The organism is Paenibacillus endoradicis (assembly GCF_024721975.1).
This window is the reverse complement of the sequence record NZ_JANQBB010000002.1, coordinates 346,030-461,372: the sequence shown is the minus strand read 5'-3', so window position 1 is coordinate 461,372 and position 115,343 is coordinate 346,030. Positions and strand designations below refer to the sequence as shown.

At 38.8% G+C, this 115,343-nt stretch carries 88 protein-coding genes and 1 tRNA gene (2 of these 89 only partly in view); 75 read left to right on the top strand and 14 right to left on the bottom strand.

Annotated elements, in window-relative coordinates; genetic code table 11:
* Positions 1-724, bottom strand: the 5' portion of a protein-coding gene (locus NV377_RS08220; protein WP_258200717.1) for a magnesium transporter CorA family protein. It extends 446 nt beyond the left edge of the window; only the first 724 of its 1,170 coding nucleotides appear in the window; it begins with the start codon at positions 722-724; its stop codon lies off the left edge, out of view.
* A 274-nt stretch (positions 725-998) separates the two neighbouring features.
* On the opposite strand from NV377_RS08220, the gene NV377_RS08215 reads away from it, so the two are divergent.
* The gene (locus NV377_RS08215; RefSeq protein WP_258200716.1) at positions 999-1,511 is read left to right on the top strand and encodes a hypothetical protein; all 513 of its coding nucleotides are present in this window, start codon (positions 999-1,001) and stop codon (positions 1,509-1,511) included.
* A 78-nt stretch (positions 1,512-1,589) separates the two neighbouring features.
* Here the strand turns inward: NV377_RS08215 and NV377_RS08210 are convergent, their stop codons facing one another.
* Both NV377_RS08210 and NV377_RS08205 read right to left on the bottom strand, forming a co-directional pair.
* Positions 1,590-2,816 carry an NAD(P)/FAD-dependent oxidoreductase gene (locus tag NV377_RS08210; RefSeq protein WP_258200715.1) on the bottom strand — a complete coding sequence of 409 codons (1,227 nt, stop codon included), beginning with the start codon at positions 2,814-2,816 and terminating at the stop codon, positions 1,590-1,592.
* Positions 2,817-2,845: 29 nt separating this feature from the next.
* Positions 2,846-3,769, bottom strand: coding sequence for an AraC family transcriptional regulator (locus NV377_RS08205; protein ID WP_258200714.1), 924 nt, complete (start codon positions 3,767-3,769; stop codon positions 2,846-2,848).
* A gap of 163 nt (positions 3,770-3,932) precedes the next feature.
* Here NV377_RS08205 and NV377_RS08200 point away from each other — a divergent pair, with 163 nt between their 5' ends.
* The 5 genes from NV377_RS08200 to NV377_RS08180 all read left to right on the top strand — a co-directional run bounded on the left by NV377_RS08200 (position 3,933) and on the right by NV377_RS08180 (position 8,682).
* Positions 3,933-5,105 (top strand): galactokinase, encoded by a 1,173-nt coding sequence (locus NV377_RS08200; protein WP_258200713.1) that lies wholly within the window; start codon positions 3,933-3,935, stop codon positions 5,103-5,105.
* A complete protein-coding gene (locus tag NV377_RS08195; protein ID WP_258201169.1) occupies positions 5,069-5,284 on the top strand; it encodes a hypothetical protein in 216 nt (71 codons plus the stop codon). The genes NV377_RS08200 and NV377_RS08195 overlap by 37 nt, the downstream gene beginning before the upstream one ends.
* Before the next feature lie 159 nt (positions 5,285-5,443).
* On the top strand, positions 5,444-6,430 hold the full coding sequence (gene galE / locus NV377_RS08190; protein WP_258200712.1) for a UDP-glucose 4-epimerase GalE: 987 nt from the start codon (positions 5,444-5,446) through the stop codon (positions 6,428-6,430).
* Between the two features lie 30 nt (positions 6,431-6,460).
* Positions 6,461-8,026 carry a UDP-glucose--hexose-1-phosphate uridylyltransferase gene (locus NV377_RS08185; protein WP_258200711.1) on the top strand — a complete coding sequence of 522 codons (1,566 nt, stop codon included), beginning with the start codon at positions 6,461-6,463 and terminating at the stop codon, positions 8,024-8,026.
* 221 nt (positions 8,027-8,247) lie between these two features.
* The gene (locus NV377_RS08180; RefSeq protein ID WP_258200710.1) at positions 8,248-8,682 is read left to right on the top strand and encodes a hypothetical protein; all 435 of its coding nucleotides are present in this window, start codon (positions 8,248-8,250) and stop codon (positions 8,680-8,682) included.
* Between the two features lie 72 nt (positions 8,683-8,754).
* Here the strand turns inward: NV377_RS08180 and NV377_RS08175 are convergent, their stop codons facing one another.
* Entirely contained in the window at positions 8,755-8,979 is a 225-nt protein-coding gene (locus NV377_RS08175; protein WP_258200709.1) for a DUF1128 family protein, read from the bottom strand.
* 176 nt (positions 8,980-9,155) lie between these two features.
* Between NV377_RS08175 and yyaC the strand changes: the two genes are divergently transcribed.
* From yyaC to NV377_RS08100, 15 genes are all read left to right on the top strand, one after another.
* Positions 9,156-9,704 carry a spore protease YyaC gene (gene yyaC / locus NV377_RS08170; RefSeq protein ID WP_258200708.1) on the top strand — a complete coding sequence of 183 codons (549 nt, stop codon included), beginning with the start codon at positions 9,156-9,158 and terminating at the stop codon, positions 9,702-9,704.
* Positions 9,705-9,708: 4 nt separating this feature from the next.
* Positions 9,709-10,536: an alpha/beta fold hydrolase gene (locus NV377_RS08165; RefSeq protein WP_258200707.1), complete on the top strand. Its 828-nt coding sequence runs from the start codon at positions 9,709-9,711 to the stop codon at positions 10,534-10,536.
* Positions 10,537-10,568: 32 nt separating this feature from the next.
* Positions 10,569-11,762, top strand: coding sequence for a class I SAM-dependent methyltransferase (locus NV377_RS08160; protein ID WP_258200706.1), 1,194 nt, complete (start codon positions 10,569-10,571; stop codon positions 11,760-11,762).
* A 109-nt stretch (positions 11,763-11,871) separates the two neighbouring features.
* Positions 11,872-13,563 carry a diguanylate cyclase gene (locus NV377_RS08155; protein WP_258200705.1) on the top strand — a complete coding sequence of 564 codons (1,692 nt, stop codon included), beginning with the start codon at positions 11,872-11,874 and terminating at the stop codon, positions 13,561-13,563.
* Positions 13,564-13,637: 74 nt separating this feature from the next.
* Positions 13,638-14,720: an HD-GYP domain-containing protein gene (locus NV377_RS08150; RefSeq protein WP_258200704.1), complete on the top strand. Its 1,083-nt coding sequence runs from the start codon at positions 13,638-13,640 to the stop codon at positions 14,718-14,720.
* Positions 14,721-15,130: 410 nt separating this feature from the next.
* Positions 15,131-16,174, top strand: coding sequence for a thiamine-phosphate kinase (gene thiL / locus NV377_RS08145; RefSeq protein WP_258200703.1), 1,044 nt, complete (start codon positions 15,131-15,133; stop codon positions 16,172-16,174).
* Positions 16,175-16,190: 16 nt separating this feature from the next.
* Complete coding sequence (gene tsaE / locus NV377_RS08140) at positions 16,191-16,679, top strand: tRNA (adenosine(37)-N6)-threonylcarbamoyltransferase complex ATPase subunit type 1 TsaE (protein ID WP_258200702.1); 489 nt, start codon at positions 16,191-16,193, stop codon at positions 16,677-16,679.
* Positions 16,676-17,470, top strand: a complete 795-nt coding sequence (gene tsaB, locus NV377_RS08135; RefSeq protein ID WP_258200701.1) for a tRNA (adenosine(37)-N6)-threonylcarbamoyltransferase complex dimerization subunit type 1 TsaB — start codon at positions 16,676-16,678, stop codon at positions 17,468-17,470. Before tsaE ends, tsaB begins: the two co-directional genes overlap by 4 nt.
* Positions 17,467-17,958, top strand: a complete 492-nt coding sequence (gene rimI, locus NV377_RS08130) for a ribosomal protein S18-alanine N-acetyltransferase (RefSeq protein WP_258200700.1) — start codon at positions 17,467-17,469, stop codon at positions 17,956-17,958. The genes tsaB and rimI overlap by 4 nt, the downstream gene beginning before the upstream one ends.
* Positions 17,951-18,973: a tRNA (adenosine(37)-N6)-threonylcarbamoyltransferase complex transferase subunit TsaD gene (gene tsaD, locus NV377_RS08125; protein ID WP_258200699.1), complete on the top strand. Its 1,023-nt coding sequence runs from the start codon at positions 17,951-17,953 to the stop codon at positions 18,971-18,973. Before rimI ends, tsaD begins: the two co-directional genes overlap by 8 nt.
* Before the next feature lie 500 nt (positions 18,974-19,473).
* Positions 19,474-21,114, top strand: coding sequence for a response regulator transcription factor (locus tag NV377_RS08120; RefSeq protein WP_258200698.1), 1,641 nt, complete (start codon positions 19,474-19,476; stop codon positions 21,112-21,114).
* 3 nt (positions 21,115-21,117) lie between these two features.
* A complete protein-coding gene (locus NV377_RS08115) occupies positions 21,118-22,881 on the top strand; it encodes a sensor histidine kinase family protein (protein WP_258200697.1) in 1,764 nt (587 codons plus the stop codon).
* Complete coding sequence (locus tag NV377_RS08110; protein ID WP_258200696.1) at positions 22,868-23,851, top strand: substrate-binding domain-containing protein; 984 nt, start codon at positions 22,868-22,870, stop codon at positions 23,849-23,851. The genes NV377_RS08115 and NV377_RS08110 overlap by 14 nt, the downstream gene beginning before the upstream one ends.
* 40 nt (positions 23,852-23,891) lie before the next feature.
* On the top strand, positions 23,892-24,890 hold the full coding sequence (locus NV377_RS08105; RefSeq protein ID WP_258200695.1) for a galactose ABC transporter substrate-binding protein: 999 nt from the start codon (positions 23,892-23,894) through the stop codon (positions 24,888-24,890).
* A gap of 296 nt (positions 24,891-25,186) precedes the next feature.
* Complete coding sequence (locus NV377_RS08100) at positions 25,187-25,846, top strand: response regulator transcription factor (protein ID WP_258200694.1); 660 nt, start codon at positions 25,187-25,189, stop codon at positions 25,844-25,846.
* Positions 25,847-25,951: 105 nt separating this feature from the next.
* Here NV377_RS08100 and NV377_RS08095 read toward each other — a convergent pair whose 3' ends face one another.
* Positions 25,952-27,889 carry an ABC-F family ATP-binding cassette domain-containing protein gene (locus NV377_RS08095; protein ID WP_258200693.1) on the bottom strand — a complete coding sequence of 646 codons (1,938 nt, stop codon included), beginning with the start codon at positions 27,887-27,889 and terminating at the stop codon, positions 25,952-25,954.
* Between the two features lie 267 nt (positions 27,890-28,156).
* On the opposite strand from NV377_RS08095, the gene NV377_RS08090 reads away from it, so the two are divergent.
* From NV377_RS08090 to tatC, 6 genes are all read left to right on the top strand, one after another.
* Positions 28,157-28,747 (top strand): 5-formyltetrahydrofolate cyclo-ligase, encoded by a 591-nt coding sequence (locus tag NV377_RS08090; RefSeq protein ID WP_258200692.1) that lies wholly within the window; start codon positions 28,157-28,159, stop codon positions 28,745-28,747.
* An 18-nt stretch (positions 28,748-28,765) separates the two neighbouring features.
* Positions 28,766-29,245 (top strand): cyclic pyranopterin monophosphate synthase MoaC, encoded by a 480-nt coding sequence (moaC, locus tag NV377_RS08085; RefSeq protein WP_258201151.1) that lies wholly within the window; start codon positions 28,766-28,768, stop codon positions 29,243-29,245.
* A 41-nt stretch (positions 29,246-29,286) separates the two neighbouring features.
* The gene (locus NV377_RS08080) at positions 29,287-29,775 is read left to right on the top strand and encodes a MogA/MoaB family molybdenum cofactor biosynthesis protein (protein WP_258200691.1); all 489 of its coding nucleotides are present in this window, start codon (positions 29,287-29,289) and stop codon (positions 29,773-29,775) included.
* Positions 29,776-29,916: 141 nt separating this feature from the next.
* A complete protein-coding gene (locus tag NV377_RS08075) occupies positions 29,917-30,978 on the top strand; it encodes a molybdopterin-binding protein (protein WP_258200690.1) in 1,062 nt (353 codons plus the stop codon).
* Between the two features lie 228 nt (positions 30,979-31,206).
* The gene (gene tatA, locus NV377_RS08070; RefSeq protein WP_258200689.1) at positions 31,207-31,440 is read left to right on the top strand and encodes a twin-arginine translocase TatA/TatE family subunit; all 234 of its coding nucleotides are present in this window, start codon (positions 31,207-31,209) and stop codon (positions 31,438-31,440) included.
* Between the two features lie 59 nt (positions 31,441-31,499).
* The gene (gene tatC, locus NV377_RS08065) at positions 31,500-32,318 is read left to right on the top strand and encodes a twin-arginine translocase subunit TatC (protein WP_258200688.1); all 819 of its coding nucleotides are present in this window, start codon (positions 31,500-31,502) and stop codon (positions 32,316-32,318) included.
* Positions 32,319-32,415: 97 nt separating this feature from the next.
* On the opposite strand, the gene NV377_RS08060 is transcribed toward tatC, so the two are convergent.
* The gene (locus tag NV377_RS08060; RefSeq protein ID WP_258200687.1) at positions 32,416-33,360 is read right to left on the bottom strand and encodes an ABC transporter substrate-binding protein; all 945 of its coding nucleotides are present in this window, start codon (positions 33,358-33,360) and stop codon (positions 32,416-32,418) included.
* Positions 33,361-33,719: 359 nt separating this feature from the next.
* Between NV377_RS08060 and NV377_RS08055 the strand changes: the two genes are divergently transcribed.
* The 13 genes from NV377_RS08055 to NV377_RS07995 all read left to right on the top strand — a co-directional run bounded on the left by NV377_RS08055 (position 33,720) and on the right by NV377_RS07995 (position 62,469).
* On the top strand, positions 33,720-34,772 hold the full coding sequence (locus NV377_RS08055; RefSeq protein ID WP_258200686.1) for an NEAT domain-containing protein: 1,053 nt from the start codon (positions 33,720-33,722) through the stop codon (positions 34,770-34,772).
* Positions 34,773-34,868: 96 nt separating this feature from the next.
* The gene (locus tag NV377_RS08050; RefSeq protein ID WP_258200685.1) at positions 34,869-36,584 is read left to right on the top strand and encodes an S-layer homology domain-containing protein; all 1,716 of its coding nucleotides are present in this window, start codon (positions 34,869-34,871) and stop codon (positions 36,582-36,584) included.
* A 224-nt stretch (positions 36,585-36,808) separates the two neighbouring features.
* The gene (isdE, locus tag NV377_RS08045; protein ID WP_258200684.1) at positions 36,809-37,753 is read left to right on the top strand and encodes a heme ABC transporter substrate-binding protein IsdE; all 945 of its coding nucleotides are present in this window, start codon (positions 36,809-36,811) and stop codon (positions 37,751-37,753) included.
* 8 nt (positions 37,754-37,761) lie between these two features.
* On the top strand, positions 37,762-38,742 hold the full coding sequence (locus NV377_RS08040) for a FecCD family ABC transporter permease (protein WP_258200683.1): 981 nt from the start codon (positions 37,762-37,764) through the stop codon (positions 38,740-38,742).
* The gene (locus NV377_RS08035) at positions 38,732-39,508 is read left to right on the top strand and encodes an ABC transporter ATP-binding protein (RefSeq protein WP_258200682.1); all 777 of its coding nucleotides are present in this window, start codon (positions 38,732-38,734) and stop codon (positions 39,506-39,508) included. Before NV377_RS08040 ends, NV377_RS08035 begins: the two co-directional genes overlap by 11 nt.
* Before the next feature lie 128 nt (positions 39,509-39,636).
* Positions 39,637-39,918 (top strand): co-chaperone GroES, encoded by a 282-nt coding sequence (gene groES, locus NV377_RS08030; RefSeq protein ID WP_258200681.1) that lies wholly within the window; start codon positions 39,637-39,639, stop codon positions 39,916-39,918.
* A 177-nt stretch (positions 39,919-40,095) separates the two neighbouring features.
* Positions 40,096-41,724: a chaperonin GroEL gene (groL, locus tag NV377_RS08025; protein ID WP_258200680.1), complete on the top strand. Its 1,629-nt coding sequence runs from the start codon at positions 40,096-40,098 to the stop codon at positions 41,722-41,724.
* Positions 41,725-43,012: 1,288 nt separating this feature from the next.
* Entirely contained in the window at positions 43,013-50,005 is a 6,993-nt protein-coding gene (locus NV377_RS08020; RefSeq protein WP_258200679.1) for a hypothetical protein, read from the top strand.
* Between the two features lie 3 nt (positions 50,006-50,008).
* Positions 50,009-55,696: a dockerin type I domain-containing protein gene (locus NV377_RS08015; RefSeq protein WP_258200678.1), complete on the top strand. Its 5,688-nt coding sequence runs from the start codon at positions 50,009-50,011 to the stop codon at positions 55,694-55,696.
* Complete coding sequence (locus NV377_RS08010) at positions 55,693-57,291, top strand: S-layer homology domain-containing protein (RefSeq protein WP_258200677.1); 1,599 nt, start codon at positions 55,693-55,695, stop codon at positions 57,289-57,291. The genes NV377_RS08015 and NV377_RS08010 overlap by 4 nt, the downstream gene beginning before the upstream one ends.
* 559 nt (positions 57,292-57,850) lie before the next feature.
* Positions 57,851-59,515, top strand: a complete 1,665-nt coding sequence (locus NV377_RS08005) for a clostripain-related cysteine peptidase (RefSeq protein ID WP_258200676.1) — start codon at positions 57,851-57,853, stop codon at positions 59,513-59,515.
* Positions 59,516-60,097: 582 nt separating this feature from the next.
* Positions 60,098-60,802, top strand: a complete 705-nt coding sequence (locus NV377_RS08000; RefSeq protein ID WP_258200675.1) for a dihydropteridine reductase — start codon at positions 60,098-60,100, stop codon at positions 60,800-60,802.
* 209 nt (positions 60,803-61,011) lie between these two features.
* Positions 61,012-62,469: a hypothetical protein gene (locus NV377_RS07995; protein ID WP_258200674.1), complete on the top strand. Its 1,458-nt coding sequence runs from the start codon at positions 61,012-61,014 to the stop codon at positions 62,467-62,469.
* A gap of 173 nt (positions 62,470-62,642) precedes the next feature.
* Here the strand turns inward: NV377_RS07995 and NV377_RS07990 are convergent, their stop codons facing one another.
* Positions 62,643-63,620, bottom strand: a complete 978-nt coding sequence (locus tag NV377_RS07990; protein WP_258200673.1) for a tRNA dihydrouridine synthase — start codon at positions 63,618-63,620, stop codon at positions 62,643-62,645.
* 368 nt (positions 63,621-63,988) lie between these two features.
* On the opposite strand from NV377_RS07990, the gene rlmD reads away from it, so the two are divergent.
* From rlmD to NV377_RS07920, 14 genes are all read left to right on the top strand, one after another.
* Positions 63,989-65,389 (top strand): 23S rRNA (uracil(1939)-C(5))-methyltransferase RlmD, encoded by a 1,401-nt coding sequence (gene rlmD, locus NV377_RS07985; RefSeq protein ID WP_258200672.1) that lies wholly within the window; start codon positions 63,989-63,991, stop codon positions 65,387-65,389.
* A 99-nt stretch (positions 65,390-65,488) separates the two neighbouring features.
* Positions 65,489-65,707 carry a hypothetical protein gene (locus NV377_RS07980; protein ID WP_258200671.1) on the top strand — a complete coding sequence of 73 codons (219 nt, stop codon included), beginning with the start codon at positions 65,489-65,491 and terminating at the stop codon, positions 65,705-65,707.
* Positions 65,708-66,222: 515 nt separating this feature from the next.
* Positions 66,223-66,786, top strand: coding sequence for an RNA polymerase sigma factor (locus NV377_RS07975; RefSeq protein WP_258200670.1), 564 nt, complete (start codon positions 66,223-66,225; stop codon positions 66,784-66,786).
* On the top strand, positions 66,767-67,456 hold the full coding sequence (locus tag NV377_RS07970; RefSeq protein ID WP_258200669.1) for a DUF4367 domain-containing protein: 690 nt from the start codon (positions 66,767-66,769) through the stop codon (positions 67,454-67,456). Before NV377_RS07975 ends, NV377_RS07970 begins: the two co-directional genes overlap by 20 nt.
* Before the next feature lie 152 nt (positions 67,457-67,608).
* Positions 67,609-67,683 (top strand) — tRNA-Ala (locus NV377_RS07965).
* Positions 67,684-68,394: 711 nt separating this feature from the next.
* Complete coding sequence (locus NV377_RS07960) at positions 68,395-69,135, top strand: hypothetical protein (protein ID WP_258200668.1); 741 nt, start codon at positions 68,395-68,397, stop codon at positions 69,133-69,135.
* A gap of 14 nt (positions 69,136-69,149) precedes the next feature.
* Positions 69,150-70,103 carry a hypothetical protein gene (locus tag NV377_RS07955; RefSeq protein WP_258200667.1) on the top strand — a complete coding sequence of 318 codons (954 nt, stop codon included), beginning with the start codon at positions 69,150-69,152 and terminating at the stop codon, positions 70,101-70,103.
* 480 nt (positions 70,104-70,583) lie between these two features.
* Positions 70,584-71,498 (top strand): phosphotransferase, encoded by a 915-nt coding sequence (locus NV377_RS07950; protein WP_258200666.1) that lies wholly within the window; start codon positions 70,584-70,586, stop codon positions 71,496-71,498.
* Between the two features lie 453 nt (positions 71,499-71,951).
* On the top strand, positions 71,952-74,105 hold the full coding sequence (locus NV377_RS07945) for an ATP-binding protein (protein ID WP_258200665.1): 2,154 nt from the start codon (positions 71,952-71,954) through the stop codon (positions 74,103-74,105).
* Positions 74,106-74,112: 7 nt separating this feature from the next.
* On the top strand, positions 74,113-74,817 hold the full coding sequence (locus NV377_RS07940) for a response regulator (RefSeq protein WP_258200664.1): 705 nt from the start codon (positions 74,113-74,115) through the stop codon (positions 74,815-74,817).
* Between the two features lie 538 nt (positions 74,818-75,355).
* Positions 75,356-76,399 carry an alpha/beta fold hydrolase gene (locus NV377_RS07935; RefSeq protein ID WP_258200663.1) on the top strand — a complete coding sequence of 348 codons (1,044 nt, stop codon included), beginning with the start codon at positions 75,356-75,358 and terminating at the stop codon, positions 76,397-76,399.
* Between the two features lie 26 nt (positions 76,400-76,425).
* The gene (locus NV377_RS07930; protein WP_258200662.1) at positions 76,426-76,629 is read left to right on the top strand and encodes a hypothetical protein; all 204 of its coding nucleotides are present in this window, start codon (positions 76,426-76,428) and stop codon (positions 76,627-76,629) included.
* 292 nt (positions 76,630-76,921) lie between these two features.
* Positions 76,922-78,106, top strand: coding sequence for an NAD(P)/FAD-dependent oxidoreductase (locus NV377_RS07925; protein WP_258200661.1), 1,185 nt, complete (start codon positions 76,922-76,924; stop codon positions 78,104-78,106).
* 43 nt (positions 78,107-78,149) lie between these two features.
* A complete protein-coding gene (locus tag NV377_RS07920) occupies positions 78,150-79,013 on the top strand; it encodes an RNA polymerase sigma-70 factor (protein WP_258200660.1) in 864 nt (287 codons plus the stop codon).
* A gap of 308 nt (positions 79,014-79,321) precedes the next feature.
* Here NV377_RS07920 and NV377_RS07915 read toward each other — a convergent pair whose 3' ends face one another.
* The 3 genes from NV377_RS07915 to NV377_RS07905 are packed head-to-tail and all read right to left on the bottom strand — an operon-like array spanning position 79,322 to position 81,246.
* On the bottom strand, positions 79,322-79,999 hold the full coding sequence (locus tag NV377_RS07915) for a hypothetical protein (protein WP_258200659.1): 678 nt from the start codon (positions 79,997-79,999) through the stop codon (positions 79,322-79,324).
* A 1-nt stretch (position 80,000) separates the two neighbouring features.
* Positions 80,001-80,870 (bottom strand): ATP-binding cassette domain-containing protein, encoded by an 870-nt coding sequence (locus NV377_RS07910; RefSeq protein WP_258200658.1) that lies wholly within the window; start codon positions 80,868-80,870, stop codon positions 80,001-80,003.
* Between the two features lie 7 nt (positions 80,871-80,877).
* Complete coding sequence (locus NV377_RS07905; protein WP_258200657.1) at positions 80,878-81,246, bottom strand: GntR family transcriptional regulator; 369 nt, start codon at positions 81,244-81,246, stop codon at positions 80,878-80,880.
* Between the two features lie 248 nt (positions 81,247-81,494).
* Between NV377_RS07905 and NV377_RS07900 the strand changes: the two genes are divergently transcribed.
* The 9 genes from NV377_RS07900 (at position 81,495) to NV377_RS07860 (ending at position 95,326) form a co-directional block, all read left to right on the top strand.
* A complete protein-coding gene (locus tag NV377_RS07900; protein WP_258200656.1) occupies positions 81,495-82,199 on the top strand; it encodes an ABC transporter ATP-binding protein in 705 nt (234 codons plus the stop codon).
* Entirely contained in the window at positions 82,199-84,523 is a 2,325-nt protein-coding gene (locus NV377_RS07895; protein WP_258200655.1) for an ABC transporter permease, read from the top strand. The genes NV377_RS07900 and NV377_RS07895 overlap by 1 nt, the downstream gene beginning before the upstream one ends.
* Positions 84,524-85,562: 1,039 nt before the next feature.
* Positions 85,563-85,949 (top strand): hypothetical protein, encoded by a 387-nt coding sequence (locus tag NV377_RS07890; RefSeq protein ID WP_258200654.1) that lies wholly within the window; start codon positions 85,563-85,565, stop codon positions 85,947-85,949.
* A gap of 124 nt (positions 85,950-86,073) precedes the next feature.
* Positions 86,074-89,613 (top strand): NEAT domain-containing protein, encoded by a 3,540-nt coding sequence (locus NV377_RS07885; RefSeq protein WP_258200653.1) that lies wholly within the window; start codon positions 86,074-86,076, stop codon positions 89,611-89,613.
* A gap of 396 nt (positions 89,614-90,009) precedes the next feature.
* Positions 90,010-91,119 (top strand): heme uptake protein IsdC, encoded by a 1,110-nt coding sequence (gene isdC, locus NV377_RS07880; RefSeq protein ID WP_258200652.1) that lies wholly within the window; start codon positions 90,010-90,012, stop codon positions 91,117-91,119.
* 149 nt (positions 91,120-91,268) lie between these two features.
* Positions 91,269-92,480 (top strand): S-layer homology domain-containing protein, encoded by a 1,212-nt coding sequence (locus tag NV377_RS07875; RefSeq protein WP_258201150.1) that lies wholly within the window; start codon positions 91,269-91,271, stop codon positions 92,478-92,480.
* Positions 92,481-92,595: 115 nt separating this feature from the next.
* Entirely contained in the window at positions 92,596-93,579 is a 984-nt protein-coding gene (gene isdE, locus NV377_RS07870) for a heme ABC transporter substrate-binding protein IsdE (protein WP_258200651.1), read from the top strand.
* Between the two features lie 189 nt (positions 93,580-93,768).
* On the top strand, positions 93,769-94,449 hold the full coding sequence (locus tag NV377_RS07865) for a response regulator transcription factor (protein WP_258200650.1): 681 nt from the start codon (positions 93,769-93,771) through the stop codon (positions 94,447-94,449).
* Entirely contained in the window at positions 94,442-95,326 is an 885-nt protein-coding gene (locus tag NV377_RS07860; protein ID WP_258200649.1) for a sensor histidine kinase, read from the top strand. The genes NV377_RS07865 and NV377_RS07860 overlap by 8 nt, the downstream gene beginning before the upstream one ends.
* Before the next feature lie 182 nt (positions 95,327-95,508).
* Here the strand turns inward: NV377_RS07860 and NV377_RS07855 are convergent, their stop codons facing one another.
* From NV377_RS07855 to NV377_RS07845, 3 genes are all read right to left on the bottom strand, one after another.
* Positions 95,509-95,787 carry a hypothetical protein gene (locus tag NV377_RS07855; RefSeq protein ID WP_258200648.1) on the bottom strand — a complete coding sequence of 93 codons (279 nt, stop codon included), beginning with the start codon at positions 95,785-95,787 and terminating at the stop codon, positions 95,509-95,511.
* Positions 95,788-95,892: 105 nt separating this feature from the next.
* Positions 95,893-96,597 carry a purine-nucleoside phosphorylase gene (gene deoD / locus NV377_RS07850; RefSeq protein ID WP_258200647.1) on the bottom strand — a complete coding sequence of 235 codons (705 nt, stop codon included), beginning with the start codon at positions 96,595-96,597 and terminating at the stop codon, positions 95,893-95,895.
* Positions 96,598-96,779: 182 nt separating this feature from the next.
* Entirely contained in the window at positions 96,780-97,493 is a 714-nt protein-coding gene (locus tag NV377_RS07845) for a Crp/Fnr family transcriptional regulator (RefSeq protein WP_258200646.1), read from the bottom strand.
* A 95-nt stretch (positions 97,494-97,588) separates the two neighbouring features.
* Between NV377_RS07845 and deoB the strand changes: the two genes are divergently transcribed.
* The 6 genes from deoB to NV377_RS07815 are packed head-to-tail and all read left to right on the top strand — an operon-like array spanning position 97,589 to position 104,793.
* The gene (gene deoB, locus NV377_RS07840; protein ID WP_258200645.1) at positions 97,589-98,770 is read left to right on the top strand and encodes a phosphopentomutase; all 1,182 of its coding nucleotides are present in this window, start codon (positions 97,589-97,591) and stop codon (positions 98,768-98,770) included.
* 50 nt (positions 98,771-98,820) lie between these two features.
* Complete coding sequence (locus NV377_RS07835; RefSeq protein ID WP_258200644.1) at positions 98,821-99,870, top strand: BMP family lipoprotein; 1,050 nt, start codon at positions 98,821-98,823, stop codon at positions 99,868-99,870.
* Positions 99,871-99,910: 40 nt separating this feature from the next.
* On the top strand, positions 99,911-101,476 hold the full coding sequence (locus tag NV377_RS07830; RefSeq protein WP_258200643.1) for an ABC transporter ATP-binding protein: 1,566 nt from the start codon (positions 99,911-99,913) through the stop codon (positions 101,474-101,476).
* A complete protein-coding gene (locus tag NV377_RS07825; protein WP_258200642.1) occupies positions 101,469-102,536 on the top strand; it encodes an ABC transporter permease in 1,068 nt (355 codons plus the stop codon). Before NV377_RS07830 ends, NV377_RS07825 begins: the two co-directional genes overlap by 8 nt.
* A gap of 2 nt (positions 102,537-102,538) precedes the next feature.
* Positions 102,539-103,492 (top strand): ABC transporter permease, encoded by a 954-nt coding sequence (locus NV377_RS07820; protein ID WP_258200641.1) that lies wholly within the window; start codon positions 102,539-102,541, stop codon positions 103,490-103,492.
* 14 nt (positions 103,493-103,506) lie between these two features.
* On the top strand, positions 103,507-104,793 hold the full coding sequence (locus NV377_RS07815; RefSeq protein ID WP_258200640.1) for an NCS2 family permease: 1,287 nt from the start codon (positions 103,507-103,509) through the stop codon (positions 104,791-104,793).
* Positions 104,794-104,986: 193 nt separating this feature from the next.
* On the opposite strand, the gene NV377_RS07810 is transcribed toward NV377_RS07815, so the two are convergent.
* A complete protein-coding gene (locus tag NV377_RS07810; protein ID WP_258200639.1) occupies positions 104,987-105,910 on the bottom strand; it encodes a helix-turn-helix domain-containing protein in 924 nt (307 codons plus the stop codon).
* A gap of 271 nt (positions 105,911-106,181) precedes the next feature.
* On the opposite strand from NV377_RS07810, the gene NV377_RS07805 reads away from it, so the two are divergent.
* The 6 genes from NV377_RS07805 to NV377_RS07780 all read left to right on the top strand — a co-directional run.
* Positions 106,182-108,308: a glycoside hydrolase family 3 protein gene (locus NV377_RS07805; protein ID WP_258200638.1), complete on the top strand. Its 2,127-nt coding sequence runs from the start codon at positions 106,182-106,184 to the stop codon at positions 108,306-108,308.
* A gap of 265 nt (positions 108,309-108,573) precedes the next feature.
* Positions 108,574-109,533 carry an ABC transporter permease gene (locus NV377_RS07800; RefSeq protein WP_258200637.1) on the top strand — a complete coding sequence of 320 codons (960 nt, stop codon included), beginning with the start codon at positions 108,574-108,576 and terminating at the stop codon, positions 109,531-109,533.
* A gap of 45 nt (positions 109,534-109,578) precedes the next feature.
* Entirely contained in the window at positions 109,579-110,481 is a 903-nt protein-coding gene (locus tag NV377_RS07795) for a carbohydrate ABC transporter permease (RefSeq protein WP_258200636.1), read from the top strand.
* Positions 110,482-110,562: 81 nt separating this feature from the next.
* On the top strand, positions 110,563-112,233 hold the full coding sequence (locus NV377_RS07790; protein WP_258200635.1) for an extracellular solute-binding protein: 1,671 nt from the start codon (positions 110,563-110,565) through the stop codon (positions 112,231-112,233).
* A 65-nt stretch (positions 112,234-112,298) separates the two neighbouring features.
* Positions 112,299-113,849 carry a response regulator gene (locus tag NV377_RS07785; protein ID WP_258200634.1) on the top strand — a complete coding sequence of 517 codons (1,551 nt, stop codon included), beginning with the start codon at positions 112,299-112,301 and terminating at the stop codon, positions 113,847-113,849.
* A protein-coding gene (locus tag NV377_RS07780; RefSeq protein WP_258200633.1) for a cache domain-containing sensor histidine kinase crosses the window boundary here: on the top strand, positions 113,843-115,343 show its 5' portion. The gene runs 257 nt beyond the window's last position; 1,501 of the gene's 1,758 nt are visible here — the first part of the coding sequence; the start codon lies at positions 113,843-113,845; the stop codon falls past the right edge of the window. The genes NV377_RS07785 and NV377_RS07780 overlap by 7 nt, the downstream gene beginning before the upstream one ends.

The following is a 115,343-nucleotide window of genomic DNA, read 5'->3' as shown; positions in this document are numbered from 1 at the left end:
CCATAGCATAGTGCTTCAATAAACTATCGATGCGGTTAAATCTATGCTGCATTCGGATATAACTATCTGAAGCGGTTAGCGTGTCTAGAAAGGCTTCTTTCGATAATCCTTCTAACTCACGAATAGGTAAATATAAATGACTGAAATGCAGGAGTTCATATCTTCGTTCAATGATATCATCTAATAAGTCTTTACGATTTCGTTCACGCATATCTAATTCTAATTGACCTAATCGTTCCTCAAATTGATCTAAGCCAATATCTAAGCTTTCAAGAAGAATACCAATCATGCAAAAGAAAGCCTCAGGGGCACTATGACATTGTTCATAGAGAGGTAGATGATCTAAGTTTTGTAGTCGAAGTGGAATTCTTGTATCTGATTGCATCGTAATCAATTTATTAGAAGCTAACCAGAAATGAAAAGGAGTAATATCTTTCGTATCTTCAGACAACTGAATAAGTATTGTACCATGAACAATAACTCCGTGATTTTCAACATGTTGCAACACTATATTGTTAGTGGTCCGATCATAACTAGATTCAATCCACTGGGATACTTCTGGATGCGCTCGCATTAATTCATATTTCTCACCAGAAAAACGTTCGTTTTCTTTTGTTAATTTAGACTTAAATTTAGTTTGTAACTCATGAATTACTGGCTTGTGTTGAAGCTGCAGAACATGCCATTCCCAGCCCGTCATATAACGAAGATTTCGATGGATCAAATGATCTGCCTCCCCCTTCTAAATAGATCTTCTCTAAATTACATCATAACGTAATGATAAGTCCTACACAACCTAATCGAACAAAATATACATTCTTAGAACAAATCTCTAAAATTTCGACATTTTGAGTGATTGCTTCCTCTTTGGGGAATAACAAATTGTATAGAACATTATGATTTTTTAATAAAAAGTTTTAGCGCACGCTTTCGAGGATACTTTTTATTTACAAGAAATTAATCAAGTAGCTAATAAAAAGTTTTAGGAGGTTTTTACTTTGATTACTCAAGTGTTATTGTTTCAAAGTCAGCATGAGGTAGCCCAAGCTCTGCATAAATTAGAGGCTAATGGATTTACGAAAGATCGACTGAGTATTCTTGTAAAGGATTTGGAACATAGCAAATTACTCAATGCGGAGACATCGATTCACATTGATCTACTTTCAGAAATTGCATTAGCGAACGCACATGGTGACAATGATAATGAGAATATTTTTATTACTCCATTTTTCGTTTCACAAGCTTCAATGCAAATACCAATGAGCGGGATGCCTGGTGTAATCGTTGGGGAGTCTAATGAGCAGCGTGGTATGGAGGCACTTCTTGCATACGGTCTGAATGAAAGTGTAGCAAGTGCTTGCTTACAGGCATTGCGACATGGACAGTTTATACTATGTGTTTCAGACTACGAAGCAGAAAACTCATTGTTTGATAGCTTATATATGTCGTTTTCAGACAACACCGACTGGATTCCTGAAACGAATGCAGTACAAATATTGAATAATTTATAAACTTCCCAAGTAAGCTTCATATTCGATGTTGAATATGAAGCTTATATCACTTTGTTATCAAATTCTGCGTCGGTACCTCTATCGGTCAAGCTTAACTATGTCTGCTAGATCACTCATTGCAGAAGACCCAGATACAATGTTCGTTAACAACTCTGCTCCTAGCATACTTGAGACAGTGCCGTTTCCACCATAACCAAGAATATACATAATGTGTTTATCTTCGGGATCTACACCGAGATAAGGTAACTGGTCTGCTGTTTCCGCAAAAGTAGCATTCCAGCTGTAATCAATTTGGAGATCATAATCGGGAAATAGTTTGCGTAGTTCTTCTAACAATGTATTATTATGAGCATCTATAGATGCGGTATTATGATTCGGAGTTTGAGTAGTCTCATCAAGACCACCAACGATAATTCGTGAGTCTATTGTCGTACGTAAATACAAATACGGACGAGCAGTTTCCCAAAGCATATATTTTTCATGCCAACTGGATAGATCAGCCACAGGATTTGTAACAATAACATAAGAGCGATTAAGAGCCGAATGAAAGAGCTTCTGATGAAGTTGTTCCGGCTGATAACCAACAGCATAGACAATATATTCGGCTTCTACTTTATTAATGTTGTTTACGGTAACGTGGTATTTGCCATCAGATAATCGCTCATGATCACTCACAATTGATTTTTCATACAGATGACAACCTTGTTCAGTTAAGTATTGTGCCAAACTTAATACAAATAGATGAGGATTCACTTCAGCATCGCCATGTGTCACTAATCCAGTACCTTTTGAGAAAGGAAAATGTTGCTGTATTTGTTGACTTCCCCATAACTCACAAGGGAAATCCAAACTTAGCAGAGCTTCATATTCTTGCTGAAGCTTAACGATGTCTTCATCGGTAGAACAGTACTGCATACTTGTCCGAGGACGGAAATGTGCATCACCAACATGTTGTTGAATATTTGAAGCGATACGCTTTAATTGATCTAACGCTCGAAAACAATATTGATAAAATGTATCTGCTTTTTCACGGCCTATGGCACTTCTTAATTCACTTAACATGATATCATTGCAATATTGTAATAAGCCCGTACTAGCTAATGAGCTACCTTCCGCAATTTGATCTCCTTCAAGTAGTACAAAATCAATCCCTTGTTCATGTAGCATATAAGCCATTAATAGGCCGGACATACCGCCACCGACAATAAGTACCTTTGTAGTTAAATCATTATCCAATGATGACCATTCTGATTTTTTAGTATGAAACGTATTCCAATAATAATCTCCTGTATGAAGTTCCTTCATATTGTTCACCTCGCAAATTAGTATATCCATTAATTCATTTGATCAATTACTTGCTTTCGATATGAAGTAGGGGATTGCTGGTAACGTTTTTTGAATTGTTTAGAGAAATAGAGAGCATCCTGAATACCTACCGAAGCAGAAACTTGCTCAATTGTTAATTCAGTTCTTTCTCTTAGCATTCGCCGAGCAGTATCTAGTCGCAGCTGTAACAAAAAAGTACTAGGAGTAACGCCGATTTTTTGTTTGAATATACGGGAAAGATAAGCCCGATTATAACCAAGCGCTTCCGCCATATGTTCGATAGAAACGGGGTGCGTGTATTGGGTTGTTAAGTAATGGACCATTTGATTATGCAATTGATGTTCATTCGGCTGTTGTCGAAGTAAGTATTGATCAGAGGGTTGCTGTGCCCGCCCATATTCGGTCATGATCATATGAAGAACACCAGAGGCATGTATGGATGAAGTGGGATGACTGTAGCGAAAAGCTTCTAAAATATCTTGATAGTAGCTCCCAACAGGTTCAAGTGGGACATTATTCATTACTTCACAACCAGAGGTGAAACCAGCTATAGTTACGAGATGTTCTGCTTGCTCTCCTCGAAAAGCGACCCAGCGATAGTGCCAAGGATCATTATTATCGGATTCATAGGAAATTAATTCATTAGGACGAATAAGAAAAGTATCACCTGCATTTAATTCGTAACGATTATGCTCTGTAATAAAGCTTCCGCTACCTGAAAGGACGACATGCATTAGATAGAAATCATACACTTTAGGACCAAGTCTATGATTAGGTTTCGTATGACTTTCACCTGCAAATAACACATGAAGCCATTGCTGGTTAGGTTCTGTCATATTAGGATTAGATGCTACACGGTACGTTTCTTTCGTAGATTCTTCGTCGGCATAATGTTGGTTTGGCTTCAGGAGTTCATGAGAAGACTGTTCCATAATGTCACCTATCCTTTCTTGTCTACAGTTTATCATGGAATAAGCACTAAAGTCACATTAATCCATATAGATTTCACTTGCCACCATTTTGTTAGTACTTAAACTGCTATATACTGAATGCAATATCACTTAACAAATTTGATGAAAAAGGAATGTGATAACATTGGCTAATATTCAAGAACTTAAAGAACAATTTGTGCAACGCTTCGGAACTTCTACTGACGATATTCAAGTATTCCACGCTCCAGGGCGCGTTAACTTAATTGGTGAACATACAGATTACAATGGCGGTTATGTTTTCCCAGCTGCCCTAACTTTTGGAACAACTTTGCTTGTACGTAAACGCGAAGATAAAGGCCTTGGTCTTGCATCTACAAACTTTGCTGAAACAAAAGTATTAAGTATTGAAAGCGTTGTTTACGATGAAGCAGATGACTGGATGAACTATCCTAAAGGCATTGTTAATGAAATTCATCAAACGGGTGTGATTTTCAGCTCTGGTTATGATCTTCTATTCCACGGTGAAATTCCAAATGGTGCAGGACTTTCTTCTTCAGCTTCAATTGAAGTAGTAACAGCATTTGCTTTACTAACATTAGAAAATCAACCTCTAGACACTGTGAAAATCGCACTTATGTCTCAAAAATCAGAAAATGAATTCAATGGTGTACAGTGCGGTATTATGGATCAATTTGCTGTAGCTAATGGTAAGAAAGATCATGCGATTTTACTTATGTGCGATACGCTTGAATATGACCTTGTACCATTCAACTCAGGTGATTATAAATTAGTAATCGGAAACACGAATAAACGTCGTGGTTTAGTGGATTCTGCATATAATGAACGTCGTGCACAATGTGAGCAAGCAGTTCAAGATTTACGTGCCGACTACCCAGAGTTGACATTACTTGGTCAATTAAATATTGAGCAATTCAACGCATCCAAACATCTTATCAAAGACGAAGTTGTTTTGAAGCGTGCGCAACATGTAGTAGAAGAGATTGATCGTGTACTTCAATCGATGACAGCATTAAAAGCAAATGATCTAGTTCAATTTGGTCAATTAATGAACGGTTCTCATGATTCACTTCGTGATTTGTATGAAGTAACTGGTCATGAACTTGATTCACTTGTCGCAGCAGCGCGCAAAGTTCCTGGAGTATTAGGCGCTCGTATGACAGGCGCAGGTTTTGGTGGTTGTACGGTATCTCTTGTTCATGAAGATTCTATTGAGCAATTCAAAGAACAAGTTGCTACTGAGTATACAGCAGAGACTGGTCTTGTGGCTGACTTCTATGTGTGTACAATCGGAAACGGCGTAGAGCAACTAAAGTAGTTCAAAAAGCGGACTTTGATAACGCTGATTATGCTGAAGCAGCATATTCAGCGGCGAAGATGCCATTCATCGCTTGCTTTGGTGCTCACGTACCAGAAACGTACGTTGCGCTCCTCACGTCACTAGCTTCATGGCATCTTCTTGGTTCTGAAAGCCCGCTTTTTGAATTTTCATTATAAGAGGTAGTTCAAAAAGAGGGGTTATGCTTCGAAGTTATGCAGGTAGCTTAATTAATGGTGAAAATAATACAGAAACAAAAAATTGGTATATGCTTTCGATGAATTTTTCATAAATAGGAAGTTTTATCAAGAAGTAAACAAATTTTAGGAGATGATAACATGGCAGTTCTAGTTACAGGTGGCGCGGGTTATATTGGTTCTCATACGGTTGCAGCTTTACATGAGCGTGGAGAAGAAATCATCATTCTTGATAATTTACAACAAGGTCACAAAGAGGCGCTTCTAGGCGGTAAGCTTTATGTTGGAGATCTTCGTGATAATGATATTCTTGATAAAGTTTTTACTGAAAATGAAATTGATGCGGTTATTCACTTTGCAGCTAACTCTCTTGTTGGTGAAAGTATGAAAAACCCTGGTAAATATTATAACAACAACGTATTTGGAACGCTTTGCTTACTTGAAAAGATGAATGAATACAATGTTAAGAAAATCGTATTCTCTTCTACAGCAGCAACTTATGGCGAGCCTGAAAGTGTACCTATCGATGAGTATGATCGTACTACTCCGACTAATGCTTATGGTGAAACTAAGCTAGCTATGGAAAAAATGATGAAATGGTTTGACGTTGCTTACGGTGTTAAATATATTTCACTTCGTTACTTTAACGCTGCTGGCGCACATGATAGTGGCAAAATTGGAGAAGCACATGATCCTGAAACACATCTTATTCCAATCGTACTTGAGGCCGCGTTAGGCAAGAGACCACATATCTCTGTATTTGGCGATGACTATGCGACTGAGGATGGAACATGCATTCGTGACTATATCCATGTAAGTGATCTTGCAGATGCTCATTTACGAGCAGTTGATGCATTGCGTAAAGGTTCAGACAGCGCTGTTTACAATCTTGGTAGTAGCCATGGATTCTCAGTGAAAGAAGTTATCGACATCGCTCGTGAAGTAACAGGCCGTGAAATCCCAGTTGTAATGGAACAACGTCGTGCAGGTGACCCCGCAGTTCTAGTTGCTTCGTCAACTCGTGCTCGTGAGGAACTTGGTTGGAGTCCTGACCGTAGTAATCTGAAAGAAATTATTGCAAGTGCTTGGAGTTGGCATGTTAATCATCCAAACGGATATAACGAGTAACATTATTGCGCAGCAGGAAGGAATGTCGTTATGATAACACAAACTACTACATCTGCAGAGCAAGCATTATTGCAAATTGAACGTTTAGTTCAATTTGCACATCAACAGCAGATGATTCAAACAGCAGATATTGATTTTGCAAGAAATGCATTATTAGATCTTTTCAAATTCGATGAGCCATACGAAGGTAAAGTTCTTTCAGAACAATTAAGTTCTCCAGTGGAAGTATTGGAAGGTTTACTTGATTATGGTTTTGAAATTGGCTTAATTCCTGAAGAGACTTTAACATATCGTGATTTGCTTGATGCGAAAATAATGGGATTATTAATGCCACGTCCGTCTGAACTTATTAGTATTTTTCATAAACTTGCTGAAGAAAAAGGGATTTCTGCAGCAACGGATATGTTTTATAAATTAAGTATTGATAGCAATTATATTCGCATGGATCGTATCGCAAAAAATCCAAGCTGGCTACATCCAACAAATTATGGTGATCTTCAAATTACAGTCAATTTGTCTAAGCCAGAAAAAGATCCTAAAGAAATTGCTTTAATGAAAACTTTACCTCCTGCAAAGTATCCGAAATGTTTGTTATGTGCAGAAAATGTAAATTATGCAGGGCGTGTCAATCATCCTGCTAGACAAAATTTAAGAACAATTCCTATTGTTTTGCAGGGCGAACAATGGCATATACAATATTCTCCATATGTATACTACAATGAACACAGCATCGTATTTAAAGGCGTTCATGAGCCAATGGTTGTGTCTCATAGTTCAATGGCGCGTTTACTTGATTTTGTAGAACAATATCCACATTACTTTATTGGATCGAATGCAGATCTTCCTATCGTTGGCGGATCAATTCTATCTCATGATCATTTCCAAGCAGGTAAACATGTCTTCCCGATGGAAACAGCACCAATGGACTCAAGCTTCACTTCTGAGAAGTATCCTAGTGTGAAACTTGGAATTGTTCAATGGCCGATGTCAGTAATCCGTTTGCAAAGTAGTTCCAAAGAAGAAGTGAAACAATTAGCTGCTACCATTCTAGATCAGTGGAAAGCATACAGCGATCCATCGGCGGATATCTTTGCTTTCACTGAAGAGACACCTCATAATACGATTACACCAATTGCACGTTTACTAGACAATGGTGAATATGAGCTTGATCTTGTACTTCGCAACAACCGTACAAGTGAAGAGTTCCCTGATGGTATTTTCCATCCACATCAACATCTGCATCATATTAAGAAAGAAAATATTGGTCTAATTGAAGTTATGGGACTTGCAGTATTACCAGGTCGCTTGAAAGAAGAACTTGCTCAAATCGCAGATTTATTAAGCAATAATAATGCTGCAGCAGTTGAAGCAACATTAAGCGAAGAGCATGCTCTTCATAAACATTCTCAATGGATTGTTGAACTAGCAGAGCAACATGGTACTAGCTTGTCTGTAGCAGCTGCTAATGAATTAGTGCAATCACAAACAGGTGAAAAATTCCTAGCTGTGCTGCATGATGCAGGTGTATATAAACGTACAAAAACCGGTCAAGCGGCGTTCAAATCGTTTATTAAGTCGCTCGGCTTTCAACAATAATGTGTTAAAGTGATAAAATATTAAAAAAATTCCCATTTGTTTCTAACAAATGGGAATTTTTTTGTTGTAATTATATAAGGGATATGGTATTTTTTATGTAATTATGAAATTTCATAGTGATATTTAGTATATTTGGCTAGGCTTGAGCTTTCGAAGTTACTTTTATTTACAAGAAGTCGCATCCAATGAAGTACATAAAAGTTTAGGATGGAGGGGTTGTAATGGCTGAAAAGATGTTACCACTAGATGAATTTCTAAAACTAGATTCTGATGAGCAGGTTGAGAAGCTTAAACGTTGGAAAATGGATTACACGCTCAAAGATATTCGTGAAACGTGGAATTTCAAGCATTCTGCGCAGTATTATATGCTACTTAAAAAGTTACGTATTTACGAGCGTGTTGTGAATAAGTCAGATAAATTTTATCCACAACCAGATACTCAACGATTAGGTGCAGACGGCATCTGGAGAAATTTTAACGGTAATGGATTCAATACACCAAGCGATCATTTTAACTTCCATCTGAACACGAAGCTTTCAGGAACTGAACTAGCAGATAAGCTAGAAAGAATTGCTTTCTTCTTACGAGGTGAACCGAAAGAAGTCGATGTGAAATTTTCAATTATCGTTACTGAGAACGGGAATTCTGAAGCTTAGTTTTTGTACAAGTATAATAATAAAGACTGCTCTCGTCATCATAGGTGACGTCAGAAGCAGTCTTTTTTTGTGCTAGTTACGTAATTTTCCTAATTCTGAAACAATCGCTTCAACTTCACTAATGCTGAAGTTGTTTTTGGAAGTAATCACTTCATATATGTCCTTAATATCTTCATATTTGCTCAAATTATAACTTGAAGCTTGCATGGCTGCCGCAGATGCCATTTTTAATTTGGATTTGATTTCTTCGATCATAATGACCATGTTTTCCATTGATGCTTCTTGTAAGTCCGCCATTCTGTACACCCCTATCTAAAATAAATGCAGTTTCATCTAATTTCTATTCATTATTGTAACATGATTTGTTAATTGAGACGCAACAAATTGAACTGATCTAGAAAATTCGCTACAATAACAATACGTTGGTATTAATTATAATAAGAAAGTTCTTTTATTATAGAAAGGAAATTTCCATGCAGCAACTTATGGAGCAATTGTTGACGCAGCCGATTGATGTGAATAATTCTATCTATACACAAGTCATGCAAGACTTACAACCTATTGTGCGGAAGGGCTTACGGAAAGATGATATTGTATTTGTATGTATCGGTACAGATCGCTCAACCGGTGATGCTTTTGGGCCAATTATGGGAACAGTACTGCAACAATTAGCATTTCCACATGTAATCGGTACTTTAGCTGAGCCATGTGACGCATATAAGGTAGAACAAGCGGTACAACAACTCCCACAACATAAATTAATCATTGCAATCGATGCTTGTCTTGGCAATGATAAAACCATTGGTACTTTCATTATTAGAGAAGGGTCCATCCAACCAGGAGCAGCAACGGGAAGAAGATTACCCGCAGTTGGACATTATAGTATTGCAGCAGTTATTAATGAAAATGGACCAAAAGCCTATTGGAAAATTCAAAATACATCACTATTTACTGTATTAGGGATGGTCGCTACTTTGAGACAAGCAGTGATCAAGACTTGGGCATTGGAAAAGGAGATATAGCGCTATGGAAAATCAATATTCGGTGTTAACACTAGCTACGAATGAGTATACTTTATTAACTGGTGAGACTATTTTCTATTACGATTCTGCACCACAAGCAGACCAAGAGCTAACAACGATCGTTCTTTTACATGGATATTGTGGAAGTTCAGCATACTTCTCAAAGTTGATCCTATTGTTAAGTGATCAATACCGTATTCTCGTGCCTGATCTTGTAGGACATGGTAAATCTACGGCAAGTGAACAAAGTACTTATACAATGGAACTGGCGGCGTCCTGGATAGATGAATGGATCTTGAATACAGGAATAAACAATGTTCATTTGTTCGGACACTCACTTGGTGGATATATCACATTGGCCATAGCTGAGCGTAATCCAACTTATCTACGCTCGTTCGGACTACTTCATTCCACAGCGTTGCCAGATAGTGATCAAGCAAAAGCTAATCGGGATATTGCTATTGAAACCGTACAAGAACAAGGAGTTGCAAGCTTTGTATCAGGACTAGTTGTGAAATTATTCGCTGAACCTGAATCGCAACCTACTTTACTAGATTACGCTCTGAAAATTGGCCAGATAGCATCACCTAGCAGTGTTATTGGCTATGCTAAAGGGATGCAACAGCGATTAGATAGAACGGATATTATTAGAAATGCATCATTACCTGTCTTATTGGTATCAGGTGGGAAAGATCGAATTGTTACATCAGAAGGCACTTTCGCAGGCAGTAATCAACATACCTCTTGTCATATCATAGCTGATTCAGGACATATGGGGATGCTCGAGACACCAGAGCAGCTTACTTTAATTATTAAACAGTTTCTGAACTAATGGAACATGATTTGGAAGGAGATATACAACAGGTGAAAGAAGACAACCAGCTAGTACAATTACAAAAGGAACTTCAACCATGGTTAACAGCAGGTACGCTATATCAAGCTATTCTTAGCTCACCGAAAATAAAGGGTGAACAAAGTGCTAACAAAATCGTTATGAGACCTGTTCAATTAAAAGAAGGTTTATTTTACCAGTTTGAATCATATTATAACAATAAAGTGTTACACCAAAATATACCGGCTGCAGAGGCGGCGGAAACACTACTTCCTCTTATTCAAGATCAATATAAGCAAACTCTTATTAAAGAGAAATCTACACATCTGCATATTCTTACTAATAAAAAAGGTTTGCTTTCTATTAAAAGAAAACGTAATGAAGAGCAAATTCCTGAGCAGATCATCCAACAACATAACCGCCAAAAGCGCCGTGTGCTTGAAGAGGGGACACCAATTACGTTTCTTGTTGAACTAGGAATTATGACATCTGATGGTCGTGTTCATGCCAAGAAGCAAGATAAGTTCCGCCAAATTAATCGTTTTCTTGAAATGGTAGAAGATGTACTGGACTATTTACCGACAGATCGTACGTTGAAAATTGTTGATTTTGGATGCGGAAAATCATACTTAACCTTTGCTCTCTATCATTATCTTAGTGTTGAACAGCAACGGAATATTGAGATTATCGGTTTAGATCTTAAAAGTGATGTTATACAATTGTGTAATGACCTTGCACAAAAATTGGATTATAAGTCGTTATCTTTCTTAGTAGGTGATATTGCTGATTATGAAGGATTATCACAAGTGGATATGGTCGTTACGCTTCATGCTTGCGATACGGCAACCGATGCAGCGATCGGGAAAGCTGTCAATTGGGGTGCTTCGGTCATTATGTCAGTGCCTTGCTGTCAGCATGAGTTATTTCCGCAAGTAAGTAATGAAATTTTCACGCCATTATTTAGTCAAGGATTGTTGAAGGAGCGTTTCGCAAGTCTAGCGACAGATGGAATCCGTGGTCAGTTACTTGAAAGTATTGGTTATCGTGTACAGATGTTAGAATTTATTGACCCTGAACACACTCCGAAAAATTTATTGATCCGTGCAGTTAGACCGGATGTCCTAAGTTTTAATGAACAAAAGTGGGATCAATATCAACAGTTTAAGCAATTTTTAGCTGTTGAGCACAGTTTAGAGAAAATACTTAAGTCTCATTTACCATCTTAAATCTAGTCTAAAGACTCTTGTATTCGTAAAACATGCTGTTAATGTAATTGTAGTTTGATAGATATTTTGCTATAGTGGAATAAGTTGGATACTTAAGTGGGTGAAATTGATGGGAATCACAATGTTAATCGATTTTGGTGTTTTTCTAGTCTTATTAGCCTTACTAGTTTTTCTTATATTTACTAAAACGATGTCTATACTTCATCGGGTCTATTTAGCGTTGCATCTTGCATTTATGCATTGGGCATTTTTGCAATTTGCTGCTTATACGACCCCATACTTGCCATATAAATTTTTGTTTGTTCAATCCTCTTATGTAGCATTATCATTAACAGGTTTAGGTTCTTTTGTATTGACATTGTATATTATGAATAAAAGCTCCTTCTTCAAAACCTTCACATTTAAATTATTATTACTCCCATGCATATTGGCAGTTGTATTTATTTTAGCGAATCCTAATGAACTTTTTCTAACGTTAAATCAAGATGTAACATCGGCTAAAGTATTTGCATATGGAAAATTATTCGGTCTTGTTATTGGACAAATGTTCATTTATGTTATCATTTCACTAACTATGTTAACATGGTCTTATATCAGATCAGCTCATCGAAGTGTAACTCGTAAACTTAGTAAATTCGCGATTAATGGACTTGGTCTATTAATGCTTTTCGGTATTATAGATCTTTTTATTAATATTATTAATATTTCTTTATTTAGCTCATATTTTCCAATTTTATCGATTGGTATGATGTGTGCTGCTTTCTATATGACGTATCAGTTAAATAGAATAAATGTATTAGATATTATTGACCTGGCACATCGTGATGTAATGAATACGATGTCGGTTGGTATTCTTGTGTTAGATAGAGATAGTTTTATTGTTGAGATGAACAAACATGTGCAAGATATTATTCCGTTGCAAATAGGAAGCTATTTCGATATGAAATTAATCCAAGACCATATCCCAGATACGGATTGGAGTAAAATTGAGAAACAATTTATCATCCGAAAAAACGATCCATATTATAAGTTAGAGTTTGAGATATATACGAAAAATCCGACAGAAAGCTATTTGCAAGTACAATCAACTCCAATTTTGAATCAAAGATCAAAGTTGATGGGGTATATGTTTACGATGCATGAAGTGACTGAAATCAAGCAATTAGCTGAGAGTACTAAGAGACAAAATACATTACTTCAGCAGAGAAATTCAGAATTAATTAAAACGCAAGAAAAATTATATGAAGCGAATAAGAAGTTGGAAAAGATTGCAATTACAGATGTGCTAACAGAATGTTATAATCGTAGATACCTTATGCAGTTTTTGGAATATGAATTACCACGTAATATTGCGAACAGAGTACCTTTCACTATAATCATTATCGATATAGATTATTTCAAATTAATAAACGATGCTTACGGCCATTTGAATGGAGATGTTGTGCTAGTTCAGACTGCACGTAAAGTTAATGAAACAATACGCAAACAAGATATATTGGCCCGTTATGGTGGCGAAGAATTTATTATATATTTACCGCAGTTATCTAGAGCTGAGGCACAACAAAAAGCAGAGGATATCAAAAATGAAATAGAGAACAATCGAATTTGGATTGAGGAAGTGAAGGATGAGATTTCAGTAACGATTAGTGTAGGCGTTGTAACGTTTGAAAATTACGACCAATTCCATATTACTGATTCTAAAGTTCTATTACATGAGATAATGAGTTTGGCCGATACAGCATTATACGAAGCAAAATACAAGGGACGAAATTTGATCGTTAACCGTAGTTTTGCTATCTAGAGATTAGGTCGTTATACATTATGTATAACGACCTATAGACATTACTAGGCAAAGAAGAAAGCAGGGACATTGTAATGAAAAGAGTGCACATAGATTTAGTGAGTGCAGGCGATATTATTGCGAGAACCATCTTCCAAGAGAACGGGAATGTATTACTTGGAGCAGGTGTTGAACTTACAGTTCGATATATAAGTAGACTTCGTAATATGGGTATAGATTATCTATACATAGATGATAAACTTACTGAAGATATTGTTCCCGATGAACCAATTTCAGATGCAACACGTTCAGCTGCAGTCAACGAAGTGTATAAGACGATGAATGCTTTTAAAGATAATGAATTAAGTAAAGGAAGAATTATTGCTCCAAATATGGGGAAAAACTTTAGAGACGTCTTTGGAAGCATTATGACTGATCTATCGGCTCGTCCTAATATACTCGTTAATTTAGGTAGCATTCATTCAGCAGATTCTTATTTATTTCAGCATTCTGTTAATGTTGCAATACTTTCTGGGGTCATTGGAATTGCAAAAGGATTCAATCGTAACCAATTAGAGGAACTAGGTATTGGAGCGTTGTTGTACGATATAGGTATGACGAAAATGCCAGATAAACTACTAAAGCAAACGGGAGATCTTTCGAAAGAGGAACGTCAATTATTAGAAACACATCCTCGTGAAGGATTTGATATTTTACGTAAGTATCATGATATATCATTAGTATCAGCGCATTGTGCCTTACAGCATCATGAGCGATTCAATGGCACAGGGTATCCAAGGAATTTAACAGGCGATGAAACACATATATATGCCCAAATTGTTGGACTAGCAGATATGTATGATGCATTAATTTCTCCTCGTCCACATCGTAAGCGCTATACAACGAGTGAGGCAATTGAATTTCTGTTTGCAGCAGGTGGCACATATTTCGACCATGAACTTATTAAATTATTTTGTAGTCATATCTCTATCTACCCGATTGCGACAATGTTGCTACTAAACACTGGGCAGACTGTAGTCGTTGTACATAATAGTGAACTTGCTCTTCATCGTCCAACGGTAAGAGTATTGAAAGAAGCGGATGGCTCCACGCCTACATCGCCTTACCAATTAGATCTGAAAAATGAACTTCATATTACAATTGTGAAGGAATTATAAAAGTAATAGCAATAAGATTAGGTCATTCGAAGTTTCGTATGACCTATTTGTTGTATAGAACAACCCATGAAATGGCAGCTTCGCAGCCGAATCGACTACGAAGATAATCATCATGATCACAAGCGACTGTTAGGAACGACCATTCCAATAAAGGTTCAAAACATTTGATTGTCAGCATCAAGAAGATGCCATGAAGTTAGGGAAGTGAAGCGCACAGCGTACGCTATTGGTACGTGAGCACTGGAACAACCGATGAATGGCATCTTCGCAGCCTAATCGTCTACGGAGCCAATCATCATGATCACAAGCAACTGTTTTGAACGACCTCTAGTAGTATTTGATTGTAATGATAATTAAGGTAGAATAAAGAGTATCTGTTTCGATTACTTGTGAAGTAGGAGTGAAAGCTATTGGATGAGTTTTCTCGAATTCGATATTGGAATGAGCAACGTCAAGATCCGACTCTGAAGAAAAGCCTAGGGGTAATTGTAGATATTGGTGATGATGCTGCAGTCGTTTCCTTACCTTATCAAGATGAATCGAAACAATATCAATCTGAAACGTTATATACTGTAGATACGATGGTTGAAGATATACATTTCTCAAGTATGACCACAGATTTTGAGCATATTGGATACAAGGCTTTAGCTTCGAATCTATCGGATATTGCTGCAATGGGTGGAATCCCTTTGCATGCATTGATTGCTATAAGTGTACCTGATCATTATTCAGAGGATCAGGTTATGCGAATATATAATGGGATTTACGACTGTGCGAATAGATACAAAGTAGCTATAGTTGGTGGGGATACTACTTCATCACCTCATAGCTTAATCATATCAATTACCGTTATTGGAACGGTAGAACGTAATAAGGCTATATTACGCAGTGGCGCAAAAGTTGGAGATATTGTATTTGTAACTGGTGTTCCAGGGCAGTCTGCAGCAGGTCTGCACGTCCTCCAACATGCTGGTGAGAGTCAATACCAACGATCAATCATAGAACCGTTAATTCGAGCGCATCAACTGCCTGAACCACATTTACTTGAAGGAAGATTACTGAATGCTTCTAATAAGTGCCATTCGCTCAATGATGTTAGTGATGGATTAATAAGTGAACTTGCTGAAATCGCGAAAGCTTCTTTTGTTGATATTATTATAGACGAGAATCAACTACCGCTATCTGAACATATGTCACAATATGCTACGCAAAGTAGGCAGCCATTGTTTGATTGGGTTCTATACGGTGGGGAAGACTATATTCTAGTTGGTACTGCAGATAAAGAACATTTTGCGAGCATTCAAACAAGCTTTCACGAGCAGCAATTACAGCTCTATGCCATTGGAGAAGTTGAGCAAGGAAATGGAGCAGTATGGATGGAAAGCTGGAATTATCAGTTCCAATTGAAAGAACGTAACCAAATAGTTAATAGAGGGTACAATCATTTTACTTAATGAGTGGTGAATAGTAATGAATATTGAGATGAAGCAGTGGCAACTAAATATTACGTCACAACAAGAAACAGAGAGTCTAGCAAGAAAGTTATCAGAGTTAGCTTGGGGTGGCATGGTTATAGCGTTAGACGGTGATCTTGGCGCAGGAAAGACAACCTTTAGTAAATCGTTTGCGGCACAATTAGGCGTGAAAGGTATTGTAAGCAGTCCTACATTTACGATTATTAAAGAATATAAAGGTAGAGAGTTACCATTCTATCATATGGATGTATATCGACTTTCGATCGAGGAAGCTGATGAATTAGGATTGGATGATTATTTCTATGGGCAAGGTGTAACGATAATTGAATGGGCGAGTCTTATTACAGATATAATGCCTCCACAATATTTATCGTTATTTATAGAATATGTCGATGAAGAAGAGCGATTAATAACATTGAAAGCATACGGCGAGCAATATACTAGCTGTATAGAGAAATTGATAGATGGGAGTACATCACAATGATTAAGCAACATACTTTGCTAGCAATTGATACTTCTACGGCGACGATGGCAGGTGCTATCTTGCAACAGGATCAATTATTAGTGAAAGTTCAGACAGAAGCGGAACGTAACCATTCCATTCACATTATGACAAATATCGAACACATGCTGACAGAAGCAAAATTGTCGGTTCATGATGTTACGGCGTTTATTACAGGGATTGGTCCGGGCTCTTATACAGGCGTTCGAATTGCAGTAACAGCGGCAAAGACATTAGCATGGAGCTCAGGAAAACCAGTTATCGGTGTCTCAAGTTTAGAGGGATTAGCGTATGGTGCCTTACTTCAAGAACAAGAGCAATTACATCAAGGTAGTGTTGTAATAATTCCATTAATGGATGCTCGTAGAGGACAAGTGTATACGGCAGCTTTCCAAGCGAGTGGAACTGGTAAATGGGAACGTCAACATAACGATCACATTCAGTTGATGAATAATTGGTCTCAGTCAATACAAGAGCAACTTCAAAGTTATGCGCAAAATGGCATCACGGAGCTTTGGTTTGTCGGCGATGTAAATCTTCATGAGGAAGCAATTGAACTTGTGAAAGTGAATGCTAATGAACAATCGATTACAGTCCGTAGTCTGACTAGTGTAATGCAAGGCTTAGCAATTGCAAAGTTAGGAGAAGCGAAGCTTTCAACAATGTCGGAAGATGAACTGGCTGAAGTTCATGATCTAGTACCAAATTACGCTCAACTAACAGAAGCGGAAGTGAAGCAAAATGCTAAGGAGAAGGAAGAAGGTCAAGTATGAACATTATAGAAGATGAACTTGTTTTTCGAAAAATGACGCTTGATGATGTCCCTTGCATTGTTCAAATCGAATTAGATGCTTTTGAAACACCATGGACGGAAGAAGCTTTTCGTAATGAGTTAATGAATAACTTATTTGCACAATATATGGTCATGGAATATAGGGATGAGATCATCGGTTACGCTGGAATGTGGATTATTATTGATGAAGCACATATTACGAATATAGCCATCCTTACACCATATAGAGGTTTAGGACTCGGCAAGAAATTAATATATGAAATTCAACGAACGGCACAATTTCTAGGTGCACAAAAAATGACGCTAGAAGTTAGAGTAAGTAATATGCGGGCACAATCGCTCTATCGTAAATTTGGCTTCGAGGATGCAGGTATTCGTCCACAATATTATTCAGATAATAACGAAGATGCACTTATTATGTGGGCGGAATTGCAACAGTCAGTGAATGGAGTGAATGAACTTGAGTAATGAACTAATTCTTGCAATAGAGACAAGTTGTGATGAGACAAGTGCTGCTGTCATTAGAGGCGGCAAAGAAATATGCTCGAATATTGTATCTAGTCAAATCGATATACATGAGCGATTTGGTGGAGTTGTTCCAGAGATTGCATCGCGTAAGCATGTTGAAAGCATTACACGTATTATTGAACAAGCTGTCCAACAGTCAGGCTATCAAGCGACGGATTTAGATGCCATCGCTGTAACAGAAGGTCCTGGATTAGTAGGAGCACTATTAGTTGGCAATGTAGCAGCGAAAAGTTTAGCTATGTCTTTGAATATTCCGCTTATTGCAACGCATCATATTGCTGGACATATCTACGCGAGTCAGCTTGAGCATGATTTGCAATTCCCTTCGTTAGCGATTGTCGTATCTGGTGGTCATACAGAACTAGTATTATTACCTGAAGAAGGGAAATTCGTCATTATCGGTCGAACGCGTGATGATGCAGTAGGGGAAGCCTATGATAAAGTGGCTCGTGCGTTGAAACTTCCTTACCCAGGCGGTCCTTATATCGATCGTCTAGCGCATGAAGCGGATGAAGTCATTGTAATGCCAAGGGCTTGGCTAGAGAAGGATAGCTATGACTTCAGTTTTAGTGGCTTGAAATCAGCAGTATTAGCACAGATTAATCAGCATCGTATGAAAGGTTTGGAGCTGAATGAAGCAGCATTAGCTCGTGGATTCCAAGAATCAGTCATCGATGTTGTTGTAACGAAAGCGTTAAGAGCAGCTAAGCAATATGAGGTTAAACAGCTCGTATTATGCGGCGGCGTTGCTGCTAATCGAGGCTTGCGTGCTGTATTACAGCAAAAATGCGAAGAGAAAAGAATCCCACTTATTATCCCATCACCAGGTCTTTGTACAGATAATGCTGCAATGATCGGTGCAGCCGCGCATGTGAAGTATAAGCATGAGCAATTTGCAGGACTGGATATGAAGGCTGATCCAGGGTTATCGTTAGAGTCATGGTCAATTGAATAGTTTTATTAATGTTAAACCTATATAAATATGAAATGCAGTGTGCGAGAGATTATACGAAATAACCCCAATGATTAGATATTGATTCTAAAAATAGAGGTTCATTTCAATCGCACACTGCATTTTTTGTTAGTGTGAATATCGTTATCCACATATTAACAATAGGGTGTTAATAACTTCCATAAATACAATGATATTAAAGGATTTGTAAAAGATGAAAAAAATGATTATGTGTATAAAGTTTTCAGTAATGAAACGTGGATATTGTGGACAATGTGGATAACTACTGTTAATAACATCCAGTTTTAGTGATGATACGAATCGATCCCAATAGAAATGCATTTGTTTAATAGCATTAATGACAGAATTGACTAACAATTTATACACCGTTGTTGATAAGTGTGTTGATAACTTTAAATGAAAAAATGTAGAAAATAGTACATATTATTTCCAATACATAATATGATAGGTGGATAATAGATGCTGTTAAAGGGGAAAACACAATGTATAAATTACTAATTGTTGATGATGAACCTGAAGTTACAGAAGGTTTGGAAGTGGGAATCGATTGGGAGAGTAATCGTATCAGTTCCGTATATACCGCAATAAACGGAAATGATGCGATTGAATTGTTTGATCGTGTCGAGCCAGATATCGTAGTAACAGACATTAGTATGCCGTTTATGAATGGTTTACAACTAACCGAATGGCTCAAACAACATTACCCGATTACTAAAGTTATTATTATATCAGGATATGATGATTTTCAATATGCGAAGCAGGCGATACATCTTCAAGTAGAAGAATACTTACTAAAACCATTTTCTAATGATCAATTACTAACTGCCATTAATAAAGTGATCGCAACAATTGATCTAGAGCGTGAAGCTGTATTGAATATGAAGACGTTGCAAGACCATTATAGAATTAGTTTGCCTGTTATTCGCGAAAAGTTTCTAATCTCATTAATGACTCGTCGATTACCACTTTATCTTATCGAGCAGAGAGCTGAGAAATATAATTTGAACCTGGAAGGCAAAGGATACATTATTTCATTAATATCGATCAATCATGACAATAACGACATAGATGATGAGCCTAGTCTATCACTTGTAGATTCGAATGACATAGATTTGAAGTTGTTTGCCGTTACTAATGTAGCGACTGAATTATGGCAAAGCGAGCAGTTAGGAAATATCTTTGTACATCAAGATGAAGTTGTATTATTGACGATAGATCAGGTTGGTGATCCACAAGCGAAAATGGTTGAAACTGTCAATACATTGCAACGGATTTTACAAAGTATTCAGAAATATTTACGGATGTCTGCCATTATTAGTGTAGGTACTTATACGACTACTCTTGATCAATTAAAGCATGGATACGATTCAGCACGCTCAGGATTAGATTATCGTCGAATTATTGATCATAACTCGATAATATGTATCGATGATATTGAGAAAAACGTACAGTCACGATTATATTTTGATGAATATAAGGAACAACAATTTATCCGTGCAATCAAGCTTGGTACAGATCGTGAATTACAACAAGCAATCTCAGCTATCGTTGATGAGATTGACCATACTCAAGCGACCGTAAGTGAATACGAACAATATTTTCTTGAGATTATTACGGCTGTTCATCGCTTGATGAAATCACTTGATGCATCAATTGGCGGGCAATGGAGTGAAGGTACTAGTCTATTGTTGCAATATCAAAGTTTGAAAAGTCTAGAAGAAACTAAGACTTGGTTCTCAGAGTTATGCCATAATCTTCATCAAAGTATAGCAAGTACAAGACAAAATACTTCGCAAAAACTGGTTGAAGAAGCGATTCATTATACAAAAGAACATTATATGCAAACAGATCTCTCCATTACTACGTTATGTCTGCAATTACACATTAGTCCAGGTTATTTCAGTGGATTATTCAAGAAAGCTACACAATTAACGTATGGGGCATATTTACTTAAAATAAGAATGGAAATGGCACAACAATTATTGCGCACCACAGATCTAAAATCCTTTGAGATTGCTGACAGAGTTGGGTTTTCTGATCCGAACTATTTTAGTCTAACATTCAAAAAATATACAGGAGTCTCTGCCAAAGATTATCGTAATGCTATGTTGAGAAAGGACTAGATTATGAAACGACGGAGTATCCAATTCATTCTTACTGTATCGTTCTCTTTGTTCTCTGTATTCATCATTACGATTATCGGCTTGACATTATATAGTCAGTTTTCATCAAACACAAAAGAAAATGCAAGTCGTAATGCACAGCAAATTATTGATCAAGTAAGTTACAATCTAGCAGATTATATTAAATCTACGATGGATTTATATCATATGTTACATCACACGATAAGCTCTAGTGAAGAAGGAATGCAAAGTGATGAGTTATGGAAGCTACAATCGATGATTTCTTCGAGATCAGATGTCGTGTCGCTTACATTAGTAGATTTACAAGGAAGTCCAATTGCACTATTACCTAATGTTAGTTTGAAAGAATCATTAGTTGTAGCAGATGAAACATGGTTCAAAACGGCGATAGAAAAGGATGGATATCTGTCTATTTCAGTGCCCCATGTACAAAATTTATATTCTCAGAAGTATGAATGGGTAGTTTCACTTAGCAAGACGATTACATTTATGAAAGATGGTCAGCTAGAGCAAGGAGTATTGCTTTTAGATGTAAATTTCAATCGTATTCAAGAACTATCGGAGCGGGTAAGCTTAGGGAAAAGTGGTTATGCCTACATTATTGAGGAGTCCGGCGGCAATATTGTTTATCACCCGCAAATCGAGATTATTTATGCTGATTTAAAGCAAGAAAATGTTGAACTTGCACTAAAGCAAACGTATGGTAGTTTTATTGATCAGTCTGGACCACGAGCAAAGATGATTAGTATTCAATCCATCAGTAATGTCGGTTGGAAAGTTGTTGGCATATCTTATATGGACGAGCTAGGGTTAACGAATGCAGATCTTAGCATTGCCCTAATTAAAATATTGATAGCGCTTGCTATTATTCTGCTGGTGGTGTCCAATCTGATTTCGCGCCAAATATCTAAACCAATCAAAAAACTAGAAGTGACGATGCGAGGGATTGAACGTGGGGAGTTTAATGTAGCTGCCAAAAGCGATGGTCCACTTGAAATTAAAAACTTAGGTGATCGTTATAATATTATGCTAGGCACGATTAGAACTTTAATGAACAAAATTGTCTCGGAGCAAGAAAGTAAGCGGAAATATGAATTAGATGCTTTACAAGCACAGATCAATCCACATTTCTTATACAATACGCTTAACACAGTCGTCCGAATGATCAGTTCGAAACGTAATGAGGATGCTGTCACGATGATTACCGCATTATCTAAATTGTTCCGGATTAGTCTTAGTAAAGGCGAGAGTTTAATTCTAATTTCGGAAGAAATTGAGCATGTAAGAAATTACTTAATTATTCAACAGATGCGCTTCAAAAACAAATTCGATTTCCAATTCCGAATCGATGAACGAGCGCTAGGCTACATTTCGTTGAAGTTAATATTACAGCCGTTAGTCGAAAATGCACTAGAGTATGGTATCGAGCCAAGTGTTGATAAGGGGTTAATCGAAGTTATTGTAAGTCTCAATGATAAGGATCAAATCGAGATTATCGTGAGAGATAATGGTATTGGAATAAATGAGCAACAGCTCAAAGCGATTAATGCGGGTAAATATAGTAGCAGCTCAGGTTCTGGCGTGGGCTTAAAAAATGTGAACGAGCGGATCAAGTTATATTTTGGCGAACAATATGGACTTTTAGTTGAAAGTGAATTAGAAGAAGGAACGACGATTTATATTACATTCCCAGCATTAATTCAATCATCTACTGTAAAGGAGGAAGATCCGTATGCACAACTTTAAGGAATGGTCAATTGTGTTTGTCTGTGTACTTATTTGTGGGACGTTAATTTATTCAGCTTTTCATCCAAGTGAGCCAGATCATGTAGCGGTAGACCATCAGAAAAATATTGCTGTGTTACTACGATCTTCTACAGATGATTACTGGAGTTATGTACGTAAAGGTGCTGATAATGCTGCTTTAGAATATGATGTCACATTGCAATTGCATTTTCCTGAAGATGATGGAGATATAGAAGGTCAGATAAGAATTGCACGTGCAATATTAGCATCTAACCCCGATGCGATCATTATTGGAGCGAATAGCGATAAGGAATTTGCAGCAGTTCTTGAGGAAGCCAACCGTCGTCGCATTCCCGTTATTGCCGTTGATAGTAAATTAACGAGTGGAGTCACAACGACATACATTGGTTCTGATAATGAAGCATATGGACAAGAAGCGATGAAAGAAATGGCGAAATTATTGAACTATAAAGGGAATCTTTTAGTTGTAGACTATATGCATGCAGGAATTAATGGTGAAGCAAGGGAAAAGGGCGTATATGAAGAACTGAAAAATTATAATGAAATTGAAGTCGTTAGTACGGTAGTATGTTCGAAAGATGTTGATAAATGTAAGCAGGCCGTCATTAAAAATATTAAGGAGTATAAAGTTGATGGGATCTTAGCATTAATGACGACGAGTTCTATTAGTTCCGCCTTAGCGTTAAAGGACTTGAATGCTTCGAGTGATATTAAAATGGTAGGTTTCGATAGTTCTATTCAGTTATTAGAATTATTGCAAGAAGGGCAGATGGAATCACTGTTTGTGCAAAATGCTTTCTCGTTAGGTTATTTGTCCGTTCAATATGCTGTGCAAGCTGCTAATGGGCAAAATATCTCAACGACGTATCTTAGAGATATGACAATCGTTAATAAAGATAATATGTTTTGGTTGAAAAATCAAAAGCTACTATATCCTGTCGTACAATGAACGAACTAATCTAAATAAATTCTTTAGGGGCTAAAGAAATATGAGAAAAGTAGTTATCACTTTAGTAATTTGTACAATTGCAATCATTGCAGTAGCTTGCAACGGTAATGAAGGGGTAGGAAATTCATTGCCCAAAACGGGAGTGGCTATTTTCATGTTTGATAACACCTTTATGAGTGGTGTTCGTAGTGCAATCACTTCAGCTGCAGAAGGGAAAATAGCTGTCGATATTGTAGATAGTAAAAACTCACAGACGAAAGAGAATGACAAAGTCGATCAATTTATCTCTAAGCAGATGAAAGCTATGGCGATAAATCCGGTTGATCGTACAGCTGCGGGTATCATTATTGATAAAGCACAAAGAGCCAATATTCCTGTAGTGTTTATTAATCGTGAACCGTTAGCAACCGATCTTGCCAAATGGGATAAAGTATTTTTTGTAGGAGCGAAAGCTGAAGAGTCAGGCACAATGGAAGGTGAAATTCTCGTTGAATACTGGAAGGCGAACGCTAGTATGGATAAGAACGGTGATGGCGTTTTGCAATATGTTATGTTAAAAGGTGAACCCGGTCACCAGGATACTGAATTACGCACAAAATTTTCTGTAATAGCGATTGAAGAAGCTGGAATTAAAGTTGAATCGCTTGGTGTAGAAATAGCGATGTGGGATCGAGTGAATGCACAAGAAAAAATGGCGGAATTTCTTATAGCTCATGGAGATAAGATTGAAGCGGTAATTGCTAACAACGATGATATGGCTCTTGGTGCAATTGAAGCTTTGAAAGTAGCAGGGTATTTCAAAAATGGTAAGTTTATGCCTGTTGTTGGCGTAGATGCTACAGAACCGGCAATGCAAGCGTTGAAAGATGGAACGCTACTAGGAACTGTACTTAACGATGCTGTTAATCAAGGTAAAGCAACAGTAGAATTAATGTCTGTTCTAGCAGCTGGGGGAATGCCAACCAAAGAAAATACAGGTTACGACATTACCGATGGTAAATATGTATGGATCCCTTACCAAAAAGTGACTCAATGGTAAGCTAGATTAAATTCAGTTAATTAGCGGAGTAGAATTACACAGCCCTCAATGTTGATTTCCGCAAACAATATTGAGGGATTTTTTTATTTATATTACTAATAGTTAACGATATAATATATCCAGATAATAGATTCATTCTCCACGGTTTACAATCCTTTTCTTTTCGTCCCTCATGGTAGTAGATATTATCCGAACTCTTATTTTTCCAAAGTATGAAAGTATCAAACTTTTGCAACATGAGCAAACAGTCGTATAAAGTCAAAAGTTATAATCATCGTAAGAAGGGAGGGCTATTATTGCATAGTCATATTCTTATTGTGGATGATCATCCAGCGGTAGGGATTGGTACGAAGGATATGTTAGAACGTAATATGCGTGTAAGAGCTAGTTATGTTCAATCTGCCAAATTAGCAATTGAAATGATAAGTAGACAACGAATTGATATCGTTCTATGTGATTGGCAGATGCCAGTAATGAATGGTATTGAATTATGTAGTATTTTGAAAGACAAGCAGTCAGATGTGAAAGTAATGATGTATTCTGGATATGAGTTAGAACCACATTTCAATGAGATGATGGATGCAAGGGTAAATGGATTTGTAAGTAAATCTAGTTCTAGTGATGAACTTATTCAATCGCTACAAAGCATGATACAAGGCAACGCTATTATACCGATAGATTTGTTACAACGATTACGAAGTATGGACTTGCGGGCTTTACAAAAAATTATGCAGAGACAAAATTCATATATTACAGACAAAGAAAAGGAACTTCTAGAAGCCATTTCACTTGGTAGCAGTAACAGAGAACTAGCTGACAAATTCCATATTAGTCAACGCGGTGTGGAATATCAATTGAGTAAGTTATTCGAGAAGTTACAAGTTCGTTCGCGTGCGAAGGCTGTTACAGTAGCTATTGAACTAGGATATATCCCAGCAAAAACTTCGAAAGGTTAATGCATAACATGAATGCTGAGCTTGAGAAAAATCAATCTCAATATAAGAAGCTGTTCCACTGTAGATTTATCTACAGTGGAACAGCTTCTTTATTGTCAACATGTACTAAGCCATAAACTCTTCCCATTGCTCATAGCAAGTATCAAGAGTAGCTTTACGATTAGCGATTTCTGTTTGAATTTCTTGAATACGCATATAGTCGTTAAAAATAGCTGGATCTGTCAGTTTAACTTCCCAGTCAGCGATCTCTTGCTCTAATTCGGCAATTTGTTGCTCTAATTGTTCTAATTTACGCTGCTTAGTACGCTCTTCACGTTTCTGTTGCTTCTCAGCCTCATAGGATTGGACAGGGGATGCTGTCACTTGCTGTTGAACTGAGTTTTTATTGATTTGTAATTTTGCAGCTTCAAGTCGAGCTTCTTCCATTTCGAGTTTTTTCTCCAGCATATCGTCATAATTTCCCAGGAAATAGCTGGCACCTTGCGCTGATAGTTCGACAATACGCTCAGACATTTTGTTAAGGAAATAACGGTCATGTGAAATGAATAGTAAAGTACCTTCATAATCAAACAATGCTGATTCAAGTACTTCCTTACTGAATAGATCTAAATGGTTCGTAGGCTCATCGAGAATTAGAAAGTTAGCTTGAGCTAACATTAACTTAGATAAAGAGACACGCGCCTTTTCGCCACCACTGAGTGCTGATATTTTTTTCAATACATCTTCACCACTGAATAAGAAGTTACCGAGCACTGTACGAATACGAGCTTCTTCCATATGAGGGTAAGTACCCCATACTTCTTCTAATACGGTGTTATTACTATTCAGCACATTATGTTCTTGATCATAGTAACCAACCTTCACATGTGATCCGAATTGGATACTACCTGTTGTAGGTTCTAATTGTGATACAAGTGTCTTCAATAATGTTGACTTGCCGATTCCATTTGGCCCAACTAGTGCAACCATCTCGCCACGTTGCAACTGGAAACTAATATCACTGAACAGTGGTGTCGTAGTATTAGGGAATTGTACTGATAGATGATTAACATTCAGTACTTCTTTCCCACTCATCCGTTCTACTTCAAATGAGAAAGACGCACGTTTCAAATCACCCATCGGGCGATCCATACGATCCATTTTATCTAAAGACTTGCGACGGCTTTGGGCACGCTTTGTCGTTGAGGCACGTACAATATTTTTTTGAATAAACTGCTCCATTTTAGCAATTTCATCTTGTTGTTTTTCGAAGTGTTTCATCTGAATTTCGTACTCTGCTTCTTTGATTTCAAGGTAGCGGCTGTAATTACCAGTGTAGCGCTTCGCTTGGTGACGCTCGATTTCTACAATTGTAGTCGTCATAGCATCTAGGAAGTAACGGTCATGTGATACGACAAGAATAGCTCCGTTATAAGAACGTAAGTATCCTTCGAGCCAAGTTAAAGTCTCAATATCCAGATGATTGGTAGGCTCATCGAGCATTAACAGGTCCGGGGCTTGTAGCAAAATTTTAGCTAATGCTAATCTTGTTTTTTGTCCACCACTTAATGATGCGATCGGTGTATTAAGTTCGAACGTTCCAAAGCCCATCCCGTGCAGGACACTATTAATGCGAGTATTAATCTCAAACCCACCGTTAGCTTTATACCAATCTGAACGCTCTGCATAACGTTCTAGCACTTCATTATAACGTTTCTCATTATCGTGCAGTTTAGGGTCTGCAATTTTTAACTCTAACTCACGTAATTCCTTCTCCGCAGCGTAGAGATGAGCAAATACTGTTTGCATCTCTTCTATTATAGAGAGATGGGATTGTAGGCCGCTATTTTGCGCAAGATAGCCTAACTTTGTTTCTTTCGCTTTATGAATGTCTCCACTTTCAAAACTGATTTCTCCAGCGATGATTTTAAGTAACGTTGATTTACCAGCGCCATTGACACCTACTAGTCCGATTTTGTCTCTTTCTAGTACTTGTACATTAATATTTGAAAGGATTGTATCAATCCCGTAGCTTTTTGTAATATTGGATACTTGCAGTAACATTCCTTGTCCTCCATCAAAATGTAGTGGTATCTTCTCGTATATAACTACTATATAGTGTACCATAAGCTTGTTATATATTGGCGTAACTTGTGTAACAATGGTACACTATTATCAATTGTAGTCTATTTTTCTTACCACAATAGATTTAATTAATTTCCGAGGAGAGCGAAGGGCACATTCTATATAGTGATAAAAGCTACCTTATAGACGAAGTCGCTCATCCTTGAATTACCTCGATAGAACATTTCTAATATAGGTGGTTATACTATGCAACAGCTATCTGTACAAAAACTACAAATGCGAAAACAATTTACTGAAATTAGAAATTGTATTGAGCCACAAGATGCCCAGCAATGGTCAGAAGAGGCTTCAGCATATGCTATTAGTCTAGTACAAGAACGAGGTTGGACCGAAGTGATGGTTTATATCCCATTTCGTAGTGAGCTTCAACTATGGCCATTCATCGAATGGTGCTGGGAACATCAGATAACTATTATTGTACCAAAATGCCTAATAGAGACGCATACGATGCAACTATATCCATTATACAATAAACAGCAGTTACGCCTAGGGGCGTATCATATATTAGAACCTGATTCAGATCAACTGTCACAGATCGATACTGTGCCAGACGCGGTTATTGTGCCTGGACTCGTCTATACAAAGGACGGAGCACGTTTAGGATATGGTGGCGGTTATTATGATCGTTTTTACGAGTTAATGAAGCAACACGAGAAGAGGATAACATGGATCGGTATCGGATATGAACCTCAGATTACTGATCAAATACCGATGGATAAATATGATATTAAATTGAACATTTTAATTACTAATAAAGGAATTACGACATGTTCATAGAATGAAAGGATGTAGCAGATAGTGGAATTCACTCATTTTAACGAACAAGGTAGAGCGAAGATGGTAGATATTTCTGACAAAGAGATTACTAAGCGCGAAGCTACGGCAACGTCAATGGTGAAGATGCTACCAACTACTTTACAAAAAATTAAAGAAGGTAAAATTGGTAAAGGCGATGTATTATCTGTAGCTCAAGTAGCGGGAATTATGGCTGCAAAGAAAACATCGGACTGGATTCCAATGTGTCACCCACTTGCCTTAAACGGAGTAAATATCTCTTTCACTGATAATGACCTTGATGAGTTATATATTATGGTCACAGTGAAGATAACAGGAAAGACAGGCGTGGAGATGGAAGCTCTTACAGCGGCATCCGCAACTGCCTTAACGATATACGATATGTGTAAAGCACTACAGAAAGATATGATTATTGGTCCAACGCAACTTATGAGGAAAACTGGTGGAGTACACGGAGATTTTGAGAGAACTGCTGAATAGAAAGAGTAGAAAGAATAGAGAGAAGGATGGAGGAATTGGAGATGCAATGGAAGGTTGCTATACTTACGGCAAGCGATAAAGGTGCACGTGGTGAACGTGAAGATGTAAGTGCACAGGTTGTCAGAGAACTAGTTGAAGATGAACTAGGTGGCCAGATCGTTGATTATCGAATTGTTCCAGATGAGCAAGATGAGATTATGGCAGCATTGATTGAGATGACAGAATATTATGGGGCAGATCTCGTAATAACGACAGGTGGTACTGGGCTTGCGGCAAGAGACGTGACACCAGAAGCCACATTAAAAGTCATTGATCGTGAAGTGCCAGGAATTGCTGAAGCGATGCGGATGGGGGCACTGCATAAAACGAGACGTGCTATGCTTTCGCGTGGGATATGTGGTACTCGTGGTAAAGCTTTAATTATTAATTTACCAGGGAGTCCAAAAGGAGTTTCAGAAAGTTTACTTGCAATTATGGATCAATTACCACATGCATTAGGCATACTATCAGGTGAATTGTTAGAGCATTAGTACAATGCTTGCGAAGTAATTTTCATCTACAAGCAGTTATATAGTAAGCGCATGAAAAGTTTTGGATTAAGCTTACGAAGTTACGTCTGGGTAGGTCATCTTACAATGAACTACCCAGACGTTTTGGGAGACAAAATCAAGATGACAGAATCATACGGAAATAATGACAATAATATGGATTCACATACTACGAAAACAGAAACCTCACTTAGGGAGGTTTCTGTTTTTGATGCGATCGGACTAAGGCTTGCACATGATTTAACGCAAATCATTCCAGGTCAATTCAAAGGCAGACTATTCACGCGAGGCCATATCATTACTGAAGTAGATATTCCGAAATTACTTGATATCGGTAAAGAACATATCTATGTGATGGAGTTAGGCTCACTTGATCTACATGAAGATGATGCTGCGAAGTTAATGGCGGATGCGTTGATGGACGAACAATTGCTACGTAATGAGCCACATGAAGGAAAAGTAAGTGTCAAAGCTCATATTGATGGTGTTGCCAAAATTGCCAAAGAAGTAATAGATGCGGTTAATGCGATCGGGGAGATAGCATTAGCGACAATTTTAACTAATAAAGTGGTGAAGCAAGGAGGACAACTTGCAGCGACTAGAGCAATTCCACTCATCGTGTCGAAAGAAAAAATTAGGCTAGTAGAGAACATTGCCAATCAATACCGTGAAAAACATGGCGTAGCACCAATATCAGTTGTCCCATTACCAGCTAGACGTATAGGGTTGCTTACAACTGGTAGTGAAGTGTATAATGGCAGAATTAAGGATAAATTTGGACCTGCTGTAAAAGTAAAGCTTGAAGCACTTGGGTCGACTGTTGTGGAGCAACGCTTTGCTACAGATGATCGTGCGAAAATTGTTGAAGAAATTCATTATTTGCAAGCTAAAGGTTATGATATGATTTTGGTGACTGGCGGTATGTCTGTTGATCCAGATGATCGAACTCCAGCGGCTATTAAAGCTACAGGAGCAGATATTATTAGTTATGGAACACCAATGTTACCAGGTTCGATGTTGCTCGTAGCCTATTTGCAGGATGTACCGATTCTTGGTTTGCCAGGATGTGTGATGCATGATCCGTATACTTCTTTTGATGTATTTCTTCCTAGACTATTGCTAGGTGAAAAGATTGAGAAGGAAGATATTATCGCTCTTGGCTATGGTGGTCTACTTGGCTGCTAAGTAAGGTGAAAAGTTTAAGTATATGCTTCCGATGTGACTGTTCATATCAAGGAAGTACATTCAAGAAGAATATGAAAAGTTTAAGTTGATGCTTTCGTTGTGACTGTTCATATCAAGGAAGTACATTCAAGAAGAATATGAAAAGTTTAAGTTGATGCTTTCGTTGTGACTTTTCATATCAAGCAAGTATATTCAAGAAGAATATGAAAAGTTTTAGGAGGAATCGTGATGGGTGGTATAGGTGTAACTGGGGTTATTCTATTAGTATTGGTAGCATTGCTGTTATTCGGTCCTAATAAGTTGCCTGAGCTTGGACGTGCAGTAGGACGTACTTTGCGCGAGTTTAAGACGGGTGCTAATGAGATGATGGATTCGACCGACAAGAAGAGCGAAGATACATCTCGCGTTGAAGTGAATCAATCAGAGCAATCAGAGAAAACTAATAAGCGGCTACCAGACTAGTTTGGTCCGCTTTTTTCTTGCTTGTTAATCATCAAAGAGAAAAGAGGGAAGTCGCGCGAATGAGTGTGCCACGAAAACAATTGGAGCGTTTGGCTTCCGCCAGAGATCGACTTATGTCAGAAGAAGGATTAATGTCAATAGTTGAACATCTAACCGAGCTTCGAAAAAGAGTAATATACATACTAATTATGATTGTACTTGGCCTTGTACTAGGTCTTGTGATAGCGGAACCAACTTATCAGTTTTTATTGAATCAGAAACCAGCCGCAGGTTCCTTAGTATTACATACCTTCTCTTTCTGGGACGGTATTGGTATCTATATGCAAATAGCATTTGTTGTCGCATTAATCGTGACGTTACCGTTCACTGTGCTGCAATTATGGTTATTTGTTAAGCCGGCGCTATTACCTCATGAGCAACGATCGACATTGAAGTACGTTCCATTAGCAGTGTTTATGGCGTTACTTGGGTTATCTTTTGCTTACTTTGTCGTATTTCCATTAGCGTTCAACTTTACAAGAGCTGTTTCAGCACAATTAGGGTTAGCTGAAACCTTTGGTGTTGTACAATATTTTGATTTTATGTTCAGCATCATACTGCCGATAACGTTATTATTCGAGCTTCCATTAGTTATAATGTTTTTGACAGCTATTCGTATCGTTAATCCGATTCGTTTGCGTAAGATGAGGAAGATAGCATACTTTTTAATGGTTGTTATCGGAGTCGTTATTACCCCGCCTGATTTCATCTCAGATATTCTTGTCATTATTCCACTTATTGTATTGTACGAAATTAGTGTTTGGCTATCGGGCACAATATATAGGAAGCAGTTGTTGACAGATAGTCAGTGGGTAGATTCAGAGGATGAAGTGAAATAGATATCGTAATAAGAAAAGGGAGTGTCTCAATAGTAGATAAAATCTACCAATGAGACACTCCCTTTATTCGTAATATTGAATATATACGGTTGAGAGACTAAGGATGAAGTGCTTTATTCATATAGTCCAGCGACTCATTAATACGTGTACCTGGATTAGAACCAAACAGCTCCGCTGGTAATACTTCGATCCGACCATTTTTTACTGCATCAATACTGTTCCACGCTTTACTAGCTTCCATCTCGCGAATGAAACTATTCTTTACATCTTCAGGATCAGCATGCGTCATTATGAAGATAGCTTGTGGGTTCGACTCGACAATACGTTCCATATCTAGCGTTGCATACTGCGGATAACTTGCTAGTTGCGGATAATCTGCAGCAATGTTAGTACCTCCAGAAAGTGAAAGGAGATCTCCTGCAAGTGAGCTAGGTAATGCCGCCATAAATGTGCCTGGAGCACCGTATACGATTAGAGCTGGTACAGGTGTCTTCGACTCAGCAGCTAATTCAGTAAGTTTACTATCAATTTCAGCCACTAATTGTTCTGCTTTATTTTGTTTTTGCAATAAATCTCCAAAAATCGTAATTTGACGTTGAATGTCGGAGACGGAGTTACCGCTAGTAAGGACAACTTTGGCACCGATGCTTTCAAGCTTCGCTACATCCTTTTCATTCATAATATTGTGAGCGAGTACGACCTGTGGTTTTACATAAGCAATTTGCTCTAGATCAACCTCATGTGTTGTACCAATCTCGTGCACGTCGTAAGATGACTCCCATTGCAAAGGTACATCTGTCGTTGGTCGACCAACTAATGTGCCTTCAAGTGAGTAGATAATGTTAGTTTCACCGATACTTAGGGCGGCGATTTTGTCAGGAACACCGTTCACCGTAATCGAACGATCATTGAAATCAGTAATCGTAATTTGTTCACCCGTTGCTTCATTAGTAGTAGAGGGATTCGTAGTAGTACCACAGCCAGCAAGTAGAACAGTACTTGTAAGTAACACACTTGCTAAAAGTTTTGTGTATTTACGCATTTTCAATTCTCCTTCAAAATAAATAGAAATAAGTGTATTAAAAGTCATTGTGCTATTTATATATATAGACGCTATTTTTGATAATGATTCTTAATCTCGCTACTAATTGTGACATAGATGCGGTTTGAAGGAAAGAGAAAACTTATGTCTGAATAATGACAGATTATTGAAGTGACTTAAAAATGTCATAAATCTGTTGACTATTTCTTTTCAAATCATGTAATATCGAATAGGGAGTAGAGATAATCATTCTCACTATCAAATTACTAAGTGTAGGATGTTCTATTGGAGCATTTTATTTTTTTGTTATCAGCTGAGAATGATAATCAATAATATCTTTGCTTACATAGGAGGTGTCTATGAGTTATCAACGAGATTATGTAAGAAAGTTGCTTACAGTAGTAGTGATGTCTTTATTATTAGTCTTATTAGGTACATCTCATGCAATGGCAGCGACAGCGCTTGAGGATGGAGAATATACAATTAATTATGAAATACTCAGAGGCGACACGAAAGACGACTCTACTTCACTAGCAGATGGATATTGGAATAAGCCTGCTAAAGTTTTTGTGAAAGACGGTAATATAACGGTTCAAACGACCATTAATCAAAATGGATGGGTTGTTGCATTTTCAACACAATACAACGGAAAAATGGTTGATGCAAAAGTAGTTTCAACGAATGAGAAAGCTAATTCAAGAGTTACTGAATTTAAAGTAAGTAACTTTAACGATATGTTATTATCCGAAATGACTGTCGAAATTCCTGAGATGGATTACTTCCATAGTTATGATGTTCGATTCAAATTTTATCCGGATTCGTTGAAATCGGTTGGCAAGCCTGCGGCGACAGCAACACCGACAGCAACGCCTAAACCGACAGCTAAACCAACCTCAACGCCTAAAGTAACACCTGAACCAACAAAAGAAACGACAACCAGTACGAATCCAGCTAAACCAACGACTTCAGAGAAGGCAACAACTTCAACGAAGCCACAAGATTCAACTGATTCGATGACACCGAGTTCGTCTAATAATTCAGGTTCTAACTCTGTAACGCCAGATCCGAACACGAGCACATCTCCTTCTGCAAATACTGATGATAGTAATGTAGAAACGGAAAGCGAAGGATCTGAGATTGGTATAAATGCAAACGAAAATGCATCGACGGAAGAAAATGCGGAAGTACTTACAGGTGAAACAACGGATGATGTTATCGTAGTATCAGAAGAAGGTATTACTGCAAATGAAGCAGTAGATGGCACAACTGAAGTTGAAACAGAACAATTTACAGTTAGTAAAGATGAAAAGCAAGGCGGTACTATTGCAATTGTGATCATTATTATCGTTGCTGTACTATTCATTGCTGGTGCTGTTGCTTGGATTGTAATGAATCGTAAACGCAATAAATAATTTAAGAAATTCAAAAAAAGATTTTGCTTTCGATGCTATTTTTTATTGACAAGGTAGTTCATCGGGAAGCTAATAAAAATTTGAGGAGAATGAATAATGAAGAAGAAAATGGTAAAACATTTATCAACAGCCGTAGTTGCGGCTATGCTAGTAGGATCTGTTCCAGCATTCGCAATGGCAGCAGAAGTTAACGGTATTACTGCTACGCAAGAAACTGCAACAAGCGCAATTGTACATTTCGTAAATAGTGGAGACACTTCTAAATTATCAAGTATGGCAACTTATGTATCTGAACCAAAAACGTATGTAAAAGATGGCGTTACTTATTTACGATTAGATGTTCAACAAGTATATAGTGTGAAAATTACAGTTGATGGTAAAGAAGGCACTAAAGTTGCAGAATATGTGAAAACAGTAGAAGGTCGTAACGGTTCTCAAGAAGTTACATTCTTCACTTTTGATTATGCATTAAATGATGCTACAGCAATTATAAAATCTCAAGCTTCTTATTTCGTTCCTGGCGTATTTACTGAAACTCAAGTTCATGATCTATTTATCGTAGTTGGTAATGATATCGATACAGCGAAAGCTGAACTTGCAACATTAATCGAGCAAGCTAAATTAGAATCAGCTCCAACAGCAGCACTTCAAACAGCTCTTGCAGCTGCTGAAAAAGCAAATAACTACGTAACGAAAAAAGTTGATTTGGAAGCAGCACTTAAAGCTCTAAAAGCAGCACTTAATGAAAATCCAACGGATGCACAAGTATACTTCGTTAATGAAAGTGATGCTAGTAAAATCTCTTCCATGGCTAACTATATTTCCAATCCAAAAACATATACTAAAGACGGTGTAACGTATCTTCGTCTTGATGTACAACAAGTGTACGATGTAACAGTAACAGTTGAAGAAAAAGCTGGTGCTAAAGTTGCTGAGTATGTTGCAACAGTAAATGGCCGTACTGGTCCACAAGAAGTTACATTCTTCACATTAGATTATGCTATTGCTGATGAGAACGCAGTAATTAAAGCTTCTGCTTCTTACATGGTTCCAGGTGTATTCACTGAGCCGCAATCTCACGGTATTAACATTGTTATCGGAAGCAACGTTGATGCAGCAAAAGCTAACTTAGTAAAAGCACTTGCAGTAGCTAACGCTGTAACAAATCCTTCTGCAGCACTAACAACTGCGATTGCAACAGCTACAGCAGCAAATAGCTACTTGAATTCTAATGAGAAAATCGTTACAGCTACAAATGCTTTAGTTGAAGTAGTTGCGAAAAACGTAAGCTTCTCTGATGTAACAACTCACTGGGCAAAAGATGCTATTAACTTAGCAGTAGCGAAAAGCATTGTAAATGGTTATACAGACGGTACATTCCAACCAAACAAAAATATTACACGTGCTGAATTCACTAAACTAATTGCTACAGCTCTTGATTTGCCGGTAGCTAGCAATGAATTAACATTCAAAGATGCTGCAAGTATTCAAGAGTGGGCAGTTCCATTTGTGAAACAAGCAGTAAACGCTGGAATTATTACTGGATACCAAGATGAAACATTCCGTGCGAACAACAATATTACGCGTGCAGAAATGGCGGTTATGGTTGTTAAAGCGTTAAATATTACAGAGCTTGCTTCTGCTGATGAGCTAACGTTCAAAGATAGTGATTCTATCCCGAATTATGCGAAATCATATGTAGCTACTGCAGTGAAGCTTGGTCTAGTTACTGGTCTTACGAAAGACACATTTGGTCCTAACGGGCAAGCTACTCGTGCTGAAGCAGTAACAATTATTGTACGCGCTCAATAATTCAAGCGTAGCCTTAGTATGAAACATGTCAACGATGGCATGTTATGAAATGAATAGTTTACATCATGAGGACCTCGAGTAATCGAAGTCCTCATGATGTATTTATGGGTAGTAACTCAAGACGTAAACATCAAAAGTTTAAGTCAATGCTTTCGTCGCTACTTTTCATTTGTTAGGAGCAACTCAAGAAGCAATCATAAAAAGTTTTAGGAGGATATCATACGATGTTAAGAAAGACGCGAAGTATGAAGTTAATCGCAATTGGTTTGACATTATGTATACTACTTATGGCAGGTTGTAGCTCTAATGGAGCTAAAGGGAATGAATCTGTTAATAAACCATCCAATACAGCAGGTAACAATACAGCTACTCCAAGCTCAGATGATGAGTATCGTATCGTCTCTACAACGGTTGCTATTACTGATATTCTTGACGCGCTTGATCTTAACGTAGTAGGAAAGCCGTCCACAGCGAAACCATTGCCAGAACGATATAGTGATGCAATTGAGGTTGGTAATCCGATGAGTCCTGATATGGAGCTTGTAAAGTCATTGAAAGCTACTCATGTGTTATCAGTAACTACATTACAACATGACTTAGAAGATACTTTTAAAGGATTAGGGATTGAAGCTAGGTTTCTAGACTTTACAAGTATTGAAGATATGAAGACGGAAATCACTAAGCTTGGTGCAGAGTTTAATCGAGTAGAGCAAGCAGCAGCTCTTGTTGAAAGTTACGATAAGAAAATTAGTGATATTAAAGCGGAAGTTGCTGATCAACAGGCTCCTACAGTATTAATATTAATGGGTATTCCTGGTAGTTACTTAGTGGCTACGGAAAACTCATACATTGGTGATCTTGTGAAGCAATTAGGCGGTGCTAATGTTGTAACAGATTCCAAAGTAGAATTTGTTTCATCTAATACAGAGTTTCTTCAACAAGGCAATCCTGATGTCATTCTTCGTGCTGCTCATGGTATGCCTGAAGAAGTTATTAAAATGTTCGATGATGAGTTTAAGCAAAATGATATTTGGAAACATTTTAACGCAGTGAAAAATGAACGTGTTTATGATTTACCTGAAGATTTCTTCGGAACGACAGGTAATTTAGCAGCAGATGAAGCATTAGACATACTTGCTGATATGCTCTATCCAGATCGGAAAGGATAATTCATCCCATGAAGAAAATCATTTACTTTGTCGCTGCGCTTCTATTGCTTGTTGCAGTCGCATTGTATTCTATGGCGACAGGAAGTATTAAAGTTGGGCTTTGGGAACTTATCCAAGGTTTAATCTATGGTGGTAATGATAACGTTGATGTCATCCGAGATCTTCGTCTGCCTCGTATTATTGTATCTATATTGACTGGAGCAGCTCTTGCAGTATCAGGTGTGCTGTTACAAGCGGTTATGCGTAATCCACTAGCGGATGCTGGGGTAATCGGTATTTCATCCGGAGCGGGCTTTGTATCTGTATTAATAGCTACATTGTCACCAGCATTAATATTCTGGATGCCGATGTTCTCCGTTATCGGTGGTCTCTTGGCATGTTTCTTAGTATATTTATTCTCATGGCGTTCTGGGTTACAACCGTTAAGGTTAATTCTTGTGGGGGTTGCCATTAATGCGATGTTCTCAGGACTAAATCAATTATTCAATTATCGCGGTAGCTATGCAGTAACGTCTGTTAATCAAGCGGTTAGCTCAATGTTCTCTATGAAAACATGGGAAGATGTGAAATTGATATTGATCTATGGATCAATTGGTTTACTCATTGCACTATTACTAAGTACTTGGTGTAATATGTTATCATTGCAGGATCGTACAGCAAGTAATCTCGGTCTAAGAGTTATGCGTGCACGAGTTATTATCTCTTTTGTTGCTGTATTATTAGCGTCTATAGCAACCGCTATTGGTGGTTTGATTGCCTTTGTTGGACTGTTAGTTCCTCACATTGCCCGTCAAATGGTTGGTACGGATCATAAGATTCTTATTCCATTTTGCGCGATACTAGGAGGATTACTAATTCTACTGGCTGACACCATTGGAAGAACGATTATTGCACCAATGGAAATACCAGCATCCGTTATTATGACGATTATTGGTGGTCCATTCCTTATCTTTATGTTAATGAGGGGGGATCGTGTCAATGGAAACTAAAGAGATTAGCTTTCAATACAAAAACAGTCCACCGATTATAAGTGGACTTTCAACTTCAATTGTGGAGGGCAAGATCACGACAATTATTGGTCCCAATGGTAGCGGGAAATCAACGTTGCTAGGTTTGTTAGCTCGTAACTACATACCTAATGAGGGTCAAATCATTATTGATGGGCGTGACTTGCAACAACTGAAATCGAAGGAATTAGCTCGTATGCTAGCCGTTGTTCATCAGCAGAACGAAGCACCTTACGATTTAACCGTAGAGAAATTAGTGGAGTATGGACGTCTACCTTACCGTCATATGTTTTCGTCAGAGTCTGATGAAGATCGCGAGGCGGTGGAATGGGCATTAGAGTGTACAAAACTTACTGAGTTCCGTAATCGTCGGTTGAATGAGTTATCTGGTGGACAGAAGCAACGTGCTTGGGTTGCCATGGCACTTGCCCAGAAAACATCGATACTGTTTCTAGATGAACCAACAACATTTCTAGATATATACTATCAGATTGAATTGCTTGATCTTGTACAACAATTGAATCGTGAGCATGGTTTAACTATCGTAATGGTGCTTCATGATGTTAATCAAGCTGTTCGATATAGCGATCACATAAAAGTGCTGAAAGATGGAAATATTATTGCTGAAGGCGAACCAGAGGCGATAATGACCAGTGAATTAATGGAACTTGTCTATGATGTGAAGGCAGTTATTCGCAAAGATGAGGAAACAGGATTATATATCGTGCCTATTGCTACAAATGCATAGGCATTTTTTTTGAGTTAATACTTGAAATCATACAGAAAAATAGGTAGAATAATAGTTGTTAGCACTATCAGTGATCGAGTGCTAAAATGAAATTAAATTGAACCATTCATATAAGGAGGCTTTTTTCAATGATTAAACCTTTGGGTGAACGAGTATTGGTTGAACCAATTGCACAAGAAGTAACAACAGCTAGTGGTATTGTATTGCCAGATACGGCTAAAGAAAAACCACAAGAGGGTAAAGTTATCGCTGTAGGAAGTGGCGTGCTTAAAGATGGCGTTCGTGTTGCTTTGGAAGTTAAAGAAGGCGACCGCGTTCTGTTCTCTAAATATGCTGGTACTGAAATCAAGTATGATGGTAAAGAATACTTGATCATGAAAGAAAGCGACATACACGCGATCTTCGAATAGGCTCGCGATCAAATACACATACAACAAACCAAAATTGCTTATGCTTCCGATGTAACTTTTGATTTGCAAGAAGTTCGTCGAGAAGACAACAAAAGTAGCGTATGCTTTAGAGGCGAATTTTTATTCGCAGGCAGTAACTCAAGAATAGATCATAAAAAATTTTAGGAGGACTTAATCATGGCTAAAGAAATTAAATTTAGTGAAGACGCTCGTCGCTCTATGCTTCGCGGTGTAGATGCACTTGCTAATGCAGTTAAAGTAACTCTTGGACCAAAAGGACGTAACGTAGTTCTTGAGAAAAAATTCGGTAGCCCACTAATCACTAATGATGGTGTTTCTATCGCTAAAGAAATCGAACTTGAAGATGCATTCGAGAACATGGGTGCTCAACTAGTTAAAGAAGTAGCTACTAAAACTAACGATATCGCTGGTGACGGTACTACAACTGCAACAGTTCTAGCTCAAGCTATGATTCGTGAAGGTCTTAAAAACGTAACTGCTGGTGCTAACCCAATGGTTATCCGTAAAGGTATCGACAAAGCGGTTAAAGCTGCTCTAGTTGAACTTAAAGCTATTTCTAAGCCAATCGAAGGCAAACAATCGATTGCACAAGTTGCTGCTATTTCATCTGCTGATGAAGAAGTTGGCGAATTGATCGCTGAAGCTATGGAAAAAGTAGGTAATGACGGTGTTATTACGGTTGAAGAATCAAAAGGCTTCGCAACTGAACTTGAAGTTGTAGAAGGTATGCAATTCGATCGTGGATACATTTCTCCATACATGATCACTGATACAGATAAAATGGAAGCTATTCTAGACAATCCATATATCTTGATCACTGACAAAAAAATTACTAACATTCAAGAAATTCTTCCAGTACTTGAGAAAGTTGTTCAATCAGGTAAACAACTTCTTATTATCGCTGAAGATGTTGAAGGTGAAGCACAAGCTACTCTAGTTGTGAACAAACTTCGTGGAACATTCACTTGCGTAGCGGTTAAAGCTCCTGGCTTTGGTGACCGTCGTAAAGCAATGCTTCAAGATATCGCAGCTCTAACTGGTGGTCAAGTTGTTACAGAAGAACTTGGTCTTGACTTGAAAACTACTGATGTAGATGCACTTGGTTCTGCTCGTCAAGTTCGCATTACAAAAGAAAATACAATCATCGTTGATGGTGCTGGTAACTCTGCTGATATTAAAGCACGTGTTAGCCAAATCAAAGCTCAACTAGAAGATACAACTTCTGAGTTTGACAAAGAAAAACTTCAAGAGCGTCTAGCTAAATTAGCTGGTGGCGTAGCTGTAATCAAAGTTGGTGCAGCGACTGAAACTGAATTGAAAGAGCGTAAACTTCGCATCGAAGATGCTTTGAACTCTACTCGCGCAGCAGTAGAAGAAGGTATCGTATCTGGTGGTGGTACAGCGCTTGTTAACGTATATAACGCAGTAGCGGCTGTAGAAGCATTCGGCGACGAGCAAACAGGTGTTAACATTGTACTTCGTGCTCTAGAAGAGCCAGTTCGTACAATCGCAGCTAACGCTGGTCAAGAAGGTTCTGTAATCGTAGAACGCTTGAAAAACGAAAAAGTAGGTATTGGTTACAATGCAGCTACTGGCGAATGGGTGAACATGTTCGAAGCGGGTATCGTTGACCCTGCTAAAGTAACTCGTTCTGCTCTTCAAAACGCAGCATCTGTTGCAGCTATGTTCCTAACAACTGAAGCTGTAGTAGCTGAGAAGCCTGAGCCGAATAAACCTGCTATGCCTGATATGGGCGGTATGGGTGGCATGGGCGGCATGATGTAATGAATTCTTCTTTGATGTAAATCGAGGAGGAGTGACCGCGATTCAGCGGTAGAATTCATCGCCGTTGGAGCACAAAACGCTCTATGCGGTAATCTAGACTGTGAAGTCATATGGGGCAAGGCTTTCTCTTCGGAGAAACTCGAATTGACCATATCGAATTAAAAATAGGCTTTTCACGAGTTCAATTCGAACCTTGTGAGAAGCCTATTTATTATGCATTGCGCTGACCATCATCTATGTTGCGCACATTTTCCTTAGATTGGTGTGTATTATCTGCTGTTGTTAGTGCTGTGACGCAAAGACAGGACTCCATTGTATTTTGGTCTGTTCACCCGTTAATTCGGTATCCGATCCTTGCTGGTCGGCGAGCTCATGAACCAATTTCTTTTTCTAATTCGATTTCACGCGCAGTCTTAGCGGCTTCTGCATAAGCTCGTCCGCTTCCGATATGCGCTCCGTAGTGGAAATCTGACTAACCACCCATTAGAGATTTTCTCTAGTGGGCTTTTTTTATGCTTAAATATCCTGTAACTGTTTTATACATTTTTTACGTTCAATTTAATGCAAGATGGATTAATTATTGGATAGCAAGGGTGTTAGTATTGCCGAAGATAAAGGGCGAGTTTCTCAAGAAGTTCATGCTTTATTTCTTCGGAGGATTACTCGTTCTATACGAGAACATAACGATCGGTACATTACTTATGTTGTCGATGTACGATTCATTTCCCTTTGTACCTCTTCAATACTTCGGATATCCCCCGACATTCATCTGATATCCCCAAATGCCCAATAAGCTGACTGTGCCCTCGAAGGGAAATCATATGCAAGCTCATTGTCCTGAAGCCACAGCAGCATAGATTAGCTCGAGAGCTACTTGCTTTACTACTTCTTTCTACTGTTAGTGGAAGACTAAAATAAGGAAGTCATTGCCATATGGATTATAATGTGAATCGTAACTTAAAGTTTTCTTTACATTTCTAAAAATATCGACAAAATCTGATAGAATACTTCCATATATCTAAGAGTGACTAGTAGTAGCTTATTTTGATTTAATGCCGGCAAGGAGGCTCAAAAAGATAGCAGAGGGTAGTAGCAGCCAATGAGTCTAATCATGCTGAGGCTAGAAGTCTATCGAATTGGTTTTACGAAGCAGTAGAATATGCACAGAAGAACGGTATATATAACGGAACAGGAAAGGAAACGTTTTCACTTCGAGGGAGCGCTCAAAAGTGGATGCAATGAAAAAAAAGGAAAATCTCACAAGTACGATTATACGAGGAGGTATTTTATGAAGAAGATTTTAAGTATGATACTAGCATTTTCAGTTTTAATATCAGCAATATCAGTAGTACCTGTTTCTGCAAATGTGCCAACCGCGTACAATTATGTGTTCGGTGTGAAAACGTTGCCGGGCGACACCACCGGAACTGACGATGATGTTTACATGGGCTTAAGTACCTATGAAACAGGAGAAAGCTCTGACCATACAGCGTATATTGACGGACCTGGCGACGACTTTGAGCCGGGTTCTGATGCGCAATATCCATTTAAAATACAAAACATTCCACCATGGAGAATGAATGAATTTGTTTTTTGGTTGGTGGGAACTGATGACTGGTATGTTGAATCTGTGGTTCTGTGGCTTCCTCAGATTGATGGGAGCATAAATCCAACACAGGCGAAGACTATTCGACTAAACACGTGGACAAAAGGCTATGGCAGACAATATCGTGACATTTCCGACGTAACAAAAAGAAAATTCACAGATATAGGTGGCGTCGATAATGGTGGAGGAGAGTTATATCTAGATGCGACTTCGACTGGTTCTGAAATAAAAGAGTGGGACAAAAAAGTTAGGGATCAATATGGTCACTATGACGTTATGCAATATGAAGATGCTCCTGTTGTTAATTATACACTTTCGGACGACTCTGTAGGCCGAGATTGGTTAACATTTCAAGAGCCAACAAAAACAAAAAATTTCAAGTTGGATATTGACCGTAAAAAGCTTCACGATGCAATGGTTGCACAGGACAAAGCAGAGATTTCGCTAACCTATAGAGTGGCGCTTCTTGCCCAGTCTACCAACGCTGAAAGTCTTGATGGGACTTTTGCTCACACCGTTTCAGGTAATCCCCAAGTTAAAACGTATTTAACTATAAAAATAGGTGGAGTAGATTACTACTATAAAGATGTTATTTATACTTTTTATCGTAGCATATTTGACTTAGGCAACGAAAATATTTCTCAAACAGCTACCTTCTCGCATGCAACTGATCATCGATATCTAAATCGAAATTTAACAGATGTTAATATTACAGTTGATGCAATTTCAATTCATAAAAAAAATATGACAAAAGAAATTAAAGAGGAACTTATAACTAATTTCGATGCAACATCAGTGTTATATCTTGGAAACAGTACTGCAACACCAATTGCTAATCTTACCATGACGAAACTATTAGGAGCGGATGGTAAACCAAATGGCACGCTTCAGTTTACTGGGAAAGTATCAATGGATGTTAGCGAAGTTGAGAGTGAGGGGATAAGACTACAACTTAATAATGTGTCTACCTATTTAATGAAAAATAATAATAGACAACCATATCATTTGGAAAATCCAACACCAGAATCAAAAACATCACAAAGTTTTTATTTTTCAACTCATAAAGTTGATACAAAAACACCAACCATAAGAGTTACCGACGAAAATGGACTGGATCTAACAGGACAAAATTCAATTCAAAATAACGTTAAAAAAATGCATCAATTTTATATGGTAGCTAGCGAAACACTCTACCCAGAGGGAAATGTCGCCCACACCATTGATAATCAAAACTATTTTAAATATGAGCTGTACAAGAAAAACGGTGATGTCTATGAACCGACGATGACAAGGATAACAAACTTTGACGGTACAGGAAGCGCAACTAAAGTTACAGCACCTATTAGTACGCAAGTGTTAAAAGGAGTTAGTATAAACCTACGTCCTATTGATCTTACAGAAGGCGAATTCAAGCTTCGATTGTATGGATGGGATAAAGCTGACAATCCACTAGGCGGAGCTGCCGGATATGAAGAAATTGAAAATATTAAACTAGATAACCAGGCTCCGCGTGTAACCATTCACGAAACTGTACAGCCGCAAGATGCGCAGTCTCGTAAAAGAAATGATTATAGATTTGAAATGAACGATTATCAACAAAGTAATGGCGGTTGGTCTAGAACTTATTATACTTTTATGAACGGTACTGCTTCGCCACCTAATACTCCAATTGATGAAATTAAACTTGCATCACAAGAAATTTCTTCAATTCAAGGCATGTGGGCATTTGTAGATTCTAAAGGTGAAAGTACTACTGCTATATTATCTATTCCAAAAGGTGATAGTTTTGACGGAACTCTCTATTCTTTCACTGTGGACTCATTAGGAAACGATTCAAGAAACGAGCAAGTGTCAGATTATTACACAAAAACAGTGCAGATCTTTAATGGTTCTGTTACTGATACTCTTATTACAAAGGATTCGGGTACTCCAAAGCAACGTTTTGATATCACATTCGATGTAAGTAATCCAAATATCGAAACAAGTTATAGATGGGTCTCTCATACTAGTAATGGAAAAAGCTTCACACAAAACTTTACTGTCTATGATGCAAGCCATGATGTTGGTGTAGCCGATAAACTTAATAGTAGCGGCACTCAAGTTACGATGGATGGAAAATATATACTTGAATACCGAGTTAGAGATAAACGCTCTGGCAACTCATCAGAATTTTCTCGAGAGTTCACTTATGATAACAAATCCCCGGAGATTAGTTATATTGTTGGAAATCAACATGATCATTTTAAGTCAACACATCAGTTTAAAGTTAAAGTGACAGATGCAAGCGGTATTGCAAGTGCACATTACTATTTAGCTAAACCAGACACGGACATCAAGATTGAATATACGCCAAATTATCCATTGACACTGACACCAAACAGTGAAGGTATATTTGAAGTTGATCAAACCTTGACAATAACTGGACTTCCTTCAGGTGCTTATAGCATTGTTGTTGTTACAAAAGATCTTCATAGTAAAGAAAGTAAAAAGATTTCCCCGTACTTTGGGATGAGGTCAGGACCTGCAACAATTCAGAAATTAGGACATACTCTGCCAAAGACTATAAACGGAATGGGTGCAACAAAAGATGGGTCATATACTATCTCTGCTACATTGAGAGAACCTCATGTAGCTTGGACTCTTCAGAGCACAACGAAATATCAAAAGCCGGTATATTATGCAACAACTGATGGAATGCCAACAGATAGTGGAGTTGTAGTATCAGAGTTTTCAGCACTTAATAACTCTGGGGGGGATTATCAATTTGCACTTGACACGCCTATTGCGCTTCAAGAGGGTGTCAACACAATCTATTTACAGTTTGGACTCATCAATTATCCGGCTGACGAAAGACCAGAGTTTTTAACAGAAATAAGACCTATCAAAATCTTATATGATAGCACAGCACCAACTTTTGAATTGCCAGACTATAGCACAATTCAGCCAACAAACTCATCAGTAACCGCAACAATAGTAGCAAATGATGTAGGCACAGGAATTTCTAAACTAACAGTTGCACCAGAATATCGGGACAAAATCACAATTTCTCCATATACAAACGGTGCATTCACAGTAACTATTAGTGAAAATATTGCTACAAACCTAGTACTATCTGACGAGCTTGGTAATAGTGTTTATGTTCCTATTTCAGTTTCGAATATTGACAAGGTAGCTCCGACTGCAATTGCATCAAGTGAAATCGTAACAAATGGAGCAAGACAAGATGGTCTTATCACAGTCGATGTTTCAGACAAGAGTGACACAACCGTTTCATTCGCACTTATTAAAGATCCAACAGCAAACCATATTCTTACAGAAGAAGACTATGTGCTATTTAATACGAGTAACTCAGTGACATTGCAAAGTAGTCAGCCAATCGTGAATGGCGAAGGGAACAAACAGAAAACGTATACCATTGACTTGAAAGGGCTTAGTGGAAACTATGCAATTGGAATCAAAGCTGTCGACAATTCAGGAAATATTACTGAAAAAGTATTCTTTGACTCAAAACTGAACCTGGTGGATGCGGAAGCATCAATTGTAGGTGTTAGCGCAAACCCTGCAATATCAAAAACGACCTCAACTGTTACTGTTTCATTTAATGTTCCGGTAACGGTCATGCCTAATGCACCAATTGAGGGGAATAAGGTGAATGAAATGGCAAGGTCGAATCATCTTTATACAGGGCTTTTAACAACATCTGTTGACTATGTGATGGACTATGATCTTGTTATTCAAAACAATAATGAAATTAGTCTATATATTCAGGATGAGGCTGGAAGGGATAGTGTTGTAAAATTCACACCTGATGTTGAATTCATTGAAGGATTTGAGATTACAGGGAATGTGGAGAAAAATGGAACATCTATCCAAAATGGAGGATTTATATCCTATAAGGAAAGCGATAAGCTTTACTATGTTATTGTTCCAAATCCTAAATATTCTGGGCAATATTTCTTTGTTGAAAATGCAGTGTTGTCTGGATTAGAGCTAAATACGGAGCTAAGTGTTCTTGCCCACTCATTTACAGAGGAAGAAAATGAAGAAGCAGAAGCAGAAGCAGAAGCAGAAGCAGAAGCAGAAGCAGAAGCAGAAGCAGAAGCAGAAGCAGGAGCAGAAACAGAAGCAGAAGGAGCAGGAGCAGAAACAGAAGCAGAAGGAACAGAAACAGAAGCAGAGGGAGCAGAAGCAGGAAGAACCGCTTATTCCAAGCTTGTATTTGAAGCGCTAAGAGATGGGAAGACAACAAAATCAGCTTACTTCGAGGTCTATACAACAGAAGGAGTTGAAGCTGATCGGATGGAAGCTGCGTATGTTGCCATCTCAGTAGTTGACGAAACTGCACCAGTTGCTAGTGTGGAATATTCAAATACTGAGCCAACAAACCAAACTGTGAATGCAAGGCTTTCGATATCTGACCCGGAAAGCGGAATTTTAAAGCTTGAACGTTCTTATGACGGCAAAAGCTTTACCCAAATTGACTCCATTGCATCTCATACTGAAAGATTTGAGCACAATGCAACGGTATATTTCAAAGTGACTAATAAAGCGGGAATGGAAACGACCGTACCAGTTACAGTTTCAAATATTGATAAAACGCCAATTACAGAAGACGTACACTACAAAGTAGAATACACCTACGAAAACTATCTAGGGAATTGGGTTCCAGTTCAAGAAGGAAAGGCTTATAGAAGAGTAATGGCAACCGTTAAGCCTATCGGTGGCGGAAAAACTCTATCAATGACTAACAACAACGCTTCCTTTTCAAGGACTCTAACTGAAGATGTTAATTCATTCACATTTGAGTTTAGAGATCAATCAGGAAACACAAATTCTCGTACAGTTAGCTATAAGCATTTTGACAACACAATAGGTCAAACATCTTATGTGTTATCAAACACATCCAAGACGAATCAAAATATATATGCAACGATTACATTCACTGATGATTCAGGTGAAATATCATTTGCAGAGGTCAAGAAGGGCGATGTAGTTTATCCATTCAAAGGTGAGCCACTTGAAAATGAATATGTCGTTGAACTTGATAGCTCAGGAATTTATTATGTTACAGCTTATGACTACGCAGGAAACAAGTGGACTACTCCAATCACAGTTTCAAATATTAACAAAGTAGTGCCAATTGCAACTGCAAGGACGTACAGCACACTACCAACTGAAATTACTACACAAAGTGTAAATGTTGAGTTGACGCAGTTTAGCAAAGATATCAAAACAATTAAGGTCACAGGTGTTGAACCGATTGGAAGCTTAACCTATACCGACATCGTTCATATCCCTGGAACCAAAGCTGTTCGCCTTAGAAAAAATGGTACAGTTACTATGTTCTTTGTTGATGACTATGGTAACGAAGGTCATGAAATTATTACAATTTCAAATATTGTATCTACACCACCGCAAGTTAGCGCAACTGCAACATTAGCCAAAGATAAGTTGAGTGTTAATGTGTTATTTGACCAAATTCGTGACAGTGATGGCGTCCCGCTAGACATTCTTAGAAATATAGAAGACCTTACCGTTTCTTATCGTGGATATGAATATGTACTTTCAACAGAGGTTAAAAATGAAGATGGTGATGTGGTGTCTTATAAAGATACTGTCATCAACGTTAAAACGAATGGGGAGCACGTCTTTCAAGTTAGAGACAAAACAGGATTAACACAAAAAATTCTGCTAACGATTGAAGGAATTGAAGTAGGAGCACCAAAGATTAAAGAAATTCGTTGGTCATATAAATATCTTGTGAAAAACCAAGCTGGTCAGTGGATAGAACAAGATTATCAAAACAAGATTAATGTCGGAGTTGACACATCTGGAAAAGAAGAAGGTTATATTGTCGGAACTGATAAAAACCCAATAACAAACCAAGATGTCAACGTCACTGTAATCACTGATAAAGATGCTAAATTCGTTGGCGGAAACGACGTTTGGGAATTAGATAAGTCAATGAACTATAGCAACAATGGACTTTATGTATTTAATCTTCAAGGAAGAACAGGGGAGCATAATTCGTATGGTGTTAACATTGGTCTCATCGACAAAACACCTCCTGAGTTAAAACTTAAAAATGGTGAAGAGCTAATCTTCATCGAAGGAATGACACCTCAAAAAGATGCTTCAATTGCTTATGATAAGTCTAAGTTGCTCGACTTTGAAGCGTGGGATATGGTTGCAAATAAAAAGGCTGATTTAACTAACCGAGTTACCATCAGCTATGGTGTAGGCGGGCGAGAATTTAATCCTAACAATATCTCAGCGAATGAATTTAATCGCTCAAACCCTTACTATATAGACTATACAGTAAGAGATGATGCAGGAAATCAAACTACAATTCGTCGCACAGTTCGTCTTGTAGGTCTTTATGACACAATAGCGCTTGTTAACGGAGTAATGCCTGACAGTTCCAATGTTGCAACGGTGATTGGAAACAAAGTAGAAATTTCACTGAAAAACTTTGCTGGAATTTCGTATGCACGTTATGAAAAAGGCATATTAACACAAGGTCAAATGAAAACAAAAGGAACTGTCCTTCGGGAGAAAAACGGAGTGTATACACTTGATAATGTCTCAGAGGGTTGGTATACCGTATATATCCAAACGGATAAACGTGACTATTTCAACATTTCTGTATATGTTTCAAACAAAGGAGGGAAATAGGCAATGATTATCTATAGTAGATTAAAACGCGGCATAGCTGTGACCCTTTTTCTAGCGATTCTATTCACTTTTGCAAGTTTCCCAGTGAGTGCAGAAGCTAACAGTGCGAATTATTCAATTGCAAACGACTTTATGAAATATTCTATCAATTCAAAAACGGGTGGGTTTTCTATCGAAACCGTTGATGGTCATCCACAAAAAGCTTTCGACAACAATCTTCCGCTTCTCTATAAGGAAGATGCGGCAAGAAGCAATGGAACATCATTTACAACAGTTCGTATCGACGGAAAAGATTATATTTTCGGTCAGGAATATGGATGGTTTGGAATAGATACCAAACTTCATGAACCGGTCGTTTCTGAGCAAAACAGACTTTTAACAGTTGCATGGGACATCAAGGGTTATACCATTACACAAAAGGTATCAATTTCTATTGACCCCAACAACCCATTGGTTGGAAACATTGGTATTTCATATGACGTGAAAAATAATAATACCAAAGCGGGAACAGTGGGTATTCGTCTTCTTCTAGATAACGCGCTTGGTTCAGAAATTGATGCACCTCATGTTCTCGTTAACCGAACACAACCGACAATCGTGGAAACAGAATATAGCGGTGAAAACCTGCCGCAACAAATTAGATATGTGGATTCTCTTTCAGCTTCAGACAAAATGGCTTATGCCCTTTTGTCTGGCTGGAGTGGTAACAATGACGTAAATGTTGATAAAGTTATTGTTGGACACTGGGTTAATCTTGCAAACACAAGATACGATTATACACCCAACCCTAACGTCGACTTTACTAACTATTCAAACAAATATTTAGTACCCGATACTGCAACAGCTTATTATTGGAGCGAAAAACCAATTGAGCCAGGTAAAGTAAGAATTTCTGAAATGCTATATGGTATCGGTAACTTTTCTGATCAGACACAAGAAAAGAATGTATCAATCGGTATCCAGACAGATAAAGTTCAACTGAATAAAGACAAAAATGGATATCTTAACGATGGCAAATTCAAAGCAACTGTAACAATTGACAACAGTGTTTCGGGAGCTAAAGAGCTTATAGAACCAGTTGTAATCCTTACTCTCGATGAGGGACTTACTTTTGCAGCAACGAATACAAGAGAATATACGATGAAAATTTCTGGTGGTTTAAACGTTGGTACTGTATTTGACATTCCAAATATAGAAATTATCGCAAAGAAACAATCTATGATTACCGCAAAGCGATTGATAGTTTCGTTAAATGCAACAGAAATTATTGATTCTAGCACACATAAACTGGTTGAATATAGTGCGAATACAAATATATTAATTCCAGCAGTTGAAGGTGAACTTCCTAAAGTTTCAATGAAGCATATTTTCCCTGCGGCAGTATATTATGAAGGAGACAAAAATATCACCGTTTCCGGTGATATGGAAGTTTTGGAACAAGCAATTACAGGAATTGATGGATGGGATCTTTATCTTGTTTCTGAAGCAAGCGGTGGAACTACATTAATTGACAAAAGGAAAATAAGTTTTGTTGAAGAGGGTCAAGCGCTTTCGTTTTCAACTAATGAAAATTTGGCAGTTGGAAAATATAACATTGAATTTAGATTTACAAATCAACAGCTAATCGATGCGTTTAGTGCAAAGATTATTTCAACAACTAAACTAGATGTGACAAATAATCTGAAGGATAAAAGTGCAAGCTACGGTATTGTTTCGCTAGTTCGAATAACAGACTCTTCTAATCATAGGCAGTTATACGATTATATTAGTTTTGAAAACGAAGATATAATGAAAAAATTTATTTCTGGTGACGTCACAAGAAATGGTATTATTCATAATGACATAAAATATGAAGAAGATGAAACAGAAATTCTATTGACAGTTCGTGGAAAAGTTAGGTTAATGGGTACTGGTAAAGAGAGATATTACTCTGCTAGTAAAGCCGATGGCGATATTACTATTAATAACATCTTGACATATGACAGCAACAATGCACTTAAGATGACAGTTAACGACAATGGTGCAAAATTAGAAGGCGATGGCACAATAAAAGTAATAAACTCTATTAATATTTGGCATAATAAGTGGTTTTATGAAGCCCAAAATGGAGTGAAATACAGCTTGGACCGTGAGGCTGTTTCCGAGAATGAGGCTAAAGCATTAGAACTACAATTTGGAGATGCTGGTTCTATGCTTCAAAATATTGCAGGATTTTTAATCAATATAAAGTACGGTGTCATGACTCAAGATGAAGATGACTTCGGAATTAGCTTTGGTGGAAAGATCTCAATGCCTTTAAAAGCAGCAGATGAGAACAAGAATGAAGAACATTATGACTACAAGGGCTCACTAACTGCAGAAATTAGTGATATCCTCTATGGCAGTAAAGATGAGAAAATTGGTTTTATTGGCGTCAATACTACACTAGCTGTAGCCCTACCGGAAGATATACTAGGTCCATTAGTAGGAAATGAAGTTGGTGCTATGGCAGAAGTAACAATTAATACAATTGATGGTATCTATAAATTAGATTACGGAATTTCTCTCACAATGCTAGAAGTGGAAGGTTCCCTGGCATTTAAAGAGGTTCCTATTAACGATATTCCAGCTGTCATGCTTGACGAACTTACATTCTTTATAGCAAGTAAAACTTCGAAAGTTCCTATCGTTGCACCATATGTATTTATGACAGGGCTTGGTGGAGGGATCGGAAACCTTGCAGAGACAGTTTCTGGATCACCAGACGGCAAACTTCCACCAATTACACTTCATCTTCAAACAAGGTTATTAATTAACCTAGTTATTGTAGGTGACTTCAAGCTAGAAGCAAAACTATCCGGTCTTAGTATTGAAGGTTCTGGTCGGTTGAAAAAAGACGAAGATGGAAGATTGCTTAATCTTCAAGCGGGAATGAATGTTCAATGGATATCACCATTTCAGCTAAATGCCTATGGTAACATTAGCATTCACGCTGGGGCGGTTCGTGGTGGTATAACGATTAAAATTACTGAAGATTATTTCTATGGTTATGTTTACGCAGGATTCTATATTCCAACTTCAGTCCCAATAATAGGGGGAAAGGAAATTGGAGGAATTGAGGCAGCTGTTTCATCTGACTTTATTGGTGCAAACATTAAAGTAATTGGAATTAAGTTTGGCTTTATATATTATTGGGATGGTGATCTAAACTTTGGTGGTTCCATCGATCTCTCTTCTAGAGGAGGAGCTGTACACTATGTTCACTCGGAAGAGCTAGACGCGAACGGCAATCTTGTGCCAACCACTGCGTTATATGGAACGAATATGAGAAGGCTCACTACAATGACAATAGCTAATACTCGAGCAGGAAATGGAATTACTAAAGAAGTTATCCCAGCATCGAAAGATTCACTTCTTTTTGAAATCCCACTTCGTGGACATGTCAAACCTTCTACATCTGAAATCATAGTCACTAATCCAGCTGGAAAAAGATTGACAATGGTTGAAGACGATAATAACGGAAATGGAAACTATCTTGTTCAATCTATGGATGGTAAAAATTATTTGTATGTTACAATCACTGATCCAGCTCTTATTGTTGCTGGTAATTGGTCAGTTTCTGTGACAACAGCAGATGTTTATATCGACAACTTTGAAGTAAACAGTGTTGAAAATATACCAGAGCTTACAGGTATTAGTGCTTCTCATAGCAAAAATACGAGCCGTGAGATTAATGTTTCTTGGACAACTGACGGGCAAAGTGCATATTCAGGGGCAGTTAATGTCTATGTCACAAAAGACCCATCCATTATGCAAACAATAGAATCTGATAACACTCAAGATACTTCATCATTAATTAGTATTGGTAATCTTGAGCTAGATAAAATTAAATCAGGTTCTCATGTATTTACACTTCCTGAGTCTTTCCCTGAAGGGAATTATTATGTTGTTGCAATGCTTGTTAACAATCTAGGTGGAATGAGTAAGAAAATCACTTCATCTCCATTCACTTTTACAAATCCATTGCTTCCACAAAGACCTAAGTCAGTATCTGCGGTCTACAATGGTAATGGCTATGTGAAAGCTGAAATAACTGGAAGTGACAAAACTGCAACACATTATTTTGTGGCAATCGAAGATGAGCACGGGGTTGAGGTTGAGAGTTCCTTTGGTCAGTTTCCTGTGGGCAGTGAAATTATTCTAAAACCGTTAGACGAAGGGAACAACCCTTTATTACAGGCAGGTAAGACTTATTCTATTAAAGCTAAAGCGGTTAGAATTGTCGAGTCTCCACTTAATCATACGGAATATTATAGCTCTACTGAGGTTGCAGCATCGAAAAGCTTTGTTATGCCTTCAGTGGATAAACCTAAGCTTGTAAGTGTTGAAACAAATATTGACAAATCAAAAGAACGTTATTATTTAAGAACTAATAAATTAGAGGCAAAGTACACTTTCGATAGACCAGTTAAAATGACCTTGAATATTAATCAAGAGGATAAGAACACGCCTGAGGAATTTAAGACGGTCTGGTCATTTGAAGAAACAGTTGAAGACGGTGCGAATTTGGTTGACTTTATTGCGATTGGCGAAAATCGTGACACCATTCAAGGTAGCAGATCATCAGGAGCAATAGGTGTTACTGTTGATACAAGTGCACCCACATTACTTCTAGGTGAAGAAATTCAACCAAGCCTTGATAAGGATAAAGTTGAAAATACCGTCAGCAATCAAGTTGTTTTTGTTAGTGCGAACTCAAGCTATAGCTTCCACGGTCTAACAGAGGTATCTGCATCATTAACTTTAGATGGTAGTTCAGAAGGTATTGTGAAAAGTTCAGACGGAACATTCCAAGTTCATCGTAAGACTTCAAGTCAAGAACCAAGCCAAACCTTACTGCTTAAAGCAGTGGATGAAGCTGGAAACGAAACGGTTGTTCCAATTTATCTTGTGAATCGTGAATTGTCAGAGTTTGAGAGCATTAAACTAATATCTGACCTTGAAAACTCCGCCAATCAACCTGATGCTATCGAGCTTGGAATAGGCGGGAAAACAGTACTTTCTGTTAAGGCTCTTCGCACAATAGGCGAAACCGAGTTAAGAGAAGAAGATGTTGTGTGGCATGTTCTATATAATCAGAACATTATCAAGCTTTCACAGGATGGGACAATCGAAGCTTTGGCTCCAGGTGAAACGACAATCAAGGTTAGTTACAGACTTTCTGCTTTTGAAGGTGAGAATGGGGAAATTGTCTATAAAGAACTGTCAGACGTGATCAACATTAGTGTAAAAGATCTTGGATATCGTTATGAAGTCAGGCAGTCACAAGGATTCTCGTTGTTCACCATATATACTGAGATAAATATGGGTAAAGCAACAGTTGTGATTGGAGGCAATCAACAAACTCTCTTGTATGACAACCTTAAGAAAGCATATATTGGTTCTTCAAGAGAACTTGTCTCTGGTGAGCAATTAACAGCGAACCTTGTTTTTGAACCAACAGTGAAATCTCCTAATCTTCTTCGTGGAGACACCAATGGTAGTGGGGCAGTAGATAGGACTGACGTTTTAGCAACCATAGAAGCTCTATTAAATAATGTCTACAATGGCTTTAGCTCATCAGAAAACTGGATGAGATCGGATAAAAACGGTGATGGTATTGTTGACATTGTAGACGCACAACTCATACTAATGGAGGCACTGAGAAGATGATGAAACAATTGAAAATGATGTTGTGTATGCTACTTCTAGTAGCTGTTTTACCATCATATGTCTATGGGGCAAACGATGCTGCTGACCTTAGTTATCGTGTTAATATCACAGTAACTGACAGCTCTGGTTCTCCAAAATCATCGTTTGACGTTGGAGAGGAAATATTTGTGAAACTAAGTCTTGCATATACTGGTGCTGGTAAAGCACCGGTATATGGCTTTCAAGGCAAGCTACAGTTTGATTCTTATGTTCTAAAAAACACTAGTGTCAATATGGAAAAGGACATTTCAATGAAATATTCGGATGGTGTCATCAACTATGTATTTCTCGATATGACCGCCAACGGAAAAGATGATTCAATGCTTCACAATATTGGAACCGCTGTTTTCCAAGCTAGAAACAACGGAACTTTAAGCTTTTCTTTAGGCAGCTTCATTGTAACCAATAAAGATGCGACACAGCGGTATATTACACCGTTTGAAGATGTGCAAATCATTGTGGGCACTGGAATTAAGGAAGCCTCAAAGTCATCACTATATGAAGACATTGTTGCTGCAAAATCTTATCTTGCTTCAGTAATTATCGCGGATAATCCCAAAACAATATATAGCCCGGATTTTTGGTATTCAACAAAATCCGCTCAAAATTTAAGGAATGTTATTGCCGAGGTTGAGGCTGTTTTTGAGAATGAACACGCTCTAGATTCGGAAATTACAGAAGCAATAGAGAAGCTTAGCATTGCCTTTTCGAATTTTGAGAATTCAAAAATTGTAGGTCCGAAGCGTTGGGTTGTCTCGGACGATGATTCGAACAATAAGCTTAACTATTCTGTTAAAGCTTCTGTTAAAGGTGGAAATGGAAAAATTGCCGATGGCTTTGAATCTCAAACCATTCGTGCAACAACCTCTGCAACGATCAGAATGATTCCTGATGAAGGGTATGAAACAGAATATATCTACATCAACGGTGAAAAATTTATAGGACGTGACATTTATACCATTCCAGAGATTAGTCGTGACACAACTGTAGTTGTTACATTTGTGAGAATACCTCCTTTTACAGATATAGCACATGACGATTGGTTCTATTTTTCTGTAAGGTATGCTTATAATGCGGGGCTATTCACAGGAACTTCTGAAACTAAATTTTCACCCTCAGGAAAAATGAGTCGTGCAATGCTTGCTACTGCATTATATCGTATGGCAGATCAACCAGATGTTGAATTCACAGATGTGTTCTCTGATGTTCAAAGCGGTCTTTGGTATTCTGATCCTATTATTTGGGCAAACCAAAACCAAATTGTAAACGGCAATGGTAAGGGAATGTTTGCTCCTAATGATTCAGTCACTCGTGAGCAAATTGCTGTTATGCTTCACAGATACGCACAGAGTAAAGGGTTTGATCTACATACCACAAGTTCAAGCCTTAACTTCAAAGATGTAAATAAAATATCTAGCTATGCCAAAGAAGCAATTAGTTGGGCTGTATCAAAAGGCATCATGAAGGGGAACTCTGATTCGACTCTCAATCCTTCTGGTCTTGCAACCAGAGCAGAAGTTGCGACAATGCTTCAAAGGTTTATAGAGTTAGAATAATTTAGAAATGAATACAAACCAAACTGGCTTAGAACTTTTTTTGTCAGTTTGGTTTCTTTCTGTGAACTTTTAGGGCAAATCTGAATGCCTGCCGGTGAAATTTGAATATCGCTGTCCGTGGCTGAGTTTTTCTTGCTACGGTTGTTGAGATCAATAAAGGGCTCAATGTTCTGGTGAGCCAACAGCATGTAAATGGCTTCGGCATCATGAGCGGCTGAATTCATGTAGAGATGGTATCCGTTATTATACTTCTCTCTGGCGCTGTCCCAGCCCAAGTTGCAGTCGGGCTGGGAGTAAATACGAGGATGGTTGCACCCCCTAATGCCTTGTGCATGATAATCGCAGGTGGATTTGCTTCTTGTATAGGCAGAGGTGACAATCGGGGTTCCATCACCGGTAGCAAATACGCAGCTTTACGTGCTTTGCATGAGATGAGGGAAGGCCCCTCAGAATCGACATTCAGGTATAGATTCTAAACCGCCATTAGGTGCTGCATATCAGGTAGACTAGTATCGATAACCCTTTTGTATTTTTTACATTTAAGAAGGAAATTTTCAAATTGAAAGGTCGTAATTTGATGAAATATATCCGAAGTTTAATCATTTTTTTAATCTTTCTTCTTGCAACAACTCCATCAGCAGCGGCACAAAACTCAAGATATGCAGAAGCGCTTAACCACTTGGGATTGTTCAGTGGGACGGGGAATGGATATGAACTTTTGAGGGTGCCTACCAGAGCAGAAGCCCTTGTGATGATGCTTCGTCTGTGGGGGAAGGAAGAAGACATTCAGAAAAATACCTACAAAAATCCATTTAATGATACTGGTTGGGAAAGTCCCTATGTGTCGTTTGCATATACAAATGGTATAGTTAACGGAATTAATGAACATAGTTTTGGCGGTAACCAACAAACCTCTCTAAACCAATATTGTGCAATGGTTTTAAGGGTTTTGGGATATTCAGAAACAAAGGGCGACTTTACATATGAAACCGCGGTTTCTTTTGCCTCAATGGTTTTAGGAATAGACCTTACAAAAGAAGTCGAATTCAATCGGGGAACTCTTGCAAAAATAAGCAGCTATGTTTTAAACACAAGACCCAAAAACCAAATTGCAACACAAGGTCAAATCCTTCGCGAAGCAGATGTTTTCACAACGCAAAGTTTAAACGAGGCAAGATCACTTTGGGAGCAGGATAAAAATTTTGATTCATCTACGATTTTAATATATGCAATTGGTTCTGACCTTGAATCACAACAAGGGCGGCTAACAAATGACTTGGAAGAAATTTTTCGTGGTCAGCCAAACCAAAATACGAAAATCCTGATTCAAACAGGTGGAACGCTCAAATATCACAACAAATATATGACTGATGGAGCATCAGAACGCTTTGAAGTTAGCGATGGACGACTTGAAAAGCACGAAAGCCTCATCCAAACCGCCGCATCAGACCCTAAAACACTAAGGGATTTTCTTGCTTGGGGCAAAACCGTTGCACCAAGTGAGCGTTATATACTGATTTTATGGGACCATGGGTATGGTACAATGGGCGGATTTGGTGCAGACGAGCTAAACGAACGAAAAACGATGAAAGTTTCGGAGCTTTCGAAGGCAATTGATGCATCAGATATGTATTTCGACTTAATCGTCTTTGATGCATGTCTTATGGGCACAGTTGAAACTGCCTATGCCCTTAGAAACCATGGCAAATATCTCATAGCTTCTGAAGATTCAACCCCCGCAGGAGGGTTATATTATACTACATGGATAAGTGCAATGGAGCGAAACCCACGAATTAGCACTGAAAGAGTGGGGCGTTTAATGTTAGATTCCTTTACCCTACATTCGGGGATTGAAGCTAATATTCCAACAACAATGTCAATGATGAAGCTTTCTCAGGCTGAATCATTGGTTAAGGCAATAGAAAATACAGAATTTAATTTCTCACTAACAGACCTTGCAAACAAATCAGAGCTATTAGGCAAAAACGAAGGGATATTTGATCAATATGATCTTATAGATATAATGGGCAAATCATCAGAAATCACTGCTGCAGCCCAATCACTTGCATTCGAAGTAAGAAATTCAGCAGGCTATAAAAATCGCAATGGCGTGGCTTTATATGTCCCTAACAGAAAAATCGCACACACACATGAAATGAAAGAAGAGCTAAAAGCCATTGGTCTTAGCTCAAAGTATATAGAAACAATTTTCAATGAAAATTAGTTGTAAAGGCTGATCGGTGTCCAAAATGGCGATGGCGATGTTCGAATCGAATAAATATCCGGAATGGTTGTGGGTCACTTTCCCCACAGATCATATTCACACGGATTTATTGGACTAATTTTTGTAGTCAATCGGACAAAATCGCCTCAAAAAGACTCAAAATACCCATAAAATCTTATTTGTCTCATGGGCGGTATGATGTAACAACTCTTTATTGACGTAAGTCGATGCTGGTCCACTATTAGTGGAAGAGTTGGATGCCGATGGATCTGAAAAACGCTCCATGTCGTAAGACTGACAAGGCACCAGAGCCTTTCAGGTTTATATCATCTGAGCATTTTTCTTCATAAATTGAGGTTGCAATGACCACTTCTTAATAATTCTATTAGGGAGTGGTTTTTTGTGTTGTTAAAATTTGCATATACGGATTTTCTTGATGACCGTAGGTTTAAGAATACTACTAAGGTGAATTGAATTAGCATATCATGTGAAACTATGAATAATTCTCTTAATTGAGAATTGTTATCATTTGTTGTATGATAGATTATAACGAAACATAAAATTGAGTAAGGAGAATATATAATGCAAATATACTGGACTAAAATAAATAAGATTATTGAAGAAACGCCTGAGGTTAAAACGTACCTGCTCGACTGTCCGGAAGGCTTTACATGGGAAGAAGGTTCCCACACTCATTTCGCACTGGAAGGTTTTAATGCCGGTGATAAACCAAATCGTAGCCTGATTCGCCACATGTCAATCTCTACTTTACCGCACGAAAATTCAATCGGTATTACAACACGCATCAGAGAACAGTGCTCTGAGTTTAAAACGATATTAAGAAATCTTGAAGTCGGCAATGAAGTTGCAATCTTTAAAACTCATTCGAATGTACCACTTAAAAGAGAAGACAAAAATGTTTACCTGCTGTCATCAGGTGTGGGCCTGGCAACTTTTAGACCGCTTGTACTTGATTATTTCGAACGAGCTGACAAAGTCAATCAAATTCATTCCCTGAACATCGATTCATCAAAAGATTTTTTATTCACTAATATTTTTGAATCCGCACCTGACAAGAAGTTCACATCACAGTTCGTTGATAACCGTAATGACTATTATGAAGAAGTGAAAAACCTTGCCACAGACAAGGATGGACTCTTCTATGTTGTCGGCAGCGACGAATTCCTCATGCAGAACATTAAAGTACTGCGTGAGCAAGGCATCAAACCGGAACAAATTATGCTCGACAAGCATGAACAAAAACTACCTGAGTTTTTCGATGCTTAAAAACATAATTTAAATATTTTCCGGGCGCTTAAAGGCCTCTCATTAGTTGATCAAACTTTTGAGAGGCTTTTTTTGTTTGCCTTTTATAATGTATAAATAAGCTTGTGTAGACGTTTCATCAAGAGTTACATTCATTGCGGTTTATCCTTTACGTTTAAGGGTATAGATTGGATAGATCTATTTTCTCAATGAAGGAAGGATGTATGCTTATGCAAAAAAATGCTTTAATTAATAAACTTGAAATCCAACGTTCACATATGTCGTTCATTCTTCCGTTAGGCTATAATGACAGAAAAAAGAAAGATTTTTCACAAACACTTAAAAAAAATGGATATACCTATTTTCAGATTAATGATAATTTAAGCGGAATGGACATTTATGGAGAAGAAATTGTAGTTAATGGAAAAGAGCTTGAACAAAACTTTCTTCCTTATGTCGGAAATAAAGTTTTTCCAAATTCTTTAGAAGAACACGGATTCCACAGATATACAAAGCCATTCACGGAGGAATTTAATTTTAAACTTAGAAGTACTAACATACCGTTTTTTATCCGTAGTGTAGATATTATTTTAGGGCCTTTCGGAATAGCTTTTTTGACTGTTAGAGTCCAATTAAAGAATGTGGAAATAGAGCTTTCAGATGTTCTCGATTTTATGAATCATTTTAGGGCGGTCGAAACCAAACTGAAAGAAGAACAAGGAGCGGTTATCGTCTGTTGTGAAAGCGGCAGTCATTTGTCCATTAATGAACTTTTTTTTGAGTATCTTTGTCCATTTTTGAAAGGATTTATTCTGCATGACAAAAAATTAAAGGGGTATTATGGTTCTTTCCCCTTTTTTAATGATGAAAGAATGTATGCTTCAGCATTTCTATTCAGCAGAGAAAAATCCCAAATGACCCAAGATCAATTGTATCGAATGGGAACTCTGGATGGGAGGACACCTACCGGGGAAGAGTTCATCTCAGCAAATAATCCCGAATATATCCAACGTTATTTGGATCATCACTTACATGATCGATGGGCACCCAATTCCTATACCATAGTGACTGAACATGCATATATAACAGCAACAAACATCCTACCTAAAGATATGTCGAGGGAACTTAGTCAATATATGGGCACCCACTATTATAACTTTCTTTTGCATTACTTCTATAAAATCATGTTACTTCGAATTTCTTATGAATACAGTGAAATCGATTGGGAAAAAGATGATGAATATGTAAAATCACTCATCAAGTTCATAACCTTATTTTCATCTTGGTACTTCTTCCAAGAAGTGAGTACAAGATCTGAAGGTAAAGAACTTTCGAAGATGTTTCGGGAAGCTTTCAATATCGACAACCTTTTTAAAGAAGTGAACAATACACTACACGAACTATATAAAAGTCAAGAAAATGATGCATCCGCTAGAATGAACATGCTCCTGTTCTTCCTAACTGTTTTCACTGTGGTTTCTGGGATTTATGGTATGAACTTGGTTATCAAGGACTGGGAATCCCCTTTTGGTTGGAAGGAAATCGCTACGTACACATTTCTTGAATGGGTATCTCTAATTACTGCAGTGGGCGGGATTGGACTCTCGGTTTATTTAATTGCAACAACTTTCGGCAAGTTATTGATGAGTAAATTTCGAAAAAAGAAATCAAAATCTCGTATATTTTGATTACTTAATATCTATAATTAACATATTGCTTCACAGATTATAGCATATCTATAAAAGAGCATCAGCCAATAATTTGAGGCTGATGCTCTTTACGTTTAAAAGTCATTGCGTGAAAAATGATTGAAACTAGTAATTCCTCAATTGACGGAGTGAAATTCACAGGTGGCTATACTTCAATCTAACTCTTGATCTAAAACAGGTTGTACTAAACGACGTACTTCATCTGTTGACTTGGTATCCATTAGTTGGTTTCTTAGTTCACCTGCGCCTCTAAATCCACGAACATAGATTTTGAAAAAGCGAAGCAGTGGTTTAAATGAACGTGGCTCGGTTTCTGTTGAATATTTATCGTGAAGATCCAACTGTAATAGAAGTAAATTAAGAAACTCCTTCGCGCTATGTTCTTTAGGTTCTTTTTCAAAAGCAAATGGATTGGTGAAAATGCCGCGGCCAATCATGACACCATCAACGCCGTATTGTTCCACTAATTTTAATCCTGTTGCGCGGTCAGGAATATCTCCATTAATGGTTAATAACGTATTTGGGGCAATTTCATCGCGTAATTTTTTAATTTCAGGGATTAGTTCCCAGTGTGCATCTACTTTGCTCATCTCTTTTTTTGTACGAAGGTGAATAGAAAGATTCGCAATATCTTGTTTCAATATATGTCCTAGCCAATCGCGCCACTCGTCAATATTATGGTAACCCAATCTTGTTTTAACACTAACGGGCAAACCACCCGCTTTGGCTGCTTGAATAATTTCTGCTGCAACTTCAGGATGTTGTATTAATCCAGCACCTTTTCCATTGGATGCGACATTTTGTACTGGACATCCCATGTTTAGATCGATACCACGAAAACCAAGTTTTTTCATATCAATACTCATCTGTTCAAACAATGCAGGTTTATTGCCCCAAATATGAGCGACGATCGGTTGCTCATCTTCTGTGAACGTTAACCGACCACGAGTACTGGCTATTCCATCTGGGTGACAATAACTATCTGTACTTGTAAATTCCGTGAAAAATACGTCAGGTTTTGCAGCTGTACTAACAACATGACGGAATACAACATCAGTGACATCTTCCATTGGTGCTAATATAAAAAATGGCTTTGGTAAATCAAGCCAAAAATTTTGTTCGTTACTCATATTATCTTCTCCTTAAACTATTCAGTTGTACATCTTGCCTATGCTACCAGCAACTGAAAAGTCGCATCGGAAGCATGGGCTTAACATATAAACATCGATATATGCTATAGTAAAGTCTTTTCCCATCCTACATAGTAACATTTTTTTGCGTTTGATGCACAGAATCAATTGTGGGAGCGATAGACACATTTTGGATATTAATCACCCATCACTCATCCAACTTGATGTTGTTGAATTTACAAGAGGTGCATGTTCATTCTGCCTCATTTTCGTTATAATGATAGGTATGTCTGTTTTGAAGTGGCACACAAGCACTGTGGGAATAATCCTTCAATACATGAATGAACTGTTGAAAGGGGAATCATTCCTTGACTATTATAAAAGATCAAACGCTCATCGCGGAAATTGACAATTTAGATGAAAAAGGCAATGGAAAAGCTGTGATTTGGCGTGAGAGTGAACAAGGTTTCAATCCTAGAAAGTTGAAGCTAACAATTCCGCAGACGCTCATAGGGGAGTCTGTGCAGGTCGTCGTCGATGATCCGAATAAGAAACATAGAAAAGTAATGCCTGTAGAAATACTAGCTGTAAGCGACGAAAGGACGGAGGCACATTGTCCTCATTTCGAGCTTTGCGGAGGTTGTGTATGGCAACACTGGACGTATGAAGGTCAATTGAAGCATAAGACTCATCATGTGAAGAACGCATTGAAACGTGAAGGGTTAGATTCTGATCTGGTAATGGATACGATCGGCATGGACGACCATTGGCATTACCGTAATAAGATGGAGTTCACGTTCTCCCCTGAAGGGGATCTTGGAATGCATGAACAAGGGAATTTCCGCAAGATCATCTCATTGGAAACATGTCTAATTGCAGGCCGGAATATGGTCGATGGCATGTTGGAAGTCGGCGAATGGGTCAAAGAGTTTGGCCTTAAAGGCTATAACAAAGATTCACATGAAGGGCTTCTTCGTCATTTGATGGTAAGGGAATCGTTTGCGACTGGCGAAATGATGTTGGCGTTATTTGCTACACAAACGCCTGACGGTGAATTGGCGTCAGCAGTCCGAAATCTTGTCGAGCGGATTACGAAGAAGTTTCCGAATGTGAAAAGCCTTCTTTGGCTTGTGAACACGGACTGGGCGGATCGCACACAATCCGAGGATACGCATCTGTTAGCGGGGCGTGATTTCATTTATGATGAAATGGCAGGTTATCGTTATCGTCTTTGGTTCGATACATTCTTCCAGACGAACCCTGTACAGGCCAAAAAGCTTGTGGACCTTGCACTTGAGATGGGGAAACCAAAGGAAGACGAGAAAATGATCGATTTGTTTTGTGGTGTCGGCACGTTCTCTTTACCATTTGCTGCACGTGTGAAACAATTGGCGGGAATAGAGCTTGTCGAGACATCGATTGAATCTGCAAAACGGAATGCTATCGATAATGATTTGCATAACACAACATTCCTAGCGCGTGATGCACGCAGAGGATTAGATGAGATGCATGAACATTTCGGATTCGCAGATATTCTGTTGATAGACCCACCACGTAGTGGAGCTGGCGGGAAAGTGATGCGCCGCATCGGACGCTCCAAACCAAAACGGATCGTCTATGTATCATGCAATCCTGACACATTCGCAACGGACATAACTGAGTTGCTGCCATTCGGCTACACGCTTCAAACCGTGCAACCTGTTGACTTATTCCCGCATACTGTGCATGTGGAGTGTGTTGCGTTGCTAAAATTGGAGGGGCAGGATTAATTCCTACGCCTATATTGAGGGGTAGCAAATTCTTTACTTGCTTTTCGAAGACTTGGATGTTCATGTCCAGGTCTTTTTCTTTTTTAACGTGCGTTTACAATGCAGCCTTGCGTTCTGAAAGTATGGTGTTCTCATTTCGAACCAGAGTATTGTGAAATAAGCCTTAAAGCGGATGCCGGAGGAATTTCGGTTGTATTCGATCTCCCATTGGACAAATCCAAAGCAGAACCAGCTAAGGCTGAAGCCTATTTGAAGGAGTTGTTAAAAGAACAATCAGCCGACACCGCAAATGAGGAGGCTGCTATTGATAATGAGTAAGCGGAATGGGCATTTAACTTTGAACAATAAAAGAAAAGAATACCTGATGGAAAGGTCATCCCCAATTCTGTTAAAGAAATGACCTATGACGGTAAAGGTTTTATCAACTATGAGTATAAAGATTAGAGTGTTAAGATATCCCCGGATTTGGTGTTTGAGGAAGGCCAAACTGGTTTATCTGATAAAGTTAGCATCACTGGGAGCGAAGGGCATTACACGGCACTTCAATTTTCCAGGGATGAACACGGTGTTATTATTGGCAGCGAAGAGGTCATGTAGAGAAAATAGTGTTAGTATAAACGGATATTGGGGATCTTTTAAACCGAAGATGAAGTCGAAAAGCCGCATCAAACAGGCATACTGTTCATGTGGCTTTTCATCGTATGAAATTCAAGCTAGAAGGAGCATGGAAACTTAAGCTCAAATTTGAAAAATCTTTAATAGACTGTCAGATTTAAAGCAAAGTGAAGCGAAAACTGCGCTCAGGTCGTCTAATATGTGGAGGTGATAATTCAGTGAAGCTGGCCGGCTCGAATAACAAGGAAAATTTCCCTAAAGATCCCTCTCAAGCTCTAGAGCTGCTGATGGAAAGCTTTGGCTCCACGATCATGCGCACCGCATATTTTTATACCGGCGATCGGCATTTTGCCGAGGATATCAGTCAGGAGGTATTTCTTCGCGCTTATCGCAACTGGAACTCGTTTCGTGGAGATAGCGCGGTTAAAACCTGGTTGACGACGATCGCTATCAACGTTTGCCGAGACAAGATGGGCGTGCGGATGTTTACGGAACAGCCGACCGATCCCAGTCGGATGGAGCGGGGACGGATATTCAACGTGGAAGAAGAAGCACTTAAAAGATTGCAGAAAAGCGAGATTTTGCAGCATATGCTGCGTCTGCCTCTGCAGTATCAGGAGGCTTTATATTTATATTATTATCTGGACTTGAACACCCGGGAAATAGCGAAAGCGACGTCGTCGCCCGAGGGTACCGTGAGAAACAGACTGCACCGGGCGCGCGAGGCGTTGGCTCGGGAAATGCGCAAGGAGGAGACAACCGATGACGGACATGGAGCATAATTTACAACATTTGCAAAAGGAGATGGATGATATGTTATTTTCTACAATGGAATTAAGCGATAGCGATAAACAGAAGATCAGGAAACAAGCCGCTGCGGAGCAGAGAAGCCGCCGCCGATTCGTTCTTCCGAAAGCCTGGCTTGGAGGAGCGGCAGCGCTGGTCGCGGCAGTCGTCATAGTGACGGGATTGCCGATGCTGCAAGATCCCGCGATAGTCCCAACACCAACGGATAATTCGTCGGTAATTGTGCAACCCGGAAACGGAGGAGCTACAGGTTCGCAGTTGTCCCAATTGATTACAACTCCTTTAGGAACGGTGGAGGAAGCGAAAGCAGCTTTCGGTTCCGGTGTGCTTGTTCCTCAAGTTGCCCCGGAAGGCTTCGAGCTGTCTGAGATCGTCGGCGTGGGAATGAAGGACCAACCGCTCAGAGATTTGAACTTCACATACGGCTCGGGTGATAAGACTGTGACGTTCAGCGCGAGCCGTATGCCGGCGGCGTTCCCGACGGAACTGTTCACACAGACCAAAGTGAGCGGAGCGGACGGCTTTATTTTCGAGCAAGCTGAGTTCACGGAGCTGTTCTGGGTGGTTGACGGTATTCAGTATGGCGTGTCCGGTCCGATTTCCGGCGATGAGGCCATGAAGGTAGCTGAATCGGTTGAGCCTTAATGAGTTGATGGGTGTATATCGTGAATGAATTGAACGCCCCACCCGTCGAGGTGGGGTTTTTTCGTCGTAGTGTAATATCCCCATAAGGGAGCACGAGCTAGTTGGTTACACTACCCTAAAAGTAAGATGAAGTAAGGCGAATAAATAACACGGGGGCTTAGCTCAGCTGGGAGAGCGCTTGCATGGCATGCAAGAGGTCAGCGGTTCGAACCCGCTAGGCTCCACCAATAAAACAAATCAACCACGTCCTAAGGACGTGGTTGATTTGTTTTATTGGTGGAATGCCCAGGGGGCGAACCCCGGGGTTCAGTCCGCGCGGACGTAATGAAGTGAGTAGGCATCGAAGGTAATACATCTAATGGAGGAGTACGGCGTCTGAATCTACCGCTAAAAGTCCTCGTCGAGAAAGCTTCGTCAGTCTACGATCAAGATTCGGACATCCTCCTAGGCTCCATACAAAAAGGAACGCCACCACGTTTCGTGGTGGTGTTCCTTTATTTGTAGAGTGCGGTCTAAAGAATCAGCCCCCGAATCATACAAAGGAATAAACTTCGAAGTGTATTTGGTACACAGGTACGACGTCTGAATCAAAAATAAACCCATTGAGTTGCATCCTTCTCCAATAGATCATGAATCGGATTCACTAACAAATTAGTAATCCATAAATTACCAAAAAATGACAATCATACGCCATTCTGTGGCGTTTTTTTGTGTTTGGGTAACTCGTAAAAGGCAGAGTGAGCACGAAGGATTGGTATAAGATATGTAGATTTCACTTGAAAAAATGACGATAGAACGTTCGTTCGGAAGGGATTATTAAAAAAGAAACGAATTATGTATAAAAATGTAGATATCTAGATCTGGTTCAAAATAATTGCAGTTTTGTAGAATTAAACAAAGATGCTTGCTTGTTTACAAACTGAATGTGTGGTGATTAAATGCAACTCATTGACTATATTAAGTTGGTCGATATGAAAAATAAAACAGAGTTAGAACGAGCTAAGCTACTATGCTTTTATCATTATAAAGAAACTGGTGAATTACAGTTTTCAATAGCAAAAATTATAGAATTAATGGTGAAGTGCGGATTCAATACTCCAAACTCGACACGTCTTAAGGACAAGCTTACAAAGGGAAGAGACAAAATACTTTCCCCTTTAAAAGGGTCAAAAGGGATTTTTGAGTTCATTCCAATTATTCATCAAGCACTTGAAATAGAATTAGGCACATCATGGGGAGATACGGTAACAATAGTTTCATCAAGTGAATTAATTGATGAAATAAAATTTTGCGGAAAGCGCAATTATTTAGATCGTTTGATCATGCAAATTAATCATTCATATAGGTTTAATTGTTATGATGCCAGTGCGGTATTAATGCGCCGCTTATTCGAGGTAGTTCTAGTGCTCTCATATCAGAATATGGGTATTGATGATCAAATTAAGGATTCTTCCGGTTCAGGATATTTAATGCTTGATGGAATTGTAAGGAATTCAAAAAATAATCAAACGCTTAAGCTATCAAGAATCAAAAATGAGTTTGATACATTTAGAAAAGTTGGGAATTTTTCAGCTCATAATATTACTTATACTGCTAGCAAGAAGGATATTGATGATATTAAACTAAATTATCGTGTAATGTTGGAAGAGCTTTATTATAAATCTGGGCTTTTAGATTAAGGAGGAATATGATATTGGAGAACCGTGTGAAGTTTAAAATTGGTGACATTGAATTTGAAGCAGAAGGCTCTGCTGAGGTAGTTGAGCGAGAAAGAAGTGTTTTTTTGAACGCACTTTTGCCAGCAGCTGTCGATGCAATAGTGCGTACACGTGGTGAGATACCAGAAAAACGGTACATAGAAAATGAAGAGTATCAGGAACTTCTGTTGCCCCCTGTTATAGATCATGGAACTCATGTGATTGATGTAGATAAGGAAGACCTATCTAGAACAAGCTTACCATCGTTTATAAGGAATTTCGGTAGGTTAAATGATCAAGATTTCGCGCTAATCGCAGCATATTTCGACGAGAAGAAAAATGGCACAAGTATGTTCTCTTCTGAAAATATCAAAAGATACTACGCCGAAGCAAGAAAAATTGAATATTCAAATATCAGTGAATTATTAAGACAATTGGCGAAAAAAGGTATGATTATGGATGCTCCAAATCCAGAAACTAAATCACCTAAACAGTATGTGTTGACATCAGAGGGCATCTTATATGTGGAATTGTATGTTCCTAAAGGGGAATCCCAAGATAGGAAAACGAAATCGAGACCAAAGAAAACACGAAGCAGAGCAGAATCTATATTTGCTAATTTGAGTGCAGATGATATGAGTCTTAATAAGTACCCTGTAATAAAAAAACTCAATAGCTTTAAAGAGCAAATGTTACTTACAATGTATATTATCGTTAACGAGGGAAAAGGAGATACTTTTACTGTTTTAGATATACAATATTTAATGACTGATATCTTGGGCTTGCCTGCTTCAATTGATCAGATAAATGGCATTTTCCAAAAAAATAAAAGCTGGTTTAAATCAGAACAAGATACCAACAATAAAAAAGCTGTTAGAAGAAAACTGCTTGAAGGTGCAAAGGACTTTGCAAAAAAAATAATTGGTGAAGATATGAGTTCAGACAACTAAGTCAATACTCTGAACTTGAACCAGTAAGTCAGTAATCGACCTACATAATATAGTTTATGAGTCTTTGTCTATCTGTGATATGTATGGTAGTTAAACCGACTTACGTGGGAGAGCGCTTGCATGGCATGCAAGAGGTCAGCGGTTCGAGCCCGCTAGTCTACACCAGTACCTTAAACACAAACGGTAGAGATGCCGTTATTTTGTTTAGATTTTGTTTCCACACACTGTGCATGTGGAGTGCTTAATATTGATGATTCTGAAACAATAATTGAGATGTGACGGTGCGGCTCAAAGGCATTGATTGTAATGATATAATCGTTTACGCTTAGGAACTGGTATTAAGCGAACAGGCAGTTTAGCGGAACAAGACGGTTAGATTGTTCTCAAACATAATATTAAATCCATGGTATGATGTGTGGGAAATGGGTCAAGGTTAGGTGAACAGATTTTCTATTTTTGCGAAGGAGGAGATAAAGGGATATGGAAAGTTCGAATCAATGGGATGCAGAATGGGAAGTATCAGAAGAATTGGCTTATAAATTAATAAGCAGTCAGTTTCCGCAGTTAGCTACAAAAAGTGTAAAAAAAATAGGACATGGCTGGGATAACACTGTTTTTCTTGTCGGGTCCGAATATGCATTTCGCTTTCCAAGAAGAGAAGTTGCAATTAATTCTTTAAGGATGGAAGGAAAGATACTGCCTAAGCTTAAAGATTATTTTTCTATTGCATATTCGATACCACTATTTTTGGGGGAAGGGGATTATAATTATCCTGCACCCTTCCTAGGCTACCACTATTTATCCGGAGAGTTTCCAATCGGATTAACTGACAAGCAACGAGCGCTATCAGCAACAACGCTCGCGCAATTTTTAAAAAGCTTACATGCATTCCCTGTGCAAATTGCCCAAGAAAATGGAGCTCAATATGACCATAGAAATCTGACTGATATTGCGATGCGTAAGAAGAAGATACATAAATTCATTTCCGATCTTGCCCTTCATTTCAGTGAAGAAGAGTATCATGCAATATCAAATTATTTGGAACAGCTCAGAACTGAAAGAGTGAATCAAAAGTATGTATTCCTTCATGGTGACCTTCATTTTAAAAATATACTGGTAGATGAGAATGGAAGAGTTTCAGGGATTATCGACTGGGGAGATATCAATATAGGACATCCTGCTTGTGATTTGAATGTTGTGTATAGCTTTTTACCTCCGGATGCGCGTTCTGACTTTTTCAAAGAATATGGGGATGTAGATGAAGAAACGAAAATCTTATCTCGATTAATTGCCATATATATTCCCATTTTGATAATGATGCAGGCAATTGATGATAAAGATGAAAGATTGGTTGATGAAGCAAAAGCGAACATAAAACGTGCTCTTTCAGATTAAGAAATGTCATTCCGCTAACGGGGAACGAAAGTTGAAGAAATCGCCTTATCATAGGTGATCTTTTTCTTTATGTATCTAAAAAAACTTACGATAATAGTGCCTTGATTCATCGCAATATTACGTATTCCAGTCATGTGGAGTGCTGTGTGTCTCCTTAAGGAAATAGTAGTTAAGAGCCTGTATATTGAAGTCCGAATATATTTTGAATCTACCACTGTGATCTGCATCGGTGAGTCTGCTTTATTACCCTTCTTCTTGCTTAAAATTTGGGTTTGCACGTTAATGAACCGTCCGGGGTGGACGGTTTTTCTTATGTTCAAAAAAGGACCTCATCATGATGTTTGTGTTCAACGCCTCGCAGATATTTGCAGAGGACAGTATCCTTTAGTGATGTTATGATTAGAATAATTCATTTACTTATTTAGCTCTTGCAGATTGGGGTTACGATTGATAATGACGGGTATTCTCCGATTCAGTTCTCGTACTATTTTGCTTCATACAGTTGCTATCATTATTATTGGTTTGATGGCAAGCTATCTCTATCTCAGCATCTCTGCACCGCACTCTCCTAAGTTCCAAAGTGAAGAAGGCATTCTGGATTTAACGCAGGCTCATATCAGTGAGAATCCGTTAAAGTTAAAAGGAGAGTGGGCGTTCTACTGGCAAGAGTTACTGTCGCCAGAGGACATACAGAATCGCTTGGCACGGGACGGAAATGATGAACGCTGGATCAGTATCCCGAGTTCATGGCTTGGCTATCGATTAGATGATCAGCAGTTAAACGGGACAGGCTTTGCAACCTTTCGGGTGGTTATCCAGCTTAGTGAGCAGGACAGGAATGAGCGGCTTGCTCTGCGGCTGCCTACCATTTTTCATGCGTATAAGTTATGGGTGAATGGCGAGCTGCTAGCGGAAGTCGGTGTGGTTGGTCAGGACAAGAGCAGCGTGACACCGCATCTGGCAACGAAGCTGGTGTTCTTCCAACCCGAGAATGACACGGTGGAGCTGGTTATGCAAGTAGCCAACTTTCAGCATAAGCGTGGCGGCATCACCAAGTATATAGAGTTAGGCGGCAGTGATGTGATAACGGTCAGGACACATCTGAAAATCGCAGCTGAAATGTTTATCACTGCAAGCCTGCTGGTGATTGGCGTGTATCATCTGCTGTTGTTCGCACTGCGACGCAAGGACAGGGCCCCATTGTATTTTGGTCTGTTCACCCTGTTGTTCGGTATCCGCTCCTTACTGGTCGGTGAGCTCTTGATCACACAATTGTGGCCAGCTATTCCATGGGGGTTGCAGTTCAAGATCGAGTACTTGATTCTTTGCAGCGGTACATACATCATCACGATGTACTCTGAATGCATCTTTCCAAATTATGTTTCGCGTTGGTTTCATTTTGGCACACGAATCGTAACCGGAGCATTCTGTATCATTATTGTGGTGACCCCTGCAATTATATATACAAAATTATTGCCGATGATCGGTGTGATGGTTGTTTTCCATATGATTTATTTGATGGTTGGACTGGCCAAAGCGGCTGTACGGCGTATGGAGGGAGCGTTGGTCTTCCTGCTGGTGTCGATAGTTGCTTTAGTTACGGTCATCAACGATTTTTTATATTACAACGAATGGTCGTTGATCGGAAATACATCTTCGCTTGGTCTGCTAGTGTTTACGATGGCACAGATGATATTGCTTTCTTCGAGATTTACGCGGGCGGCATCGAACGAAGAGAGGATTGCTCGTGAACTGCAGGACGCTAACAACAAGCTGACCGAGATGAATATGAATTTGGAACGAACCGTGCAGGAACGAACACAGGCTTTATCCGCAGCGCATGCTGATCTCCGCATCTCGTATGATCGGTTGCTTCACTCCGAGCAAGGGAGGAAGAAGCTCCTTGCCTATATTACGCATGATCTGCGTATGCCGCTGTCCAGCATGCTCGGATATGTCGAGGCTGTGCAAGACAGGGTCAAGCCGGAACGCAACGAACAGTATCTGAAGTATATCCGGGATAACACGATAAGAATTAACCGTATGATCGAGGAGTTGTCTTTCTTGTCGCATTTGGAGACGGGACAAGTCACATACCACATGGAATCGATTGATGTGGCTCACTTCTTGCACCGGTTCTACGAACAATATGAGCTAGTTGTGCGTGACGCAGGGTTGGATTTCGTGCTGGATATCGGAGATGCGGAAGATCAGCGACCTACCTTGTCTGTTGTCAAGATGGATACGCAAAGACTAGAGCAGGCGTTGTTTAATCTAGTGTCGAATGCAATGAAGTTCACTCCTAGAGATGGGATGGTACGTATTGCGCTAGCTGTGGACGAGGTGAATCATACCCGCTATGCGATCATAAGCGTGCAAGATTCAGGCACGGGTATTCCCCCAGAGCAGCTCGAGCAAATTTTCGATCGCAATTACAGGTATGATCAACCGGGTGTTGAGAAGGGCTTAGAGGGTAGCGGGCTCGGGCTGGCGATTTGCAGGGAAATCGTCCAAGCGCATGGAGGGACGATTCGAGCGGAGAGCGATGGCAAGACCGGGGCGATATTCTATGTATCGCTTCCTTGTACGGTAGAAGAAGGAAGGTGACGGTGTGATGGATACGCACAAAATTATGATCGTCGATGATGATCCCCATATATGCGAGATTGTACAGGCGTATTGCGAACGGGAGGGTTTTATAACTTCGTATAGCTACAGCGGGACAGAAGCGATGAAGGTACTTGCGTCGTTTGAGCCTGATTTGATTGTACTGGATGTATTGCTGGCGAATGAAAACGGCATTGATTGGTGCAGGAACGCACGGAGCTACACGAATGTGCCGATCGTGTTTTTGAGCAGTCGAGAGGAAGACGAGGTGAAAATCAGCGCATTATCCGATGGCGGCGACGATTATGTGACCAAGCCGTTCAGTCCGGGAGTACTCATGGCCAAGATCAAGGCACATCTTCGTAGAGTGTCGACGGGCAGAAAGGGACAACTATTGGAGTTACCAGGCTTAACACTTGATTTCTACGCACAGTCTGTCACTATGGGTAGCGAAACCATCTTTTTATCGAAAAGAGAGTTTAGCCTACTGTCCTATATGGCGCAAAATGTAAATTGCGTCGTTAGTGTCGATGCGTTGTTTCAGCTCATCTGGGGTATGAAAAGTTTGGAGGATACGAGAACGGTTGCTGTACATATCAGTAATTTACGCAAAAAAATCGAGGCTGACCCCGCTAATCCCGAGAGAATCATTACGATTCGGGGAGCCGGATATATGCTGGTTGTCAGAAATACGTTGCAAGTGCGAACATAGCGTTAAGGTTGGTAATGTGACCTAGACTACTGCTTTACCGCTAACACACTACAGCCACAGTCATCAAAATTAAACCTAAAGATTGAATTCATTAATAAATAGCGGCGTAGGGATCACCTCCCTTACGCCGCTATTATTCTAGGTTAATATTGCTGGTTTAACCAATCTTCAACAACTTGCTGAAGATTGTTTCTGCCAGTTAAAGAAAACGGCGGGTCAGATGGACCTCTGATTTGATGATAGGCCTCTCCAATGACGGACAAGATATCGTTAAAGTTCTCAGCGGTCACTCCGTCTATTCCTGCAGCTTCAAGAATATATAATAGTTGTACAATATCTTCTGTTTGCGATAATGGAATAAAATAATTAATGTATCATTTGTTTTTCATTATTCAGGATAATAAGTCATATCGATGAGCTGTACTGTCCTACTTGGGCTAAGATTTTAAACCTATATTTTATATTTTAGAAGATGAATATTACTAACCCGCATTGAGATGAACCCAATAGTGGATATTTATTATGAAGGAGCCGTCAATTGAAAAGAAAATACATAAAGATAACAAAAATAAGTATTTTTATTATTGTTTTGCTTCTTACAATCGGATTGGTTTTTCCAACATGGACACCTCGAATTGAAGGAGATAATAGCATAAGTACTTTAAAACAGATCGAGATTAATGGTACTGATCATGAAGTCATGATTAGGGGAGTGCACCGACGCAATCCGATAGTAATCTTTGTGCATGGCGGGCCTGGCTGTTCTGAAATTCCTTATGTGCGAAAATATCAAGATTTGCTAGAAAAAAACTTTACAATTGTACACTATGATCAACGCGGAAGCGGGAAGTCGTATCACTTTTTTGAGGATTACTCTACATTATCGGCAGACTTGCTCGTAGATGATTTGTTGGCATTAACAGATTATGTTAAAAAGGAATTTGGACAAGAAAAAGTGTTGCTGATAGGCCATTCTTTTGGTACATATATTGGGATGAAAGCAGTCGCAAAAGCACCTGAAAAATTTGTTGCTTATGTTGGAATCGGGCAGGTTGCCGATCATTGGAATAGCGAATTGGATAGCTTGAATTATTCTATTGAACAAGCAAAATTAGCTGGTAACTTAAAGGATGCAGAACGATTAGAACAGCTTCGAGGTCCAATAGAAAAAAGGGAGCAACTTACTCCAAGAGATATGGTTCGAAAATATGGTGGAGCAGCTAGATTAATTGATGATAATGGGGATTATTACACAGGGTTTCTCTTTAATCCGGAGTATAATTTGCTAGATGTCATTCGCTATTTAAAAGGAGTTTCATTATCCCAAGAAATTTTGTTGGAGGAAGAGTCGAAAAATAATATTACAAGCATTGTCGATAAAGTAGATATACCCGTTTATTTTGTAATGGGACAATATGATTATATGACATCTGTAAAAGCGGCAAAAGAATACTTTGAAGTACTGGAAGCACCTAAGAAGGAATTTGTTATTTTCGAAAAATCCGCTCATTATCCTCAGTTTGAGGAGGAAGAGTTATTTGCTGAATGGTTGAAAAAGACATGGAGTCAGTTTAAATATTGAGAAGCAGTCAGATCTACAGGTGAAAGATGGCTAGAGGTAACGACTTTACAAGCATGAAAGCAAGCAGAGAAAGTATTGTTCGATTGAAGAAAGAACTCAAGCAGCTTGTGAAGTTGGACGAATCGATTACTGAAATGGTACATCGGTTTGTTGATAAGATTGAAGTTAAAGCGGATGGCTCGGTAAACATTTACTATAAGTTTACCGCCACCGTTCTTCTTACAGCTTAAATTACAGTGACAGACACTCAAGTCATGTGGAATGTGTAATATTGATGGTTCTGAATGAATTGATGAGATGTGACAGTGTTGCTCAAGCTACCAAGCAGTGAACCGTGCTACTAGTGACGGCTAAATTTTTGGGTGTTAGCTTACGCTCCATTCAACTTCTAGACTTGGAAAGAGTCTTTGGAGGAAACAGAATTTTTCAAGCACAAATAATCGGCAGTCGTCGACATATCGTTGTTGTCACAAAACGATCCTTTATCTCGTTTTATATGCAAGAGAATAAGGAGTGGTTGCAATGAAAGAATTGATATGCATCATCGTTGGCGGAGGATATGCGGGTATTAATGGGGTTAATGCGATTCGAAAAACGTTTAAGGGTGAGGCAAGCCAGCGTTCGCTTCGACTTATTCTAATCGACAAGAATCCCTATCACTTTCGCAAAGTTTTGCTTTTTAAGCCTGCGACTGGAAACGAAGATATAATTGTCCCATTGACAAGGTTGTTTCCCGAGGGGGTTGAATTCGTTCAGGCTACCGTAACCAAAATCGAATCAGAGAAGAGAAGGCTGCTTTATCAGGATGCCGAAGGAAATGAGAATTCGATGAAATATGACATTCTCGTTTTGACGGTAGGCAGCGTCGTACGGCAACCTGATCCTGATCTGGGGGGGATGGCGTTGGCTAGCTTGGATGCCGCGTGGAAGATCAGAGAGGCGTGGCGCACGAATATGCAAAAAGCTGTTAAGGAAACAAACGCGAAAGAGCGTCAGAGATTAATGACCATAGCCGTTGCGGGAGCAGGCATAAGCGGCATCGAGACATCTGCCGAACTGGCTCATTTCGTTCAAGAAGATGCGCAGCAATTGGGTCTAGATCCGGGTGCTGTGAGGATAAAATTATTTAACACGAACAAGAGGCTATTCCCGGATGGCCCGGCCAAGGTAGGACTTAAATTGGAACGTTCACTTGAAGCTTGCGGAGTAACTATCTTACATGGGAGCAGGGTGTTACAGGAGAAAGAGGGAACGCTAACCTTATCTAGCGGCGAAACGATGTCCGTCGGCCTATGTGTCTGGACGCTGGGGCTGTTACCCAATCCAATGCTGCGAAACATTGGGTTACCAGTCACTCCGGAAGGATACGTGATCGTAGATGCAAGTTATCGGGTTCAGGGTGTTCAGGGTGTATACAGTATCGGCGACTGCGCCCGAATTGTAGACCCTGCTAGCGGACGGGCGGACGGGAAGACGTGTAAGGAAGCGACCGCTCAAGCGGCAAGGCTTGGAAAGATTTTGTCGGCGGATCTTGAAGGGCGCCCTGCACCCTCGCATAAGGGGTTTATAGACTTTTTCTGCTTTGGCTTAGGTCCGGGGCATGGAATGGCATGGACACGTATATGGGGGGTAGATATTATTTTTACGGGAAAGCTGGGTTGGAGACTGAGAAAATTCACATGGGATGCGCCAAGCCTGTTAAAATAATAATGAAATTAGAGGATTAGAGGCTAAGATTGGAAGTGGTAAGATGCAAGAGTTATATGAGCAGTATAAAGGGCTGCTGTTTACGCTTGCCTACCAACTGACCGGGTCGGCTTCCGATGCGGAGGATGTTGTGCAGGACGTATTCCTGAAGATAAATGACGTAGATCTGGTGCGTTTGGTTGAACCGAAAGCATATTTGTGCAAAATGGTGACTAATCGCTGTAGGGATTTACTCAAATCCGCGCGTAAACGGCGGGAACTGTATTTCGGACAATGGCTTCCCGAGCCCATTCTTACTCCCAATGATGAATCATTTGAAGCGGTTGTTCGTGACGAGCTGTTGTCTTACGCAATGCTCGTGTTGCTTGAAAGGCTATCCCATACGGAACGGGCGGTGTTCGTGCTTCGTGAAGCGCTCGGCTTTGAATATTCAGATATTGCTGAACTTGTTGACAAAAGTGAAGCAAATTGCCGCAAACTGTTCAGCCGTGCAAGAGGAAAGATGGGGATTACCCCCGATGAACCAGTCAATCCCGAAGCAGCAAGCGAAGAGTGGATCCGCCGATTCCTGAAGGCTCTCGAACTGGGAAACGTGGACACGGTTGTATCCATACTCGCCGAAGATGTCGTGTTGGTCTCAGATGGAGGGGGGAAAGCATCCGCCGCCGTCCATCCTATTGAATCGCGCGATCTCGTCGCACGGTTCCTTCTCGGTCTAATTCGTAAGGCTCCTCATTACGAAGGAGGCATGCATGTCGAGATGACGGATATAAATGGTCAATCAGGGCTTGTTGTCCGTTCAGGCGAGGGCATCGAAGTTGTTGTGCTGATACACGTTGAGAGAAATGCGATTTGCAACCTATACCTTGTTAGGAATCCAGATAAGCTGAGGTTTTTATTGAAATAAAAAAGATTATTCGAAAAACATTACACCGTTAGACCCGTTATGGAGATTCGTATCGTGCACGGTGGTATAGCGAAAGTTGTGAACTGTAACCACACATGTGGAAGGTGTCGCGTTGTTGAAAATTAGCATTTAAGAGCCACATTTACCTGCAAGTTGAAGCCCGACCGTACACGGTCTGGGCTTTTTTCATATCTATGGAAAGAATAAACGGGATGAATGGTGACAGAACGATTGCTTTTATATTGTACGCGGATAGAGAAGCGGCAGCCGATTTTATAGGCTGCCGCTTCACATGGATTTAAGTATATTCAATAAGTTCTTTCTCTGATGAAAAACCAGCCGCCCGCCAAGAAAACGAAGAAAAGCACAACATTAAATCCGATGCCCGCAAGCAGTGAGTCGTTAAATAATAAGGTTTCGAAAAAAGAAACAACATGAGTGCGTAGCGCAGGAATTGCCGTTCCCGTCGGGATCGCAACAATGAACAACACCCACAGCAGCCAACCGACAAAGTGGTGGTAGCCAGAGATTAGCATACTTAGGAGCGCCATCGTCATCAAATAAAAAAAGGTTTGGTAGAGAAAAGAACCTGCCACGCCGAATTCATTCCAATGAAACGCTTCGATAAGGTTAACGTTGTTTTTGTGGAACACATTCACTTCAAGCATTGGCCATAAAGAATTGAATAAAGCAATGACTGCTGCCCACACGGCATAAACGAATTGAAGCCCCCAAAAATATTGTTTTCGGTTTGCACCTAAATGTACGATGCGTTTGTAATAGCTAAGCGGAAGAACGATTGCGATAATGAGCAATATAAGCAGAAGCAGGTTGCCATCTGAAAGTCCTCTGTTTTGGCTGCTGTCTGTAAAGAGACCAACGATGAATTCAGCCAACCTGCCAAGGAGGATGAGAATAATGACCATCCAGATGTATATCCTCAATTGCAAATAGGTCGCCTTTAAATGAACGGCCAATGCACCCAATTTAACGACCTCCTTCGATCAAATACGAGAAAAACTTTTGAAGCGACAAACTTTCAATCGTGATGTCTAGTTTGCGCGCCTGTATTCTATCCACATCGTTTAACTTTTCGAAAATTGCGGCAAGCTTCCCGTGGCCGTAGGATTCTGTGTGCAATACTCGCTTTCCTTCCGTAAACGAAGCCACAGCTTCCGAATTTCCTCGAATCAAAAAAGCTGCCATACTTATCTGATTCATCTCCTCATGAAGCAGGATAGAGCCCTCGTCAATAATATAAACTCGCTCTGCAACTGTAGCGATTTCGTCAATCAAATGCGTAGAAAGCAAAATCGTACGGGGATGATTGGCGTAATCCTCCAATAGCTCCTTGTAAAACCTTTCCCGCATTAAGACATCAAGTCCAAGCACCGGCTCATCGAATAATGTCAACGCCGATCGGCTGGACAGGCCGATGATGTTTCCTACTAGCGATTCCGTGCCTCTTGAGAGTTGCTTAATTTTTTTATTGGGATCGAGCTGAAACGTTTGAAGCAGTTTATGAGCAAACGTCCAGTCCCAATTGGGATAAAAATTGGCTGCGAACTGCAAAATCTTAATCAATCGCGCTCCTCCAAAAAGCTTGTTATTCTCCCGTACGAAACAGCAATCTTCCGGTTGAGCTCCTTTGCCCAACTTTTTTCCTCTTACCTCAATGGTGCCATCGTTCGCGAAAAGTCCACCTGCTATGATATTAAGCAAGGTTGTCTTGCCAGCGCCGTTTCGGCCGAGCAAGCCATAAATAACGTTTTCTTCCAGCTGTATATCCAGATCCCGTAATGCGTAGGTTCGACCATATTTTTTGTTTAATTTGTCGCAACTCAGCACGATGCTCACAATGATTTCATTCCTTCCTTAATTGTTTAATCATCCCAATGATATCCTCAGTTGCCAGCTCGAGTTTGTCGGCTTCACTAATGAGATTAGACAGCATTTCCTTGTAAAAACGATTTCTTCGCTGGTTCTGAATCTTTTGTTTGGCATCAGACGAGACATACATGCCAAGCCCTCTTTTTTTATACAAAATACCTTCATTTACGAGCAAGCCGATCCCCTTCACAACAGTCGCCGGATTGATTTGAAACAGCTGAGAAAACTGAGCAACAGAAAGAATCTGCTCGTCCTCTCGGTAAGTTCCGTTGAGAATATCGTCCTCAATGATATCCGCTACTTGTTGGAAAATTGGCTGTTTTTCGTCGAATGTGACGTTCATTACCTCACCACTCAGCATCTTAGTTTGTTACCCATCTAGCAGGAAACCATAACTTATATGCGAAAATTTGTCAATAACCAATCGCTTTGTAGATGACATGATTTTTTACATAGAGTCCAGTTATTGACAATAGATTACGATTGAATTATAGTATGCTACATGAGTGACATACTAACATACCTAACATTATATTAGCAAGAGAGATCACTCCAGAAGTATGACAAATAGATAACGGGGAGATAGAATTTATGAAACCATTAATCGAATTTAATAACGTAACGAAAGAATATAAAATAGGCGAAGTGCCGATCAAGGCACTGAACGGCGTTGACTTTTCGATCAACGAAGGCGAATTCGTCGTTGTTCTGGGTGCGAGCGGCGCAGGTAAAAGCACGATTCTGAATATACTTGGCGGCATGGATACAGTCACCTTGGGTAAAGTGACTGTTGACGGTAAGGATATTACTACGTATAACGAGAAGAAACTTACGAGATATCGCGCCGAGAAGGTAGGATTTATCTTTCAATTCTATAATTTAATCCCCAATTTGAATGCTTTAGAAAACGTTGAATTCGCCACTGAAGTATGTAAAAACCATCTGGATGCCAAAGAGATATTAAATAAGGTCGGGCTAAATAACCGGATGAATAACTTCCCGTCTCAGCTCTCCGGAGGAGAACAGCAGCGAGTTGCTATAGCACGAGCAGTTGCAAAGAACCCTTCGCTACTGCTCTGCGATGAGCCAACTGGTGCGTTGGATTATGTGACCGGCAAGTCGGTTTTGAAGCTTCTTCAGGATTTGAACAAGGAAACGAAAAAGTGTGTTGTGCTGGTTACGCATAACTCCGCGATTGTGCCGATGGCGGATAAAATCATTCGGGTGAAAAGTGGGATAATCGAAAGTGTAACGGTCAATGAGCACAAACAAAGCGTTGAAGGGATTGAGTGGTGATGAAATTACTCAAAAAATTGTTAAGGGATATCAAGCAGTCAATCGGCCAATTTCTTGCCTTTGTATTGGTTATCACTATAGGTGCTTTTTTCTATACAGGGCTGGTTACGTTAAGCGATAATCTTAGCACTTATACCAAGGAATACTTTCATACCTATAATTTAAGCGATTTGAACGTCTACTACGACCAAATTTCCAAGCAGGACACATCAGAGTTGGGTAAAATCGAAGGGATAAACAAGGTTGAAGGACGGTACACCTTCGATGCGACACTATCTTTAGGCGATACGAAAGCGACCTTAAAGATTCATTCGATTCCCGTCAACAATTTGATTAATACGCCTACGATAATTGAAGGCAACATTCCGTCAGGCAAGGATCAAATCTTGCTTGATTCCCATTACGCCAGGGAACATCAGTACAGAGTAGGAGATCAAATTATGTTAAAGGTCAATGACGAGGATGTGGCGTTCACCATCAGCGGCTTGGGCGAAAATGTGGAATACGCCAAAAAGAATGAAACGCAAGATCATAAAAATTCCGGATTCGCTTATGTGGCTGAAGCGGGAGTTCCTCGTATCGGCGGTAGCCTTTACTATAATGAAGTTTTAATCGATGTGGAAGAAGGGTACGATATAGACCGGTTAGGCCAAAACATTGAAGCGCAATCCCAAACCCTTTCTTATGTAAGCCAAATAAGCAAAGAGCGAACATTCAGTTATTCGCAGCTCCAACAAACAGTCTATAACAATAAATTGATGAGCAAGGTTATTCCGCTAGTTCTCTTTATAATCGAAGCGATCATACTTTTCCTCACCATGTCTCGGATCATCGATTCACAAAGGAACCAAGTAGGAATTATGAAGGCTTTAGGAGTGAAGAACAGCAGCATCATGCTCCATTACATGGGATTCCCAGTGCTTGTCGGCATCATAGGTTCCATTCTTGGTTGTGTCGTTGCGGCATTCCTCTTCATTCCAATGATTGAAGCGTCAAATGCAAGATCCTACTCGCTGCCGGGCATTACTTTCTCCCTATCTTACTTCTCGGTCCTTACGCCTATCTTGTTCTCGAGCGCATTCGGTATTCTGGCTTGTTACTTCAGCGGTATAGGTATTCTGCGAGAACACGCAGCGCAGGCGATGAGGCCTAAACCCCCGAAGAAGATGAAGACGCTGCTCATTGAACGGTTTCCGGGAATATGGAGACGCATTTCCTATAGCAATAAGCTTATTTTGAGAAACATCTTTCTTAATAAGCAAAAAGCGATAGCGAGTTCCGTTGGCGTTGTGGTGAGCACGGTGTTATTGATCACTGCTTTCGGGACTCAAACATCTCTGCAAAGGGTGGCTGACCAGATTGAAGAGGTAAATACTTATGATTTGAAGGTCGAATATACGAGGGGAGCTGAGTTAGCGAAGGTGGAGCTACCCACCAGGATTGAAAGTAGCTATTATCTATCGGCCTTTCCGGTGGAATTTGTCAAAGGCGACAATCATGAGAACGCCACGTTGACCGTTACGGAGAAGGACAATGATCTTATTCAGTTTTTCGACGAGAACGATAATCCGATGACGCTTATGGACAGCGGAGTACTGGTACCCAAATCGTATGCAGATCACTATCAGGTTGCGATAGGGGATACGATTCGAATTCAATTCACCGACCCGTCGCTTGCGAATAAAACGGTCGATATGAAGGTTACGCAAATATCCAATCAGTATTCGAACCCGTCTTTCTATTGCTCAATAGCGTATCTCAAGAGCTTTGGCATTGACTACAACCCAACCTCAATTCTAGTGAAAGCCAGTAACGCCGCAGACCTTACTAACGTCCGACAGTTCTTCGAACAAGACAGTCAGGTGGATACAATCGTGGATAAGGAGAATTTGAAAGAATCTGCACAATTTATGATGAAGCAAAATAGTTTTATCTTCATCATGTTTATCATTAGTGCCATCATTCTTTCGTTTGGTGCCATTTATACGATATCCTCTATCAACATTTACGAAAGGAATCGCGAGTTGGCTACTCTTAAGGTATTGGGTTATCAAAAAAACAAAATAAACCGACTTATTTTTTCTGAAAATATGATACTCACCACTTTTGCGGTTATTATAGCGCTGCCTATCAGCGGCTACATGTATTCTATTATTATAGAGGCGCTGTCGAGTACCCATCAACAAATCCCGGATCAAATAAATATGTTTGTTATGCTGGTATCAGTCATTCTTGCATTTTTGCTTACCACTATCTCTAACTCGCTGCTTCGGAGAAAGGTATCCCGAATCAATATGATTGAATCATTGAAAAGTATTGAATAGATGATTATCGTTTTCCGAAGTTATATCCATATCTGAAATTAAAACTCACCTAATATCATGGATAACATGATGTAAATAATAGCTCAAAACTTTATAATATCAATGTTTACGGGCTCTTTCGAGAACCCGTTTTCTTTTTAAATCAAAATTATGTTGTCTTGGATCATTCTATTTGGATAGGAAAAGCACCTACAAGATCTACTCGAGCTTGTAGGTGCTAATGAAAACATTTGGTCTATTTAAGTAAACAATTACTAGAACCATTAGCTTGCGGATGATTCGAGTTTGATAGTAAAAGTATTCATGATAAGTGGTTAGAATAGAATCAAACACGTTCCTTATATTGGATCTTTATCGAGAATATGTTTTCCTGCTACGAAAAGCAGCACTAATGGAGCAACAAGTAATAAACTTAAAGTGATAATGTATGCCATTTTCTTATTCACTCCTTTCATGATGTCTCTTCTTTTGCACATTATTGTAGCCTGCATCCTAGATCTTATTATTTTAATCATAACAAAATAGATAATTGATTGAAATAAGGGCTAGCGCTAGAAAATAGGAGATATTTGAAGATTTTATGACGTAAGTTTGACAAATTAGTTGCATATACTCAAAAATCATACTTTTTGCTAATATTTGATATTACAAGTAGCTTATTGATTTACTTTCTCATTTGTAATCTATTATTCATACTCTGTTCACAATGGTAGTGTACTATAGTAAATAACTGGAGTTACTTTACATATATTTTTCTATTATAGATAAATGTAGAATGTTACCGGGACATTCAAGTGTAAGGAACATATTTTTTTTGATTAGTCATTGATAATGATTATCATAATCATGACTTTCGTGAAGTATTGTGACTATTCCAGTTGAAGATTACATATGGGTCGAGGAGGAATGCCTGCGGTTGAAACTTTGATTGTATCCTTATATGCTGGTCGGCAGCATATGTAAGATGACAGTACGTGTTCACAGCAAGCTCTTATACTAAGCTTTTATATTAACCTAAATCTAAAGGAGTGTTATATTCATGTTGAAATCTATGAAAAAATCAGTTGGTTTAACGATGGTTGCTTTGGTACTTATGTTGTCAATGGCTGCATCTGCTTTTGCAAATCCTTACAACAGCTACAACTATTACTTCGAGTATGATGGAGCTTACCACTCACACTCAAGCAGCTATATTGCAGCTAATGCTACTGAGTCGGGCGGCAATGTAACGATCACGCTATCAGGAAGCTATTTCCCAGAAGTTGAAGTTGGTGGAGTGAATTATGCAGGCGTATATAATTCAGGTACAAACACAACTACAATAACTTTCCCAGGTAGCAGTGCAGCACCTATTGATGTGTTATTGCATGTAGTAGTAGCTCCTTGGCATGACACATGGTATTCACTTGATCTTATTTGGGGCTAAGCATTATTAATGTAAAGCAGGTAAAAGAGCGCTCTGCGGTGGCAGATCGCTCTTTTACCTGCTAAACAAGAATATGATTTTTATAAAATTATATAAAAATACAAACGTAAAGGAGTTATAAATTGTGAAGCGATTAAATAAATTATTTGCTTTATTATTAATTGCGGCATTGTTTGTTGGCATAGCATTGCCATCTTCGGTGTTTGCTTATGTTGAAGCGGGAAAGGTTATTCCTGATGGTGAATACGCAGTATCTTATCGTTATGTGAAAGATGGAACTACAGATGCTTCTGCGGCAGACGGATTTATGGTGAAAGGCAGCGGAAAGCTAATCATTTCTGGTGGTAAAGCAGTTTTTGAGCATGAAGTGACTAAAGCTAACTATGCTACTTTTGCCTACTTAGCAGCTCGCAAAGTAGGCTCTGCCAAAGCAGTTATTACGACAGTGAACGGCGTAGAGACTGCAACTGGTACAGAGGGATATGAAAATATTGTTGTTCGTGATGCTACATATACCAATAATGTTGTTGTACAATTTGCAATCGAAGATGTGTGGAAAAAACAAGATATTTTAATGCATATTGATGATCTAGAAAATTATTTCGGGCTTCCTGTTCGTTACAATCATTGGTACAATGCGCAGCTTGAAATTGCTGTAACGGATATTACACTTCCAGAGATCCCTGGTGGTGGTAATGAGGGACCACCAGCTTCTGAAATAACAGAGGAACTATTTGTACAACGTATCGCTGAAGGCTATGCCTTGCTTGGTGATGCGGTGGAAGGTGAATACGATGGTACATATGCACTAGGTTCGAAAGCGAAGCTTCAAACTAAGCTAGAACTGGCAGAAAACTTAATCGAAGAAGATTCAGGAAATACTGATATTTTAGCAGCTGCTTATAAAATTGCCGACCAAGCAATTAAAGCTTTCCAAACTTCTCGTATTACTGTAGATAAAACGCGATTAATTCAATGGATCGAAACAGCTACAACTTGGGTCGAAGGCAAGGCTGATGCTGGTGAGCGCGAAGCAGGAAAACCAGCAAGTATTAATGCAACTCCACTATCAGATGGTGAGTACTTGCCACAAACTTATTACGGGTCAACTATCGGTTATAAAGGTCCTGTTACAGACGTAAAAGAGCAAATTGTTAAAGCTCAACTAGTGGTTGATCATGCACAAGCAACTCAGGCTGATGTAAATACGATGCTTAATGCGTCCAATAGTGCTGGTAATTGGGAGTTATTCGACAAGCAACGTCTAGCAGCCTACGATATTGAGATTATGGTGCTTGATTCTTTGGAGAAGGATGCACAGATTTCTTCACATGCTGGAGATATTAGCTCTCATGCTGTTATGTTACAGCAGGCTGGTCCTGACTATTATCAGTCTTTTGCTAACTTTGCATTTTACGATACAGAAAATGAGCTAGCAGATAAGTCTATAAGAACGGTATCAGCTGATGCGGCAATTGGTTCGTTTTCGAGATGGGGTAATACAGCAATTGGAGTTAAAGATCCTATTTTGACAAATACACCTGAGTTTAGCGCTCTTTTGGCGGGAGAGCATAGTGATACGATTAAAGTATATCAGGCATTTGTCAGAAGTAATAATCGTACTTATTTGCAAACAGATGAATTATGGCAAGGCTTGTGGAAGCTGCAATATCCAATGGAGCTACCGGAAGCTGAACGCAAAACTGTATTTATTAGCTTTAATAAAACATATCTGAAATCATTACAGCAATTGATTGACGATGCACAAGTTCTACTAGATGATGCAGAAGAAGGTACAGAAGTAGGATCGCATTCTGCTTATTATATCGACCAGTTAGAAGTAGCGATTGCAACTGCACAAGATACTGCGGGCCAGTTGTCAGCATCACGACCAGCAATTTTGAAAGCTGAAAAGGCATTGCAAGCTGTAATCGAGACATTTAATGCTGCGGAAACGAAACAAGTATACTTTTCGGCAGTGCATAGTAGTTTAGCAGAATTTTCGCAAATGAATGATTATTTTGCAAAACCTGCACTTGTTGTGACAGACGATGAAGGTAACTCACATGTATCATTTAAGATAACTAGCAGCAGTAATGTGCCAGAGTTCAAAGTGAAGCTAGGCGAGGATTATATAGCAGCTACAACAGTTAGTGAAGACAAAGTCAACAATACAAGAGTAGTTACATTTGAAGTTGATAGCTTGTCAGGTTTCTTGGATGCTAAGGTGCGCACAGTTGTGCCGGAGCAAAATTATGACCGTACGCATGACATTCGTTTGAACTTTAATAATGTAGACAATCAAAAGCTGTATGAATTAATTAAAACTGCAGCATCAGCTCATAAAAAAGCCGTTGATAGTGGTCAAACAGGTCAGTATCAACAGCTTGCTCTAGCATCGTTAGCAAGTGCAATTGCGCTTGCGAATGAAGAAGCAGTAAGAATTCCTTCTGAGCAGATTACTACAGATGAAGCACATCTTCGTTTGAATAATGCGTTGGAAACATTTAATAAAGTGTTTAATGGTGGCGGTAATGGTACTGAAAATCCTGGTACAAATCCAGGAACTAATCCGGGAACAGGACCAGTATATCCAGCTAATGGTTACTATTATATGAATTTCAGTATTTTGAAGGATGGCACTAATGCTACTTCAATGGCAGACGATTACGTAGTTAATCCAGCATTAGTCCGTGTACAAGGTTCGCAGCGTACGGTTATGTTTACTGTTAAGCAAAGCGCGGAAATTAAGTCCTTCACAATAAATGGACAAAGCGAGAAGGTAGTTAGTCGTAATGCGAAAAACAATACAAGAGTCGTATCATTTACTCTTTCTTCTCTAGCGCAAAAGACGAATGGAACGGTTCGAATTGATTGGGATGCGTTTAATTACCATCATTCTTACAACGTACAATTCCAGTTTGACGAGTCTTCTGCTACGTATGTGACTGATACAAATCCTACTGTACCAGGTTCTGATGATGATGGTAATGTTGGTGTAGATGGTGGAAAAATAGACGATTATAATGGTGAAGGTACAAAACCAGAAGAAGAAGTGAAAGAACAAGAACAAAAGCCAAGTGAAGGTGAAACAGGCACTGGTACAGGGACTAATAACGTTGTATTCTCAGATACAGCAAGCCATTGGGCTAAAACAAGCATTGATAAAGCGGTTAAGTTAGGCATTGTAAATGGCTTTGCTGACGGTAGTTTCCGTCCAAATGCTACGGTAACACGTGGTGAGTTTGCGGTAATGATAAGCCGTGCGTTGAAACTGGAAGGTAATGGCGACACTACTACTTTGACTGATTTCGCAGCTATTCCTGGCTGGGCGAAAGATCATGTTGCGCGAGTAGTTAAGGCGGGTATTATCCAAGGTTATTCTGACGATACATTCCGTCCTAATGAACAATTATCGCGTGCGCAATTAGCTGTAATGATTGCACGCGCTGCTAATCTTAAGCTCGACGCGAATGTAGAGTTGTCATTTGCGGATGCAGCAGAAATTCCGACATGGGCACAAAAGGAAGTAGCAGCAGCAGTTAAGGCGGGCTTAATAACAGGTAAAGAGAATAACCGTTTTGATCCGAATGGAACAGCTACCCGTGCTGAAGCACTGACGCTTATTATTCGATTATTGGAGCAAGCTAGTTTGAAAGGTTAGTTACTAGCGGCTTGTTAGGTTTTATATTATTAGTGCATGCTCTCATATGTTTTATAAAGTCATGCTTTCGCTTGTTGTGTGTCTAGTACCAACAACGAGCGAAAGCATTTTTGCGGGTTGACGTTAAATTTGTAATCTATTGTTCATATTGCGTTCACAGTCAGAGGATACAATTATCGTTATGATTAACAGATTCAACCAGTTTGGTGAATTATAAATGTGAATAGCTCGAATGTTAGAAGGTGTATCATCTAATGTTTTTCTAGAGGGCAATTCTTGTTTACATAAACATGATAACAATATTTTTTTTGATTATTCAATGATAATGATTATCATTTTCTTATAATGATGTATCGAATCTAGTGCTCGCTATTATCTATTAGATGGAGGGAAATCATGTATAGAAAACTTAGAAAAATTATATGTGCAATGATGTTGCTTGCACTAATTGTAACCCTATTTGAAGGGTCACAATCCGCTTATGCAGCAGATTTAACTGACGGAACGTATACCATTGATTATGTTATTAAGAAGCCTGAAGATGAGTCTGCATCTATGGCTAATGATTACTGGGATAAACCAGCTTCAGTAATCGTTAGTGGTGGAGCAATAAAAGTACGAATGACGATCAATCACAGTGAATGGGTCACAAAATTTAAAGTGCCGAGTGGAAGCAACTATGTTGATGCTAAAGTTATTAGCACCAACAGTGAGAAAAACACAAGACTTGTTGAATTTTCATTAGATAGTTTGGAAAAGTCAATGCTATCGCAGATTCATGTAACTGTACCAGAAATTGATTACGATCATGATTACACGATACGATTTGTGTACGATACCAATACTTTGAAGCTAACTAGTAAGCCAGAGAGCACTGCAACACCAGAGTCAACAGCAACGCCTCAGCCGACCGCATCAGGAAGTTCTGGGTCCAAAGATTCGGATACTTCAACTGTGAAGCAAACCGATAGCGGCAAAGGAAGCACTCAGCAGAATAAAGATACTACTTCTCAAACACCCGAATCATCAACAGCACCAACTGCACCAACTGCAAAGCCCAATTCAGCGAATGGAGCTACTTCTAAACCTACAACTGTGCCAGTAAATTCTTCATCAAGCAGTAACGATAAAGATACAGAGGGCGGTTCATTATCAGCGGGGGCTCAATCAGCTACTGGAGAAGGAGATCAACAAGCGAATCAGCAAACTGATAATAAATCTAATGATCAAGTTGAAAATGAAGTAGAGTCTGCAAACAGTTCTACTGATGATAATGTAGATGGCGTGACTCAAGATGAGGTTACTAATGATCAAGAAACTGTAGAATTGTCGGCGGTATTAGACGGAGCGACAGTAGATGATTCTACTACAGTAGTTGCAGCAGGGGTATCAGAAGATTCTAGTAACAAGAAAAGTATTATTTTTATTACGTTCCTTTCAATAGTGCTTATTGCTGGCTTAATAATCGTTGCCTTCTACCGTAAACGTAAACCTAGAAATTCTTAAGGGTCGCTAATCACAAAACTACTTAAGCTGATATGTAATCGGATCATAATATTGATACGAGTTGTTATTAAGATGTCCCCTAAGTCACCTTGACTAAGGGACTTCTCTTTTGAAAAAACAAAGAAATTTGAGGAGTGTGTCAGGTGAGCATGTTAATTAAAGCATTAAACAAGAAGATGTTACTGTCGATATTTGTTGCGGTGTTACTTATCATTTCATATGTAAGTATTGGACAGTTGGCAAATGCAGCTGAAGGTGTTACAAGCAATGGGAATTCAAATCTTGTCTCAACGATTGACCCAACTAATTTGGCAAACGGCAATTATTATATCGACTATACAGTGCTTTACGCCGAGGAAGATAAGACGTCAATGTCGACGCAATATTTGGTTAGTCCTGCGCTTTTGAAAGTAGATGATAATAAAAAGACAATATCTTTTACAGTATTGCAAAGTAAAGAGATTGTTGGTCTTAAATTAAACGGCAATGAAGGTAATGTATCGAATAATAATTCGGACAACAATACTCGCGTTGTTACGTTCGAGATTGGTAATTTGACTGACATACATAAAGGTTGGATTAGTATAAATTGGGTCATTGAGACGATTGATTTCAAATATATCCACGAATACGATATTCGCTTCAAATTTCTTACTGAATCAATTAAAGCGGTAGCAGTGGATGCACCTGTTCCGACCAAAGATGGGAAGGTGGGTTTCCCAAGCGGTCTAGATGGTGACAGTGGATCTAGCAATACAGATAGCGAAACTGGTAATCCGAAAGATGATACTACAGTAGAGGAACCGGAACAAGAGCCTACAGTTACGAGTTTTAAAGATATTGAGGGGCATTGGGCTAAGGCAGCAATTGAGAATGCTGTACAGCTATCAATTGCCAATGGTTATAGCGACGGGACATTCAAACCTAACGCTGTCATTAATCGTTCACAATTTGCGGTAATGCTAAGTAGAGCACTGAAGCTATCAGCTGCGAATTCCTCAAGTTTATTTGCCGATCAAGAAGCAATTCCTACATGGGCATCAGTGCATATTAATGCAGTAGTTGATGCTGGTCTAATGGGTGGCTATAGCGACAATACATTCCGAGGAAATAATAACATTACACGTACAGAGATGGCCGTCATTATTGCTCGTGCCGCTAAGCTAGAAGTGAATAAAGCTCCTTCGGTAACTTTTGCTGATTCTGCTAATATTCCAACATGGGCGCAACAAGAAGTAGAAGCGGCGGTTCAGGCAGGATTGATTAGCGGAAAGGGCAATAATCGTTTTGAACCTGCGGCGTCTGCTACAAGAGCCGAAGCATTGACAATTATTCTGCGTTTGCTTCATACATCATCTTAATAAATGGTACTGTAATGGATAGCAAATTGTAGTGGGGACAGTTAGCTGTCCCCACTTAGTGCATGTAAGGAAGTCAATAGGGGCACAGGTTAGTTGAAAAAATGGAGGTACTGAAATGAAAAAAATGATGACCAGCTTTGCTGGCTTGTTATTATTGCTTATGCTGCTGATAGGATGTGGAGAGGTTACTGTAGAGGATCAAACAGTAAAGGTCCAGCAATCTACTACTGAGACGGATGTAGGGCAAGTTGATACTCAATTGACATCTACAGGGCAGTCAGGGTCAGATCAAGCGACTTTTTCCCAAGCTGACGATTATCGCATTGTATCGACCACTGTAGCGATTACACAAATATTAGATGTGCTTGAGCTTGACGTTGTTGGTGTGCCAACAAGTGGCAAGGTACTACCGGAACGATATGATGATGTGACGCGAATCGGAAATCCGATGAGTCCTGATATGGAACTGGTTAAGTCGTTAAAGCCGACTGAAGTGCTTTCAGTAACGACGCTACAGTACGATTTAGAGCCAGTTTTTGAAGATATGGGGGTTACCGCTAATTTTCTTAACTTAACAAGCGTCGAATCAATGAATCAGGCGATTATTGATCTAGGTACGAGGTATGATCGCAATAAGCAAGCATCGGAGCTAGTGAATACCTTTGAACAGAAAGTAAGCGAGATTGAGCAATTGAGTGCTAATTATAATAAGCCGAAAGTGTTAATTTTGATGGGGATTCCAGGAAGTTATCTAGTTGCAACCGAACATTCATACATTGGAGATTTGGTAAGGTTAGCTGGTGGCGTCAACATTGTACAGGGAGAGACAGCTGAATATTTAGCTTCCAACACAGAATATTTGTTCCAGTCTAATCCAGATGTTATATTACGTGCGGCGCATGGAATGCCAGAAGAAGTTATTAAGATGTTCGATTCCGAATTTAAAACCAATGATATATGGAAGCATTTTGATGCAGTGAAAAATGATCGAGTATTTGATCTAGAGGAAATCTTGTTCGGAACTACGGGTAATTATCTTGCAATCGAAGCCATTGATGCGCTATTGCCGATGCTGTATCCTGAGCTTGAAAAAAACTAATAGTTTACAAATAACGTGATATTGATTATCATTATCAATAATAAGATATGTAAAATATTAGTGGTCTTATAGAGAAGTAGATCAAGCAGTAGCATGAAAAGATTTAGTATATGCTTTCGATGTACTTTTCATGTTCAGTGAAGTAGATCAAGCAGTAGCATGAAAAGTTTTAGGAGGTGGGAAATTGCTATGAAGCAGCTTTTAATTGCCGATGATGATGCCCACAATCGCACCCGCTTAAATCATTATATGACGAGAGAAGGCTTTAGAGTGTTTGAAGCCTATAATGGTGAACACGCGATAATGCAGATGAAAGAGCAGCAAATCGACTTGGCGATTATTGATGTGAAGATGCCAGTTATCGATGGGCTGCATGTTTGTAGGCATATTAGACGCAATTATGATATTCCGATCATATTACTTACGGCATGTCAGCAATTAGAAGATAAGGAGCAAGGCTATTTGAGCGGCACAGATGATTATGTGACGAAACCGTTTGAGCTTGCCGAGCTTTTATTTCGTATAAAAGCATTATTTCGCCGCTACTCTATCGTATCTAGCGCTAAAATTCGTTTGAATAGACTAGTAATAGATCTACAAAATCATGAAATCACTGATGGAGAATTCTTGTTGCTGTTGCCGCTTAAGGAATTCGAATTGATGACCCAGCTTGCACAGTACCCAGGGAGATTATTTACTAGAGATGAGCTAATCAACTTAATTTGGGGCACAGATTATGCTGGTGATGAACGTACCGTTGATGTCCACATTAAACGTTTACGCAAAAGATTTATAAGCTATCGGCATAGCTTTGTCATTCGTACCGTAAGGGGCATAGGTTATAAGCTTGAGGTTATGGCAAATGAATGATAGCATATGGGTATTTTGTTATACAGCAGCATTATTTGTTACTGAGCTTCATTTGCTTCGGGCAGGTGCTACATTGCTCTTAATCGTTACCGTTTTTTTATTTATGATGTTGAACAAAGCACATCGTAAAAGCACAGATTTGAATCAGCTTATTGGACAGTTACAATTAACTCACCAGCAATTGCAATTATCCGAACGTTCAGCAAAAGAATTTGTAGCTAATGTTTCTCATGAAATCCATACTTCACTTTCCTCAATACAAAGTTTTACTGATATTTTAGAGCAGCAAGATTTAGCTTTGCAACAGCGAAACCATTATGTACAGATTATTAGAGACAGAGCAGGCCAGTTATCCTCTATGAGCAATCAATTGCTGCTGTTATCCCGTCTGGAAAATGAAAGCAAAGTAATAGTTAAGCACAATTATTCAATCAAAGCGCAATTACTGCAAGCATTGCAGCTTTTCGAATTTCAAATGACGGAAAAGTATATTATGAGCACGATAAAAGCTAGTGAACAAAGCTTTATCTATGGAGATCAGGTGCTTATGCTGCAAGTCTGGAGCAACCTGCTGTCCAATGCGATTAAGCATACGCCAATAGGCGGAAATATTACGATTGAAGCAAGCTGTAATGAGCAGCAGTGCACAGTCACTTTTTCCGATACAGGCGAAGGTATCGCTCAAGAGAGAATCGCTCATGTTTATGAACGTTTTTATTGGGAGAAACATAAGCACAACAAAGATACTAATGGTAACGGATTAGGATTATCAATTGTGAAAAAGATTGTTGATTTGCACGCTGGAACGATTCACCTTTCTAGCGAAGTACATAAAGGAACAAACGTTACTATTCATTTGCCGCAGTATTCTACATAACGCTATTATGATTGTGGGAATTCTGCTTATTCAATGGCGGTTATAACGGCATTATTATAGAAACTAAAATCGGCCGATTATGCCGGCGTCATCGGTTATGAGCATATCTTTGAATGTATAGGTGAAAGTTGAAAAGGCCGCTAATAAACTAAATCATGGATGATTTAGAAGCAGTGCATTTCTTATGTGGGATCTTTCTTAATAATATGTTTGCCTGCAATTAAAAGCATTACGATTGAAGCAACAAGTAATAAACCTAGAACTATAATGTATGCCATTTTCTTATTCACTTCTTTCATAATGTTTTTCTTGTTATAAAATTCCAAGCCAGCTATGGAAGTACATATATTTATCATTTGCAACATTCTAGATTTTACTCTGTTAATCATAGCCAAATAAAAATTAACATATATTCCAGAAAAGAAAAATGGTGATACAGGAATAGCTCCCTGCATCACCATTTTTTCATGTTATCCAACACTTTTTTTAAGTGCGAGCCATCCCTTTAACGAACTTTCTACTTTTGGGACGGCCTCTTTTTGTTTGTTTATAAACGTTATTAGGTACTATTTTGCAACAGTTTCTAATGCTACTTCGATCATGTCGTTGAAAGTGGTTTGTCTTTCTTGGGCTGTTGTTTGTTCACCAGTAAGAATATGATCGCTAACTGTTATAAGACTCAAAGCGTTAACACCGAATTTGCAGGCCAAATAATATAGCGCTGCTGTCTCCATCTCTACAGCCAATACACCATGCTCACCAAGCTTGTTGACCCCAACTAAATTCTCTGTGTAGAAAATATCAGAAGAAAGTACATTACCTACACGAAGGCTAAGTCCTTTATCTGTTCCAATGTCATAAGCCGTTTTTATTAAATTAAAGGTTCCAATTTGCGGGAAATCAAACCCTGGGAATTGGTTCCGGATGATAGCGGAATCAGTCGCCGCTGCTTGTGCAATAATGACATCACGGATTTTTACCTCATGCTGGATGGCACCGCATGTTCCAATACGAACAAGATTTTTGACCCCATAATCATTGATCAATTCATGAATATAAATGGAGGCTGAAGGCATGCCCATTCCTGTACCTTGAATAGATACGCGATTTCCTTTATAAGTTCCAGTAAAGCCTAACATGCCACGTACATTGTTGTAACAAACAGCATCTTCTAGGAAAGTCTCGGCAATATATTTTGCGCGTAATGGATCTCCTGGCAGTAAAACTGATTCAGCAATTTCGCCAACTTTGGCTTCGATATGAAAACTCATATAATTCCCTCCATTAGTTCGAATGTGACTTCGAGTTAGTTTCACCAAAGATCATAGCACAATACATATTCACAAGATGTATCAAGGATTACTTCAAAAATGTGAAGTAGTTCACACAATATTAGTAAGCTTAGTAACGGAAATAAAGCGCTATCATTTGTTATATTTGATGCATGAAAGAGCTAACGATTCCACTTACGAAGCGTTGGAAACTCTTCCGTCACATTACAAATCGATTCTAATTTACCCATATCGAGGAGGTATAAAAATTTGTCGCGAATATCGATCAGCCCTTCGCTTTGAAATTCACCTAGTGTCTTGGATATCGATTCTCTAGTGACTCCGAGCATGTTGGCGATCAAGGTTTGACTAATTTTAAGATCAATTTTGTAAACGTTATCAAACGGGACTCCAAAATTATAATAGAGATCCATCACAATATTAGCAACTTTTCCACGAACGTCATAAAAGGTTAAATAGCGAATCATACGATTGAGCATTCTAGTTCGATCTACGAGAATTTTGTAAGCGTTTCGCATTACAGATGGATATTTATCAACAATGTATAAGAAATCTTGTTTTTGTATAAGCCATGCTGACACGTTTTCTAGCGCTTCAATGGATGAGATTCGATGATTGTCGTTAGACAACGCTTCAACTTCTCCAATGATGTCGCCTGCCATTGTGATGCTTAGGACAATCTCTTTGCCTTCGTATATACGATAAATCTTAACCATACCTGAACGAATGAGATACACCTCATCACTTTCGTCATTCTCAAACATAAGGATGTGATTTTTTTTGAAATGACGCTCCTTGAGTAACGGGGTTATATATTGAAATTCATCATTAGGAATATCTGAGAAAATTTTGATATCAGCTATGTCTGTAATCATTACCATACATCCTTTCAAGGATTATTGTTGCATGATATCACGGGAACAATTGCTTTGCAACATTGGAGCTTACTCTGAAGAATCGAGGAAATGAGATGAAATTCGAGCGTATTTGTGTACTTGTGTTAGATAGCGTCGGTATTGGTTCTTTACCAGACGCCCAATATTTTGGCGATGTAGGTAGTCATACGTTAGGTCATATAAGTGAGGCAGTACCTACTATGAAATTACCGAATTTGGCCGCCTTTGGCCTAGGAAATATTGCACCACTTCCTACAATACCTCCCGTCGAGAGCCCTTTAGCTTTTTATGGCAAGATGGCAGAGATATCGGTAGGAAAAGATACAATGACGGGACATTGGGAGTTAATGGGGCTAAAAGTAGAAGTACCTTTTCAAGTCTATCCGAATGGTTTTCCAGAGGAGTTAATTAAGAAGTTCGAAAATCTGACGGGACGCAAGGTAATTGGCAACAAGCCATCATCGGGAACTGAGATTCTTGATGAGTTTGGAGAAGAACAGCTTCGAACAGGTGCATGGATTGTTTATACTTCTGCAGATAGTGTCATGCAAATTGCAGCTCATGAGGATGTTATTCCGTTAGATGAATTATATCGAGCTTGTGAAATCGCTCGGGAAATAACATTAAAAGATCCTTATGTGGTGGGTCGTATTATTGCAAGACCTTACATCGGTAACCCAGGCACTTATATACGAACACCTAACCGACATGACTATGCACTTGAACCTATAGGGGAGACCGTGCTCGATCACATTAAAAATAATGGTTACGATGTTATCTCCGTTGGAAAAATCAATGATATTTTCACAGGTCAAGGAATTAATGAATCTCATCCCACAAAGAGCAATTTGGACGGCATTAAAACAACGATTGATTTGCTTAAACGACCCTTTAATGGGGTTCTGTTTACCAACTTGGTAGACTTCGATTCACTTTATGGACATCGTCGCGATCCTGAAGGGTATGCATCTTGTCTAGAGGAGTTTGATCAATATCTCCCGGAGCTCATGCAACAAACAGGTAATAAAGATTTATTGATTATTACGGCAGACCACGGGAATGATCCTACCTGGCAGGGAACAGATCATACTCGTGAGTATGTACCGATATTGATCTATAATCCTTTACTCACTAATAACTCTTGCTCGATCGGTACAAGAGAAACATTCGCGGATGTTGCAGCAACTCTTGCTCATAATTTTAAGGTTACTGAGCCCAAAATTGGGGCAAGCTTTTTAGAAATGATACATGTATAAAGGTATTTCAAGAATAACAAAAAACCATAACAACACTAGGGGGATCTACAATGAAAAAATGGATGAAAACAGCATTACCTTTATTACTAATCTTTACACTAGTTCTTACAGCATGTGGTCAAACAGGAAACAAAAATAATGCTGGGACTGAAGGGACGAATAACGGTGCTTCTACAGGTGAAAATCTAAAGAAGCTTAAAGTAGGAATGGTAACAGACCTAGGTAGTGTAAATGACAAATCATTTAACCAAAGTGCATGGGAAGCATTACAGAAATTAAAAAAAGACTATGGCTTTGAGGTGAAATATCAAGAACCAAAAACAGATGCAGATGTAATGCCAAGTCTTAACCAATTTGTAAAAGCAAATTATGATTTAACTTGGGCTACTGCGTTTACTTTAGCAGATGCGATAACACAACTATCCAAGGAAAATCCTGATTCCAAATTTGGTATTGTTGACTCTGATCTCGTGTTACCTAACGTCGCGTCTGTATCCTTTAAGGAGCAAGAAGGGGCATATCTCGTTGGCGTAATCGCTGGTTTGACAACTAAAACGAACAAAATCGGCTTTGTAGGCGGAATGGATATTCCGGTAATAAAACGATTTGAAGTTGGTTTCCGTGAAGGCATTAAGGCTGTAAATCCAGATGCAAAACTAATCGTGAACTATACAGGGCTATTTAACCGTGTAGATATGGGGAAATCAGCAGCATCTACCATGTATAACGACGGTGTAGATATTATATTCCATGCAGCAGGATTAACCGGTAATGGCGTATTCAATGAAGCTAAAGAACGTAATAGCAAGGGTGGAAAAGTATGGGTTATTGGTGTCGATAAAGACCAATCTTTAACCTTTGGTGATGATGTAACGCTTACGTCTATGATCAAAAAAGTAGATGAAGCAGTTTATCAAATTTCAAAGAGCTTAGCTGAAGATAAGTTCCCGGCTGGACAAGTCACTTCGATGGGCCTTAAAGAAAACGGCGTAGATATTGCACCAACATCTAATAAGAATGTAGCACCTGAGGTGCTTGCCAAAGTAGAAGAATATCGTACGAAAATTATTAATGGGGATATCGTCGTACCAGAAAAATAAATAATGATAATTTCATCCCCCATCATATCGAATGGTTGTGATGGGGGGTGGAATTGTGGGAGGCGTACGCGTGATTAAGCAAGATATCGCATTGGAGCTGAAAGGAATAACGAAGAAATTTCCCGGAGTAGTAGCCAACGATTCTATTAGTTTTCAATTAAAACGCGGAGAAATTCATGCATTGCTTGGAGAAAACGGTGCAGGCAAATCAACTTTGATGAGTATCGTTTTCGGCTTGTATCAACCTGATGAAGGTGAAATTCATGTGAATGGTAAGCACGAATTGATAGATAGTCCAAACAAAGCCATAGAGCTAGGTATTGGGATGGTCCACCAACATTTTAAGTTAGTTGAGCCCTTTACGGTGACGGAAAACATCATTCTTGGGATGGAACCTAAAAAAGGATTGAAGGTTGATATTAAAGGGGGAAGCAAAAAGGTAAAGGAATTATCCGAACAATATAAGTTGGATGTAGATCCAATGGCTACAATAGAATCGATAAGTGTTGGGATGCAACAACGAGTAGAAATTATCAAGACACTCTATCGCGGTGCAGACATTCTTATTTTCGATGAACCGACAGCAGTTCTAACTCCGCAAGAGATTAGTGAATTATTGGAGATCATGAAGCGTCTTGTAGCGGAAGGTAAGTCGATCATTCTTATTACGCATAAACTTAAGGAAATTATGGAGATAGCTGACACTTGTACCATTATTCGTCGGGGTAAAGTAATTGAAAGTGTTGAAATTGCGAAGACTAATCCTCAGGAACTTGCTGAAAAGATGGTGGGGAAAGCAGTTAACTTCAAGACTGAAAAGCAAGCTTCTAACCCTAAAGATGTTTTATTAGAAGTGAAAGATTTGATAGTTGCAGGAGCCAATGGAAATAATGCCGTGGATAAGCTCTCTTTCTCAGTACGTGCAGGAGAAATTGTCGGTATTGCGGGTGTAGATGGTAATGGTCAATCGGAGCTAATAGAAGCTATAACGGGCTTGCATAACATTCGTTCAGGAGAGATTTTGTTAAAAGGAAATAGCATAGCGAATCAGTCGCCACGTTTCATATCTGAATCAGGAGTTTCACATATACCGCAGGATCGTCACAAACATGGACTAGTGTTGGACTTTACGGTTAGTGAAAATACAATATTAAATACGTATTATCAGTCTGATATTAATAAACATGGATTTATTAATATGAAGGCAATGGATGATAAGGCGACACGTCTGGTGGAAGAGTTTGATATACGCACATCAGGAATCGATACAACAGTTCGCTCCATGTCTGGAGGGAATCAACAAAAAATTATTATCGCACGAGAAATTGATAAGAATCCTCAAGTTATGATCGCGGCCCAACCTACACGTGGACTAGACGTAGGAGCAATCGAATTCGTACATCAACAATTAATAGCGCAGAGAAATCAAGGAAAAGCAGTGCTTTTAGTGTCATTTGAACTGGACGAAATTCTGAATGTAGCGGATCGGATTATTGTACTTTTCGGTGGACGGATTGTAGGCGAGACTACACCTGAGACCACGAATGATCGGGAACTAGGATTAATGATGGCAGGCAAACATGAAGGAGCTGACACGAATGAATAGAATGATGATGATTTTCAAACGTGAATCTGCGATTATCCCCTTTGTGGCTGTTATTTTGGGACTTTTATTGGGAGCTCTCATTATGTGGATCGGTGGCTATAATGCGTTATTAGCCTACCAATCATTAATTTCGAAAATTTTCGGGAGTAGCTATGACATAGGAGAAGCAATCCTTACAATCGTACCTCTCATTATGAGTGGTTTAGCCGTAGCAATCGCCTTCCGATCAGGGTTATTTAATATCGGGGTAGACGGTCAAATTATTATGGGATCATTGGGTGCGCTGATCGTAGGTACTCAATTAAATCTTCCGCCCTTCATACATGGACTAGTAGCTATGATATTTGGAGCATTACTTGGAGGACTTTGGGGTGCACTGGTTGGTTATATTAAAGCAGTTAGAGGGATCAACGAAGTTATTACAAGTATTATGTTAAACTTCATTGCGCTTTATATAAGTCATTACGCTATTCGAATCTTTATGCCACAAGCGGGCACACAACGATCCGCGATGATTAATGACTCTGCAAGTATTCAGATTGGATGGCTATCGGATTTAATGGGTGGTGCACGTATCCACTGGGGATTTTTAGTAGCGATCCTCGCCGTAATTTTTTACTACATCTATATGAAGAAGACCAAGTGGGGCTATGAGCTACGTGCGGTAGGATTTAATAATAATGCTGCAAAATATGCGGGAATGAAAGTGCCGAAGGTTATCATACGTACGATGTTCATCTCAGGAGTGTTTGGCGGTTTAATTGGTACCTTTGAGGTGCTAGGCGTATTCAAATATATCGCGATTAACTCTGTCACCTCTGGAATTGGATTTGACGGAATAGCGGTTGCTCTACTTGGAGGAAATTCTGCAATCGGTGTGTTTTTCTCTGCAACGCTGATCGGGGCTCTTACCTATGGTTCACAAGGGATGAGTTTTGGTGCTGATGTACCAGGTGAAATTATTCGTATGGTGATCGCATTCATTATCTTTTTTGTTGCAGCACCAGGTATTGTGAAGTTAATCGTTAAACCCATCCTACAAAAGATGAAGAAGGTGTAAATATGGATCTTATTGGAAATTTACTTAATGGGACGCTCGTATTTTCTACAGCGCTTATCTTTGCTGCACTTGGTGGGCTTATATCTGAACGTTCTGGAGTTATTAATATTGGACTTGAAGGGTTTATGATTTCGGGGGCATTCTTTTCTGCGATCACTGCTTATTATGCGGAGTCTGCAGGTTTAGGTGCTTTTTCACCGTGGCTTGGATTAATTGGAGCGTTCGTGTTTACGATATTCTTTTCGAGTATTCATGCTCTTGCTTCTATTAAATTTAAAGCGAATCAGGTAGTAAGTGGTGTTGTCATCAATATTCTTGCAGCAAGCTCAACATTTTTTCTAGTGAAAATGATTTTTAATGGGTCAGCCGAAACACCTATATTAGTTAATGTTTTCCATAAAATAAGAATTCCATATTTAAGTGATATTCCATTGATAGGTAAAGTATTCTTTAATGCGTATCCAACCACTTATATTGCTATTGCGCTAGTTATTTTGCTTTACTTTGTTTTATTTAGGACGTCGACTGGACTTAGACTGCGTGCAGTAGGAGAACATCCAAGTGCTGCTGATACGGTTGGAATCAAAGTAAATCGCACACGCTATATCGCCGTCATTCTTAGTGGTTCGATTGCTGCGCTCGGAGGAGCAACTATCGTGCTTACTTCTAATAGTAACTTTGCTTTCAATACAATTTCTGGACAAGGATATATTGCTCTTGCAGCCGTTATATTCGGAAAATGGAATCCAGTAGGTGCGATGCTTGCAGCTATGTTCTTTGGTCTGGCACAAGCAGTAAAGGATCAATTGCAGATCTTTGAATTTGCAGCAAAGATACCCAATGAATTCTTCTATATGCTACCGTATCTTTTAACACTATTGGTATTAATTGGGGCAGTAGGAAAAGCCCGATCACCTAAAGCATTAGGAGAACCGTACGAGGTAGGGAAACGATAAGAGGTTGAAGCTATATGTTTAATGGTTTATTTAAGTTATTTCATATTAAAGAAGAAAAAACAACGATACGTACAGAGGTTGTTGCGGGTGTGACCTCATTTATGACCGTAGCCTATATTATTGCTGTCAATGGGGCTATTTTAAGCTTAGCCGGCATGCCTTTCGAAGCCGCAACGATCGTTACAGTAATCTGTTCATTTATCGGTTGTATGTTAATGGCACTTTGGGCAAACTCACCTTTAATTCTTGTGCCAGGTATGGGAGATAACGCATTTTTTGTTTTTACGTTAGTATTCTCGTTGGGGCTAACTTGGCAGCAAGCACTTGCAGCCGTTTTTATTGCAGGGATGGTATTTATGGTGACATCGATAACAAAAGGTGCAGATTATTTATCACGTTCAATCCCGAAGTCTATGATTCATGCCATTACAGCTGGAATTGGTCTCTTTATTGCTTTTTTGGGGTTGAAAAATGGCGGGCTTATTGTTGCCAGTGAAGGTACGTTTGTTACGTTAGCTAAGCTAAGTGACCCCTATGCACTAACGACAATATTAACTCTTCTTATTGCATTACTCTTATTCATGCGACAAGTAAAGGGAAGCTTTCTAATCGCCATTATTGCAGGAACTGGAATTGGTGCGCTCTTGGGAATAGTTGATTTTTCAGCGTTAAATGATTTTAGTATTTCCTTTAAGGGATACGGGGAGTTGTTTTTTGCACTCGATTTTAGTGGAATAGGTACTCTTAATTTCTGGACCGCTGTTTTTTCATTATCGATGGTTATTATATTTCAGAATATGGGTGCGCAGCTTGGGATGCTTCCTAATAAATCGAAATTTAGGAAGTCATTTCAGGCAAACTCTATCTCTGTAATTAGTGCTGGACTTTTGGGTTGCAGTCCAATGACAACAGCTGCTGAATCAGCGACAGGTATAGCTTCAGGAGGGAAAACGGGGCTTACCTCGTTTACAACAGGAATTTTATTTGTTCCGGCATTGTTTCTCATTCCCCTTTTCAAAATTATACCAAATAGTGCGGTTGCCCCAATACTGATTATTGTAGGTTGCCTAATGGTCATAAGTATTAAGGAAATTCCTTTCAGTGACTTTACTGAAGCTTTTCCAGCCTATTTGATGCTGGCGATTATGCCGTTAAGCTTTAGTATCGCTAATGGAATTGCTTTTGGGTTCATTGCATATCCTATTCTGAAAATTGTTGTAGGTAGAAGGAAAGAAGTTTCTCTGACGATGTACTTCATTGCTTTTTTCTTTATCCTATATTTTATATTGGGTTCAATATAATTAAGTTCAAAGTTGATGGAAATAGGCAGGCCACAATATAAATTTTGATCCCAAGTGGCCTTCACTATTTTTTGGAGTTGTATTGAGACTGCAGTTAATTGATGTATAGTGCACTGTATGAAGAAATCAGGCCTACTTTGACAACAGTCGAAGTAGGCTTGATTTTATTGTTTATGTGTAAGAGTACATCAATCTAATTAGGTTGATGTACATTTTTATAGTCTTGTTGAAGTTTTTTTGGAGAAAGATTGTATTCTTTTTTGAAGAGTCTATAGAAACTAGAGTAATCAAGAAACCCGCATTTTAAGGCGATTTTTTCTATAGATATTTGATTTTGTTTAATCATAGTAACTGCATACGCTAGACGTTTTAATGATACATAACGGTAAAAGGATAGGTTCATATTCTTTTTGAAATAATGAGAGAAATAGTATTTATTCAGATGAAAATGTTTAGATACATTTTCTAGACATAGATCAGGTTCTATCAAATGTAACTCAATATATTCCAATATAGATAAAAATCTTTGATCCTGTTCATTATTGTTATTAAGGTTTGGCCTGCTACTAGCAGGATCAAAGATCACTTGAATAAATTGAAAAAATAAATAAGTTGTTGAAAATGAAAAATTGTCTTTTTCAATTGCTATTTTATCGTTGAGCTGCTCCAGTAAAGAAAGAATATTTTGAAAGGTTTTGGAATGAAGATGCAATACATAAGAGCCTGTTGTCTTGTGCTGGACAATATGCTCTTTCATAGATGGTGAACTAGATATAAAGTCATCTAATAAATGTTCGCTAATGTTAATAATGATTCGCTCATAGTTATCGAAATCTTTCACAGTAGCTTGGTGAACAGCATAAGGAGGGATGACGACTACATCACCCTTCTTGAGCGAATAGGACTTTCCTTCACAAAAAAATTCACACTCTCCCTCTAAAAATACAAGAATCTCCATAACATCATGCCGATGTAATCGAAATAAATTCTCTATCTGAGAGAAGTCTTCCCATGATATGTCTTCTGACTTAAGCCAATTATAGTAAGGATTTTTTTTGATGAAGTAGTTAATTTCAAATCCAATATTTGTTACGGGGATTAGAAGTGATTGCTTCATATGGTCATTTCCTCTCAAACAGCAACTTTTACAATATTTTTAGCAATAAGCGTCATTTATTTTAGGATTTTTGTTGTTATGATATCAGTATACAGCAACTAAGAAAGTGATACGAATTTTCAATGCTTAAAATTATATTTCATTATCATAGTAGAAAGTTATATGGAAACCATATGTATAACAGCTAGCAGGAGTAACCAGTAAACTAATCTCATAGTGATGTTACGGATGAAAAAGTTTAACGGAAGATCAAGTTTAGGAGGCGTATTTAATGATATCGAACAAAGAACAACCTCACTTGGAAGTCAGATCTAAAAATATTATTAATGTTGATGGATTGCAATTTAAGGATTTGAATAATGATGGGAAGCTAGATCCATATGAAGATTGGCGTCTAAGTCCAAAAGAACGTGCCGAGAATTTAGTCTCCTTAATGAATATAGATGAAAAAGTCGGTATGATGCTTATTAATACACGTGGCATGGGTCTTTCACAAAAAGATAAAAGTAATACAAGTCACAATGGTGTGTTAGATGAAGGTATTGTTGAAAAGGGTGAAAGTATTTTCGCTATTACTAAAGTAATGGGTACAACACATACGATTGAGAAAATGAATTTACGACACTTCATCTTGCGAGATAATTGGAGTCCAGCTCAAATGGCAGAGTGGATTAATGCTATGAATGAAGTATGTGAAGGAACACGTCTTGGTATTCCTTGCTTAATCGCCTCAAATTCTAGAAATGAAAATACAGAATTCATATTTGGGATGAATGATGCAGCTGGAATTTTCTCAACATGGCCTGGAACTTTAGGACTTGCAGCAGCAGCTAAAGGCGATATTAAAAATGGCGGTGATGCATCGCTTATTAGTCAATTTGCCCAAATCGCACATGATGAGTGGGATGCTACTGGTATACGAAAAGGTTATATGTATATGGCAGATACTGTTACAGATCCTAGATGGCAACGGACGTATGGTACATTTGGTGAAGATCCAGAGTTTATAGCTGATGCCATAGGTCGTATTATTGATGCTTTCCAAGGGGAGAGCATAGGTAAGCATAGTATTGCGATGACAACAAAACATTTCCCTGGTGGGGGCGCACGTGAAAATGGATTTGATCCTCATTATGTAGAAGGAAAATGGAACTTATATCCTACTCCAGGTAGTTTGGAAAAATATCATTTACCACCATTCCAAGCAGCTGTAGATCATGGTACATCATCGATTATGCCTTATTATTCAATGCCTAGTATTAAAAAGAGTGTGGTCCAACAATTTGAGGGAGAAGACATTCCGTACGAAGAAGTTGGTTTTACATTCAATCATTATTTCCTTAATCATATTCTTAGAGAAAAAATGGGCTTTAAAGGTTACGTAAATAGCGATAGTGGCATTACAAGTAAGATGAGCTGGGGCGTTGAAGAACTAAGCGAGGCGGAACGTTTTGCTAAAGCAATTAATGCTGGTACAGATATCGTTGCTGATACCAATGATATTGAGAATCTTAAAATAGCTATTACTAGTGGATGGATAAGTGAAAAACGTATAGATCAGGCGAATGTACGACTTCTTACGGAAATGTTTGCTTTAGGTTTATTCGATGATCGTACGTATGTTTCAACCGAAGGAGCGGCAACAACAGTTAGTAATCCGGCTAGCTGGAAAGCAGCTTATGAAGCACATAAAAAATCAGTAACGGTACTTAAAAACCATAATGAGACATTACCATTAACAGCTGAGAAAATGGCAGGTAAGAAGGTCTATGTGGAAGTATTCCACAAAAATGCAGAACGAGCAACCTCTTACACTGAAAAAGCGAGAAAAGAATGTCAAGAATTTGGGCAGTTTACTTTAACCGATAATTATGAAGAAGCGGACGTTGCTATATTGTTCTTGAATCCACAATCTGGCGCATACTTTAATGCGACACCAGGGCTGTTAGAACTTGAAATATGTGAGGACAAAACAGAGACTGCTTTAGATGGTTCGTCATATCAAGAAACTACGTTGCTTCGTATGGAACATCTTAAGGAAATTACAGAAAGCCTTCATAATCGCGGAGGAAAAGCTATTATAAGCGTTAACGTTACGTTGCCGTGGATTGTCGGAAATGTAGAACCTTTGGCAGATGCATTGATCGCTGGATATGATACATTTTATAAGGCACAATTTGAGGTTATGGCAGGCAATAGCCGACCAGTAGGTGTATTACCGTTAACATTGCCAGCAAGTGAAGCTGTTATCGCAGTTGATGAAGATGGGAATTGTGTATCGAGAAACGATGTAGCTGGTTATGACAAGGACAAATATATGCCTGAAGGGTTACGTTATGCATACAAGGATAGCGATGGCAATATCTATACACTTGGTCACGGACTAACTTATATTTAGATTTACAAGCTCAATCAGATATACGCTCCTCTGTGACTCGTAGGGGCAAGCTATGCCACAATTTCATTCGTACTTAACAACGTATTACATCCAAAACTAGAGGGTTTTGGATGTAATACGTTGTTTTTTTATATATTTAATAGTTTTGTCTAGTAGTGAGTGATAGATGTGATCACTTACAATTAACTCAAATGTTATGAAGTTTATATGGGATTGGAAATTGTATTATGAATCAATTTCTTGATAACAAAGGTGGAGGTGCTCAATGTCTAGCCAGCTAGAGAAAAATGTAATACAAGTACAAAAGAGAAAATCAGATTCCAAGCTACTTAGATTTTTTGGACAATGGCAGGTCCAGCTTATGATATTCCCAGGGCTACTATTTATTTTTGTATTTAACTATATTCCGATGTATGGAGTATTGATGTCTTTTCAAGATTACAACATTTTTAAAGGGTTTTTAGCTAGTGAGTGGGTTGGATTAAAGCACTTTGATGCGTTTTTCCATTCCAGAGAATTTACTAAAGTTATTCGTAATACGTTAGTCATCAGTGGTCTTAAGCTGTTAATTTGTTTCCCTGCGCCTATCATTTTGGCGTTAATGCTTAATGAGGTTAATAAAATGTACTTTAAGCGAATCGTTCAAACGATAAGCTACTTACCTCACTTTTTGTCTTGGGTTATCGTTGTTGGCTTTGTGAATTCTATTCTTTCTGTAGATAACGGAAGCTTAAACATTTTCCTTCAATCCCTTGGCTTAATTAATCAGCCAATTAACTTTCTATCACAAGCAGAATATTTCTGGACGATTATCATAGGGACCAACCTATGGAAGGAGATAGGATTCAGCTCTATTGTTTATATTGCTGCAATTGCTGGAATTAATCCTAATCTATATGAAGCGGCAGCTATTGATGGTGCAAGTCGATTGAAGCAGATTTTTCTTATTACGATTCCTTCCATCATGCCAGTTATCGTAATTTTCATGATTTTGAATATCGGTAACCTGCTCAATGCTGGTTTTGAAGATTTATTACTGCTTGGCTCACATCCTATTTTAAGAGATGTTGCTGAGGTAATTGATACTTACTCATACAAGGTAGGACTTATGAGTCAACGATACTCTTATGCAACAGCTGTTGGATTATTCAAAGCAGTAATTAGCGTCGCTCTTCTTACACTTGCTAATGCTCTTGCAAGACGTTCAGGCAATAGTTTGTGGTAGAAGTTTAATCATAATGACAGGAATTTCGATAGGGAGGCGCTAGCTGTGAGACTGAGCACAGGAGATAAAATTGTTAGCATTTTTATATATACTAGCTTAACTATACTGGCTTTTGTTAGCTTTTATCCATTTTGGAACTCGTTAGTTATTTCATTCAATGTAGGTCAAGATACGTCGCTTGGTGGTATAACGATCTGGCCAAGAAAATTTACATTTGATAACTACTATGTTGTATTTCGTGACCAGCGTATACTAGATGCTTTCTTCATCTCTGTATTTCGTACAGTGGCAGGTACTTTTTTATCGGTAGCTTTAACCTCTATGTTTGCTTATGGATTAGCGGTTAAAGGAGTTATCGGGAAAAAATATTATATGATTTTTGCGGTTATTACGATGTACTTCAATGGAGGGTTAATTCCGTTTTTCCTAGTGAATAGAGAGTTGCATCTAATGAATACCTTTTGGGTACTCGTTATTCCGTTCGCAGTAAGTGTATTCAATATGATTATATTCCGAACATTTTTCCGAGAGATTCCTGGTGAATTAGAGGAATCAGCCAAAATAGATGGCTGCGACACATTCGGTATTTTCTTCAGAATTATATTACCGTTATCAGGACCAGTTTTTGCAACGCTTGGCTTATTCACAGCTGTATTCCATTGGAATGATTGGTTTAATGTCATTATCTTTATTGATAAAACAGAGCTGTACCCAATTCAAGCGCTATTACAACAAATCTTGAGATCCAACACTATGTCTGAAGCACTCAATGCTGCAGTATCAGGAAGTTCAGCTGCGGGAGATATTATGAGTCTATCTAAGAGTGTAACAAGTAAATCTATTACAATGGCTACGATGATTGTAGCAACATTACCAATCATCGCAGTATATCCTTTTGTTCAAAAGTACTTCGTAAAAGGGGTATTAGTAGGATCTTTGAAAGGATGACCACATCTTCTTAAAATTTGCTACCTTTACAAGTTGGCAATTTTTAATAAAAATTAAAGAAAGAAGGGAGCTCACCCTATTATGAAAAGAAAAAAATTAGGGGTATTGCTATTAACAACAACGATATTGCTTACATCTATTCTTGCAGGATGCTCAGAAAGTTCTAACAAGCCTACTAACTCGAACAAACCAACTTCCACTCCTGCTGGTAAGGAGCCAGGAGAAGAAGTCGTATCTTCATTCAAATTAGGTGAAGAGCCGGTAAATTTCTCTTACTATGTACACTATGACTGGTGGACAACTGAGCCTTGGGGAGTTAATCCGAACAGTAAATGGGTAACGGATAATCTAAAAGTAAGTGTAACGCCAATTCAATCAGGCGGTGCTGCTGAACAGAAGTTAAGCACGATGATTGTTTCTGGAGAGCTTCCAGGTGCAATTATGATGGACCGTGGTCAAGAAGTAGAACGCTTACGTAGTGCAGGTGTTCTAGTACCACTTGATGATTACTTAGATAAATATCCGAACCTTAAACGTCTTGCTGGGGAAGAAACATTAAACATGCTTCGTTCTGATGATGGCAAACTTTATCAGTTTCCTAACTGGTACACATCTGCACCAAACGGTAATGGTGGTTGGGTAATTAATACTAAAATTTACAAAGAGCTTGGTGAACCTAAACTAGAAACATTTGATGATTTATATGAATATTTGAAACTTGTAAAAGCAAATTATAAAAATGTTGTTCCTTTAGAAGTTGGTAGAAAAGCTTCTGGTCTAGATGCTATGTTTGCTGGTTTTGCAGAGGATTCTCCTGTAACGTATGCACAGATGAAGGCTTATCCAGAAGGTAATGAGTTGAAATCTATTCTTGAAAATGAAGCTTGGGTAGAAACAATGCTTTATTCTAACAAGTTATTCCGAGAAGGTCTTATGACTCAAGATGCATTAACACAAACTAACGATCAAGTACAAGAGAAGCTTAATTCTGGTCGTGTAGCTGTTATTATTGGTACGAACACAACAAATGAAGGTCGTGAAGGTCATAATGCTTGGAAATCCATTGATCCAGACGGTGGTTATCAAATGATCTGGCCAATTCATAAAGCAGGCGTAGACAAAAATAAAGTATATCCTAACGGATATAACACGCTTGGTTGGAATGTTAACGTTATTACAACAAGTGCCGAAAATCCAGAAGGCATCTTTGCATATTTGGATTGGATGACTGGTGAAGAGGGACAACGTATTATGTTCTTCGGACCACAAGGTCTATACTATGATGAAATTGATGGAGATGGCAGTCCAATCCCTAATGATGCATGGTTTAACACAGCCGATGATGTTAAAGATGAACAAAAGCTTGAAGCTTATGTATGGGCAGGAAATGCAACTTTCGTAGATACTGCAAAAACTAAAATTGAGTTGGCGCTACCTGAAGATAAACGTAACTGGGGTGTAACGGCTCAAACAAATGTTGCATGGAAAACATCTAAAAATGTAACTGAATTTAATAATATTGATCCAGCTCCAGATACTGATCTAGGCATTATCCAGAAGCAAGTAGCTGATGGTGAAGCAGGTATTGTTACTGAGTATGTAGGTAAAATCTTATTCGCTAAGAGTGATACAGATGTTCTTGCATTAATTGAGCAAGCGAAAAAGGAAACGGTACAGCTAGGTTATAACGATGCATTGAAATACCGTACTGAAAAATGGCAGGAAAACGTTCAGCGTACGAATGCCAACTAATAGAAATCGGGGGAATGCATATGCATTCCCCCTTCTATTCTATTTAATATAAGGAGGGTCACAGCATGTATAAAGTGGTACTAGTTGATGATGAACAGTTTGATCTTGAAGGCTTACATCATTTTGTTCCATGGTCATCGCTTAATATGGAAGTTGTTGCAACCTTTCGTGATGCCTTCTCGGCGTTGGAATATATCGAGCAGCATAATATCGATATTTTAGTTTCAGATATTAGAATGCCTATTATGTCAGGATTAGATCTAGCCGAGCAAGCATTGGTCATACAGTGTAATCTTAAAATTGTATTCATTACAGGCTACGAGGATTTTCATTATGCCAAAAAAGCTATTTCAATGAATGCTAGCAGCTATGTGCTTAAGCCTGTGGATGATGATGAACTTCTAGAGGTTCTTCGTAAAATAGAAAGAAATCTTACCTCTGTGAAGCAGCAATATAATATGGTTCAGACAATGGAGCATTCCATGGTCTATGTGAAGCAGGAATTGCTCCGTCGTTGCTTCATGGGTGCAAACGAACCACAAATGTTTGAGAACTTACAGCAGCAATACGATTCATTGGTACATGTAGTAATTATTGAAATTGATGATGTGAAGTGGAAGCTAAGCAGCTATAGTGACGAGGAAAAGACTATACTCACAGAGCAGTTGTACCAATATTTAATTGAGATTGGCAGCATAATGAAGATAGAGAATTATTGTCAGATGGAACAAGTTAAATTTGCCTTTGTCATTCCTACTCTTCTAGTAGATCAGCTTGCGAATTGGATTCATGAGGTTCAACTCAAATTTAAACTTTCAATTACGATTGGAGTTGGAGCTCCAGTTATTAATCTGGTGCAGCTACATGAAAGCTATCAACAGGCTAATCAGGCACTCGGTATGAAAATTAATCGAGGTAAGGGTATGGTTCTCAGGTATGAAGAGAAGGATGAATGCTCCCAACAGCTTTCCTATAATTTAGACAATAAGATGCATCAACTATTTAAAGCGATTTCAAATTACGATTTAGTAGGAATAGTTGATGTAATGGACGATATATTTTTACATGCTCACCAATTAAAGCAACAAATTACGGTATATCATTATTCTCTTTATATCGTCAATAAGGTGGAGCATTACTTAATTGAACGTAATGAGAATATGCACGAGATGTTAAATATGGATTGGGATCATTGGTCTATTATTATGCAATTCGAGACGATAGAGGATATTAACAGCTGGTTCAGAAAAAAAATATTCGAAATTTCCGAGACATTGCATAATAAAAAAATGCGTAAAAATATGAAGCTAGTACAAGAAATACAAGCTCATGTCATGCTCAAAATTTTTGAAAACATTTCATTGAAGGAAGTCGCGCAACACTTCTCCTTTTCTCCTAACTATTTGGGGCAGCTATTTCGTGCGGAGCTTGGAGAAGGATTTAATGAATATGTGACGAGTGTGCGAATGGAAAAGGCTAAGCAGCTATTAAGAGATCCTAAGGTGAAAATTTATGAGGTAGCTCATATGATTGGCTACAAGGATTTAACATACTTCAGTAAACAGTTTAAGGAATTCACAGGCTTGACAGCAGGTGATTACAGGAAGCAATGTTAAAGATAAAGTACATCCCATTTGGTATGAAGCTGCTTATTTCCTATATCGTTTTAATTATTGTACCCGTCGGCATTATTGGCTATGTTTCTTATGTTAAATCGATCACTGCAGTAAAAGAACAAACACGCTCGACAATGCAAGGAACACTACTGCAAATGAAGGAAAATATAGAATATCAAACGAATAACTTTTCCCGTGTTACAGATCAGTTTTATTATGATTATATGTTTCAGCAATATCTAGAGCAGCCAAGTGGCTATGAGGTGTACCAGCTTACGACTGACTATCTTATTCCGAAGCTGCAAAACTCAGCTAATCTTATACCTTATCGAGCATTAATGCGCTTATATGTATCAAATAGAGACTTTCCTGAGGTTTATCAAATGAATCGAGACGTTATTGATCTGCTTAATCGGCTTAGTGAATATGAGATATATCACTATAGTCGTATTACTGGTCAGGAGTGGTGGAAGCAACCATATATGAGTAATTCCAAATTTATAGATGATCGATTATTGTGGGGACAATTCCAGGATGATCATCAGAATGATCAGATTTCAGTTTTTCGTAAATTGTTTAATCATCGTATGCTGACAAACATTGGTGCTATTCGAGTAACGGCAAAGCTAAGTGATGTATTCAGCAGTGTTAATTATGAGAAGCTAACGACAAGCAGTACAATATTGATCGTAAATCAGCAACAACAAGTTATATATACCAGCTCACAAGAAGGGAAATTGGATATAACAGCCTATGAAGCTGCTGCTTGGAAGGATTCGCATATGATTATTGAAGAGTCGTTAGATTCTCTGAATTGGCGGATTATAGCACTTATCCCCAAGAAAGACTTTGAGGAAGGAATTATCGCAGTTAAGTGGGTAACGGTTGGTGTTGGTCTTATTGCTATCATTGTCGTTATTATATTAAGTGCAGTTATTTCACATTATTTCTCTAAACGAGTATTTAAAATAATTTCTTCGCTTCGTCAATTTAGAGAGGATCGTCTAGATAAGAGAATTAATTATTCTGGTCATGATGAATTCAGTGATATTGCCGAAGCCTTTAACGAAATGACCAGTGATATGAATCAATTAATTCAAGAAGTATACGTGGCTAATTTAGCTAAGAAGGAAGCAGAGCTAGAATCTTTACAAGCACAAATTAATCCTCATTTTTTGTACAATACATTATCATCAATTAGTCGCTTAGGAAAGTTTAAGCAGTGGGAAAAGCAGGATCAAGTTATTCGAGGTCTTGCAAAGTTTTATCGCTTAACCTTAAATCAAGGGAAAATGATCATTCCTATTACGAAGGAAATTGAGCAGGCACAGGCTTATCTTGATATTCAGAGCATCAAATTTGGCGATCAATTTACGATTTCATATGATATTGATCCATCCATATATGGATACGATACAATTAAACTAATAGTGCAGCCGTTTCTGGAAAATATATTTGAGCATGCTCTATTCCGGGCAGCCCTTCATATTCGAG

What these genes read in the sequence shown, in the direction of transcription:
- NV377_RS07945 (WP_258200665.1), top strand. Translation starts at nt 71,952, where the DNA reads ATGACGGGTATTCTCCGATTCAGTTCTCGTACTATTTTGCTTCATACA.
- NV377_RS07830 (WP_258200643.1), top strand. Translation starts at nt 99,911, where the DNA reads ATGGGGGGTGGAATTGTGGGAGGCGTACGCGTGATTAAGCAAGATATC.
- NV377_RS08120 (WP_258200698.1), top strand. Translation starts at nt 19,474, where the DNA reads ATGTATAAATTACTAATTGTTGATGATGAACCTGAAGTTACAGAAGGT.
- NV377_RS07875 (WP_258201150.1), top strand. Translation starts at nt 91,269, where the DNA reads ATGTTAATTAAAGCATTAAACAAGAAGATGTTACTGTCGATATTTGTT.
- NV377_RS07930 (WP_258200662.1), top strand. Translation starts at nt 76,426, where the DNA reads ATGGCTAGAGGTAACGACTTTACAAGCATGAAAGCAAGCAGAGAAAGT.
- deoD (WP_258200647.1), bottom strand. Translation starts at nt 96,597, where the DNA reads ATGAGTTTTCATATCGAAGCCAAAGTTGGCGAAATTGCTGAATCAGTT.
- NV377_RS08080 (WP_258200691.1), top strand. Translation starts at nt 29,287, where the DNA reads ATGCAATGGAAGGTTGCTATACTTACGGCAAGCGATAAAGGTGCACGT.
- NV377_RS08090 (WP_258200692.1), top strand. Translation starts at nt 28,157, where the DNA reads ATGCAACAGCTATCTGTACAAAAACTACAAATGCGAAAACAATTTACT.
- NV377_RS07865 (WP_258200650.1), top strand. Translation starts at nt 93,769, where the DNA reads ATGAAGCAGCTTTTAATTGCCGATGATGATGCCCACAATCGCACCCGC.
- NV377_RS07785 (WP_258200634.1), top strand. Translation starts at nt 112,299, where the DNA reads ATGTATAAAGTGGTACTAGTTGATGATGAACAGTTTGATCTTGAAGGC.
- NV377_RS08010 (WP_258200677.1), top strand. Translation starts at nt 55,693, where the DNA reads ATGATGAAACAATTGAAAATGATGTTGTGTATGCTACTTCTAGTAGCT.
- NV377_RS08035 (WP_258200682.1), top strand. Translation starts at nt 38,732, where the DNA reads ATGGAAACTAAAGAGATTAGCTTTCAATACAAAAACAGTCCACCGATT.
- NV377_RS07900 (WP_258200656.1), top strand. Translation starts at nt 81,495, where the DNA reads ATGAAACCATTAATCGAATTTAATAACGTAACGAAAGAATATAAAATA.
- NV377_RS08180 (WP_258200710.1), top strand. Translation starts at nt 8,248, where the DNA reads ATGGCTGAAAAGATGTTACCACTAGATGAATTTCTAAAACTAGATTCT.
- NV377_RS08020 (WP_258200679.1), top strand. Translation starts at nt 43,013, where the DNA reads ATGAAGAAGATTTTAAGTATGATACTAGCATTTTCAGTTTTAATATCA.
- NV377_RS07925 (WP_258200661.1), top strand. Translation starts at nt 76,922, where the DNA reads ATGAAAGAATTGATATGCATCATCGTTGGCGGAGGATATGCGGGTATT.
- NV377_RS07805 (WP_258200638.1), top strand. Translation starts at nt 106,182, where the DNA reads ATGATATCGAACAAAGAACAACCTCACTTGGAAGTCAGATCTAAAAAT.
- NV377_RS08060 (WP_258200687.1), bottom strand. Translation starts at nt 33,360, where the DNA reads ATGCGTAAATACACAAAACTTTTAGCAAGTGTGTTACTTACAAGTACT.
- isdE (WP_258200684.1), top strand. Translation starts at nt 36,809, where the DNA reads ATGTTAAGAAAGACGCGAAGTATGAAGTTAATCGCAATTGGTTTGACA.
- NV377_RS07855 (WP_258200648.1), bottom strand. Translation starts at nt 95,787, where the DNA reads ATGGTGATGCAGGGAGCTATTCCTGTATCACCATTTTTCTTTTCTGGA.
- NV377_RS08205 (WP_258200714.1), bottom strand. Translation starts at nt 3,769, where the DNA reads ATGGAACAGTCTTCTCATGAACTCCTGAAGCCAAACCAACATTATGCC.
- NV377_RS07845 (WP_258200646.1), bottom strand. Translation starts at nt 97,493, where the DNA reads ATGATTACAGACATAGCTGATATCAAAATTTTCTCAGATATTCCTAAT.
- NV377_RS08150 (WP_258200704.1), top strand. Translation starts at nt 13,638, where the DNA reads ATGAAAAGAGTGCACATAGATTTAGTGAGTGCAGGCGATATTATTGCG.
- NV377_RS07860 (WP_258200649.1), top strand. Translation starts at nt 94,442, where the DNA reads ATGAATGATAGCATATGGGTATTTTGTTATACAGCAGCATTATTTGTT.
- NV377_RS07990 (WP_258200673.1), bottom strand. Translation starts at nt 63,620, where the DNA reads ATGAGTAACGAACAAAATTTTTGGCTTGATTTACCAAAGCCATTTTTT.
- NV377_RS07820 (WP_258200641.1), top strand. Translation starts at nt 102,539, where the DNA reads ATGGATCTTATTGGAAATTTACTTAATGGGACGCTCGTATTTTCTACA.
- groL (WP_258200680.1), top strand. Translation starts at nt 40,096, where the DNA reads ATGGCTAAAGAAATTAAATTTAGTGAAGACGCTCGTCGCTCTATGCTT.
- NV377_RS07790 (WP_258200635.1), top strand. Translation starts at nt 110,563, where the DNA reads ATGAAAAGAAAAAAATTAGGGGTATTGCTATTAACAACAACGATATTG.
- isdC (WP_258200652.1), top strand. Translation starts at nt 90,010, where the DNA reads ATGTATAGAAAACTTAGAAAAATTATATGTGCAATGATGTTGCTTGCA.
- NV377_RS08050 (WP_258200685.1), top strand. Translation starts at nt 34,869, where the DNA reads ATGAAGAAGAAAATGGTAAAACATTTATCAACAGCCGTAGTTGCGGCT.
- NV377_RS08185 (WP_258200711.1), top strand. Translation starts at nt 6,461, where the DNA reads ATGATAACACAAACTACTACATCTGCAGAGCAAGCATTATTGCAAATT.
- NV377_RS07950 (WP_258200666.1), top strand. Translation starts at nt 70,584, where the DNA reads ATGGAAAGTTCGAATCAATGGGATGCAGAATGGGAAGTATCAGAAGAA.
- rimI (WP_258200700.1), top strand. Translation starts at nt 17,467, where the DNA reads ATGAACATTATAGAAGATGAACTTGTTTTTCGAAAAATGACGCTTGAT.
- NV377_RS07890 (WP_258200654.1), top strand. Translation starts at nt 85,563, where the DNA reads ATGTTGAAATCTATGAAAAAATCAGTTGGTTTAACGATGGTTGCTTTG.
- NV377_RS07980 (WP_258200671.1), top strand. Translation starts at nt 65,489, where the DNA reads ATGCAGCCTTGCGTTCTGAAAGTATGGTGTTCTCATTTCGAACCAGAG.
- NV377_RS08000 (WP_258200675.1), top strand. Translation starts at nt 60,098, where the DNA reads ATGCAAATATACTGGACTAAAATAAATAAGATTATTGAAGAAACGCCT.
- NV377_RS07895 (WP_258200655.1), top strand. Translation starts at nt 82,199, where the DNA reads ATGAAATTACTCAAAAAATTGTTAAGGGATATCAAGCAGTCAATCGGC.
- NV377_RS07815 (WP_258200640.1), top strand. Translation starts at nt 103,507, where the DNA reads ATGTTTAATGGTTTATTTAAGTTATTTCATATTAAAGAAGAAAAAACA.
- NV377_RS08165 (WP_258200707.1), top strand. Translation starts at nt 9,709, where the DNA reads ATGGAAAATCAATATTCGGTGTTAACACTAGCTACGAATGAGTATACT.
- groES (WP_258200681.1), top strand. Translation starts at nt 39,637, where the DNA reads ATGATTAAACCTTTGGGTGAACGAGTATTGGTTGAACCAATTGCACAA.
- NV377_RS07810 (WP_258200639.1), bottom strand. Translation starts at nt 105,910, where the DNA reads ATGAAGCAATCACTTCTAATCCCCGTAACAAATATTGGATTTGAAATT.
- yyaC (WP_258200708.1), top strand. Translation starts at nt 9,156, where the DNA reads ATGCAGCAACTTATGGAGCAATTGTTGACGCAGCCGATTGATGTGAAT.
- NV377_RS08015 (WP_258200678.1), top strand. Translation starts at nt 50,009, where the DNA reads ATGATTATCTATAGTAGATTAAAACGCGGCATAGCTGTGACCCTTTTT.
- NV377_RS08110 (WP_258200696.1), top strand. Translation starts at nt 22,868, where the DNA reads ATGCACAACTTTAAGGAATGGTCAATTGTGTTTGTCTGTGTACTTATT.
- tsaE (WP_258200702.1), top strand. Translation starts at nt 16,191, where the DNA reads ATGAATATTGAGATGAAGCAGTGGCAACTAAATATTACGTCACAACAA.
- NV377_RS08040 (WP_258200683.1), top strand. Translation starts at nt 37,762, where the DNA reads ATGAAGAAAATCATTTACTTTGTCGCTGCGCTTCTATTGCTTGTTGCA.
- NV377_RS08075 (WP_258200690.1), top strand. Translation starts at nt 29,917, where the DNA reads ATGACAGAATCATACGGAAATAATGACAATAATATGGATTCACATACT.
- NV377_RS07800 (WP_258200637.1), top strand. Translation starts at nt 108,574, where the DNA reads ATGTCTAGCCAGCTAGAGAAAAATGTAATACAAGTACAAAAGAGAAAA.
- NV377_RS07995 (WP_258200674.1), top strand. Translation starts at nt 61,012, where the DNA reads ATGCAAAAAAATGCTTTAATTAATAAACTTGAAATCCAACGTTCACAT.
- NV377_RS07960 (WP_258200668.1), top strand. Translation starts at nt 68,395, where the DNA reads ATGCAACTCATTGACTATATTAAGTTGGTCGATATGAAAAATAAAACA.
- NV377_RS07825 (WP_258200642.1), top strand. Translation starts at nt 101,469, where the DNA reads ATGAATAGAATGATGATGATTTTCAAACGTGAATCTGCGATTATCCCC.
- NV377_RS08115 (WP_258200697.1), top strand. Translation starts at nt 21,118, where the DNA reads ATGAAACGACGGAGTATCCAATTCATTCTTACTGTATCGTTCTCTTTG.
- NV377_RS08105 (WP_258200695.1), top strand. Translation starts at nt 23,892, where the DNA reads ATGAGAAAAGTAGTTATCACTTTAGTAATTTGTACAATTGCAATCATT.
- NV377_RS07920 (WP_258200660.1), top strand. Translation starts at nt 78,150, where the DNA reads ATGCAAGAGTTATATGAGCAGTATAAAGGGCTGCTGTTTACGCTTGCC.
- NV377_RS07940 (WP_258200664.1), top strand. Translation starts at nt 74,113, where the DNA reads ATGGATACGCACAAAATTATGATCGTCGATGATGATCCCCATATATGC.
- deoB (WP_258200645.1), top strand. Translation starts at nt 97,589, where the DNA reads ATGAAATTCGAGCGTATTTGTGTACTTGTGTTAGATAGCGTCGGTATT.
- NV377_RS08055 (WP_258200686.1), top strand. Translation starts at nt 33,720, where the DNA reads ATGAGTTATCAACGAGATTATGTAAGAAAGTTGCTTACAGTAGTAGTG.
- isdE (WP_258200651.1), top strand. Translation starts at nt 92,596, where the DNA reads ATGAAAAAAATGATGACCAGCTTTGCTGGCTTGTTATTATTGCTTATG.
- NV377_RS08175 (WP_258200709.1), bottom strand. Translation starts at nt 8,979, where the DNA reads ATGGCGGACTTACAAGAAGCATCAATGGAAAACATGGTCATTATGATC.
- tatA (WP_258200689.1), top strand. Translation starts at nt 31,207, where the DNA reads ATGGGTGGTATAGGTGTAACTGGGGTTATTCTATTAGTATTGGTAGCA.
- NV377_RS08210 (WP_258200715.1), bottom strand. Translation starts at nt 2,816, where the DNA reads ATGAAGGAACTTCATACAGGAGATTATTATTGGAATACGTTTCATACT.
- tsaB (WP_258200701.1), top strand. Translation starts at nt 16,676, where the DNA reads ATGATTAAGCAACATACTTTGCTAGCAATTGATACTTCTACGGCGACG.
- galE (WP_258200712.1), top strand. Translation starts at nt 5,444, where the DNA reads ATGGCAGTTCTAGTTACAGGTGGCGCGGGTTATATTGGTTCTCATACG.
- NV377_RS08155 (WP_258200705.1), top strand. Translation starts at nt 11,872, where the DNA reads ATGGGAATCACAATGTTAATCGATTTTGGTGTTTTTCTAGTCTTATTA.
- NV377_RS07905 (WP_258200657.1), bottom strand. Translation starts at nt 81,246, where the DNA reads ATGAACGTCACATTCGACGAAAAACAGCCAATTTTCCAACAAGTAGCG.
- NV377_RS08095 (WP_258200693.1), bottom strand. Translation starts at nt 27,889, where the DNA reads ATGTTACTGCAAGTATCCAATATTACAAAAAGCTACGGGATTGATACA.
- NV377_RS07970 (WP_258200669.1), top strand. Translation starts at nt 66,767, where the DNA reads ATGACGGACATGGAGCATAATTTACAACATTTGCAAAAGGAGATGGAT.
- tatC (WP_258200688.1), top strand. Translation starts at nt 31,500, where the DNA reads ATGAGTGTGCCACGAAAACAATTGGAGCGTTTGGCTTCCGCCAGAGAT.
- NV377_RS07835 (WP_258200644.1), top strand. Translation starts at nt 98,821, where the DNA reads ATGAAAAAATGGATGAAAACAGCATTACCTTTATTACTAATCTTTACA.